The organism is Variovorax sp. Soil_C_17 (assembly GCF_057657265.1).
Window position 1 is genome coordinate 723,924 of sequence record NZ_JBDGIT010000002.1, and the last position, 113,343, is coordinate 837,266.

Consider the following 113,343-nt stretch of genomic DNA (forward strand, 5'->3'; position numbering starts at 1 on the left):
GGTTAGTCCCGGACGCTGCCTTTTGAGGCACACCAACGCGGCGTTGGCGTCGCCCATGAATCCATGCGCCGTGAGCTCTTTGAGCTCCTTGAACATGGTGATCCATGCGGGCACGTCCGTGAGCCCATTGGGAAGAATCAACCGCGTCACCCGTGGATCCGAGTTCGTACACGCCTTGTATGCCTCGACCAGATGGGCCGGCAAGTCCAGGCAGGCCTGCGCGTCGCAATGGGTCAGATTCAACTCACCGTTTGGATGATTCGCGGCAAATTCAAGCAAGCGCACGACTTCGCTTCTAGCAGCGCGCGCCTCCTGGTTCAGGTCCTGATGGCCCGCCCACTCATTGAGCGAATCAAGCGGCCGTGGGTCGGGCGTAGGTGTGGTTCGGGAAACCGCGTCGCTTTTGCGACGGACGGGCGTCCCGGAAGGTAGGCCTTGGCTGATTGCAAGAGGTCTCATGATTCCATCAAAAAATCATCCCTTGGACGCGCCAACTATGAGACGCTTCGGCCGCGTGCAATGCCTTCACTGCACGGCAGCGCCGCATCCTTGTGAACGGGAGAGGTCGGCGAGAGGGCTACCTCATGAGTGGCCCGGCAGTTCGACTGGTTCCAGCGCGCCAACAGATTGCTGCTCATCGCCTCGCTAAATCTCTCCGGAGGCCTCGGGGTTTTCCATTACGCAACACCACGCGCCCCGCCCGCGCAGTGCGACGGATGCCAGCCGCCCGCCGAATCCGGACACTCGCCCGGGTTCACAACGTCTGGAGACAATCCCATGCACAGCATCCGCTGCCACCTGGTGTGGCTCGTCGTGGCCGTGGTCGGCGCCTTTTCGCTGGGCACGGTGGCCCTGGCGCGAGGCGAGGCCATCAGCGCCCTGTGGGTCGTGGCCGCAGCCCTCTGCACCTACCTCATCGCCTACCGCTACTACAGCCTCTTCATCGCCGACCGCGTGCTCGGCCTCGACGGCAAGCGCATGACGCCGGCCCATCGCCACAACGATGGGCTGGACTACGTGCCCACCGACAAGAATGTGCTCTTCGGCCACCACTTCGCGGCCATCGCCGGGGCGGGGCCGCTGGTCGGCCCGGTGCTCGCGGCGCAGATGGGCTACCTGCCCGGCCTGCTGTGGATCCTGGCCGGCGTGGTCTTCGCCGGCGCGGTGCAGGACTTCATCGTGCTCTTCATCTCGACGCGGCGCGACGGCCGCTCGCTGGGCGACCTGATCAAGCAGGAGATGGGCACCGTGCCGGGACTGATCGCGCTGTTCGGCACCTTCATGATCATGATCATCATCCTGGCGGTGCTGGCGCTGATCGTGGTGAAGGCGCTGGCCGAATCGCCCTGGGGCACTTTCACGGTGGCGGCGACCATTCCGGTGGCGGTGTTCATGGGCGTGTACCTGCGCTACATCCGCCCAGGGCGCATCGGCGAGATCTCGGTGATCGGCTTCGTGCTGCTGATGCTGTCGATCTTCGGCGGCCAGGCAGTGGCGCAGAGCCCGACCTGGGGCCCGATGTTCACCTTCGACGGCAAAGCCCTGACCTGGATGCTGATCGGCTACGGCTTCATCGCTGCCAGCCTGCCGGTGTGGCTGCTGCTGGCGCCGCGCGACTACCTCTCGACCTTCCTGAAGATCGGCACCATCGTCGCGCTGGCGATCGGCATCGTGTTCGTCGCGCCGACGCTGCAGATGCCGGCGGTGACGCAGTTCGCGCAAGGCAACGGGCCGGTGTGGTCGGGCAGCCTCTTTCCCTTCCTCTTCATCACCATCGCCTGCGGCGCCGTGTCGGGCTTCCATGCGCTGATCTCGTCGGGCACGACGCCCAAGATGCTGGACAACGAGCGCCATGCGCGCTTCATCGGCTACGGCGGCATGCTGGCCGAGTCCTTCGTCGCGGTGATGGCGCTGGTGGCCGCGGCCTGCATCGAGCCGGGCGTGTACTTCGCGATGAACAGCCCGGCCGCGCTGGTCGGCAACACGCCGGCTGCGGTGGCGCAGACCATCTCGAGCTGGGGCTTCGTGGTCACGCCCGAGATGCTGGTGCAGACCGCCAAGGACGTGGGTGAGAGCACCATCCTCGGCCGTGCCGGGGGCGCGCCCACGCTCGCCGTGGGCATGGCGCACATCCTGCACCAGGCCATCGGGGGGCCGGCCATGATGGCCTTCTGGTACCACTTCGCGATTCTGTTCGAGGCACTGTTCATCCTGACCGCGGTCGATGCCGGCACGCGCGCCGGGCGCTTCATGCTGCAGGACCTGCTGGGCAGCTTCGTCCCGGCGCTGAAGCGCACCGACTCCTTCGTGGCCAACCTGCTCGCCACCTTCCTGTGCGTCGCGGCCTGGGGCTACTTCCTGTATCAGGGCGTGGTCGATCCGCTGGGCGGCATCAACACGCTGTGGCCGCTGTTCGGCATCTCCAATCAGATGCTGGCCGCCGTGGCGCTGATGCTGGGCGTGGTGGTGCTGTTCCGCATGAAGCGCGAGCGCTACGCCTGGGTCGCGATCGCACCGGCCGCCTGGCTGCTGGTGTGCACGCTCACGGCGGGCTGGCAGAAGATCTTCTCGGCCGATCCGAAGGTCGGCTTCCTGTCGCATGCGTCGAAGTACGCCGAGGCGATCGAGAAAGGCGTGCTGCTCGCGCCCGCCAAGACGCCCGAGGCGATGGCGCGCATCGTCTTCAACGACCGGCTCGATGCCGCGCTGTGCGGGCTGTTCATCTTCGTAGTGCTGAGCGTGCTGTTCTACAGCGTGCGCACCGCGCTCGCGGCGCGCGCGGCCAACAAGCCGACGGCGCGCGAGACGCCTTTCGAGCCGATGCCGACCCAGGCCGCCTGATGGGAACCTTGGCCGCCTTGCCCGAGGCCGGGCGCTATCTGACCCGCTCGCTGGCGCAGTCGCTGCGCCTGATGGTGGGTTTGCCGGACTACGACGCGTACCTCAGCCACATGGCGCGCACGCATCCCGACCAGGCGCCGATGAGCTACGAAGCCTTCTTCCGCGAGCGCCTGGAGGCGCGCTACGGCAGCGGCAAGGGCCGCTGCTGCTGAGAAGCCGAGCCGGGCTCAGACGTCCTCGAGCAAAGGATAGGGCAGGGGCTCGACGCTGAGTGCGGGCCCCTCGGCACTGCCGGCGTGCAGGCCACCGGCATTGAGCGCCGCAATCTGCATGGACACGAGCGCAGCCCATCCGCCGCCGGGGGTCGGCGCCGCCTGCGCGACCATGCCGACCGGCTGTTCGGGATCGCTGGCGGCAAAGACCTCCTGGCCCGCCGCCAACGGCGCCGGCGCCTGCACGAGGTAGGTCCTGCGCTTGAGGGTGCCGCGGAACTGGCTGCGCGCCACCACCTCCTGGCCGGGGTAGCAGCCCTTCTTGAAACTCACGCCACCCACCGATTCGTAATTGAGCATCTGCGGCACGAAGGCGTCGACGATCGGCGCGCTGACGGTCACGATGCCGCTGCGCACCTCGCTCCACTGCCACAGCGCGGGATCGAGCGCCGGGCCTTCGGGCTCGGCGCTGCCCGCCGGTGCGATGCGCAGCGCGCGTGGGACGCGGTCCGAGGGATACAGCGAGATCACGCTGGCATCGCCGACGTGGCAGCAGCGCCCGGGCGGTGCGCCGGCATCGACGCCGTTGGCCGTCAGCGCCGTGCCGGTCAGGCCGTGGAGCATGAATTCATCGCTGGCATCGCTGAGCTTGAGTTTGGCGCGCAGCACGTACATCGACAGGCGCTTGAGCGTGGCGGGGAGGATGTCGCGGCCGATCACCAGCAACACGCGTTCCGGCTGCGGCCGGATGCCGATGAAGCTTGCGATCACGCGTCCCTTGGCGGTGCACAGCGCGGCCAGGCGCGCTTCGGTGGGGCCGAGAAGGGCGAAGTCCTGGGTGAGTTGCCCATTGAGGAAATCGGCGGCTTCGGGGCCCTCGGCGCGAATCACGCCGAGGTGCGAAAGGGCTGTTACGCCATTCAGAACGACTGGGGTCATCGCTGAATTATCATGGCCGGCTCCGTTCCGCTCGGCCCGCAGGGCTACCGTTTTCCTTCTTCTGCCCGCCTCATTCGCATCCGTGCGCCGCTTTCTTCTCACGCTCTTCCTGCTCGCCGCCTTCGTCGGACTCGGCGCGGGCGCGGCCGGGCTCTGGTGGGTGCAGCATCCGTTGAAGCTGCCGGCGCCCACGGTGGATCTTTCGGTCGAGCCGGGCACCACGCCGCGCGGCGTCGCGCAGGCGGTGGCCGACGCCGGCGTGGACGTGCCCTGGCAGCTGCTCTACGGCTGGTTCCGCTTCTCGGGACAGGACCGGCAGATCCGCGCCGGCAGCTACGAGCTGGAGCGCGGCGTCACGCCGCGCCTGCTGCTCAACATGCTGGTGCGCGGCGAGGAAGCCACTCGCAGCATCGTGCTGGTGGAGGGCTGGAGCTTCCGCCAGATCCGCGCCGCGCTGGCCAAGGCCGAGCAACTGAAGCCCGAGACCGTGGGCCAGAGCGACGAAGAATTGATGACCCGGCTCGGCAAGCCCGGCCTGCATCCCGAAGGCCGGTTCTTCCCGGACACCTACACCTATTCGAAGAACTCCACCGACCTCGCGCTGCTGCAGCGGGCGATGCGGGCCATGGACAAGAAGCTGGAAGCAGCCTGGGCCGCGCGCGCTGCCGACCTGCCGCTCAAGTCGGCCGACGAGGCGCTGATCCTGGCCAGCATCGTCGAAAAGGAGACAGGCGCGGCCAAGGACCGGGCCGAGATCGCGGCCGTGTTCGTCAACCGGCTGCGCGCCGGCATGCCGCTGCAGACCGATCCGACCGTGATCTACGGCATGGGCCCGCGCTTCGACGGCAACCTGCGCAAGAAGGACCTGCAGGCCGACACGCCCTGGAACACCTACCTGCGCCCGGGCCTGCCGCCGACGCCGATCGCCATGCCGGGCAAGGCGGCGCTGCTGGCGGCGGTGCAGCCGGCGCAGAGCAAGTCGCTGTATTTCGTGTCGCGCGGCGACGGCTCCAGCCAATTCAGCAGCTCGCTCGACGAGCACAACCGCGCGGTGAACCGCTACCAGCGCGGCATGGAGCCGCCTGCACCGCGGAGCGAGCAGCGATGACGCAGGCGCAGGGCCTCTTCCTCACGCTCGAAGGCATCGACGGCGCCGGCAAGTCCAGCCATATCGATGCGCTGGAGGCGCTGTTCAAGGCGCAGGGCCGAATCGTCACGCGCACGCGCGAGCCCGGGGGCACGCCGCTGGCCGAGACGCTGCGCACCATGATCCTCACCCAGGCCATGGACCCGCTGACCGAGTCGCTGCTGGTGTTCGCGGCCCGGCGCGACCACATCGTCCAGGTGATCGAGCCGGCGCTCGCGCGCGGCGAGGTGGTGCTGTGCGACCGTTTTACCGATGCCACCTTCGCCTACCAGGGCGCAGGGCGCGGCTTCGACGAGGCGGTGCTCTCGACTCTGGAACAGTGGGTGCAGGCGCGCGATGGCGCGCTGCTGCAGCCCGCGCTCACGCTGTGGTTCGACCTGCCGCCCGAGACCGCGGCCGAGCGCCTGGCGGGTGCGCGGCTGCCGGACAAATTCGAATCGCAGCCGGTCGCGTTCTTCCGCCGCGTCGCTGAAGGCTATGCCGCGCGCGCGGCGTCCGCGCCGCGCTTCGTGCGCATCGACGCGAACCGTTCGCGCGAGCAGGTCTGGGCGCAGGTCGTGGCGGCGCTGGTCCAGCGCGGGCTGGTGGAGGGCGTCGAGCCATGAGCGGCACGGCCGCTCCGAAGGCGCATGGCGCCGCAGCCCACACGGCGGGGGCTGGCCGATGAGCGAGTCCCTGTCGCCCTGGCTGCGCAAGCCTCTGGCCGAACTGCTGCGGCAGCGCGGCCATGCCTGGCTGCTCCAGGGGCCGTCGGGCCTGGGCCAGTACGAGCTGGGCCTGGCCCTGGCGGCCGCCTGGCTCTGCGAGCAGCCCGACGAACGAGGCGGGCAGGGCGCCTGCGGCCATTGCCCGAGCTGCCACGCCATCGCCGTGCGCACCCATGCCGATCTCTGCGTGCTGATGCCCGAGGTCGCGATGCAGGAGCTGGGCTGGCCGCTCGACGAGAAGAGCCAGGCGGACATCGACGACAAGAAGCGCAAGCCCAGCCGCGAGATCCGCGTCGAGGCGATGCGCGATGCGGTCGGCTTCGCCCAGCGCACCAGCGGGCGTGGGCGCGGCAAGGCGGTGCTGGTCTATCCGGCCGAGCGCATGAACACCATTACCGCCAACGCCTTGCTCAAGACGCTGGAGGAGCCGGTCGGGGACGTGCGATTCGTCCTGGCCAGCGAGGCCGCGTGGCAACTGCTGCCGACCATCCGCAGCCGCTGCCTTGGCTTCACCATGCCCTGGCCTGGTGACGAAGAGGCGCGCGAATGGCTGGTGGGGCAGGGCGTCCCGGCGGCCGATGCGGCCGCCCTGCTGCGCGCTGCCGGCGGCCGGCCCAGTGATGCACTGCGGCTTGCCGCCGCGGGCCAGTCGCCCAAGGCCTGGAGCCTTTTTCCGAAGGCCATGCAGCGCGGCGAAATCGGCGCGCTGGCGGAACATGCGCCGGCCCAGGCCATCGGCGCGCTGCAGAAGCTCTGCCACGACCTCATGGCCGTGGACACCGGCGCTGCACCGCGCTTCTTCGAAGCCGCCGACCTGCCGGCAGCACCGTCGAAGGCGGCGCTGGGCCGCTGGGCCCGGTCGCTCGCCAATGCGGCAAAAACCGCAGAACATCCCTTCAATGCCGGCCTGATGCTCGAAGCGCTTGTGAGCGAAGCGCGAAGCACCCTAAACTCCGCCAGCCGCCGCCCATGAACACAACAGCCTCTCCCATCCCCGCCGCGCCCGCCCGCCCCAGCGTCATCCAGCTGGCGATCAAGGAAAAGGGCGCGCTCTACGCAGCCTACATTCCGCTGTTCGCCGAGGGCGGCATCTTCATCCCGACCTCGCGCGAGTACCGCCTGGGCGACGACGTCTACGTGTTGCTCACGCTGCCCGAGGACCCGCAACGCTACCCGGTGGCCGGCAAGGTGGCGTGGATCACGCCGGCGCGCGCGGCCGGCAACCGGGCGCCGGGCGTCGGCATCCGTTTTCCGTCGGACGAGAAATCGCGCCAGCTGAAGGCGCGCATCGAAGAAGCGCTCGGCGGCACGCTGGCCTCCGACCGCCCGACCCAGACCATTTGAGTTCCGTCTGCACGACGCCGACCGCAGCCGCTGCGGTCGCGCCGCCGTTTCCTGAAGATTTGCGATGTTCACCGACTCCCATTGCCACCTGACTTTTCCCGAATTCGCCGGCCAAATGCAGCAGATCCGCGAGGCGATGGCCGCCGCGCAGGTCGACCGGGCGCTTTGCATCTGCACCACGCTGGAGGAATTCGCCGAGGTGCAGGCCCTCGCGGCTGCTTTTGACAACTTTTGGGCCAGCGTGGGCGTCCATCCGGACAACGAGGACATCGCCGAGCCCTCGGTGGACGATCTGGTGACGCGCTCGGCCTTGCCCAAGGTGGTGGCGATCGGAGAAACCGGGCTGGACTACTACCAGATGGAAGAGCGCAAGGGCGGTCGCAGCATCTCCGATATGGAGTGGCAGCGCGAGCGCTTCCGGGTGCATATCCGTGCTGCCCAGCAGGTGCGCAAGCCGCTGATCATCCATACCCGCGACGCTTCGGTCGACACGCTCGCGATCCTCAAGGAGGAGGGCGAGGATGGCTCGGCGGGCGCTGCCGGGGGCGTGTTCCATTGCTTCACCGAGACGGCCGAAGTCGCACGCGCCGCGCTGGACCTGGGTTTCTACATCTCGTTCTCGGGCATCCTGACCTTCAAGAAGGCGGCCGACCTGCGCGAGGTGGCCGCCTTCGTGCCGCTGGACCGCATGCTGATCGAGACCGACAGCCCTTATCTGGCGCCGGTGCCGTACCGGGGCAAGACCAACAACCCGTCCTATGTGCCTTTCGTGGCCAAGCAGATCGCGGAGCTGCGCAAGCTGCCGGTGGAGGCCATCGGCGAGGCGACCAGCCGGAACTTCGAGACCCTCTTCAAGGGGGTGAAGTCATGAAGAACTACTTTAAAACAATCATCTATCTCGCTGTTTTTGCAGCATCTTTTTCATCACAGGCCGGCTCGTACGAGGATTTCTTCCGGGCCGTTCGAAGCGACGACGCGAGCAGCATCCAGGCGCTCCTGAACCGCGGCTTCGATCCCAATACCGTGGACGAACAAGGCCAGGCGGGCCTCATGATCGCCATGCGCGAGCCATCGCCCAAGGTGATCCAGGTGCTGCTTGATTCACCCAAGACCAACGTCGAGGTGCGCAACGCCAAGGACGAGAGCCCGCTGATGCTGGCCGCGCTGAAGGGCCAGCAGGAGCTCGTCACGCGCCTGATCGCACGGGATGCCGACGTCAACAAGCCCGGCTGGGCGCCGCTGCATTACGCCGCGACCGGCGGGCACGTGGCGATCATGAAGCTGCTGCTGGAGAACTACGCCTTCATCGACGCGCAATCGCCCAACGGAACGACGCCACTGATGATGGCCGCGATGTACGGATCGGCGGCCGCGGTGCAGTTGCTGCTCGATGAAGGCGCCGATACGACGATGAAGAACCAGTTGGGGATGACGGCGCTGGATTTTGCGCAGCGCGGGAATCGGCCGGATGCGGTGCGGTTGTTGACCACGGCGGCCCAGGCGAACAAGCGGCCGAGCGATGGCAAGTGGTGACCGGGCTTGCCGGAGCTGTGCCGATTCAAGAACCCGAATCACCACCACCACCACGACAACAACAATGTGCATTATGTTAAGTCATCGGCGCAGCTGTCCGATTCTTGACAGTCGAGTGCCACGCCCGGCTCTACAGTGACGGGAGCCAAGGAGACAACCCCATGAACACAACCACCTCCTCCGAGATCCAGAAGCTCGTCTCCCCAGAAGAATGGCAGCTGCGCGTGGACCTCGCCGCTTGCTACCGCTTGGTTGCCCTCCATGGCTGGAGCGACCTGGTCTTCACGCACATCAGTGCGCGGGTCCCTGGGCCCGAGCACCATTTCCTGATCAATCCCTATGGCCTGATGTTCGACGAGATCACCGCCTCGAGCCTGATCAAGGTGGACCAGGACTGCAACAAGCTCATCACCTCGCCCCACCCCGTCAATCCCGCCGGCTTCGTGATCCACAGTGCGGTGCACGCAGCGCGGCCGGACATCCAGTGCGTGCTGCACACCCACACCCGCGCCGGCATTGCCGTGAGCGCCCAGAAGAACGGCGTGCTGCCGATCAGCCAGCAGTCGACCTTCGTGCTGGCCTCGCTGGCCTACCACGACTACGAAGGCGTAGCTTTCCGCGACGAGGAGAAGCCGCGCCTGCAGGCCGACATGGGCGAGGCCAACTTCCTGATGCTGCGCAACCACGGCCTGCTGACCGTCGGCAAGACCATCGCGGACGCTTTCCTCTCGATGTACACCTTCGAGAACGCCTGCCAGATCCAGATCGCCGCGCAGGCCGGCGGCGGCGAGCTCACGCATGTCGATCCGCGCATCGTCGAGGGTGTGGGCCATGCGCTGAAGGTTCAGACCGGCGGACTCGGCGGCGCCTTCGTGTGGCCGGCACTGATCCGCAAGCTGGATCGCATCGACGACAGCTACAAGAACTAGTCGACACCTACACCTGCGGCCCGAAAAAGCCGGTCCGCGAGAAAACGAAACCGGGGTTCGCGCCACCCCGTACTTACCCTCACCGCACTGACGGCGGATCGACAGCTTCGATTTTTACGATTTCTCCGAGGCCACCCGAAACGCGGGCGGCCCACGGCGCAGTTCGCGCACCACCAGGAGACATCGACCATGCAGATCACGGGCATGTTGCACGGCGCACGCCTGCTGCACTTCGTGGGCTTTCCCGCCACCGAGGTGCTGGGCCCCGCGGCCAGCGAAGAGGACATCAAGGCGCTCATCGACAAATACGGGCTCGTCTTCATCAAGCCGGTCTTCAAGGGCGGCATCGGCAAGAAGGGCAAGGCCGGCCTCCTGGGCCGTGCCAGCGACCTGAAGACCGCGCTGGCCGAAAAAGAGCGCCTCTACTTCGCCGAACACCAGGTCGGCCACGTCAAGGCCAAGGCCAACGGCGTAACCTTCGAAGCCGGCGTGCCCGCCAAGCACGAGGTCTACTTTTCGATCAGCGACTCCACGCGCTTCCGCGCGCCGACCATGACGCTCACGCACATGGGTGGCATGGACATCGAGGAGCTCGACAAAACCCAGGTCGCCACGGTCCCCTTCGATCCGCTCACCGGCCTCAAGGCTTTCGTGGTGGCCAATGCGCTGACCGAGATCGGCGCGCCCAAGGAAATCATCTCGCCCCTGGTGCAGCAGTTGCCCAAGCTGTGGGAGCTGTTCCACGACTTCGGCATGACCACGCTGGAACTCAACCCGATCCGCATGCGCGAGGACAAGAAGGGCCGGCTCACGCCGGTGGCCTGCGACTTCAAGTGCGGCTTCGACCGCGACGACCCGCGCTGGCTGCGCCTGGGCCTGCCGCCACACCTGTTCGCGGCCGACTACTCCGACTTCGAGCAGGAGATCAACACCCTGCGCACCCACCAGGGCCAGAGCGACGTCTACGTGATCAACGACAAGGGCACGGTGCTCGCCCCCACCTTCGGCGGCGGTGCCAACTCGCTGGTGACCGAGATGCTGGGCGACGACGCCATCATCAGCTCCGACTTCGGGGGCAATCCGCCCTACGAGAAGATGAAGGAGGTGGCGCGCATCTGCTTCAAGCACTGGCTCAAGCAGGCCAACGTGCTCTTCATCATCGGCGGCAAGAGCAACAACACCGACATTTTCGAGACCCTGCGCGCAATGGCCGACGCGCTGCGCGAGCACTTCAGCCAGCACGGGCGCACGCCGCTCTACGTGGTGGTGGGCCGCGGCGGGCCGAACCTGGTGCGCGGCATGGGCGCCCTGCGCGACACCTGCGATGCGCTGGGCCTGCCCTACCGGCTCTTCGGCTTCGACTCCGACATGAGCGAAGTGATCCAGTTCGCCCGCAAGGTCAACGCGTGGATGAAAGACGGCGGACGCGAGCAGGTCGCCGCGCGCCTCGGCATCCAGGCCCCATCGGCCGCTTGAAAGGGAGCAAAGAATCATGCAATCCAGCTGGCAGAAAACAGGCGTGGGCGACTTCAAGTACCACGTCGGCATCAGCTCGCTCACGCAGGTCGCCTCGCGCGAGGACCGCGTCTGCGTGCTCAACATCCTGGGCGGCGAATCGAGCGAGGTCACGCCCGTGAGCCACGCCTACTCGGGTGGCAACGTGGTCTTCGGCACTGCGCCCGGCAAGGGCGGCGCGGTGCTGGAGACGCCCATCGGCGACATCCCGGTGTTCAACAACGTGCGCGACGGACTGGCCGCGGGCCACCGCTTCAACTGCGGCGTGGTGTACCTGCCGCCGTCGGCGGCGCGCGACGGCGTGGCCGAACTGATCCGCGTGAATCCGGAGCTGCGCAAGATCTTCATCATCACCGAGAAGATCGCCGTGCACGACGCGCGCGAGATCCGCGCCATGGGCCAGCAGAACGGCATCGACATCTTCGGCGCCAACGGCCTGGGCGTGGCCGACTCGTGGAACCAGGTGCGCATCGGCGGCGCCCTGGGCGGCGACAAGCCAGGCGATTCGCTGCGGCCGGGCTCGATCGCGATCTTCTCCAATTCGGGCGGCTTCTCGACCACCATCGCGCAGTACCTGCGCATGGCGGGCTGGGGCACCACCACCGTGATCTCCTCGGGCAAGGACGTCTACATCCACTATGCCGCGCCCGAATTCGCCTTCGCGCTCGCCAACGATGCGCGCAGCAAGGCCGCAGTGCTGTACTGCGAGCCCGGTGGCTACTACGAGCTCGACGCCAAGTTCAACAAGCCGGTGGTGGCCTGCGTGGTGGGCCGCTGGAAGAGCAAGCTCACGCGCGCGGTCGGCCATGCCGGCGCGATGGCCGGCGGCTCTGATGACGCACTGGCCAAGGAACGCTGGTTCATGGAGAAGTTCGGCGTCGACGGCATCTTCACGCCCGACAGCCCGGTGTTCTCGGCCAAGGGCGCGCTGGTCACCAACATCGCTCATATCCCGGCCGCGCTGACGGCGGTGATGCGTGCCAACGCCACCCTCCCCGACTTCGCGCCCGAGGGCACGCTGGCGCTCAAGCCCTGGTTCGGTTCCGACGAGGGCCTGGACTTGCCGGAAGCCTTGCGGCCACCCGTGGTGCAGGCGCTGGCCCCCTACGGCGAGCAGGTGGCGCTGCTCAACACCCAGATCGGCGGCGTGGTGCCGCGCCAGACGATGAAGGACGCCTCCGGCGCCTCGCAGATGGACGCGAAAACGCAGGTCAGCAGCCTGCACGGCACCAGCATGCTGGACGCGGCCACGCTCTCTCTGGAATCGAACGTCGCATTGGCGCTGCTGCACGATGCCGGCGGCGACAACGATCGCAAGCTGATCGCGCCTGCGGTCGCGGCCCACGTCAACCTGCACGGCCGCCCCGAGCTGGCGGCGGCGCAGGCCAGCCGCGAAGCCGGCAACGCGCCCAATTCGGTGCTCGCCGCGGCAGCCGCCATCGTCGGACCCAAGCGCCAGCAAGCGGCGCGCGAGGCCCTGGGCTTCATGCTCGAGCGCTTCCATGCGGCGGGCCTGGGCAACGAGTTCGGAGCCTCGCTCAGCGACAGCTTCGACATCGCGCAAATCGACGCCAAGGGCGCGCCCGCGCTCACGACCGACACGCCCGACGCCCGTGCCCAGGCGCTGCTGGCCGGCGTGCAGGCCCGCGGCGGCCGCTCCGTGTTCCTGCGCTGGCTTCAGAGTCTCCCCGGTCATCCGACCGAGGCGGCCGTGCTCGCCGCGGTCTCGGCCACCCTGGCCTGGGGGCCGCTGTCGCGCAAGCGCATCTCGCTGCTCACGGCACAGAACTTCCCGTGGTGGCTGCAGCTCTTCGGCACGCTGATCGGTGCCTCGGCCGATGCCGCGCGGCACTCGCCCGAGGGCTTTTGCGGCATCGCGCAGCAGCAGATGATCGAGAGCGCAAGCCTGGGCGAGATCGCCTTCGCCGCCCTCCTCGGCCGTGCGCCGGGCGAGAACGACCTCTTCGCCTTCCAGACCCTGGTCGGGCTGCTGCTGACCAACGGGCCCGGCGCCATCTCGGCCCAGGGCGCCAAGGGCGCGGTCTCGGCGGACGGCCCCGAGCAGCCCGAGCGGGTGCAGCTCAACAAGGCGCTGGTCGGCTTCCTCACCCACACCGGCTATGCGCACGGCGGCAACGGCTACGAGGGCATCGCCTACCTGATCGAGCAGTTCAAGGGCAGCGGGCTCGACGATCCGGGTGCCCCGGACCACGGCGTGGATCTCAAGGCGCTCGCCGCGAAGGCGGTCGACCAGTACGCGCAGTACAAGACCCGCAAGAAGAGCGCAGGCAGCCTGGACATCGCCAAGCTGCCGGGCGTGAACCACCCGGTCTTCAAGGACAAGCCGGTCAACCTCGACCCGCGGGAGGTCTTCATCGCGAAGCTGCGCGAATCGCGCGGCGACCACAACGTGTTTCACGACTTCTACCGTGCGCTGGTGCAGCAGCTCTTCGATGCCGGCGTCTCGCGCAACGTCTACTGCGTGAACGTGGATGCGGTGATCGCCGCCCTGCTGCTCAAGATGCTGTGGAAGCCGCTGCAGTCCGGCGAGATCGGCGAGCGCGATCTCGAGACCGCGGCGTTCACGATCTTCCTCTACCCGCGCATGCTGGGCTGCGCCGCCGAGATCGACGACCACCTCAACCGCGGCCGCAACATGGACACGCGCACGGTCGCATCGCTCTGCAAGTTCGTCGCCTGACTTGCCACGAATTCAGCTGCTGGTCAGGGTGCCGCAAGCACGCCTGAGATAGGGTCTGCGGACCCTGGCCCTTTCCTTTCTCCGCCAAAACCTCATACACCACTGGAGATCCCCCATGAGTTCAGCCATCCTGGCCGACGGCGCACCCGCGTCTGCGCCAAGCTCCAAGCTCGGCGCCGTCTTGCGCGTCACGAGCGGCAACTTCCTCGAGCAGTTCGACTTCTTCCTCTTCGGCTTCTACGCGACCTCGATCGCCCACGCCTTCTTTCCCACGAGCAGCGACTTCGCCTCGCTGATGCTGACCTTTGCCGTCTTCGGCGCCGGCTTCCTGATGCGGCCGCTGGGCGCCGTCGTGCTCGGCGCCTACATCGACGAGGTCGGCCGCCGCAAGGGCCTGATCGTCACGCTCTCGATCATGGCCAGCGGGACGGTGCTGATCGCCTTCGTGCCTGGCTACGCCGCGATCGGCCTGCTCGCGCCCGCGCTGGTGCTGCTCGGGCGGTTGCTGCAGGGCTTCTCTGCCGGCGCCGAGCTGGGCGGCGTCTCGGTCTACCTGTCGGAGATGGCCACGCCCGGCCACAAGGGCTTCTACACGGCCTGGCAGTCGGCCAGCCAGCAAGTGGCGATCGTGCTGGCCGCGGCGCTGGGCTTCGCGCTCAACGAGCTGTTGACGCCCGAGGCCCTGGGCGCCTGGGGCTGGCGCATCCCCTTCTTCGTCGGCTGCATGATCATTCCCTGCATCTTCCTGCTGCGCCGCTCCCTGCAGGAGACCGAGGCCTTCCGCGCCCGGGCGCACCATCCGACCACGCGCGAGGTGGCCGCGTCGATGCGGCAGAACTGGCGCATCGTGCTGGCCGGCATGCTCCTGGTGGCGATGACCACCGCCACCTTCTACCTGATCACCGTCTACACGCCCACTTTCGGCCGCACCGTGCTGCACCTGAGCGCGAAGGACAGCCTGGTCGTCACGCTGCTGGTCGCCGTCTCCAACTTCATCTGGCTGCCGGTGGGCGGCGCGCTCTCCGACCGCATCGGCCGCAAGCCCCTGCTGATCGCCATGACCGTGCTGGCCATCCTCACGGCCTACCCCGCGATGTCGTGGCTGGCCGCGGCGCCCAGCTTCGGCCGCATGCTGGACGTGCTGCTCTGGTTCTCCTTCCTCTTCGGCATGTACAACGGCGCGATGGTGGTCGCACTCACCGAGGTGATGCCGGTGCAGGTGCGCGTGGTGGGCTTCTCGCTGGCCTACAGCTTGGCCACGGCGCTCTTCGGCGGCTTCACGCCGGCGGTGTCGACCTGGCTGATCGAGGCCACGGCGGACAAGGCGGCGCCGGCGTACTGGATCAGCATCGCGGCGCTGTGCGGGCTGGTGGCGACGCTAGCGCTGTACCGGCGGAGGACGGTGGCGCAGATCTCCTGAATTCGGCAGCTTGTAGAGCTTTTTTCTTACGCGCAACGTCTTGCGGGCGGGTTAAAAAATGTGTCATGCCCAGACTGTTGATCGAAGGACCCAACGGACGCGCCGACCTCGTGGCGCTGAAGCTGCCGCGAACGACCGTAGGACGTGCGCCGTCCAATGACCTGGTCCTCGACGATGCGCGTGCCAGCCGTTTCCACGCGGTGATCGATGCAGAGGGCCCCTTCTTCATCATCAAGGACCTCTGGAGCAAGAACGGGCTGTACCACAACGGCAAGAAGGTGCATGCCAGGGCACTGGCCAGCGGGGACGCCTTCACCATCGGCGAGTGCCACATCCGTCTCATTGCCGAGGAGGACTACGTCGAAGTGGTGGTCGAGTCGCTGCCCGCTCCTGCAGACCTTCGGGCAGACCTGATCGCAACGACCGGCCGAGGCCTGCTGACGCCTTGATCCGGCGCGGCTCTCGATCCGGCATGGCGACCCTTGCGATCGGCCGCCCTCCGGCGCAAACTGCCTGCTCGGCCTGGGCCCGTCGGACCGGGCCGGCAACTTCGCACAAGGAGATGCCATGTCCCTCCCCTCGCATCTGACCAGCTATCTCGACCAGCGCGGCGCCCGGTACGAGATCTGCACGCATGAGCACAGCCGCAGCAGCGCGGAGACGGCGCGCAGCGCCCATGTTCCCGCAAGCCAGCTGGCCAAATCGGTCATCCTCCAGGACGACGACGGCTGCGTGATGGCCGTCCTGCCCGCCGACCGGGTCCTCATGGTGGGCGAGTTCTCCCGCCTCGCCGGCCGCTACCGGCTGCGCCTGGCCGACGAGGATCGCATTGCCGCACTGTTCGAGGACTGCGAACGCGGCGCGGTGCCACCGGTCGGCATGGCCTGGGGCATCCCGACCCTCGTCGACGACGAGCTCGAAAGCAACGAAGTGGTCTACATGGAGGTCGGCGACCACGCGCAGCTGCTGCGGATGACGCACGATCAGTTCCACGAGCTGATGCGCGCCCAGCCGCACGGGAGCTTCAGCAAGTCGCCGATGCATTGAGGACTGCCGCGGCCGGCCGCGCGGTCATGGTCACGGCGACCTTCCGCTTCTACGAGGAGCTGAACGACTTCCTGGCGCCAGAGCGGCGCAGGCGCGCGTTCACCTGCCCCTGCGCGCGCCGGGCCACCACCAAGCACATGATCGAGGCGCTCGGCGTGCCCCATACCGAGGTCGAGCTGGTCCTGCTCAACGGCGAATCGGTCGACTTCGGCGCCGTGCTGCGGGAAGGCGACCGCGTGGCCGTCTACCCGAAATTCGAAGCGCTCGACATCACGCCGCTGCTGCGCGTTCGCGTCCAGGCCTTGCGCCGCACGCGCTTCGTCGCCGATGCCCACCTCGGCGGCCTCGCCCGGCTGCTGCGCATGACCGGCTTCGACACCCTGTACGACAACCATTTCCAGGACGACGAGATCGAGCGCATCGCCGGCGCGCAGGAACGCATCGTGCTCACGCGGGACCGCGAGCTGCTCAAGCGCCGTGGAATCACCCACGGCTGCTACGTGCACGCCCTGCATTCGGCGCAGCAGTTGCGCGAGATCTTCGACCGGCTCGACCTGGCGCGCAGCGCTCGGCCCTTCACGCTCTGCCTGAACTGCAACGCACCCTTGCGCGGGATCGACAAGGCACAGGTCGCCGCTGCGTTGCCGCCGTCGGTGCGCGAGCGCTACCAGCGCTTCAGCACCTGCGATGTGTGCCGGGGCGTGTTCTGGGAAGGCTCGCACTGGGAGCGCATGCGGGCCCTGGTGGATGGACTGTGCGAATCGCCGCAAGCCTTGGTCACAAAGCTTTCACCGCAAGGTCCGATTCCCGTCGAATCGCGGTGAACAACGTCGGTCCGCGCGCGTGTAGGCATTTGGACCTCATGCTCGCGTCGTTCACGAGCGCTGCAAATCATCGGCGCATGTTGTGACCTGAAGATGGCAACGCCCAATCGCCCCACTCGCTCGCGGAGATTGCCGTCGACGTCAGTTGCAGGTGGCGAGCCTTCCTAGAATTCCCGTCAACCCTCCGCGTCCATCTGCCCTCGTCCACCCCTCGGATCCTCATGCACGAGATCGACTTGCCCGCCCAGACGGCGGCAGTTCGCAGTGTTCTTGCCAAGCACGGGATCCGTCCTGCGCTGGCCCTGCTCAACGACCGTACACCGTACCGGTACACGGCCATCTTCAAGCTGAGCGGCGAGACCATGGAAGCCGTGCATGTCTTCGATCGCGGCTCCGAATACCGCAGCTGGCTCAAGGCCGTGCCGATGGACAAGGGCTTTTGCGAGTTCGCCATTCGCGAGGGCGAGTTCGCGTCCCGCCATGCCTCCGGGGACCTGGGTCAGTTGAGCCCTTACGCCGGCCTCGTCGAGTCCTACTACGGCCGCATGCTGAGGCGCGGGGACGGGACGCTCTACGGCAGCTTCATCCACTTCGACGTGGAGCCGCGCAGCATCGCCGAAGAGGAAGCCGCCTTCCTGCAGGACGTGATTCCCCTTTTCCTCGACTACCTCGACTGAACGCGCGGGGTCGCGCCTAGAAGGTGTGCCGCATGCCGAACTCGGTGCCCTTCGAGGACCCGTTCGGCGTCGTGATCGAACCGGCGAGCGACTGCGTGGCGCCATTGCGGTTGCGCAGGTAGGCGACGGTGCCGTAGAGCGCCGTGCGCTTCGAGAGGTTGTAGACATAGCCCAGCGCCAGCTTGGACGTCGTCGGCTCCGGCACGTTGCCCACGGGCTCGCGCTTGTAGCGCGCATACGAGGCCTTGATCTCGCCCACGCCGACCGGGAGGATGAAGCCCAGCAGAGCGCCCTTGCCATCGACCGCGCCCAACGATTCGCTGTAGACCTCCCCCATCAGCTTGAGCCCCATCCACTGCTCGAAGGTATAGGAAGCGCCAATGTTCGACACCCGCAGGTCGCCCGTCGCGTAGCGGGTCTTGCCGGTGGCGAGCGTCACGTTGAAGGGCCCGCTGAGATAGCCCACGCGAATCCCCGCGTAGTCGCCGTCGTCCCTGTTCGAGCGCAGCGTGCCCGGCAGCAGGGAGCGGTTGTCGTTCTCGCCCATCGCATACATCACCTGCCCGTAGAAGCCGCCCAGGTTCGGCGGCAGGAAGTAGCCGATGCTGTTCGACGCGCGCGTACCCGTCGGCGCCGTGAGGCCGCCCAGGCCCGAGAAATACAGCTGGTTCGCGCCGATGCCGCCCCCGGTGCCGAAGGGGTCGTAGAGCGCCGTGTTCCAGAAGGTCGGCGTGTAGTCGCGCCCCAGCCGCAGCTCGCCGAAACCGCCGGAGAAGCTCACCGTGGAGCGCCGGTTGAAGGTCAGCAGGCCGGGAGCGGTCGCGCCGCTGGCCTGGTTGTTGCTGTTCGTGCTGAAGCCGGTGCCGTTGTCGTTCTGCAGCCCGGCCTCGAGCCAGAAGCCCGCGGCCAGGCCGCCACCGAGGTCTTCGGTGCCGCGAAAGCCCAGGCGGCTGAAGGTGTTGCCGCTGTTGGTCAGCTGCCACTTGCTGGAAGAGCCGAAGCCCGACCCGGTGGTGTAGGTGACGGCGGCATCGACGACGCCGAAAACCTGCACGGAAGACGATTGCGCGCAGGCGCCGGCCGCAGCCGCGCATGCGGCCGCGGCCACAAGAGACTTTTTCATTGAATTTTTCGAGAGAGGGAGTTGGGAAAGCAGATGACCCGTGGGCTGTTGCGGTCCACTAGATGTCCAGCACCAGCGGCCCACGCCTGCACTGCGAGACGCAGATCATCATGGTCTTGTTGGCGGCACGTTCGGCCTTGGTGAGGATGCCGTCGCGGTGCTCGATTTCGCCGGCCGAGACGATCTTCGTCTCGCAGGCGCCGCACACGCCTTCCTTGCAGCTGTGGTCGGGGTTGAGGCCGGCGTCGATCAGGCTGTCGAGGATGGACTTGCCCGGCGGCACTTCCACGCTCTTGCCGCTCTTCGCGCACTCGACCACGTAGGCCTCGGTCGCCGTGGGCACCTCCACGTGGGCGGCAGCGAAGCGCTCGACGTGCGCATTCGCGTAGCCCAGCTGCTCGCAGGTCTTCTCGAAGGCATCGAGCATGGGCGCCGGACCGCAGCAATAGAAATGGCTGCCCGCGCTCTTGCCGGCCAGCATCGCCGCGAGATCGGGCGGCGCGCCCTTGTCGGCATCGAAATGCCAGGTCAGCGCGACCTGGTTCTCGCGCGCCAGCGCTTCGATCGCGTCGCAGAAGGCGGCCTCCTTGCGGGTGCGCGCGCAGTAGATCATCTCCACCGGCTTGCCGATGGCGACCAGCCGCTGCAGCATGCACCAGATGGGCGTCACGCCGATGCCGCCGGCCACCAGCACCGAGCGCTCGGCGCCCTCCTCCAGGTGGAAGTTGTTGCGCGGCGCCGAGATCGGCAGCGTCATGCCCACGCGCAACTGCTGGTGCACGTAGCGCGAGCCGCCGCGGCTCTTGCGGTCGTTCGCCACGCCGACCACGTAGCGCTGGCGGTCGCTGGCCGGATTGCACAGCGAATAGCTGCGCACCAGCCCGTTGGGCAGATGCAGGTCGATGTGCGAGCCGGCCTCGAAGGCGGGGAAGTCCACGTCGGGCGAAGCCGGGCGGAATTCGACGCTGACGATGCCCTCGGCCTCGTAGCGCATGGTGTGCACGAGCGCGTTGAGCGTGGGGGAAGACATGGGCGTGGACCTCGAAAAAAACCGTGAGAGACGTCAGGCCGCGGCCTGCTCCAGCTGCGCCTGTGCCAGGTTGCGCATGTGGCGGCGCAGGCGCACGATGCCCAGGTCGTGCTGGTACAGGTTCTCGTGCTGGTTGGCATCGGGCTCCATGTCCTCCAGCATCACGCGGTCCTGCTCCAGCACGTGCCAGTGGCGCGCTTCCAGCCGGTTCTTGTAGAGGAAGCGCCAGGTGTCGCGCTCCCAGCCCGGCGCCAGCTTGCGCACGCGCCAGAAGAAGGTCGCGGTCATGCCTTTCGACATGGGCGCGAAGGCGCCGACGATGATGAAGTTGCCGCCGGGGCCTCCGGTGCGCGGGTACGGGATCTCCAGCCGCATCCAGTGCATGCCCGTGTCGGCCCATTCGGTCCAGTCGAAGTTGACGTTGCGCTGGCCTTCCTTCTCGAACACGAAGCCGTGGTCGGTCGCACGGATGCCGAACTTCGCCTGCGATTCGCCTTCGGCCATCGAGTGCGACTGCTTGTGCAGGAAGGTCCCGTGCATCGGGTCCATCACGTTGTCCAGCACGTAGCGGTAATCGCCCTTCCATTCGGTGTAGCAGAGGAAGGACGCGTACTGCGCGTCGTCCGTGAGCTGCTCCGGCAGCACCAGCGGCGGCGGCACGTCGACCGATTCCTTCGAGTTGTAGAGGAACACCGCGCCGGCGCGCTCTTCGACGTGGAAGTGACGCGTGGCCTGCGAGCCCTCGAGCTTGCATCCCGGGCTGCCGGGCACGCGCGTCACCACCCCGTCATGGCGCACCTCCACGCCGTGGTAAGGGCAGGACAGGCGGTCGCCCAGGATCACGCCCTGCGACAGCGGCGCGCCGCGGTGCGGGCAGCGGTCCTCCAGGGCATGCAGCTTGCCTTCGCCGTCGCGCCACAGCGCGAGCTTGCGGCCCAGGCGGCGCAGCGAAATGGGGTTCTCGCCGATGAAATGCGAGGGGCAGATCGGATACCAGAGGTCCTTCAGCCCGATCTCGAGCAGCTGGTCCACCGGGTCCTGGGCGACGGGTTGGATGGCGATGGTGTTCATGGTGTGTTCTCCTCAGGCGCCGAGCTTGGCCATTTCCCGGCGGTACAGGTCCTCGGTCCAGCGCTGGCCGCCGGGCGTGGCCAGGCCGCTGTCGTTGAGCCGTTCGACCAGGCCGGCGAGGTCGTGGACGCCATCGCCGAAGGCGCGCTCGATCGCGTCGCCGAGCAGGTCTTCGTAGGTGGTGGCGGGGCGCTGGCGCGCCTGGTGGGGTTGCAGGTAGCGGTCTGGTTGCATCGTGGGCCTCCGTGGGGAAGAGATGGGATTCAGTGCGGCGTGGCCTACTCGGCCACGATGTTGCGGGCCTTGATGATCCGGGCCCACATGGCGGTCTCGTCGCGCATGTAGCCGGCGAACTCGCCGGGCTTCATGGTGGCTTCGGTCATGCCTTGCGCCTTCAGGCGCTCGCGCACCTCGGGCTGGGCGAGGAAATCCGCCGCATCCTTGGCCAGTTGCTCGGCCACGGCCGGCGGCGTGCCGGCGGGTGCGAGCAGGCCGTACCAGGAAGTGACGGCCACGCCCTGGATGCCCTGCTCCGCCAGCGTCGGGATCTCCGGCGCGGCCGGGCTGCGCCTGGCCTCGGTCACGGCCAGCGCGACCAGCTTGCCGTTCTTGATGAAGGGCAGCGTGGCGGGCAGGTTGCTGAACATCAGCGGCACCACGCCGCCCAGCACGTCGTTGAGCGCGGGCGCCGTGCCCTTGTAGGGCACGTGCAGCAGATCGACGCCGGCCTGCTGCTTGAAGAGCTCGCCGGCCAGATGCAGGCCGCTGCCCACGCCCGGCGACGCATAGGACAGCGTGCCCGGCTTGGCCTTGGCCTGGGCCACCAGGTCCTTGGCCGTCTTGATGCCGGTCGAGGGCGAGGCCACCAGCACGTTGGGCGCCTTGGCCAGCATGGTGACGGGCACGAAGTCCTTCTCGATGTCGAAGGGGAAGTTCGGCATCAGCGTCGGATTGATCGTCAGGTTGCCGGCGGGCACCACCAGCAGCGTGTGGCCGTCGCTCTTCGCGCGCTTGACCTTGTCGATGCCGATGTTGCCGGCCGCGCCCGGCATGTTCTCGACCACTGCCGCCTGGCCGTAGCGCTTGGACAGGCCTTCGGAGAGCACGCGTGCCAGGGTGTCGACGGGGCCGCCGGGCGGGAACGGCGAGACGATGGTGAAGCGGTCGCTCGAGAGCTGCTTTTCCACGGCGTTCTGCGCATTCGCCGGCGCGATGGCGGCCAGCGCCATCAAGGCGGCGCCGGCAAGGGACAACAGGGAGCTGCGTCGTTGCATGGTCGTGTGCTTCATTTCTTTTCGGTCAGGAACTTGCCTTGCGGGCCGTCGGCGTTCTTCTGCCGGCGCGTGTCGCCGTCCAGCCCGCCATCGACGGCCCATTCCGCAAACACGGTGGGACCCGGCTCGAACTCGCGGGGCTGCCAGTCGGCCGTGAGCTGGTCCTCGTCGGCGTAGTACTCGATCAGGCCGCCGGCCGGGTTCTTGAAGTACCAGAAATAGGCGGAAGACACCGGATGCCGTCCCGGGCCCAACTGGGTTTCCCAGCCGCAGCGCGAGAAGTGCAGCCCGCCGCCGAACACCTCGTGGATGTCGCGCACGGTGAAGGCCACATGGTTGAGCCCGCGCTTGCCCGAGGGCAGCTGCAGCAGGAACAGGTCGTGGTGGCCGCCATCGGGTGCGCAGCGCATGAACGCGCCGCGGTTCGGGTAGCTGTCGGAGCCCACGAAGCCGAAGCGCTGCGCATAGAAGTCGGCGGTGGCCTTCACGTCGGCGACGAAGAAGACCACGTGGCCCACCTCGATCGGCGTCGCGCGCTCGTAGACCGGCGCGGCCTGGTTGATGCGGGGCTTGGCGTTCCAGGTGTTCATCGCGCCGCACTCGACGTCGATGCTGCGCTTGCGGCTGACCTGCAGGCGGACGGCGAGGCCGTTGGGGTCGGTGCAGCCGATGCGGCGTGCGCCCTCGACATCGCCATCGACGAAGCCGGGGTCGCCGGCAATGGCGGCGGCGTAGCGCGCGAGGTCGGCCTCGCTCTCGACGCCCCACACCACTTCGAGCAGCGTCGGCCCCTCCTCCACCGCGGGCGGCAGGCCGGGCGTGCCCAGCGCGGCGACCACGACACGGCAACCATTCAGGCACTCGAACACGAGCTGGTCCGCGGTCTCCGACTTGAGCGCCAGGCCCCAGTCCGAGAAGAAGCGCCGGCAGGTCGGCAGGTCGTCCGCCGCATAAGTGATCTGATCGATTCCCAAAACGCTCATGACATGGCTCCCTTCAGTTGGCCCACGGCAGCGGCTGCGCGTTGGTTCCCCAGTACATGCTCTTCTGCTCCATGTACTGGAAGATCCCTTCGCGCCCTTTCTCGCGGCCCAGGCCGCTGTCCCGCCAGCCCCCGAAGGGGGTGGAGACCGAGAACTGCTTGTAGGTGTTGACCCAGACCGTGCCGGCCTGCACTGCGCGCCCGAGGCGCCAGGCGCGCTTGAAGTCGCGGCTCCACACGCCCGCGGCCAGCGCGTAGACGCTGTCGTTGGCCTGGGCGATCAGTTCCTCCTCGTCGTCGAAGGGCATCGCGACCAGCACCGGGCCGAACACTTCTTCCTGGCTGATCCGTGCGCTGTTCGTGAGGCCTTCGAGAATGGTGGGGGTGTAGAAGTAGCCACTGTCGAATGCCGCGCCGTGCGGGCGCACGCCGCCGGTGCGGATGTGGCCGCCCTCGGAGACGCCCAGCTCCACATAGCGCTCGATGCTCTCGCGATGCTTCGCGGTGATCAGCGGGCCCATCTGGGTCCGCTCCGAGGCCGGATCGCCGACCCGCAGCATCGCGGCCGCCTCGGCCACGCGCGTGACGAACTCGTCGTAGATGCGCCGCGCCACGAAGAGGCGCGAGCCCGCGATGCAGGACTCGCCCGAGGAGCTGAAGATGCCGTAGAGCACGCCGTTGACCGCGTGGTCCAGGTCCGCATCCTCCAGCACCATGGTGGGCGACTTGCCGCCCAGCTCCAGCGAGACCGGCATCATCTTGTCGGCGGCGATGTGGGCGATGTGCTTGCCCGTGGTCGTGCCGCCGGTGAAGGACACGCGCTTGACCAGCGGATGCTTGGTGATCGCATCGCCGATGACCGAGCCCTTGCCCGGCAGCACGCTCACCAGGCCCTTGGGCACGCCGGCGGCCTCGCAGAGACGGGCCAGTTCCAGCGCCATCAGCGGCGTGACCTCGGCCGGCTTGACGATCACCGCATTGCCGGCCGCCAGCGCCGGCGCCAGCTTCTGCGCCTCGCTCGCGATCGGCGAATTCCAAGGCGTGATGGCGGCCACCACGCCCATCGGCTCGTGCACGCTCATCGTGACGAAGGGGCCGCGCGAAGGCGTGATCGCTTCTTCCAGCGTCTCCAGCGCCGCCGCGAAGAACTGGAAGGTGGCGGCCGCGCTCGCCACCAGCGCGCGCGTCTCGTTGATCGGCTTGCCGTTGTCCAGGCGCTGCTTCTGCGCGAGCGGCTCGGCCTCCTCGCGGATCAGCTGCGCCACCCGGTGCAGCACCGCGGCGCGCTCGTGCGGCAGCTTCTGCGCCCAGCCGCTGGTGCGGAAGGCCAGGTCGGCGCGCGCGATGGCTTCGTCGACGTCTGCCACGCTGGCAGCCTTGAGGCGTGCGATGGGTTCGCCGTTCGCGGGATAGAGGCTCTCGTAGGCGTCGCCGCCGCCCAGGCGCCATTCGCCGGCCACGTTGATTGGGAGGAGTTCGGAGGAGATCATGGTGAATCAGATGGCAAGGGCCGCGGCCCGGTTGCGCAAGGCGCGAACGGCGCTGTAGACCGTCAGCGCGGAAGTCTTGGGATTGGCCGCCAGCGGCTTGTTGCGCATGCTCAGCGCGAAGCTGCCGAAAGCGCCCTCGGCCTCGACCGTGTGCACGTTCTCGTCCACCGCCGGGTCGGCGACCAGCCGCACCAGCGTGCGGTCCAGCCCGAGGCCCGCGAGCGACACGGTGGCCGCCACGTTGGCGTTTTTCGGGTACAGCGCGGCGGCCTCGCGCGCGCTGCCTTCGAAGATCACGCATTCGGCCGTGAGCGCATCGAGGTCGCGGCCCTGCTCCGCCGGCGTGCCCTTCCACGCGCGCGGCGGCTTTCGGCCGGTGTAGCGCACGCTGTCGAGCCCGCCGATGCGGGCCGCGGCCAGCGCATCGATGGCGCCGATGGCCCCGGCGATCAATTGCACCTGGGTGCCGCCGGTGATGGCCGCGATCTCGAGCTTCTCCGCCAGGCCGGGTGCAGAAAGAGCGCCCACCGAGGCCACGACGCAGGGCGTGCCGCGCCGCAGCGCCGGCAGCACGTGCTCCTCGATCGCAGCATGGCCGGCGGTCTCGACCACCAGATCGACGCCCGAGGCGGGCACGCCGGTGCAGACCTGCACGCCGGGCGCCAGCTTGTGCAGGGCCGCCTGCGTGGCGGCCACGCCTTCGGCGGTGGTGACCACGGCCACCACCGCGAGCCCCGCATCGCCCTTCAGCAGCTCGATGACCGAGCTGCCGATGGCGCCGCAACCGATGAGTGCCACGCGCAGCATCTCAGTGCCTCACTTCGCGAGCGCAGGGATCTGCGTCACGGTATTGGTCGGCGGGCCGGCGAAGGTGCTCTTGAAGCCGCCGATGGACAGCATGTCGATCTCCAGCAGGAAGGGGCCGCGTGCCGCCAGCGCCTCGTCCAGCCGGCCTTGCAGCTCGTCCAGGCGCGAGACCCGCGCATGCGGCAGCGCGATCGACTTGCACAGCAGCGCGTAGTCGGGCGTGTGCAGGTCGGCGTAGCAGCGGCGGCCGCCGTACTGCGCGTCCTGGATGTTCTTGATCACGCCGTAGCTCTTGTCGTTCATGAGCACGATCACCATCGGGGCCTCTTCCTGCACCATGCAGGCCAGCTCGCCCAGGTTGAGGATGAAGCCGCCGTCGCCGGCCAGGCAGAAGGTCTTGCGGCCCGAGCCGGTGACCGCCGCGCCGATGGCCGCGCCGATGGCCATGGGCATGCCCTGGCCGATGCCCCCGCCGGTGGCATGCACGCCTGCGCTCGGTTCGAACACGCGCAGTTCGCGGTTGCCCCAGGTGCTGTTGGAAACGGTGACGTCGCGCACCCAGTTGAAGCTGCGTCCGGCCACGGACTGGATCCGGCGCACGAGCTCCGCGTAGGGGCCGAGGCCATCGCGCAGCGTGGCGACCGCCTGGTCGTGCGCGGCGCGCAGGTCGTCGAGCAGCGCCGGATCGGCCTGGTAGTGCCGGGCTTCCAGCCGGTCGGCCAGCCCTTCGAGCGCGAGCGCGGCATCGCCGCAGACGAAGGCGTCGGTCTCGTAGCAGCGGCCTTCTGCTGCGGCATCGGCATCGATGCGGTACAGCGGGCGCGGCAGCTTCAGCTCGTACTTGAGCGTTTCGTTGCCGCGCAGGCGCGAGCCGACCACCAGCATCGCGTCGCAGCTCTGGTAGAAGGCCTCGACCGGCTTCTGGATGTTGTAGGCGCCGAGCGAACCCGGATCGTCCTCGGGCACCGTGCCGCGCCCCTGCGTGGTCGTCACGACGCCGAAGCCCAGCTTCTGCAGCCGCCTGATCGCCGCGCCGGCACGGCGCGCGCCGCCGCCGATCCACAGCATCGGGCGCTTGGCGGATGCGAGCTTCGCTGCCAGGGCATCGAGCCCGGCTGTCGAGGGCACGGCGGCCTCGATGGGCAGCGGCGAAAGATCCGCCGGCATCGTGGTCAGTGCCGACTGGATGTCGATCGGGATCTCCACGCTGACCGGGCCGGTGGGCGCGGTGAGTGCGACCTGCACCGCGCGCTTGAGCGTGCCGAGCACGTTCTCGACGCTGCGCACGCGGAAGGCGGCCTTGGAGACGGCCTTGAGCATGGTCAACTGGTCCGGCGCCTCGTGGATGTACGACATGCCCTTGTCCAGGTAGGGTGTCTCGATCTGGCCGGTGATGTGCAGCACGGGCGCGCCGGCGGTGAGCGCCTCCACCATGCTTCCGGCGATGTTGCCCGCCGCCGGGCCGGTGCTGGTCACGCACACGCCCAGGCTGGCGGTGGAGCGGGCGTAGGCGTCGGCCATGTTGCCCGCGCCGGCTTCGCCGCGCGCGGAGACGAAGCGGACCGCCCCGCGCTGCGCGAAGGCGTCGAGGATCGGCATGTTGTGGATCGAGATCACGCCGAAGGCGGCCTTGACCCCGCACTGTTCGAGGAAGGCGGCGACGACCGCGCCGACCGTGACCTGCGCGGGGTTGGATGAGTTATGCATGACGGGACAAGCCTCCAGAGATATCGATATGGCTGCCCGTCGTGTACGACGCCAAGGGCGAGGCCAGGAAAAGAATCGCGCGTGCGGCTTCGATCGGAAGCCCCAGGCGACCCAGCGGGATGTGTTTGTTGCCGGCGAGCTGCCCGCTCCAGGCGGACCAGTCCAGCGACTTGTCTTCGCGCGCCTCGAAGCGGCGGCGCCACTGGCCCGACTCGACCAGGCCGATCAGGATGCCGTTGACGCGCACGCCCTTCGGCGCGAACTCGGTGGCCATGGAGCGCACCAGGTTCAAGAGGCCCGCGCGCGCGGCCGAAGTCGCGACCATGTGCGGCTCGGGCTGGCGCGCCAGCAGCGAGTTGGCGCAGACGATGGAGGCATCGCCCACCACCGCACGCTGCGCCGCGAGCTGCGGCAGGAAGGCGCGCGTCGGATGGATGACGGAGAAGAACTTGAGGTTCAGCTCCTCGGTCCAGGCGGCGTCGTCGGTGTCGGCGAAGGTGGAGACGCGGCCCTGCCCTGCGTTGTTGATCAGCATGGAAGCCGGGCCGAGCGCGGCCTCGCTGGCCGCGGCGAAGGCTTTCACCGAGGCGGGATCGAGCACGTCGCAGGTCTGGGCGAAGAGCCTGGCTTGCGGCCGGCTCTCGCGCAGGGCGGCCACGGCGCGGTCCAGCCGCTCGGCATTGCGTCCGCACAGCGCGACGGCGGCGCCGCAGTCGAGCAGGGCTTCGACCGTCGCGAGGCCGATGCCCGACGAACCGCCGGTCACCACGGCCACGCGGCCGGCCAGCGCATCGGGGGCGAAGAAGGAAGGGGAAGTCGATGTTGCCATGTCGTTCGCCTCAGGCGCTGCGCAGCGGGACCACTTTGGCCTTGCCGGCGGGCGCGTAGTTCAGGAGGCCCGAGATCTCGTCGGCCGTGCCGCGCACGCGCTGCACCATTTCGTCCATGCGGGCCTCGTCGATGTGGCCGGAGGTGATGGTCGCGCCCAGCGCCGCCACGATGTGGCCGCCGTGGTCGCGCACCGGCGCGGCGATGGTGGAGATGTTCGACTCGAAGAAGCCCTCGCCCAACACGTAGCCGCGCTCGCGGTCGGCCTGGACCATGTCGAAGAGCTCGTTGACCGTCTTGGGCGTGCTCGGCGAGAAGGTCTCGAGCTTGTCCTCCGGGTAGAGCGCGCGCAGCTGCGGCAGCGTCAGGTCTTCGAGCAGGATGCGGCCGAGCACCGTGGCATGGGCCGGCAGGCGCGTGCCCACCGTGACCGAGCTGGCAAAGGGCGAAGGCGGCGCGACCTTGGCGACGTAGACGATGGAGCGGCCGTCGCGCACCACCAGGTTGCAGGGTGTGCGCAGCTCCTCGCACAGGCGGTTGAGCAGCGGCGTGCCCAGCTGCGTGAGCTCCAGCGAGGCCAGGTACTCGAAGCCCAGGCGCAGCACGGCCAGCCCGAGGCGGTAGTCGCGGCCGCCCTCGGCGCGCTCCAGGAAGCCCATGTTCTCCAGCGTGCTGAGCAGGCGGAACACGGTCGAGCGCGGCAGGTCGAAGCGGCGCGCCAGCTCGGGCGCGGACAAGGTGCGGCTCTCGCGGCTGAACTCGCACAGCATGCGCAGGCCGCGTTCCAGGGCCGGCACGTTGTAGCGATCGCCGCCCTCTTCCGTCAATTCGTTGCTCATGGTTCTCTCGTCGTCGTTGTGATCGATCAGTCTGCAAGGGTTTCGCGCAGCAGCGCGGCGGCTGCGGCGGGCTGCTCCACGTAGCTCGCGTGGCCGGCATCGGGCAGCAGCTCGAGCGGCACGCCGCATTGCTTCGCCACCTCGGCGCAGGCTTCGGGCGTGGTGACGACATCCAGCGCACCGCAGGCCACGCGCACCGGCATGGCGGGCGGCAGGTCGGCCAGCAGGTCGGCGCCGCACAGCAGCTCCACGGCCTGGCGGTACCCCGCCTCATGCAGGCGCGCCATGTTCCAGCGCACCCATTGGCGCGCGGTCTCGCTCGCGTGGTCCGACAGCAGCCGGCCCGAGCGCTTCGCGGCCATGCCGGCGACGCCCAGTTCCCCCAGCGTGCCCAGGCGCTCGGCGCGCACGCGGGCCTGTGCCTCTGAACGGCCCGCGGCGCCGTAGCCGGCGGCCGGGCTGATCAGCAGCAGCTTCGAGATGCGCGAGGCCGCCGGCGAGCCGGGACGCGCGGCGGACGCAGCCATCAGCGCGCCGAGCGAATGGCCGACCAGCACGCAGGACCGGATGTCCAGGGCATCGAGCAAGGCATGCAGTCGCTGCGCGTAGTCGCGTGCGGTGGGTGCCGCTGCGGCCAGCGCCGTCGATGCGCCATAGCCGGGCGCATCCCACGCGATCACCCGCGCCTCGCCTTCGAGCAGCAGCGCCGTGTCCAGCCATGAGGCCGAACCCGAGCCGATGCCGTGCAGGCACACGATCGCCGGGCCCGTGCCGCATTCGCGCACCGAGACCACGGCGCCGCCCTGCACCGGCACGCTGCGCGCCGGGAAGCGCGCATCGAGACGCGCCAGCTCGGCGGCCGGCAGGTTCGGTGCATCGATCACGGGGGTCTCGCTCATGACTTCTGCGTCCCGATCAGCGCTTGATCTTGGCGAGCGGATGGTCGGCCGGGTATGTCGGCGTGACCGGCTTCTTCGCGCCCAGCATCACGCACATCACCGCATCCTCGTCGCCGATGTTGATCTCTTCGCGGTACACGCCCGGGGGCACCGAGATGAGGTCGCGGTCGGTCAGCACCGTCTCGTAGCGCTCGCCCTCGGCCGTGGTCAGCACCACCTTGAGCTTGCCGCGCAGCAGGAAGAACACTTCTTCCACGTCGGTATGCAGGTGCGGCGGGCCTTCGTGGCCGGCCGGGATCACCATGGTCGAGAAGGTGAAGCTCTCGGCCGGAACGGTGTTGACGTCGCTCGCCACGCCGGTGCCGCCGGTGCCCACGTAGCGCATCTGCGCGCGGCGGAACTTGGGGTCCAGGTCGGCCTGGAACTTCAGCGCGTCCCAGTCGTACTTGCGCGTCGAATAGCGCGCGATGCGGCTGTTCATCCACGCCTCCAGGCTCGCGCCCTCGGGACGGCGCAGGGTCTCGCCGACCTTGCTGTCATCGAATTTCTTTTGCTCGGACAAATCGCTCATCTCAAACTCCTTGGAGGAAATCAATGCATCACGAAGCCGCCGTTGACGGCGAGCAACTGGCCCGTCACGAAGCGCGACAGGCCCGACAGGGAAAACAGCACCGCGCCGCAGACGTCCACCGCCTGCTGCTCGCGCGGGAGGGCGCGGCCCTCGAGGTATTTCTGATGGCGCGCCAACGGCACGTACTCGGTGGCCTCCACCAGCGTGAGCCCGGGCGCGACCGCGTTGACGGTGATGCCGGACTCGCCCCACTCGCGCGCCAGGGAACGGGTCATCGAGATCACCGCGCCCTTGCTCGAGGCATAGGCCAGCAGCTTGGGTGCGCCCCACAGCGCGGTGTCGGACGCGAGGTTGACGACGGCGCCGCGGCCGCCCTGCGCAAGCGCCGGCTGGCAGGCGCGGCTCATGAGCCAGGTGCCGCGCACGTTGACGTCCATCACGCGGTCCCACGTTTCGATGTCCAGCGCATGGGCATCGCGGCCGCCGGAGTTCGTGATGGCCGCGTTGTTGACCAGGCCGTCGAGGCCGCCGAGCGCTTTCACCGCAGCCGCGGCACAGGCCTCGATCGAGGCCGGATCGCACAGGTCCAGTGCCAGCGCGTGGGCCTTGAAGCCGGCCTTGCGCAAGGCCTGCGCCTCGGTCTCGGCCAGGTCCGAAAGAATGTCGGCCAGCACCACGGCCGCGCCCGCGGCGGCGATGCAACGGGCGAACGCCAGCCCGAGGCCGCGCGCGGCGCCGGTCACCAGCACGCGCCGGCCGGCGAGCAGGTTGGCCGGCAGCTCGGCCAGCAGGGCCTGCAGGCTGTCGGGATCGGGGATCGCCTTGATGTCGGTCATGCTTGCCTCAGTCCGCCTGAATGCCGAGTTCTTTGATGACCTTGCCGAAGCGCTCGAAGTCGGCCGCATTGGTCTTGGCCAGCACCTCCGGCGCGCCGCCCAGCGGCAAGGCGCCGAGCACCGCCATCTTCGACACCACGTCGGGCATCTTGAGGATCTCGTTGAAGTGGCCGTTGAGCGTCTTCACGATCTCGGGCGGCAGGCCCTTGGGCCCGAAGAGGCCGTGCCAGGCCGTCACTTCGACATTCTTGTAGCCCAGCTCGGCGAAGGTGGGCACGTTGGGCGCCAGTGGGGAGCGGGTGCGGTCCGCGACCGCGAGGGGCAGCATCTTGCCGCCTGCCAGGTGCGGCGCGATGGGGCCGTAGGTGATGTAGGTCAGGGGCACATGGCCGCCCAGCACGTCGTTGACCGCCGGGGCCACGCCCTTGTACGGCACGTGGCCGAGGTTCATGCCGGCCGCCTTGTTGACCATCTCGCCCAGGATGTGCATCGGCGAGCCGCTGCCGGGACTGGCGTACGAGAGCGCCTGGCCCTTGACGGCGTGCACGTCCTTGAAGGTCTTGAAACCGGTGCCCGCGCCCGCCACCAGGAACAGCGGCAGCGTGCCGAGCTGGACGACGGGCGTGAAGCCGCCCAGGACGTCGTAGCTCGCGCCGCCGCCGGTCTTCAGCACCAGTTGCGCGATCGAGAAGGTGCTGGGCGCCAGCAGCAGCGTGTAGCCGTCGGCCGGCGCCTTGGCCACGAAGCTGCTGCCGATCACGCCGCTGGCGCCGGGGCGGTTGTCGACCACCACCGGCTGGCCGATTCGCGTGGACAGCTTCTCGGCGAACAGGCGCGCGAGCGCGTCGGTGTCGCCGCCGGCCGGGTAGGCGACCACGAGCGTGATCGGCTTGGCCGGATAGCCTTGCGCCCAGATCGGAGCGGCAGTGGCGGCGGCGGCAATGGAAACGGCCAGCGCGAGCGCCTGGCGACGGGTGGGCTTCATCATCGTGGTTTCGATCCGTGATCTTGGTGGTAGACTTCATTTTGTTCCACTAATAAAACATTGATTTATTAATGGAACGGACAGACGAAGAATAATCCCGAAGTGCTCAGGTTGTCTAGGCATAAACCCTTGGTTCGAGCGCGGTGACGACCTGGTGCGCTCGTCCATCGACCTCGCGGTGCGCAGCGCCACGCCCAAGCCCGGCATCGGCACGGTCGACGCCCTCGAGCGCACGCGGCTCGCGGCGCCCTCGATCGCCTACTCGGCCAGCGCCGGCGGCACCTGCTGCGAGACCGAGCTGCTCAAGAAGCTGGGCATCGAGGAGCAGGTGAAGCGCAAGAGCCGGCGCATCCAGCAACTGCAGCCGCATCAACCTCGTCGGCAAGCCGGGACAGCGCCCCTGCCCGCCCGGCAACGCGCCCTGCGATCCGTTGGGCTGGCAGTTCTACGACAGCAACGCGACGAGCTACTTCATCGGGCAGGACGGGTGGCTGATCGTCACGCAGGGCAGGAAGACCGTACTGCGCGAGCGCGGCAACCGGCGCAACCGAGGGGCCCGCGCGGCCGCTCCCTGAACGTCAGGCAGCATCGATGCCGGCGCGCAGCGCCGCGGCGAGGATCGCCTGGCGCAATGCGTCGTTGCGTACCAGCGGCCCGCCGATGCGCGTTCCGGAAAGAACGCCCTTCACCCGATCGCCGAAGAGCAGCATCGCCCTGTCGCGATCGCGCTGGCGCGACATCCACACCAGGCCATCGGCATGCTTGCATTCGCGGTGCAGCGCCTCGGCCCATCGGGCGGTGTCCACGTAGTCGCGCGCCGGGCTGGCGACGAGCTCCTCCTTGGGGACCTTGAGCCGGTGCAGCCCCTCGCTCGTGAGGTCCACGAGCAGGAGTTCGCGGCTGGCCACGAGCTGGCCATGGCCGCGTTGCGCGAAAGTGTCGAGGTCCACGAACTTGTCGGGTGCGTCGATCGGCACGTCGTGGAAGACGGTCTCGAAGATCGCGCAGTCCAGGGTCGCACCGGCGTACAGATAGGGCACGACCCGGTTCCTGGCATCACGGATGGGCGCAAATCGCGTGGGTTTGCGCAAGGCGCCGGCGCCATCGACGCCGGGGTTGAAGCTCTCGGGCGCGAAGGCCGTGTCGTGGATGACGTGGATCGGCGCACCCGCCGGCCAGCGATCGAAAAGCGGGTCGAAAGGCGGTGCCGGCGCGCGGCAACTCAAGCCGCGACCTCTTGCGCATCGCGCTGCGCCGCCTCGATCACGGCCTGCGGGTCCGATGCCAGCAGGTCGACCGGCCGCGCGCTACCGGGCAACCAGCCATTGTTCGAGGTGAACCACAAAGCGAGCTTCCAGGGCGCCCGGCGATCGCCGAAGGCTTCGAGCACGGCCTGGACCGCCTTGATCGGCTTGTGGTCCTCGAACTGGAAAGCGGGATAGACATCGCGCTCGCGCGCGCTCTTGTCCGGATGCGGCACGGCGAAGACCTGGCGGCGCTTGCGCCAGTTGTCCACCAAGGCAGTGCGGCTGCTGGCCTGCGAGCGGTTGGCGTCGGCCAGTTGCTCGGCCGTGAAATGCCCGAACTCGTTCAGCACGCGGGCATGCCGCTTGGCGAGCCGCTGGGCCATGTCGCGGTCGATCGCGCTCGGCAGCACCATCTGCCCCGCCATGAAGTCGACCACGGCCTCGATGCGGCGCTCGCGGGCCTGGGCGGTTTTCTCGAGCAGCGCGCGCTCCAGCATGGGAAGGGAGGCCAACAGCACCTTCGAGATCGCCTCGTCCTTGATCTCCAGCAGGAACTTGCGCGCGCCGCCCTTGCGAGCCGCGCGCGCAGGGGTATAGGGCTCCAGCGACAACAGGTCGCCCTGCTGCAATCTGGCGGTGAGGTCGGAACTGCTCATCATCGACGCCTTGGTTGATCTGTTTGATCTCATTCTACAAGCTCCCATCAAATGGATCAAAACAGCCAGCCGAGGCGGGCTGCGGGGTGCTCAGGCGTAGCGCTCGAGACCCAGGCCTTCCATGTCGATCTCGGGCGAACGGCCCCCGATGAGATCGACCATGACCCTGCCCGTCCCTGCCGCCATGGTCCAGCCCAGCGTGCCGTGGCCGGTCGCGAGCAGCAGCTTGGGGACGGGCGTCGCGCCGAGCAGCGGCGTGCCGTCGGGCGTCATGGGCCGCAGGCCGGTCCAGAACTCCGCCCCTTCGACGCTGCCGCTCCCCGGGAACAGATCGGTGACGACGTGCTCGAGCGTGTCGCGGCGGCGGTCGTTGAGGCGCAGGTCGTAGCCCGACAGCTGCGCCGTGCCGCCCACGCGGATGCGCTCGCCCAGGCGCGTCACCGCGACCTTGAAGGTCTCGTCCATCACGGTGGACTCGGGCGCCATCGCGGCATCGGTGATCGGCACGGTGATCGAGAAGCCCTTGACGGGGTACACCGGCAGGCGGATGCCCAGCGGCTTCACGAGCCGCGGCGAATAGCTGCCCAGCGCCAGCACGTAGCGATCGGCGCGGAAGGGGCCGACATCGGTATGGACCGCGGCCACGCCCTCGGCATCGCGCGCGATGTCGGTGATGGTCACGCCGAAGCGGAAGCGCACGCCCGCGGCCTCGGCCAGCTTCGCCAGCCCCTGCGTGAACTTGAAGCAGTCGCCGGTCTCGTCGCCCGGCAGGCGCAGGCCGCCCACGAACTTGTGCCGCACGGCGGCCAGCGCCGGCTCGTACCGCACGCAGCCCTCGCGGTCCAGCAGCTGGTAGGGCACGCCATAGGCCTTGAGGATCTCGATGTCCTTGCCGGTGCCGTCGAGCTGCTTCTGCGTGCGGAACAGCTGCAGCGTGCCCAGCGAACGCTCGTCGTAGCGGATGCCGGTGTCGGCACGCAGCTGCTGCAGGCAATCGCGGCTGTACTCGGCCAGCCGCACCATGCGGCTCTTGTTGATCTCGTAGCGCGCCTGCGTGCAGTTGCAGAGCATCGCGATGCCCCAGCGCCACATGTCGGGATCGAACATGGGCCGGATCACCAGCGGGCTGTGGCGCATCAGCAGCCACTTGACGGCCTTCATCGGCACGCCGGGCCCGGCCCAGGGCGCCGAATAGCCGGGAGAGACCTCGCCGGCATTGGCGTAGCTGGTCTCGAGCGCCGGCGCGTCCCGGCGGTCGAGCACCGTGACCTCGTGGCCGGCCTTGCCGAGGTAGTACGCCACCGTGGTGCCGATGACGCCGCTGCCGAGGATCAGGACATGCATGCCGCTCCTTCGAGAATCGCGCGCTTCATTGCAAGCCCAGCGCCGCCAGCATCTCCTGCGCCGAGAGCGCGTGCGGGCGATCCGGCCAGGCTTCCACCAGCTCCACCATCTTCGCGCTCAAGGGGGCGCGCGCGCCATTGGAGCGCGCCAGCCGCACCACCTCGCCGCACAGCGCGTCGATCTCGGTGCGGCGGCCCAGCGCCAGATCGTCCGCCATGCTGGAGCGCGCCTTGTCGTCCATGCGCAGCATGCGCGCTGCGATCACGCGGAACAGCGGGTCCGGCAGCCGCAGGATCAGGGGCATGCGGCGCGGCGGCACGGCCGCCAGCTGCGCCGGCTTGATGTGGGCCCATGACAGCGCCTCCAGCGCCTCGTCCATGAGGGCTGCGAGGCAGCGGCGATAGCCGCGGTCCATCAGCTGCTGGCGCAGCGGCAGTCCGGACAGCGCATTGACCGGGTTGTTGAGGTTGAGCAGCAGCTTGCCCCACTGCACCGGCAGCATGTTCTTATGCGTGTCGATCGGCACTCCTGCGCGCTCGAACACGGCCAGCCAGGGCCGCAGCACCGGGTCGTCCCGCACCGCCAGGCGGCCGGTGGTGCCGCGATGGAAGGCGCCCGGACCGATTTCCGCGACGTTGTACGGCACCATGCCCGCCAGCACCTGCAGCGTCGGCGCGACGTGCGCCGCGGTGCCGGCATTCGACACGCCGTTCTGCAGCGAGACCACCGGCGTGCGCGCCGGCAGCGCCGCGCCGAGCTCGGCCGCAGCTTGCGCAGTGGCATTGCTCTTCACGGTCAGCAGCACCAGGCCGGGCCGCACGCCGGGCGGGATCCGCTCGGCCACCTGCAGCGTGCCGGGCGGCATGTAGCGCTCGCCGTCGTCGAGGTCGCTGAGCCGCAGCCCGTGGCGCTCGAGCGCCTCGAGCACGCGCGGGCGGCCGACGAAGAGCACCCGCACGCCCTCGGAAGCCAGGTTGCCGCCGATGTAGCAGCCGATGGCGCCCGCGCCCATCACCAGCACGTCGACCGGCAGGACCTCTTCAGCCATGGTTCTCGGCGGCGGGCCGCGTGCCGTACCGCGCTTGGAATTCGCCGGGTGGGGCGTGCGCGGACGCCAGGGCGGCGCCCGCGCCCAGCGCGGCGGCGAAGATCAGCAATGACCGGAAAGCCCCTTCCATCCGCGCGACTATGGCACGGACCGGCACGCCTGGGCAGGGTGTCAGACCCGCTGGGCGACCCAGTCCTGCACCGAGTCGAGCGCCTTGGCCAGCCCGGCCGCATCCGTGCCGCCGGCCATCGCCAGGTCGGGCTTGCCGCCGCCCTTGCCGCCCACCTGCTGGGCGACGAAATTGACCAGCTCGCCGGCCTTGAGCTTGCCCATGCTGTCGGCCGTCACGCCGGCCGCCAGCTGGACCTTGGCGCCGTCGACCGCCGCCAGCACGATGGCCGCGGTCTTGAGCTTGTCCTTGAGTTTGTCCATGGTCTCGCGCAGCGTCTTGGCGTCGGCGCCGTCCAGCTTGGCGGCCAGCACCTTGATGCCCTTGACCTCCACCGCCTGGGCCAGCAGCTCGTCGCCCTTGGACGAGGCCAGCTTGCCCTTGAGCGCACCGACCTCGCGCTCCAGCGCGCGCACCTGCTCCAGCACCTGCACGAGGCGCGGCTGCACCTCGGGCACGGGGGTCTTGAGCGTGGCGGCCACGCTGTTCACCGTGGCCTCGAGCGCCTGAAGGTAGGCCAGCGCGTTGGCGCCGGTCACCGCCTCGATGCGGCGCACGCCGGCGGCCACGCCGCCCTCGCTCACGATCTTGAAGAGGCCGATGTCGCCGGTGCGCGCCACGTGGGTGCCGCCGCACAGTTCGCGGCTGGAGCCGATGTCGAGCACGCGCACGGTCTCGCCGTACTTCTCGCCGAACAGCATCACGGCGCCGGTCTTCTGGGCCGACTCCATGTCCATCAGGCGCGCCTGCGTGGCCTGGTTGGCCAGGATCTCGGCATTGACGCGACGCTCGATCTCGAGCACTTGCGCCGGCGTCACGGGCGCGTTGTGCGCGAAGTCGAAGCGCGTCTTGTCGGCGTCGACCAGCGAGCCCTTCTGCTGCACATGCGTGCCCAGCACCTCGCGCAGGGCCTTGTGCATCAGGTGCGTCACGCTGTGGTTGCGCATGGTGGCCGCACGCAGCGCCGTGTCGACGCGCGCGGTGACGGTGTCGCCCACCTTGAGCGTGCCCTGCGTCTGCGTGCCATGGTGGCCATAGACGTCGGCCTTGATCTTCTGCGTGTCGTCGATGCCGAACTGCAGGCCCTCGGCCACCAGCACGCCCTGGTCGCCGACCTGGCCGCCGCTCTCGGCGTAGAAGGGCGTGGTGTCGAGCACCACGATGCCGGGCTGGCCTTCCTCGAGTTCCTGCACCGGCGCGCCTTCGAAGTACAGCGCCAGCACGCGGGCCTGTTCCTCGAGGTGCTCGTAGCCGGTGAAGGCGCTGGCCGCGCCTGCGTAGTCCACGGCGCGGTCCATCTTGAACTTGCCGGCGGCGCGGCCGGCGGCCTTCTGCTTTTCCATCGCGGCATCGAAGCCCGCGGCATCGACTTCCACGCCGCGCTCGCGGCAGACGTCGGCCGAGAGGTCGAGCGGGAAGCCGTAGGTGTCGTGCAGCTTGAAGGCCACCTCCCCCGGCAGCACCTTGGCACCGCCGGCCAGGGCCGCATCGAGGATCTCCATGCCGTTGGCGAGCGTCTCGAAGAAGCGCTCCTCCTCGGCCTTCAGCGTCTCGGTGATGCGCTGCTCGTCGGCCACCAGCTTGGGGTAGGCCACGCCCATCAGCGCGACCAGGTCGGGCACCAGCTTGTGGAAGAAGGGCTTCTTCTGCCCCAGCTTGTAGCCGTGGCGGATGGCGCGGCGCACGATGCGGCGCTGCACGTAGCCGCGGCCCTCGTTGGAGGGAATCACGCCGTCGGCCACCAGGAAGGCGGTGGCGCGGATGTGGTCGGCGATCACGCGCAGGCTCTTGTTGTCCAGGTCGCGCTCGCCGGTCTCGCGCGAGGCGGCTTTGATGAGCCGGTCGAACAGATCGATCTCGTAATTGCTGTGCACATGCTGCAGGATCGCGGCCAGGCGCTCCAGGCCCATGCCGGTGTCGACGCAGGGCGCGGGCAGCGGCTTCACGCTGCCGTCGGGCTGCATGTCGAACTGCATGAACACGTTGTTCCAGATCTCGATGTAGCGGTCGCCGTCTTCATCGGGCGAGCCGGGCGGGCCGCCGGCGATTCCGGGGCCGTGGTCGTAGAAGATCTCGGAGCACGGCCCGCAGGGGCCGGTGTCGGCCATCATCCAGAAGTTGTCGGACATGTAGCGCCCGCCCTTGTTGTCGCCGATGCGCACCACGCGCTCGGGCGGCAGGCCGATGACCTTGGTCCAGATGTCGTAGGCCTCGTCGTCCTCCTGGTAGACGGTGGCCCAGAGGCGTTCGGCCGGCAGCTTGTAGACCTGCGTCAGCAGCTCGAAGGCCCAGCTGAGCGACTCGCGCTTGAAGTAGTCGCCGAAGCTCCAGTTGCCCAGCATCTCGAAGAAGGTGTGGTGGCGCGCGGTGTAGCCCACGTTCTCCAGGTCGTTGTGCTTGCCGCCGGCACGCAGGCAGGCCTGCACGGAGGCGGCGCGCACGTAGGGGCGCTTGTCGGTGCCGAGGAACACGTCCTTGAACTGCACCATGCCGGAGTTGGTGAACATCAGGGTCGGGTCGTTGCCCGGCACCAGCGAGCTCGACGGCACCACGGTGTGACCCTTGGAGGCGAAGAAATCGAGGAAGGACTTGCGGATGTCCGCGACGCTGAAGGTGGGCTGGCTCATCTTTGGATTGGAGTGCTGAGAGAGGCGGCCGGCTGCGGGCAGCCCTGCATCGAACCCACCTGACTACTTGATCTGCTGAGCCGTCGATTATAGGTTTGGCCCTGCCCTCGCCGCCCCCGCGGCCATGCGAAGCGCCTTTGCCGAAAAGCCGCGCCCATGCGACCCTTGCGCCCATGACCCCGCGCCTGCTCGCCGACGCCGTGCTCCTGCTGCACGGGCTCTTCATCGTCTTCGTCGTCGTGGGCGGCGCGCTGGTGTGGCGCTGGCCGCGCGTGGCCTGGCTGCACCTGCCGGCCGTCGCCTGGGCGGCGTGGATTTCCTGGGCGGGCGGGGTCTGTCCACTGACGCCGCTGGAAAACACGCTGCGCCGCGAAGCGGGCCAGGCCGGCTACGAGGGCGGCTTCGTCCAGCACTACCTGCCCGGCCTGATCTATCCCGAGGGCTTCACGCGCGAGCTGGAGATCGGCGTGGGCGTCTTCGTCACGCTGCTGAACGTGGGCGTTTATGCGCTGCTGGTGCGGCGGCGGCGACATCGCCATGGCTGATGAGACAAATCTCTTGTCATGAGATTTTTGTCTCATTATGATGACAGCACGCCAGCTCCTAGGAGATCGCCATGGCCCTGACCCGCAGCGAGATGGATCGCAAGCTCGACGAGCACTTCGGCTTCGAAGCCCAGGACAACGTGGAGGGCGTGCTGGCCACGCTCGCCCCCGACGTGGAGCACGACGTGGTCGGCTGGCCCGGCGGCCCGGTCCGCGGCCGCGATGCCGCGCGCCCTTTCTACGAGGCGCTGTTTGCCGACCTGTCGGAAGGAAAGGTCCAGTCCTTGCGCCGCCTCTACGGCGACAACTTCATGGTTGACGACTCGCTGTGGACCGGCAAGGCGCCGGGCCGTCCCTTCGGCCTCGAAGGCCGCGACCGCCCGCTCGCCTTCCGCCTGCTGCACGTCATCGAGTTCGCGGACAGCGGCGAGATCCGCAGGGAGAACGTCTGGGTCGACATGGGCGCGATCCTGCAGCAGTTGCCGCCGGCGGCGTGAGCATGGCAGGACCACGGGGCCGCCCCCGGCAGAAGCAGCGCACGCGCAAGGCTTTGCTCGAGGCCGCCGCGCAACTGACCCTGCAGGGGCGCCGCCCGACGCTGGAGGCGATCGCCGAACAGGCGCTGGTATCGCGTGCCACCGCCTACCGGTACTTCCCGAACGCGGAAGCGCTGCACCTGGAAGCGTCGATCGACATCGAGACGCCGCTCGCCCAGGACGCGCTGCGCGGCGCGCCGGCCGACGACGTCGTCGCGCGCCTTGAGCACGTGGACGATGCCTTGCACACCATGATCGCGGCCAACGAGGCGCCCCTTCGCATGATGCTGGCGCAGTCGCTGGAGCGAAGCGCGCGCGGCGAGATCGATGCGCAGCTGCCTGCCCGCCAGAACCGCCGCACGCCATTGATCGAAGCCGCGCTGGACCCGGCCCGCGCCCGCTTCAAGCCGGCGGCGCTGAAGCGCCTCAAGCAGGCGCTCGCGCTCGTGGTCGGGCCGGAAGCGATGGTCGTCTTCAAGGATGTGCTTCGACTCGGCGATGCCGAGGCACGCAGGACCCGGCGCTGGGCCATCCGTGCGCTCGTCGAGGCTGCGGCGCCGGACGGCCCGGCTCGCCGCACCGGCGCGAAGAAGTGATTCAGCCCTCCAGGAGTTGCCTCATGTCGCCTTCCCGGAAATTCATCGCTGCAGCCATGACCGCCCTCGCCTCCTGCGCGGTTGCGGCCGCACCGCCCCAGCCGGGCAAGAACCAGCTGGAACGCGGCCGCCATCTGATTCGCATCGCCGGATGCAACGACTGCCACACGCCGGGATACGTACAGAAGAACGGTCAGGTCGACGAGAAGCTCTGGCTGACCGGCGACAGCCTGGGCTGGGCCGGGCCGTGGGGCACGACCTACGCGACCAACCTGCGCCTCATGATGGCCAACATGACCGAGCGGCAGTGGCTGCACCATGCGCGCCACATGGAGCCGAAGCCGCCCATGCCCTGGTTCAACGTGCGCGCCATGAGCGACGCCGAGCTCAAGGCCATCTACGCCTTCACCCGTTCGCTGGGGGCCGCCGGCGTACCGGCGCCGGCCTATGTGCCGGCGGGGCAGAAGGCGCAGGGTCCGGTGGTGCAGTTCCCGCAGTAGGGCGACCTGCGCAAACTGCCGCGATGCGTGCCGGACACGCGCTAGAATTCGCGCCTGCTGCGGGTGTAGTTCAATGGTAGAACGGCAGCTTCCCAAGCTTCATACGAGGGTTCGATTCCCTTCACCCGCTCCATCATCTGTCGAGTGAAAACGTAAATTCCCAGCGAAGCTGTGGACTTTTACTGTGTACCGGATGCGTACCACGTTCATCATCCGAACCGTGGAAAAAGACGTGTCACTACCATCCGGGGTCGCTAAGCGCGGCTCGAACTATCACGTGCAGATCAAGGTGCCGCTGCGGCTGCGCTGCATCATCAACCGCCCCTTCTGGGTCCGCACGTCGCTCGGCACCGACGACAAGCGCCTCGCCGCCGCTCTGGCGCATCGCCACTGGTCCGAAGCAGCTGAAGCCTTCGCCGCCGCCGAGGCCAAGTTGAAGCCCCGGGAGGTCGTTCCGCTGACGCCTGCGCTCTCGGCGTACATCGTGGCCGAGGCAGGCCGCGAGGCGCTGATCTTTGACGACGTTGTCCGCTTCCACCCCGGCGCACTGGTGGAATTGCTACGAGCCATCGAGCCGCCTCCGATCCGATTCCTGACGAGCCCCGAGGAAGGCCCCGAGGACCGCCCCATGCCCGAACGGGAGTACATGAAGCCGAGTGCGGACGGCTCGCTGACGCTCCCGCAAGTGGACCGCCTCCGCGCCATCGCGCAGTTGAACATCGACGACCTTGGCCGCTCGCTGTCCATGGGCCGGCTCGATGTTGCCAGGAGCTTTGCCGAGACCTCCTGTGCGTCCATAGGCGTCACGGTGGACTGGTCAGCGCCTGCGGCCCGGCCGACGCTTGTGGCCGTCCTGCGGGCGCTTCTGGTCGCTTGGATCGGCGCTGCTGATCGTGGCGCCGGCAAGCCGGTGGAAACGCCGCCGAAGCCCGAGTCGCCCATGAAGGTTGTTGCGGTCCCCAAGACGACCAAGGGCAAGACTCTGACCGACGCGTTCGACGAGTGGAAGATCGGAAAGAAACGCGACGCGGTCAACAAGACTACGCGGGCGCTGGCGCTGGTCAAGGACGCTGGCATCAAGGCGCCGCTACGCGACCTAACCCGCCAAGACGGACTCACGTTCCGAGATCACATCAATGCCACCATGGCGGGCACCAGCGGCAAGACGCGGTCGGACGTGCTGGCGTCCGTACAGGCGCTGCTGAACTACGCCGTCAAGGAAAAGGGCTGGATCGATGCCAACCCGTGGAGCGGAACCGCCATCGCCAAGGGCCGAGCGCAGAAGCGCGAGGCATGGGACAACGACGCGCTGACGACCTTGCTGACGGCGCCGCTGACCGAGGACCGCCGCGTCGATCCGGCCGCGCAATACTGGCTTCCGCTGCTGGCGCTTATGACCGGCGCCCGGCAAGCCGAGCTTTGCCAACTGCGCACCGCCGACGTGATCAAGCGCGACGGCGTCTGGCTGCTTGACATCAACGAGAACGACGATGGCAAGAGCGTCAAGAGCGCGGCTGGCGAGCGATGGGTTGCGATCCACTCAAAACTGATCGAGCTTGGTTTCATCGACCACGTCGAGCGCATGCGCGAGGCCGGGGAGTCGTTGGTGTTTCCTGGCATCTTGACCGCCAAGAGCCGCACCGCTTCGCTGTACGTGTCGGACTGGTTCCGGGTGCGTTGCAAGGCGCTCGGCCTATACCAGAAGTGGCGCGACTTCCACGCCCTGCGGACGACCGTCGGCACCGCCTTGCGAGCCGTGGACCCGACGCTGGGTGAGGCCCTGATTACCGCCATCATGGGTCATGAGGCCGGCAACGTCGGCGCAGCGAACTACCACCGGCCGGCGCCCAAGACACTGCAGAAAGCTATTGAGGCCCTGGACTTTCCGGCCGTCCTCGCGCTCAAGCGAGTCGCCTGACGAGTAGCGTCCTGTAGCGGGGCCGCGACATGCCAGGTTGGCACATCGCGTGCCCCGAGTGGACACACCGACACACCCGGCCTCGTCTCACGCCCTCGGGGGCCGTTCCCGTGACCATCGGATCAGCGGACATCGGGTAGCAATCCAGGCATGACATGCACTCCCGAAGCCCCCATAGTCGCGGGGATCGTTGACTGCCAGGGACCGTACCATGGACGCAGAACGTCTGTTCACCTACACGCAGCGCGTGGTTATTGAGCGCATGCGTAGGGAGCTAACACGCTATTTCCTACAGCCGGTTACCGTCACCTTCTGGACGACTCCGGACGACCTTGTCGGCGTAGCCTCGCTTTGCGTTGAGGGGACAGGTCAAGACGCCGGCCCTCTGGTGTCGCTCCTGACTGGCCCAGGCATCAAGGGCGACGGCTACGCGGTTGACGACGCCGATGGTGAGCCACTCGCCGATGGCGTCCCCTTTGCTCACGCTGAGCAAGTCGCTCGCCTCGCCGCAATCCGCCACCATCGCGAACGGCGCTGCGCAGAAGTGGGCGCGTAGCCTGCCCGTAGCGACGCCGCCACACCTCCAGCATGGTGCTTGACTCTGGGTAAAGGCGATTGATGCGCCGCTAAGTCCTTGCAAGGCTTCAACAAAGCATGAGTCGCCCATGGGGCATGTCTATGACGTTGATTCGTAATCAAGCCCCTCAACTAGGTAACTCGCGCTGCTGACATGGCTGGCGCGGTCTCGCACAGTTGAGCCCTCATCAACACCAAGCGAAGCCCGCAACATGCAACTGCAATCCGCCTTCATCGCTCCACACCGCGACGCTATCGAAGCCCTCCGCAAAGAACTCTCCCGACGCGTGCAGCGTACCGTCACCGTCGACTATGGCGCCATCGATGACGGTACGCTGCACGACGCTACCTTTGTTGTCGATGAGCTTCCCGAGGGTGCCTTCGGCCGACCCGGGCCGCTCGTGTCGATCCTGACCGGCCCGAACATCAAGGGCGACGGCTTTGTCGTCCTGGGCGCGGACGGGGCGCCTCTGGCCGAGTGCGTTTCCTTGGACCGCGCAGTCCAGTCCGCGAGGTTCGCCGCCGTTCGGGAGTACCGCAAGCAGGCCAAGGGCGCCCTGGCCCCGTAGCCCATCCTGGCCGGCCCGGGACTCTCGGAAGGCTTTGCGGTCGTGGCCGTCGACGGTCGCCCGTGTTCGAGGCCCCGGCCACTGACTGCGCATCATCGAGCGCGGCGGGGAACCCTGACTCATCGCATAGGACGCGTGCGACGTGCTCGGCATGAGCGAGGCGAGAAGGTGCGACCGGCTGATCGATTGCTACCGGCTAGCATCACCGCATGCGTCGTCTCTACTACTTCACAAATCTGGAAACAGCGGAAAAGTACATCCTGCCTGAGCGCCGACTCAAGCTGTCTCAGTTCGGGAAAGTCAACGATCCATTTGAGGTCCTTTGTGCCGACGTTGGCGACAAGGTAACTCGTAGGGCTATGAAGGGGCTACGGGACCACTGGCACGAGCGACTAGGCTTTATTTCGATGTCCGCGATACGCACCAGCCCTGTAATGTGGGCGCATTACGGCGAACGACACACCGGCATATGTCTCGGCTTTGACGTTGCGATCGACCTCGCCCAAGCTATGAGATATGAGCCTGGGCGCCTGAAGGTTCTTCTGGACCCCCGCAAGCGGTATGGGGGCGCCGATGAGGCGCTTATCAAGCAGATCCTGCTAACAAAGTACGAGGATTGGGGTTACGAGCGCGAATGGCGCCTGTTCTCTAACCTCGACGAACGAGATGCAAAGACCGGCTTCTACTATGTTGACTTCTGCCCAAGCATGGAGCTTCGAGAGGTAATGCTCGGTGTCAACTGTCCGCGAACGGTAGACGAAATCGCGAGGCTTTTCCGCGACGCCGGTCCGGTAAGGCAGTCGGTCAGAGTGTTTAAGGGGCGGCCGGCATTCAAGACGTTTGAGGTCGTGACTCAAAAGTTGGTCGCGCCCGTTGTGATACAGCCGCCGAAGCTGCGCCCGGCCGATGCACACCGAGACATCTCCGCATAGTAAAACGGCCCCATCGCCTATTCGTCCAACGCCACCCGGGCGTCCCGGGAGGTTTTGCGGTCCTGGCGGCCGATGGGTCACCTGTAGTCGAGGGCGTGGCCCTGGGGCCTGCTGTGCGGGCTGCGAGGTTCGAGGCTGTCCGTAGGTATCGCGGGATGGCCGCCCCGGAATAAACCCACCCACAGTGACAGCCCTATCGTTGGGGCCGTCCGCTCTCCCATCAATGCGCCGCCGTGGCGCTCCACCAACCACGGCACCCTGACCTCGCAGGCCAATGAGAGATTCCCCATGATCTGCATGCGGGCACTGTCCCGCGAAGCGGCACAGGATCGACGTGTGACTGGAACTGACCCGACCACCACGCTAGCGCCCCCGAGGCGACTCGACCTGTGCTCAAGTAGCGCGACAGATGCAGAAATCCGAAGGGTCTCCTTCGGTAGAAGGACCTGATCCCAGTGTTCTTGGTGTTGTCTTAGGACTGTCCCGGAGACAACATTGGAAGCACCAGAGGCATCAGGTATTCCCGGAGAAGACATAGGGGTGGTTCTTCTAAATCAAAACCTATGTCAACCAAGGAGTCTCAATGTCATCCTTGGTCTCGCAGTGGTCGTTGGACGACCTGGTCATCCCGACCCTCGCTTCGCTCGCCCCCTCTACGAACCATCCTTGCCGCCGCTGGCCGTCCGATGGGATGGTCGTCAAAGCGAAGCGCCCTCGTGTCGTCAGTGGCGCAATGACCACACAGCCGATGGTCGTCAAGGCGAAGCCGCCCAAGGTCGCCCCAGACCGCTTCGCCCCCCGATGGGACGGCCAATCCGTCAAGGCTGTCGCCGCCGCCATCCGCCTACTGGACCGCACGGATCCGAAGCGCCTCCAACGCATCGCCGAGGCGCGAATCGAGCGCCGTCGCGAACGGGAGCGCAAGGTGGCCGAAGCCATCGCGAGAGCCCTGGCGTCCCCTGTGACCACTAGACCCTCCGAGGCCGAACTGGCCGCCCGGAAGGCCGCAGCCCTCGCCCAGGCCGCCGCAATGGTCGCGCTGATGCAGGCGCCCCGAGACCGCGACTCTGTCATTTCAAATCCCACAGACGCTACCGCTTCTCCATGAACCAACCCGCGCAACGCCGAGACGGCGCCCGCACCATGCACGAGACCCAGACCTACCCCATCCCGGCCATGCCTTACCGCATCGACTGGAGCAAGTGGCACCCCCACAACCGAGCAGTCCGCGAAGCAGAGCGCCGCAAGGCGCAAGACCGCGCCCATGAGCGCCGCATGGCCCGCCAAGCCGACAAGGCCGCAGCGAAGGCGGCCGGCGCCGCCCTGATGGCCTCCCCTGAGATGGTCGCCCGCAAGAGCGCTGCCCTCGCTGCTGCTACTGCACTGGTCGCCCAGATGGCGGCCCCTCGCCTCTCACCCGTCGCCCTCTAGCGGCCCCTTTACTTGGTGGTCCGTGGTGGACCTTTTGCGCCCTGGCCTCATTGGCTGGGGCGCTCTCTTCTCCACCGCACCGCCTTTCAGAACAACGGCCATCAGGCCGGGTCCGCGCAAGCCGGCAGCTTGCACTTCAACTGCCACCACCTATGACCACGAAGAAACCCAAGGTCGACCAAGGTCGCCCCACTGAGCAGACGCCCTACGGGCTGCTGTTCTCCGACACCGAAGCCTTCGCCCGGTACGCCGAGCTTCGCCGCATCCGCGACTGGCTCAAGGCATTCCTCGACGACATGGAACACCTGCGCCTCGACGCACCCGCCGCCGTCAAGCGGATCGACGCCTTCTGCGACACGCTGGCGCCCGCGAACAGGATCGACATCCTGGCGCGAATCCGAGCCAGCCTCAGCGGCAACGCCGAGATTCGCCTAGGCCAGCAATTGACCGCGCTGCGCCTGCACACCAGCAACCACTGGGACTACGTCGTGTCCTGTGTCGGCCAAGACTGCGAACGCCCCCCGACTGGTCAGGAGCGTCCCTACGACGGCCCGATCCCCCGCAAGTCCGGTGACCACACCCCGGCCTTTGGCTACCACCGTGCCCTGGCCTCCGGCCGCTACTGAAGGAAGCCCCAACCATGCGAGTTAACACCGTCCTGCTTCCCGTGAAAGAGAAGCGATTCAACCCCCTGACCCAGCGCGAGGAACTCATGGCAACCGGCTACCTGCAAGAGTACGCCGCAGGCAAGCCGGTAGGTCAGCCGATCAAGGCGCCTCAGATGGCCCCTGTGCCCCAGGACCGCGCCACGCCCTCCAGCATGCTGCGAGGCCAGGAGGGCCATCACAGCGTGACCATGTACAGCCCGGACACCCGCCCGCTCGCTGCGCACCACGCCCGCCCCGGCGAGACCGTGGCGCAAGCGGCCGACCGCTTGGCCGATGCTGCCTCGCGCTTCGAGGTCAAGAATGGTCGTGCCACGGCAGTCCCTGACTTCCTGACGGGGGGCCACTGATGGCAGTGATCGACATCTGCAAAGCGGTCTACGCGAACGCCCAGCCGCCCCTGGCGGTCCCGGGAGCCTTGGTCGTCTTCACGGACAAACGAACTGGTCTTGTCGTCGGTCTTAGCACCGACGTGGAGGTGCAGCGCGGTCGCGTGCTGCCGCACTGGTTCTCGGACTACGACGTGCATGAAGACGTGAGCCTGAACGCTGCGCCAATGCCTGTCATCGGTCAGCCCTGGCCGCTGGCCTCTTTGGGTCAGAAATTCTGACGGTATCCCCCTGAGCCCATTTGGTCGTCTTGAGGCCCGCCTAGCCCCCGTGAACGGGCTCCTCTCAACCAACCGGAACCCCAATGGCACAACCCGAACAGCAAGTCGTCGGCGGCACCCTCGAATCCACCGATGCCGACCGCCGCGCCCTCCTGGCGCAGAGCGCCCCCACGATCAACGAAGACCCAGTCGACGGCTTGTACGGGACCAAGGAGAGTCCCGGCTTCGGGACCATGTTCGCGAACGGGGTGAACCGCTTCACCCCAACGGCGCAAGCCATCATGGCCGCCGCCGTTGTGAATGCCATCGACGAAGTGGATTCCTGGGACCCGACCTACGACCCCTACGAGTTCTACGCCCAGCACAAGGACGAGTTCCGAGATCTCGACGACAACGTCCTGGCAGGTCACTTCGACGAGGTCCGCAGCGAGACCGCATTCCTCCGTCGGGCGCAGATGCTCCGCGAGAACAACCAACTCGACCGTGACATTGCCGAAGGCGGTACCGTGGGCGCACTCGTCGCCGTTGGCGCGTCCCTGTTCGACGTGACCAACGTCGTCGGCGCCGGCTTCCTGAACGGTGCCCGCGCTGCTACGCGTGTCGGTCGGATCGCCCAGGGCGTGAAGGTCGGCGCCGCCGAAGGCGCCATTGGGGCCATCGCCATGCAGGCCATGGACCCCACGCAGGACTGGAAGGACGCTGTGCTCGACATCGGCCTCGGCGCCGTGGTCGGCGGCAGCATCTCCAGCTTCACCCGCAACCTGCCCCCGGACTCCCCGCTGATCCCGGGCCACCCGAGCAACCCGCTCGGCAAGGACGCCCCCAGCGGCGACCCGGTCCACATCGTGAAGCCGGGCCAGCTCGAATCCGAAGGCGAGACGATCCATTCGTCCGGCGGCGCCGACGCCGTGTCCAAGGAGACCCGTGAGTCCCTGGCCGCCCAGGCCGCCCGTGACGCCGATGCCACCCTGCCCGCTCAGGCGCCCGGCCGCGTCGGCAAGGCCGTCATGGGTGTGACCGATGCGGCCACCGGCCTCGTCGGGAAGATCGGCACGCTGATGAACGGCACCGTCTTCAGCCGCATGCCTCACTACCCCGCGCACCTGCGTGGGCTCCTGACCCGTGGCACCGACCACTTCGGATTCCTGAACCGGGCCATGGCTCGCGGCGAGGCCAGCGGTCCCGAGGCCGAGTCGATCAAGAACGTGTGGCGCCAGAAGGGCACCGCGCTGCAGGACGAACTGAAGGGCCACCTCCGCGCTGCCCAGATCGCCCTCGGCGAATCGAAGTGGGCTGCTCGCGCCAAGGGCGCCATCGACGACCTGACCAACGGCAAGGTCCAGCGCAACGCCATCACCCGCGAAGAGTTCTTCGGTGAGGTGGTTGCCGAGATGCGGGCCAAGATGACGAACAACGTCAACGCGCCGAAGGAAATCCGCGAGCGCCTGAAGACCCCCGGCCGCACCGACGATCAGGTCGAGGCGATCTATGCCGAGGTCCGCAAGGCCGCCGAGGCGTCGAAGCGCCACATGAACGAGATGTTCAACCGCGCCGATGACATCGGGATGCTGGGCGACAAGGTGGACCTCAAGGCCCGCATCAAGGACGCCGAGCAGCGGCTGTCTGCCCTGCACGCGAAAGTCAACCAAGGGGACCACAGCCAGGCCGAAGCCCTCAAGGCGACGCGCCAGGAACTCAAGGACCTGATCAAGACGCAGCAGGAATACGACGCCGCCCGAGCCCGCAAGGACCAGGGCGAAGCCTATGGCCTGCCGATCATGTTCGTGCGCGGCCAGATCATGCGCAACCGCAAGGCGTTCGAGAACATCCTGATGAAGGTGGCGGCCGAGACGCCCGACGAGAAGTGGCTCAAGGAAGCGGGTCACATCTGGGACCCGGTGCCTGCCACGGCCACCGAGCCGGCCAAGCCCGGCCGGACGCTGGAGGAACTGCAGAACGACCCCGTGCTGTGGAACCAGACCCTGCGCGAGTGGAACGGCGAGCTTGAGCACAACCTGCGCGAGCAGGCCGCTGCCGCCTGGACCGCTGCCGAGCAACGCCTCACGAAGGCGCTCAGCGACGTCGATAACTGGGAGGACACCCTTGGGTATTGGGAGAAGGACAAGAAGCGCCTGACGGCCGCCTCAGCCCGTTCCAAGGCCCGTCGCGCCGAAGCCGGCTGGCAAGCCCGGAACCTCGGGTACGCCCAGGCTCGCGCCGAGCGTGCGCAGAAGCGCCTGGAGCAGATGGGCCGGGACTACCCCGACCTGTTGGACCTGGGCGAGCATGCGACCCGCAAGTTCGAGGAGACCGGCCCCCAGGTCGACGAGGCGCTCGAAGGCGCCCAGGCCGCCAAGGCCAACGTCACCGAGACCCAAGGTGTCATCGAGGCGCTCCGCATGGAACGCAGCGGACCCAAGGACCCTGTGACCGGCAAGCGCCCCGGCAAGATGCAGCCGGGCTCGCCCGAGTACGTCGCCAAGATGGCCGAGATCGACGAGGCGATTCAAGAGCGCGTGGCCGCCAATGCCTTCCTGGCTGAGGCCGAGCAGAAGCTGTCCGCAGCCGCTGCCCTGCAGCGCGACGCCGTCCGGTTCCGCGACAGCGTGATCCGGGAGATCGAGGTCTTCAAGAAGGACAAGCGCTTGGCGGACACCGCCGAGGGCGTCGAAGAGATGCTGGAGCAGCAGCGCGTGCGCGTGGACCGTCTGCAGGAAGCCGTGGCGAAAGCTGAGGCGGCCCGCAAGGAATCCGTGAACGTCTGGAAGGCTGTGCGTGGCGCGACCTCCGTGAGCCGCAAGGAGGCACGGGCCGCCCTGCGCGAGCACCGGAAGACCGGCCGCATCGCCAAGGCGCTCGGCAACCGCACCCCGAAGGCTGAGTGGGCTGAGAGGCTCGCGAAGCACCTGAGCGGCCTGGACCACTATCCGGGCGGCATGCTGCTCGACGAGGTGCCGGAGATCGGACGCCTGAAGGAGCGTCGCCTGAAGTGGGACGAGCAGACGCTGAAGGAAGCCATGGACGAAGGGTTCGTTGAGTCGGACCTGAGCCACATGATGGACCGCTACACGCGGGACATGGGCGGCCGGATCGCGCTGCACGAAGCCTACGACGGCAAGAGCTACGCCAAGGTCGCCGAAGAGGCGGACGCGGAACTACTCAAGTGGGTCGAGGAAGCCCCGAACCCCGAAGAGCGCAAGGCGCGGCAGGCGATGCACGAGCGCGGCCTGAAGGACCTGAAGCACGTCTGGGACCGCAACGCCGGCCGGACGACCGTGGAGGACACCGACATGCTGTCGTTCGGGGTCAAGACCCTGATGAACGGCGCGTACCTGCGCATCGCAGGCGGCATCTGGAAGGCAGCGGTGCAGAACATCGGCACAGCCGTGCTGCAGAACCCGCGCATCGTCCGGCAGATCGTGACCAACGGCAGAGCCTACGGGCGCCTGCTGAAGGAGATGGACGCGGCGATGAAGAACGGCGACGAGGGCGGCAGGCTGGAAGGCTTGCGCCAGATCAAGGTGCTGATGGCCTCCATGGAGAACGTGGCGCAGACCGGCATCTCGCAGCGGGCCGTCGGCCGGGGCTCTGCCCTGGACCAGTTCGGCTACGGCGACGACGGCACGCTGACGCGCACCGCGACCCGGCATCTTGAGATCGGCATGCAGAACCTTGGCGACAAGGTGACGTGGGCCACGGGCCTGAACCTGATCTCGGACTTCGTGCGCCGCAACGCGGCGTTCGCGCACATCGCGGACATGGCCGAGTTCAGCAAGCAGCCGTGGGACAAGCTCCACGCCAGCCGAAAGGCTCGGCTCGCCTCGATGAACATCGGGGCTGCGGAGTACGCAGGCATTGCGGCGCAGATGAAGAAGCATGGAACGTGGCACGGCAAGCTGTTCGACCCGGGCATTGATCAGTGGGACAACCCCCGGCTGGTCGATGTCTTCGAGAACAGCGTCGTGAAGGCACAGAACCGCTCGGCCTACACCGAGTCCATCGGCGCGATCCCCACGAACATGCACGACGGATCGGTCTACGTGAAGGCGCTGCAGCAGTTCCAGAGCCACGCGCACATGACGCTGGAGTTCTTCATTCGCGCCGGCATCCAACGCGGCGCAGTGACCGGGGACTACTACAGCGGCATGGCCGCCCTGGCGATCTCCATGTCGCTCGGGACGCTCATGTCCACGCTGAGGGCCTACGAGAACGGCAAGCTCGACGAGAAGATGAAGGACTGGGAACAGAACCCTTCGACCCTCGTGCGCGAGATGTTCGACCGCTCGGGAATCATGGGTGCCTCGGCGCCCTACTTCGACGCCGTGTCCAAGTCCGGGCTGGGCAACCACCTGAACAAGATGCTTGGCACCAAGTTCTTCGCGCCCTCGACGCGCTTCTCGCAGAGCCAGGGGCTCACGGGCCTCCTGGGCCCGGCATTCAGCGAGGTGCAGTCGGTCTACCAAGGCGTCAGCAATGTCGTCGACGGGCAACTCGACAAGGCGGGCGAGAAGTTCGTGCGCCTCCTTCCGATGAACCAACAGATTCGCCTCTTCGGCGAGATCGCAAACGCAAGCAACTGACGATGCCTCACGACCGTCGCGGGTCGTGGGTGCCTTCGCCTGCCTGCAGTTACTCAACCAATGGAAAGACCTGAGCTATGCATTTCGCCGCCCCGCAACGTCTCGCCGTACTCGCCGAGGTGCTGTACCACCCGCTCTTCGTCGTCGCCGACAGGTCAGTCGGAGAGTTCACCAAGTTCTACCCGGAGGTCAGGCCTCGTTTGGACTACCTCGCCATGACCTGGGAGGTTCTGGCTTGCCTGGACGCGTTCCATGCCGATGAGCCCCCGAAAGCCGTGCGAATCGAGACGCTGGCCCGCGTCATCGAGAAGTACCACCGGGAAGCAACGGCGCCTGCCGCCTGAGCGCCCATTCGCCCGCTATCGGGTCCGCCTCGCCCCCGTGAAGGGGCGCCTCTCAATCGAGTCTGCCGGATAACCACCGGCCACATCGAGCCCCTGAAGCCCGCACGGTTCGCCCTGCGGGCTTCGCTTTTTCAAAGCTAGAACTCAATGAACGACTCCAACATCATCCCCTTCAACTTCGACTCCCACCCGCTCCGCGCCATGGTGCAGGACGGGCAGCTATGGCTACATGCCGGTGACATCTGCGCCGCGCTGAGCATCGCCAACGTGAGCGATGCTGTGGAGGCCCTGCCCGAGCGGTACAAGTCTCGCTATTCCCTAGGCTTGCCCGGGAGCGCCCCGTGGTTCCTGACCAAGTCAGGCGCCTACAAGCTGATCCTAAAGTCCCGCAAGCCCGAGGCTGAGCGCTTCCAAGACTGGCTGACCGACGAAGTGATCCCCGCCATCGAGGCAACCGGGGGCTACGGTCTCCCCGAGGCCGTCCGCAGTTACTTCGACCGCCTGACGGCCCGACTGTCCGAGGCTGACAAGCTGCTGGAGCACAAGACCCGCCACAGCTTCTACCGCCACGATTCCCCTCGTGCGGTGGAGCACCGCGCCCAAGCGCTGCGGGATGTGTCGGCGCAGTACGGATTGGACCCTGTGCTGGTCGCTCATGCCAATCGCACCGGCGCCATCGATGCCATGGCTGAGATCGTCGGCGACCCCCGAGCCATCGAGGACCGCAAGCGAGTCCGGGAAGCCCTGGCCGCCATCGAGGCACAACGTGTCCCTGTGGTCTTGCCAGCGCCCACCCGTCGCCGCAGCCGCAAGGGGAGCCGTCGATGAACACGACCAAGAACCGCAGCCGTCCCAACGGCCCCCACGTCAATAACGGCAAGCCCCGCCCCGGTGGCAGACTCGCGCACTTCATTGCCAGCCAAGACCCGCAGAACGTCCCCATCATCGAAGGCGATCTCGTCTTCGTCAGTGTGGAGGGTCAGCATCCCCGCAAGGCCATCCTGAACCGCTCGGACTTCCTGCGCATCACCGCGAACACCCCGGACGGCCCCAGGCTCACGAAGTCTCGCTGGTGGCTGGACGAAGACGGGATGCTCCGCGCCTACAGCCGGCACGAGACCCCGATGCAGCATGGGGTGTTGATCGCTGCTGCGCTTTTGAACGCCCAGGAAGGCGACACGCTGGCTTTGCCTGCTGACCCCTTGGACCTCCGGCTGTCGCAGATCAAGAGGGTCTGAGATGTTCCCAAGATCAGCCGAAGCCGAGATGCTCAGCCGGATGCGCAGGGATGCCGATTGCGTCAAGCTGGCCCCGGACCTCACCGTTACCGCCAAGGCTCCCAAGCCTGTCCCGGTTGTCACGGTGGCTCTGGGGGCCACCAAGGTTTGCGCGTGCTGCGGCAAGACCAAGTCCCCAACGATGTTCAAGGTGTGGCCGAAGAGCCCGGACGGCCTCACCAGCCTCTGCAACACATGCGCCACCAAGGCCCGAAGGGAGCGCCAGCGAGCCCGGCAGGCAGCGGTGCAGACATGAGCGACTGGGTCGAGGTCGACACGACCAACGGTCACGCTGTCCTGATGGACCGGGAGGACTGGGAGACCCTCCAGCCCCTCCTGGCCGCCGGCCTGAAGCTGCAGACCGTCAGGACCCGGGACACCGTGGTTGTCGTCCTAAGGGAGTACGACCCGCCTCGGCAGATCCTGCTGGCCAAGGCCCTCTTTGGGGGTGCCGAGGTGAGGCTTCGGGATGGTGACCCGCTGGACCTCAGGAGGGAGAACTTGGAGCGCATGGGAGCCGCGCAAACGGCGTAGGAATCGCAGGGAGGTGCTGGGGCACCCCAGGCATCCCCGGGGGGGCCTGAACGGCTCCTGCGGGTCCTGGGACCCTCTGCCACCTTAAATTTTTCCCGAAAATTCGCGGACAGTCCTTGGCGTCCCCGGCCTGTCGCAGGCGCCCCCCGTGCCCCTCCCCCTCTGCTGGCTGCGACCACAAGAAAGCCGGCACACAGGCCGGCTCTGGAGACATGGGACGCCTCAGGCACCCAGGCTGTCCCTGGCTCTCATGATCGTCTGTCGGCTTGTGCCCATGGCCCTGGCGATGGCGGCCACTGCCTCCCCTGCTGCGAGCCGCTGGCCGACCTCTGCGACCTGAGACGCCGAGAGAGCCGAGGGGCGCCCGAGGGCCTTGCCTTCAGCCTTCGCCCTGGCGAGGCCCGATTGCGTGCGCTCCACCAGCAAGTCCCGCTCGAATTCGGCCACAGCAGCGATGACGCCCATGGTCATCTTGCCTGCCGGGCTGGTGAGGTCGACGCCGCCCAAGGCGAGGCAGTGAACCCGGACGCCCATGCCCGTCAGGGCCTCCACGGTGGCCCGGACATCCATGGCATTCCGGCCGAGCCGGTCCAGCTTGGTGACCACCAGCACGTCCCCGGACTCCAGCTTGTCCAGCAGCTTCCCAAAGCCTGGGCGCTCCGAGGCGAGCACGGAGCCGCTGACGGTCTCTGCGACCACCCGGGATGCTTGGACGTTGAAGCCAGCCGCTGCGATCTCTCGGGCTTGGTTCTCGGGGGTCTGGTCGGCAGTGGAGACGCGGCAGTAGGCGAAGACTCGGGACATAGGGGCTTCCTGTACGAAAAGGTAGTCCGAATCATGCCGCCTGTCCGAAAGAGGGTCAAGCTAATTTGTGGACATCTTTACTGACCCTGTCCGCAATCGCTCGATTTTGAACGCCCTTGGATGGCGCACTTGCACGGGTGCAAGGGCCACCGAGGGCGACCCGACTTGCCCCGGCGATCCCTGGGGCCGCCCTGGCCTCTGCGGCGCCCCTTTCACAGTGAGCCCGAGGGTTCGCACGTCGTCTTTGCATTGTCGCTTGCGCTCCCAAGCCACTGTTTTTATGGCCGTTTGACCGGGATCGCCAGCGAAGCCTCAGGTATTCTCGCGACGCCCTACCTTGAACTTTCAGCATCGCAAGAGAGCCCGCCGTGCTTACTGATATTTTTGCTACGCGATATGCAGACCGCCCCATATGGAAGGATTTCGGCGAGCGCGAGCGCACTTTGATCACCCAAGGGTGGCGAATAGTTCTGGAGCAGGTAATGCCTTACTGGCACGACAAAAAGGTCATTGAGACCAACAGGCCGAGATGGGAGAGCGTCCATAGCAAGCTCAGCATGGAACTAGGCTTGGAAAGCTTGTCGCCGCTCACCTGGAACTACTACGACGCGAACAAAATCTGGCGTTACGGTACCTTCACCATGGACATGGTGTGTAAAACATGGATGCTCGCCCCCTTCAATGTAGCGGCAGATCCCGATCGCTACATGAAGGAGCGCATCAGTTTCATCGAGTTGGCTTTTCGCGAGCGCATGGAGGCCATCGCGATCATCAACCGAGACTTCCCCGAGTTCCTAAAGCAAGCTGCCTACGCCGACATATTGCGCTACAGCACCTTGGGCAAGTTACGCGGCAACAGCAAGGCAGGAGCCGCCTCCAACTCCGAGCGTGAAGCCAAGGCCGACAATGAACGAGTGAATGCATTGTTTGCTTCGTTCGCAGACGAACTCAACGAGCGGTTCCGGCAAGCGAAAGCCCCACTGCATTATCACAACGGTTTCATCCAGATCGAGACCGATGAGAAGATCCAGCAGGAGATCGCCGCGCCATTCTGGAAACTGGTCGCAGACGTGAAGTGGCAGAACGTGGATATGGATATGAAAGAAGCCATCGACCGCCGCGAAGCAAATGACCGTGACCCCGCGTTTTATGCGGCGAAGGCGCTTGAAAGCGTTATCAAGATCATCTCGGACGAGAAGGGTTGGACGAGTGGCAAAGAGTCGGGTGCAGCCGCCTACATTGATAACTTGGTGGCGATGAAGAATGGACGCTTCATAGAGGTGTGGGAGGGCGACGCGCTCAAGGCGATCTTCCGCCACGTGCGCAATCCGCTTGGGCATGGTCCCGGCGGTGAACCTATGCCTACGCTAACCCAGCAACAAACAAACTGGGTCATCGAAGCGGCGATGTCATGGTCCAAATCGCTGATCCAGAGACTTTGAGCGGGCAATGCGTTCTTCCGTGGGAAGAGGAGTGGCAGTAAAAGAGATCGAGATTTCCGACTTGTTGCGATACCTCCAGGGCGTAGAGCTTTGGGGCACCAAGACGCGACTGTATCGGGGCGTCAGTGACCCGTCGTTCGAGCTAACGACCGTCCATCGGTTGTGTGGAGGTCTCTGAACTGGCCGGGATGGCGCATGTCCCTGGTGCGCGTCAGCCTTGACTGGTGGCTCCAGACCTCGCTTCGCTCGGCTCCTCAGCCGTCGTTGGGTGTACATTCAGGCCTCGCCCGTGTGTACCAGCCCGGTGTACTGCACACGACGATGTCTTCATTTCCCCAATGAAGCGCGAGCAGGCCGATGGGTTCGATTCCCTTCACCCGCTCCACGAATCCACAGAGGGAAACGACCCGTTTCCAGGCGCGACAAGGACTTCAAGTCGCCGGATGGATCAAAGCACTGTGTCAACGCGTCGGCACTCCGATGCCTCGGAGTAAAGTGCCCCCCGGTTTGTGTCTTCCGACTATCGGACCCTCACGGTGCCATGAATCACGACACCCGGCTCTGGGGGCTGCACGTAGACGGGCGGCGGCGGGGGCTGTACGTAGACGGGAGCAGGCGCATAGGCATGGCCGGGCCTCTGGTAGCCCGCGCCTTTGCATTTCCGTTCTTCCTTGTACTCGCCACCCTTTTCGAGCTTGCGCTCGACCTTGCAGTTGCCGTCCCAGTACTCCTCCTTGAACTCGCGATGGCCATGTTTTCTTTTGCCGTGCCCGCTCTCGTCCTTGTGAGGATCAGCGAATACTGTTGGCGGGCCAAAGAGGATGGAGACGACGAGTGCGCACAGGGGTAGGCTTTTCATGATGCAGTTCTCCCGGAAGTCGTGGATCGTGGATGCGAAATTGTCACAGATCCAGTCAGAAGCCTCCAAGGGTAAGCGCCGCACTTGCGTCGGACGTGGACGCCCATTTCTGTCCCTCGAACCTGCTGCCTCGCTGACCGCTACCTCGCCCTCGGCACCACCGCCCTCGCCTCGCTCGGCCCGCGCCCGATCATCACCCACGCGCTCAGCGCGCTCAGCAGCGCCAGCCCCGCGCAGAGCAGCATCACCCACCGAAAGCCCGCCACGAAGGACTCGGCCACTGCCTGCTTGAGCGCAGCCGCCGCAGCCGCATCGAGGCCCGTCGGCAATTCCGCCCCCGCCAGCTTGCTGCGCTGCCCTTCGATGAAGGCCCTGGCCTGCGCCGACGCCCCCGCTTCACGCAAGCCCTCGGCCAGCACCGCATCGAAGACCCACGCCATCACCACGCCGAACACCGCGATCGCCAGCACCGAGGCCGCACGGGACACCGCGTTGTTCACGCCCGAGGCGATGCCCGCCGCTTCTTCCCCCACCGCATTCATCACGGTCGTCGTGAGCGGCGCGACGGTGATCGTCATGCCGAACCCCAGCACCACCACCGCCGGCAGGAAGGCCGTCCAGTAGTTCGCGCCAACGCCGGGCACCGCGAACAGTGCGAAGCCCGCCGCCGCGATGCTCGGCCCCACCACCAGCGGCAGGCGCGGCCCGAAGCGATCCACCAGTTGCCCCGCCCACCCCGAGAGCGCGAACATGATCAGGATGAATGGGAGCAGCGCGGCACCCGCCACCGTGGCCGAGTAGCCTTGCACCTGGATCAGGTTGAGCGGAAAGAAATACAGCCCGCCCCCGAGGGCTGCATACAGCAGCAGCGTCAGCAGGTTGGCCCCGGCGAAGTTGCCGATGCGCAGCAGCGCCAAGGGCAGCATCGGCGACCGGACACGGCGCTCCACCGCCACGAAGGCGAGGCTGCTTCCGACGCCGATGGCCAGCGCCGCCAGCACCGCCGCGGAACGCCAGCCCTGCGTGGGCGCCTCGATGAAGGCATAGACGATGCCGCCCAGCGCCGCGGTCGCGAGCGCGGCGCCCCACACGTCCAGTCCGCTCCCCGCGGAGCTGCCGCGGCTCTCCGGCACGTGGCGCCACGCAATCCACAGCACCGCCAGCGCCATCGGCACATTGACCAGGAAGGCCCAGGTCCACGAGTAGTGGTCGACCAGGAAGCCGCCGAGCACCGGCCCGACGGCCGCCGTGATGCCGCTGGCGCCGGACCAGGTGCCGATGGCGCGGCCGCGCTCCTTCTTCTCGAAATTGGCGCTGATCAGCGCCAGGCTGCCCGGCACCAGCAAGGCCCCGCCGATGCCCTGCACCGCGCGCGCCAGGATCAGCTGCTGCACCGTGCCCGCCAGCGCGCAACCCACCGAAGCCAGCGCGAACAGCAGCACGCCGAGCGCGAAGATGCGCCGCCGCCCGAACAGGTCGCCCAGCGCGCCGCCGACCAGCAGCAATGCCGCCAGGAACAACGCGTAGGACTCCACCACCCATTGCGCCTGGAAGGCCGTCGCGTCCAGTTCGCGCTGGATCGCAGGCAGCGCCACGTTGACCACGGTGCCATCGATGAAGGCCATGCTCGAGCCGATGATGGCCGCGGCCAGGACCCAAGGCTTCGAGGACTGCGGGCACAGCGTGGATTCACAGCCATGCCGGATCAGTGCGTCGTCGCCTGGCGGCTTGCCGATCTGACTCATTGGATAACCTCCATCTTGCGGGTCGTGTAGCGATGAGCCTTCCGCGGGCCGCAGGGCTCAGGCGCGAGTATGGGTGCTTCAGCGATCGCCTATCGGTTGCGCGCGAGGTCGTCAACCTACCAACTTTGGTAGTTGTCGAGCCTGGGGTGAGTACGCAGAATCCGCTCTCCTTCAATGCCGCACAGGGAGCACATGCGCAACACAAGACACCCGCGAAGGGAATTGACGGTCATCGTCGACGCCTATTCCACAGGATCGTGCCTGCCGAAGGAGTTCGAGAGTTTCGGCATTGGATGCGTCCACGTTCAAAGTTCACCCGACATCCCGGCCGACTTCCTTGCCACCTTCCAACCCGGCGATTTCCAGCAGCACTTCGTCGTCGGCGTGCCGGGCAGTGTCGAAGACATCGCGGCCGATCTGACGAGACTCGCACCCATCGTGTGCGTGATCGCGGGCACGGAGACCGGCGTCGAGACAGCCGAGCGGCTGGCACGACTGCTGCACGTGCCCGGGAACGATCCGCACACCAGCCGCCTTCGCAGAGACAAATACGAGATGCACGAGCGCCTCAAGAAGGCCGGTCTCTCGGCGCTGAAGCAAGCCCGTTGCACCACGGTCGACGATGCGCTCGACTGGGCGGCGGCGCTGCGAAGCTGGCCCGTGGTAGTCAAGCCGTCGGCAAGCGTGGGCGCCGACGGCGTCAGGTTCTGCAATGACTTGGTCGAGGTCGCGATAGCCGTGGATGCCATCCTTGGCAAGCGAAACAAGCTGGGCAACATCAACGACGCTGCAATCCTGCAGCAAAAAATCGCCGGGCAGCAGTTCATCGTCAACGCGGTCAGCATGAATGGTCGCCACTACATCGCCGAGATCTGGAGGGATGACAAGATTGCCGTGCCCGGCGCCTCGCTGATATGCGACCGCGAGATCCTGCTGTCACCGAACGACGACCTGGCTCACTTCCTGGAGCTCTACACGATCGCATGCCTGGACGCATTGGGGATCAGGGAGGGACCGTCGCATACCGAACTCTTCCAGACCCATGGTGGGAAGTTGCTGCTGATCGAAACGGCGGCCCGCATGCAGGGAACGATCGATCACGAGGCGGTCATGGAGGCGACTGGGCACTCTCATGTCAGCTTGACAGTGCTGCGCCATGCCGACCCGGCAGCCTTTTCCGAGTTGCTCGGGACGTCGTATTCCCGCAAGAACCACCTGCATTGCGTCACTCTCTCTTCGAGCGGCTCGGGGACCCTCAAAGAGAACAGGAGCCGAGAGAAGTTTTCGACGCTGAAGTCCTTCCGGTCTCTGATCCATGCGCCGCAGCCCGGCGACCCGGTGACGCGAACCATCGATCTGTTTACCAATGCCGGCATCGCCTATCTCGCCTGCGACAGCGAGGAAATCCTGGAGCGGGAATACATGCTCATCCGTAGCTGGGAAGCCAACGGCGAGCTCTTCGTTTTTTGACCACCCTTCATGAGAAGAACATCCCGTTTCAAGAAGCACAGGCTTGCCGACGGTGCGATTCGAGCGTCGGAGCCGATCCTGGCGCATCGTCAGCCTCGTCCCTCGGCGTGACGCCGATCAGGCTCGCGCGTACGCAACGTGCTGCACACCGCGGCCACGGCCGCGCAGGCGGCGGCCAAGCCCAGCGCGATGAAGGGACCGCGGCCCGCGTGCGGTGGCCACACGCTGAAGATGCCCGCCAGCAGCACCGCGCCCAGGGTCTGGCCCGTGAGCCGCGCGGTGCCCAGCATGCCGCTGGCCGCGCCGCTGCGATGCGCGGGCGGCGAGGTCACGATGGTGTGGTTGTTGGGCGACTGGAACAGGCCGAAGCCCAGGCCGCACAGCGCCATGCGCCACACGATGTCGGCATTGGCGGGCTGTGCGGGCAGCGTGGCCAGCAGCACGAGGCCGAGCGACAGCAGGCTCAGGCCGATGCCGCCCAGCCACCCGTCCGGGTAGCGGCCGATGAGGCGCCCCGCGATCGGTGCCATCACCACGATGGCCAGCGGCCAGGCGGTGATCAGCAGGCCGGCCTCCACGTGGGAGCGCCCGTAGGTTTCGAGCAGCAGGAAGGGCAGCGCGATGAAGGACAGCATCTGCGCGCAGAAGGCGGCCACCGATGTGCCCATCGACAGCGCGAACACGGGGATGCGCAGCAGGTCCATCGGGAACAGCGGCACGGCCAGCGCACGCTGGCGCCGCAGGTAGACGACGCCCACCGCCAGCCCGGCCAGCAGCAGCAGCCACGCGCCGGCCTGGGCGCCCTGCCCCGCCTCGGTGCGCACGCCCAGCCGGTCGGCACCGACGAAAACCAGCGAGAACATCAGCACGTTGAGCAGGACGTCGATCCAGGAGAAGCGTTCGCCCGTGGCAATGGCCGCGCGCTGCACCGGCAGCGCGCGCCAGCCCAGCGCCAGCACCAGCAGGCCCAGCGGCAGGTTGAGCGCGAACAGCCAGGGCCACGAAGCCACCGAAAGAATCGCGGCGGCCACCGAGGGCCCGGCGACCGAGGCGCACGCCACCACCATCGAATTGATCGCCATGCCGCGACCGAGTTGCGCGCGCGGATAGACCAGCCGCACCAGCGCCGAATTGACGCTCATCAGGCCGGCGGCGCCCAAGCCCTGCAGGGCCCGCGCGGCGATGAGCGTGGCGAGCGAATCGGCCAGCATCGCCGCCAACGAGGCCAATGCAAAGAGCGCCATGCCCACCAGGTACACGCGCCGGTAGCCGACCAGGTCGCCCAGCGAGGCCAGCGGCAGCAGCATCACCAGCGTCGCGATCTGGTAGGCATTGACCACCCAGATCGCATGCGCCGGATTGGCCCGGAGCTCGCGCGCAATGCCGGGGAGCGCCAGGTTGACGATCGTGCCGTCGAGCACGGCGACCAGGATGCCCAGGACGATCACCAGCATCGCCCAGCGCCGCTGCGGCTGCGGCAGCCCGTCGGCGGCGGGTGCCTGGGCGGGGGCGGCCGGCTGAGCCTGCAAGGAAGTCATCGCGCGATTGTCGCCAAGGCCGCAATGGCGCGTGCGAGCGGGACGCAACCTGCTGTGCTAGGCAGCCCGGCAACCTACCAAAGTTGGTAGTTGCGCAAGGGCGCCGATGAACGCCCAATGCGCTGAGTTCGCATGGCTGTCACCAAGCGCGGCTATGTTGATTCCGCATCCAGAGGAGCACTGCGATGAACCTGAAAGAACTGAGCCTGGCCACCTTCAATCTCTACAACCTCAACGAGCCGGGCCGCGCGCTCTACTCGGACAGGAACGGCTGGACGCAAGAGGAATACGAGCGAAAGATCGCCTGGACGGTGCGGCAGCTCGGCATGTTGAAGTCGGACATCTTCGGTTTCCAGGAGCTGTGGCATGCCGCCTCGCTGGCCCGGGCGCTCGAGGCCGCGGCCCTCGCGGACTCCTACGACCTCCTGGTGCCGCCCGACGCCGACGGCCGCAAGATCGTCTGCGCCGCAATCGTGCGCAAGGGGCTGCTCAGCAGCGCGCCGAACTGGATCAGCGAGTTTCCGCAGAAGTTCAAGCTGCAATCCAGCGGCGACGATCCGCAAACGCCCGAAATCGACGTGGCGATCCGCGGTTTCTCCAGGCCGGTGGCGCATTTCACGATCAAGCCGCGCGAGGACGAGCCGGATGTTCATGTCTACGTGTGCCACTTCAAGTCGAAGGCACCCACCAAGGTCTTCAACGAAGCATGGTTCAAGGCCGACAAGGCGGCCTACGGCAAGCATTCGACGGCGCTGGGCGCCGCGCTGTCGACGATCCGCCGCACCGCCGAGGCCGCTGCGCTGCGCTTTCTGCTGACCGAGCAGATGAAGGACAACGACACGCCGGTGATCGTGCTCGGCGACATCAACGACGGCCAGCAGAGCAACACGGCCAACATCCTGACGGAGCAGCCCCGCTACCTGGTGGGCGACTCCGTCGGCGGCGGGGACGTGGCGTTCTACACCGCGCAGACGCTCCAGGAATACCGGGACACGCGCGACGTCTACTACACCCACGTCCACCAGGACTTCCGCGAATCGCTGGACCACATCCTGGTCAGCGAGCAGTTCTACGACAACAGCCGGCGGCGGCTCTGGCTCTTCGACGGGCTGGCGGTGAACAACGACCACCTCAACTTCGACGACCACAAGGGCGACGGCACCAACGACCACGGCATCATCCGTGCCGTCTTCAAGCACAAGCCGATCAAGGGATCGGTATAGCGCGGGCCGCCCCTGATCAGCTCTTGTAGTGCAGCGCCCACAGCCACAACGGGCGCGGCGTCAGCAGCATCAGGGCGATCACGAAGAAGCGGAGCGACAGGCGGTGCTCCCATGGCATGCCGGGCCACAGCAGCGCCTGCCAGGCGCGCATGCGCTCGCCGTCGCGCGCATAGCGGAGGGCGACCACGCGCATGTTCCGATAAAAGCGGCGTTTCGCGGCTTCATGCTCGGGCGGCACGCGCAGCTCGCATGCCAGCTCGAAGGCCCGGTGGGCGTCCACGCCGCGCCCCGCAACGGTGACGGAACCGGCCTGCACGCGGTAGCGTGACACGGCCTGCCCCACATAGCGCGCCCAGGCGCCGCTGTTGGCCAGGCGCACCGAGAAACCCCAGTCGCCCACGTTGCCATCGCGCTCGCTGCGCATGTGCTGCAGATAGCTCGCCTTTTCCACCAGGAAGGCATCGGGCGGAATGGACTCCTCGAGGCACCATTCCCACATCGGGCGCGCCGCGGCCGGGCCCTGCCGGCCGTACCACTGGTCGCTGGCAGCGGAGCGCTCGGGATCGACGACGCCGGCCTCGTCCATGATCAACGGCGTCCCGAACCACAGCTTGACGCGGGCATCCGTCTCGCTGGCGCAGGCATCCGCCAACACACTCAGCGCGCCGGCGCACAGCTGGTCGTCGTTGTGCAGGATCAGCAGGTGGTCGAACTTCGCGCGCGAGGCCAGGAACCACTGGTTGGGATAGGTCCCCCTGGAAGGCTCGCTCGGGAGGTAGTCGATGAGCTCCGCCAGACCGCTCTGCGCGATGACCGCCTGGTTGCGAGCCCAGTACGCGCGCGGGCTGTCGTCGCCGATGATGATCTCGCCGATCAGCGAGCGCTCCTGCTGGGCGATGCTTTGCAGCGCTTCGGCCAGTTGTTCCGGGCGCGCGTAGGCCGGGATGAGGATGGAGATCAGCACGTGTTGGCCGCCGCAAGCGCTGCGTGTTTCTCCAGGATGAGCCGCACCGCGGAGATCACGTCGCCGACATCCTGGTCGCTCAGCTTGGCCGAGATCGGCAGCGAGACGATCTGCCGGCCCACGCGCGTGGCATGCGGCGTGTCCTCGGGGCGCCAGCCGAGCCTTTGCTGGTAGTAGGGATGCTCCGGCAGCGCCAGGTAATGCACCCCGACGCCGATGCCCTGCGCCGTCATCGCGTCGAGGAAGCCATCGCGCGAGATGCCGCAGCGCGACTCGTCGAGCTGCACGCTGAAAAGATGGTGCGCATGGCGCGTGTCCGGCGCCGGCGCCGGCGGCAGTGCCAGCGGGAGGTCGGAAAGCTCGTCGACATAGCGTTTCCAGATCTGCTTGCGGCGCTGCCAGTACGGCTCGACGCGCGTCAGCTGCTGCAGGCCGATCGCCGCCTGCAGGTCCATCATGTTGTACTTGAACCCGGCCTCCACGACGTAATAGTGCTTGTAGCCCTCGTCGCCGAAGCGCTTCCATGCGTCCTTGGTCATGCCATGCAGGCCGAGCACCTTGATGCGGGCCGCATCCTCCTCCCGGCGCGCCAGGACCATGCCGCCCTCGCCGGTGACGATGTTCTTGGTCACGTAGAAGGAGAAGCAGCCGAAGTCGCCGATGGTGCCGACGTTGCGGCCGCGGTACTGGGTCTCGATGGCGTGCGCGCAATCCTCGATGACTTTCAGCCCGTGCTGCCGGGCCAGCGCCATCAGCTCGTCCATCTCGCAGGGCCGCCCCGCGAAGTGGACCGGCACGATGGCGCGCGTGCGCGGGCTCAGCCTGGCGCGCACCTGTGCCGGGTCGATGTTCAGCGTGTCAGGATCGATGTCGGCCAGCACCGGCGTCGCGCCGGCGTGGATGATGGCGTTGACGGTCGCGCAGAAGGTCAACGGCGTGGTGATGACCTCGTCGCCCGGGCCGACGCCGGAGGCCAGCAGCGAAAGGTGGAGGGCCGCGGAGCAGGAGTTCAGCGCCACGGCGTGCGCCGCTCCGCGGTAGCGGCCGAACTCGCGCTCGAACTGCGCCACCCGCGGGCCGGTGCCGAGCCAGCCCGATCGCATGACCGCTTCGACCTCCAGGATCTCGCTCTCTTCGATCTTCGGCGAGCCGAAGACCAGAAAATTTTCCTTGCTGCGTACGGGCATGGAGCTCCCCTCGTGCGGGCAAGGGCGCCCGCTGTTCAAGACCCAGTGCCGGCGCCAGTGGACTGGCTTCGGCCTGACTTCTCCTCGCTCCTGCTTGCCATCCTAGTACAAAATGATGCACTTCCAGTGGCAAGTGGTGCTGAAAACACCAATCAACGCGCGGGCGCTCGTCAAAAAAGAGGCTCGGTATCGCTCGGCGGCCGCGCCCCTTCGATCATCAGCATCCTGAGTTTTGCCGTCGCGCCGCCATGCGCCGAGAAGCCGCCGGGCTTGCCGCCGGCGGCAAGCACCCGATGGCAGGGCACCACCGGCGCGAAGGGGTTGTGGCCCAGCGCCTGCCCGACGGCGCGCGAGAGGCTCTTGTCGCCGAGCTCGGCGGCGATCTCGCCGTAACTGCGCGTGCGGCCGGGCGCGATGCGGCGCGCGATCTCGTACACGCGGCGGTGGAAGTCCGGCACGCCTTCGTAGTCCAGCACGATCTCCGCCAGGTCGCGCGGCTCGCCTTCGAGCAGCGCACGAATCGCGTCGCACGCGGCTTGCACGGGGGCCGGCGGCGCCACCTCCGGCACCTGCGCGAAGCGCCGCTGCATGCGCGAGCGCGTGGCGCCCTCCCCGGCCTCGGGCAACTGCACGCCGACGATGCCCCGTGCGCCCCAGGCGATGCCGCAGGCGCCGATGGCGGTGTCGAAGAGCGCGAAGCCTTCGGGGCTCATTTCAACTTCCGCAGGGGTCCGCCGCGTTGTCCTGCATCGCAGTCACGCCGCGCGCGATGGCGTCGGCCAGCCGCGCGGTGGTGCGCTGGGCACCGCGAGCCAGCGCGTCGATGCCGCGGCCTTCCACGGGCTCCGACACGGAGAGCTGGCAGCCGATGGCCGGGCTCTCTTCGGCGCGGCGCAGGGTCCAGCTGAATCCGGCGTCGACGCGGCTGCCTTCGACGGCATCGAACTGCCGCAGCTGCACCGCGATGCGCATCACGGGCCGGCCGCGCGGACGACCGCCCTTGGTGGCGTCCACGGCGCCGAGGCGCCGCGCGATGCCGCTGCCCAGCGCATCGCGCAGCTCGTTCTCGAAGGAGGAGGACCAGCGGTGCTGCTCCAGGATGTCGACCTCCGGCCCCGCGGCCGCATCCTTCTGCCGCACCACGAGCTGCGGGCGCGCGAAGCGTTCGGGCATGGCGATGGGCGCGAGTTCGATGTAGCCCGTGGCGCCGCCGCTCGCCGGCACGGGCGGGGCCGCATCGGCATCGGCCAGGCTGTAGTACTGCGGCGCGGGGCTGGCGCAGCCGGCCAGCACCGCCGCGGCGGCCAGCGCCAGGCCGCTTGCTCGGATGGTGTTCATTTCTTCTTGTCCTCCGGCTTGCCGCGCAGCAGCGACTCGGGATGGCGTTCGAGGTAGTCGGTCAGCACGCGCAGCGAGCCCGCCGCGCGCGTGACTTCCTGCAGCGTCTGGCGCATGTCCTGCTGCAGGGGCGAATCGTCGGCGAGCGTTTTCTCGGCGCTGTTGAGCGTCTTGCGTACGTCCTTCATCGCGGCGGCCATCTCAGGGCTCACGTCGTTCTTCAGGCTGGTGGCCAGCTGCTCGGCGCCGGCCAAGGTCTTGTCGAGCGTGGCCAGCGTCTTGCGCAGGTCGCGGCCGATCTCCTCGAAGGGCACCTTGTTGAGCTTGCGGGCGATGTCGCCCACCTGGGCCTGGATTTCGTCGAGGCTGTTGGCCACGGTGGGCATCTCGACCGGGTTCTTGTCGAGGTCGATCTTCACCGCCGGCGACTTGGGGAAGAAATCGAGCGCCACGTAGACCTGGCCGGTCAACAGGTTGCCGGTGCGCAGCTGCGCGCGCAGGCCCTTGTCGACGAGGAACTTCAGGCGCTCTGTCTGCGTGTAGCGCGACTCCTGCGTGCCGAGGTTCTGGCCGCGCCGCAGGCGGTCGGGGTAGACCTGGACCAGCACCGGCATCTTGAACTCGCGCCCCTGCGGGTCGAACTCCACGCCGATGGACTTGACCTCGCCGATCTCCACGCCGCGGAAGTCCACCACCGAGCCGGGCGAGAGCCCGCGCAGCGACTGGTTGAAGTACATCAGCAGCGGCTGCGAGGGCCCGTCCGGCTCCTTCATGGCGGCGACCTCGTCTTCGGCCAGCGCGAAGGTGGTGTTCTCCTGCGCCAGCGGGCCCTGCGCATCGTCAGGCGCCTGGAAGGCGATGCCCCCGAGCACGATGGTCGCCAGCGACTGCGTGCGCAGCTTCACGCCGCTGGCGCTGAGCTGCACGTCGAGTCCGCTGGCATGCCAGAAGCGGGTGTTGGCCCCCACGAACTTGTCGTAGGGCGCATTGATGAACACGCGAAGCAGGACGCCGCGGCCGTCGCTGTCGAGCTCGTAGGCCGCAAGCTGCCCCACCTTGATGCGCCTGAAGTACACGGGCGAGCCGATGTCCAGCGAGCCGACGTCGCGCGCGCGCAGCAGAAACTGCTTGCCCGACGCATCGCGCGTGACGATGGGCGGCGCCTCCAGCCCGGTGAATTCGCTCGCCGTCTCCTCCGAGCTTCCGGCGTCGGCACCGATGTAGGCGCCGGAGAGCAAGGTTCCCAGGCCGGAGATGCCCGAGGTGTCCAGGCGCGGGCGCACCACCCAGAAGCGCGTGTCCCGGGCGGTGAAGCTCTTCGCTTCCTTGTTGAGCTGGACCACCACGCGCACGTTGGAGCGATCGTCGGCCAGGCGGATGGTCTGCACGGTGCCGATCTGCACGTCCTTGTACTTGACCGCGGTCTTGTTGGCCTCGAGTCCCTCGGCGGTCTTGAAGGTCAGCACCACCTCGGGCCCGCGGTCGAACAGGATGCGCGCCACCAGCGCGACGCCGACCAGCGCCGCCACGATGGGGATCAGCCAGATCAGCGAAGGCAGCCAGTTGCGGCGCCTGACGATGACCGGCCTGGCCAGCGGCTTCGTCTCGTCCTGCGGGTCGATCATACCACTCGTTCCTTGCTGGCCATGCGGGGTTCGGGTTCTTCGTCTTCCATGACATCCTTGCTGTCCCAGGTGAGGCGCGCGTCGAAGCTCAGCGAGGCCAGCATGGTCAGCACCACCACGGCGCCGAAGGCCGCGATGCCGACGCCGGCCGTGATCTCGGCGAAGCCCTGAATGCGCACCAGGCCGGCCAGCAGCGACACCACGAAGACGTCGAGCATCGACCAGCGCCCGATGACCTCGAGCGCCTGGTAGAGCTTCGCCCGCTCGGGCTGGCGCCAATCGCTGTGGCGCTGGGCCAGCACGGCCAGCAGGATCAGCGACGTGAGCTTGAACAGCGGCACCAGGAAGCTGGCGATGAAGATGATCGCCGCCAGCCCGTACGCCCCCGAGACCCAGAAGTAGATCACGCCGGAGAGGATGGTGTCGTACTGCGAGCCCAGCAGGCTCTTGGTGATCATCACCGGCAGCAGGTTGGCCGGCACGTACATGATGCAGGCCGCGATCAGGTAGGCCCAGGTGCGCTGGATGCTCTGCGGCTTGCGCCGGTGCAGGTGCGTGCCGCAGCGCCCGCAGGGCTCGCCCTCGCCGGCGTCGCGCCACACGGTGCCGCAGTGGTGGCAGCTCAGCAGGCCGAGCCCGGCGGCCGTCCGGATGGCCACCGGGGAACCTTCGCCTTCGGCTGCCGTGCTGTCGGCCGTGGGTGCCGCCCGGCGGCTCATCTGCGTTGCCCCGGCCGCGGCTCGAACGCCATTTCCCAGAAGGCCCGCGGGTTGAAGGACAGCACCGCCGTCAGCAGCACGGTGAGGCCCATGAAGGCCCACAGTGCCGGCCCGGCCACCACCTGCGCCAGGCTCGAGAGCTTGACGATCGCGACCAGCACGCCCAGCAGGAAGACTTCGATCATTCCCCATGGCCGCAGCATCTGCAGGACCCGCACCAGGATGCCGAAGCCCGCAGGTCGCCGCTCGCGCGCCATCGGCACCAGCAGGTAGAACAGGATGCAAAGCTGAAGCAGGGGGAAGAGGATGGTGGTGGCCAGCACCAGCAGCGCCACCGGCGACATGCCCTCGTTGCTGAGCACCACCACCGCGCCGGCCAGCGTGGTCTGGCTGTGCAGGCCCTTCACCTGGATTTCGACGATCGGAAACAGGTTGGCGATCGCGAACAGGATCAGGCTGGCGACCGTGAGCGGCAGCACGCGCGCGCCCTGCTCGCCGGCATGGCGGTCCAGTTCGGCGCCGCAGCGGGCGCACCGGGCGACCTGGCGCCGGCGCAGGGGCTGGCGCTGGTAGACCGCGTCGCAGCCTTCGCAGACGATGGCGTCGGGAACTTCCTTCATGGTCGTGGATGGCGTGGGCCCGTGGCCCGGTGCGGCTTATTGTCCGCGAGGCGCGCGGCCAGGTAGTCGAGCAGCGCGCGGATGCGCGCCGGCAGCCGGCCGGCCTTGCCCAGATAGACGGCATGGACCGGCACCTTGTCGCCGGGGTTGAACTCCTCCATCACCGGCACCAGGCGCCCGGCCTCGAGGTCGGGCCGGATGTGATAGAGCGAGAGCCGCGCCAGGCCCACGCCCTCCAGCACCAGCCGTCGCAGCGTCTCGCCGTCGCCCGCGCGCACCGTGCCCACGACGGGCATCTCGACCTGGCGGCCCTCGACCAGGAGCGGCCAGTCGGGCGCAGAGCGGCGGTAGGTGGAGCCGATGCGGTTGTGCGCCTCCAGCTCCCCGGGCGTGCGCGGCGTGCCGTAGCGCTCCAGGTAGGCGGGCGAAGCGACGATCGCCTGGCCGGTGTCGAACAGGTGGCGCGCCACGAGGTCGGAGGGCGGCAGCGGACCCCAGCGGATCGCGACGTCGGTGCGCTCGTCCATCAGGTCGACCACGCGGTCGGTCAGCACGATGTCGAGCGTGACCTGCGGGTGCAGCTCCAGGAAGCGCGGCACCAGCGGCATCAGGACGCAATGGCCGATGGAGTAGCTGGCATTGATGCGCACCCGCCCGCGCGGCGAGGCCCCGGCGGCGGCACAGCGCTCGGCCTCGTCCATGTCGGCCAGCACGCGCACGCTGCGCTCGTAGAAATTCTGGCCCTCGGGCGTGAGTTGCAGCTTGCGGGTGGAGCGGTGTACCAGCTGCGTCGCCAGCCGCGCCTCCAGCCGCGCCACCAGCTTGCTGACGGCCGAGGGCGTCATGCCCAGCACCCGGGCGCCGGCCGAGAAGCTGCCGCGGTCGACCACGTGCACGAAGGCTTCCATTTCGCCCGAGCGGTTGACATCGATGCGGGGCATGTCAGTTGTGCCCCCCCGGCTGCACCGGGTCGCCCAGAATGACGCGCAGGCCCGTAAGACGTGAGAAATCGCGATCGTGCGTGACCAGCGCGGCCGCCCCCACTTCCAGCGTCGTCGCGGCTTGTATTGCATCGGGCAGGCGTAGTCCTGTGCTTGCACGAATGCGGGCCGCGGTCACAGCGATTTCGTGGGAGACAGGCACGACCTCGAAGTTCGCAAGCTCCTTCTCGTAGCGCTTGGCGAGCACATCCTGCCCATGCGTGAAAGGTCCGGCGAGCACTTCTGCCATCGCGATGGTCGAGATGGCGATCTGAACCCGTCCATCGGCCTGCAGCTCAAAGAGCCCGACGAAGGCTGCGGCGAACTCAGGATGGTCGTCGAGCAGGTAGATGAGCGGGGCGGAGTCCACAACGACCAGATCGCCGCCACGCAGGCCACCCCACAGGGCGCTGCCTGCAGTCGTCTTGCGTGCCCTGGGACTCGAGCGCTTTTTTCTGGAGATGCCCGTCACCTCAATCCCACTCGCTGCGCATGTCCGCGATCCCCTTCGAGGGAGAGGCACCCCAGAGCCCCTTGCCGCTGCCGCGCAGTGCCAGGAAGCGGGAGCGCGGCCTGGCCTTCGCGAGCATGTCGGGCGAAACGATGGCCGCGTAGGGCTTTCCGTGCCGCGTCAGCAGGCTCGGTTGGCCTGCGTGCGCGCGCGATGCAAGTTCGGGCAAGGTGTTGCGGCCCTGTTCGAGTCCGATGGTGTGCAGGGGCATGGAAATCTTTCCGTACGGTCTGTACATTTTATTCTGGATGCGGATTCGTGCATAGCCGGTTCGAGCTTCAACTTCAACTCATCAATGCTTGTCCATCGGACCAGCTAGTCGCAGCTTGCAGATGCCCGCACAGTACAGGACATCATGCCCATCGCCCTCCTCGCCCTCACCGCTGGTGCCTTCGGCATCGGCACCACCGAGTTCGTCATCATGGGCCTGCTGCTGCAGGTCTCGGCGGATCTTCATGTCTCCATCGCTGCCGCCGGCCTGTTGATCTCGGGCTATGCGCTCGGGGTGGCGGTCGGCGCGCCGCTGCTCACCATCGCCACCCGTCGCGCCTCGCGCAAGACCGTGCTGCTCGCCTTGATGGCGATCTTCACGCTCGGCAACATCGCCTGTGCGCTGGCGCCCAGCTACGAGACGCTGATGGCTGCGCGCGTGATCACATCGCTGGCGCACGGCACCTTCTTCGGCGTCGGCTCGGTGGTGGCCACCGGGCTGGTGGCGCCCGAGAAGCGCGCCTCGGCCATCGCGATCATGTTCACCGGCCTCACGGCCGCCACCATGCTCGGCGTGCCGGCCGGCGCCTGGCTCGGCCTGCACTTCGGCTGGCGCTCGACCTTCTGGGCCGTGGCGCTGATCGGCGTGCTCGCGCTGTCGGTGCTCGCGCTCTTCGTGCCGCGCGACCGCAGCACGGACCGGCAGGCCCCGGCCCCGCTGCGCGACGAGCTCGCGGTGCTGGGCCGGCCCCAGGTGCTGCTCGGGCTCGCGATGACGGTGCTGGGCTATGCCGGCGTGTTCGTGGTCTTCACCTACATCCAGCCGCTGCTCACGCGCATCACCGGCCTGCCCGAGTCCGCCGTCTCGCCGCTGCTGCTGCTCTTCGGTGGTGGCCTTGCGGTCGGCAACATCCTGGGCGGCAAGCTGGCCGACCGGGCGCTGATGCCGGCAGTGCTGGGCACGCTCGCGGTGCTGGCGGCGGTGATGGCCCTGATGCAGCCCGCACTCAAGACCGGCGTGACGGCGGCCCTCTTCGTCGGGCTGCTGGGCGTCGCCGCCTTCGCCACGGTGGCGCCGCTGCAACTGCGCGTGCTCGAGAAGGCGGCCGGCGCCGGCCAGAACCTCGCTTCCAGCCTCAACATCGCGGCCTTCAACCTCGGCAATGCGCTCGGCGCCTGGGTCGGCGGCGCCGTGATCGAGCGCGGTCCCGGCCTCGGCGCGCTGGGCTGGGTGGCGGCGCTGCTCACGCTGGCGGGCCTGGCCATCGCGCTATGGAGCCGCGCGCTGGAGCGGCGCGAGCCCGCGCTCGCGGAGTGCGCCCCGGCCCGCACCTGAACCGCTTTCTCATTCCTCGATCCGATTCGAACCAAGGACTCCTCATGGAACATCGCTACCTCGGCAACTCCGGCTTCAAGGTGCCGGCCCTCGGCTTCGGCGCCGGCACCTTCGGCGGCCAGGGGCCGCTCTTCAGCGCCTGGGGCAACACCGATGTCGATGGCGCGCGCCGCATCGTCGACATCTGCCTCGACGCCGGCGTCAATCTCTTCGACAGCGCCGACGTGTACTCGAACGGCGCCTCCGAATCCATCCTCGGCGCCGCCGTCAAGGGCCGGCGCGACAAGGTGATCCTGTCGACCAAGATGTCGCTGCGCGCCGGCGACGGGCCCAACGAAGTCGGTTCCTCGCGCCACCATCTGGTCGCGGCGACCGAAGCCGCGCTCCGGCGCCTCGGCACCGATTGCATCGACCTGCTGCAGTTGCACGCCTTCGACGCGATGACGCCCGTCGAGCAGGTGCTGCGCACCCTCGACGACCTGGTGCGCGCAGGCAAGGTGCGCTACATCGGCGTCTCGAACTTCTCGGGCTGGCAGCTGATGAAGTCACTGGCCGCTTCCGACCGTCTGGGGCTGTCGCGCTACGTCGCCAACCAGACCTACTACTCCTTGATCGGACGCGACTACGAATGGGAGCTGATGCCGCTGGCCATCGACCAGGGCGTGGGCGCGATCGTCTGGAGCCCGCTGGGCTGGGGCCGGCTCACGGGCAAGATCCGGCGCGGCCGGCCGCTGCCCGCCGGCAGCCGGCTGCACGACACCGCGGGCTTCGCACCGCCGGTCGAGGAGGAGCGGCTCTACCGCGTGGTCGATGCCATGGACCAGGTGGCCGAGGAAACCGGCAAGACCTTGCCGCAGATCGCGCTCAACTGGCTGCTGCAGCGCCCGACCGTGGCTAGCGTGCTGATCGGCGCCCGCGACGAGGAACAGCTCCAGCAGAATCTCGGCGCGCTGGGCTGGCAACTGACGGCCGATCAGGTGAAGCGCCTCGATGCAGCCAGCGCCGTGACGCCGCCGTACCCCTATTACCCGTACTGGAACGGGCAGTTCTCGGAGCGCAGTCCGGTGGCGGTCTGACGGGACGGCGCTAGCCCGCGCTCGCGCAGGGCCGCGCCTGCGACCGCGCAAATCTGGTGTTTTCTGACGCCGCTGCCGCTATTGCGGAGGTGGCGCACCAGAATCCGGCCCTTCAAAAACAAGAAGGGCCGATGTGATGAATGCCAAGGGAGGCTTTCTTCCGACGCCCGGGCCGGAAGGAAGAACATGAACAAGCACCTTTACAGGGTGGTCTTCAATGCTGCGCGCGGCCTGCGCGTGGCGGTGCAGGAAACCGCCAGGAGCGCGGGCAAGGCCACCGGCACAACGCCCGCGATCGCGGCGGGCGCTCTTTTCGGCGTGCTGGTGGCGCTGCCCGGCCAAGCGCAGATCGTGGGCGCGCCGGGCGTGGCGCCGGGCCTGCGGCCCACCGTGCTGGTCGCGCCCAACGGCGTGCCGCTGGTCAACATCCAGACCCCCTCGGCCGCAGGCGTCTCGCGCAACCTCTACCACCAGTTCGACGTCCAATCCCGCGGCGTCATCCTCAACAACAGCCGCAGCAATGTGCAGACGCAATTGGGCGGCTGGGTGCAGGCCAATCCCTATCTCGCGACCGGCTCCGCGCGGATCATCCTCAACGAGATCGTGAGCGGCAATCCCACGCAGCTGCGCGGGGCCATCGAGGTGGGCGGCCAGCGCGCCGAGGTGATCGTGGCCAACCCCGCGGGCATCGCCGTCGATGGCGGCACTTTCATCAATGCGAGCCGGGCCACGCTCACCACCGGCACCCCGCAGCTCGATGCCGCCGGCGGGCTGGACGGCTACGTGGTGCGCGGCGGCACCGTCAGCATCGAGGGCGCCGGCCTCGATGCCAGGAGCACCGACTACGCGGCCATCCTGGCGCGCGCCATCAAGGTCAACGCGGGCCTCTGGGCCAACGAGCTCAAGGTGGTGACCGGCGCCAACCAGGTCTCGGCCGATCAAGGGCAGATCAGCCCGGCCACCGGCACCGGCAGCGCGCCCGTCTTCGCGCTGGATTCCTCGCTGCTCGGGGGCATGTACGCCGGCAAGATCACGCTCATCGGCACGGAGCATGGCGTCGGTGCGCGCAATGCCGGCACGATCATGGCTGCCGACGGCTCGGGGCCGCTGGGCGGGGTCGGCGAACTGGTCGTGACCGCGGCCGGGCGGCTGGAGAACATCGGCACGATGCAGGCCGCGCGGCGGGCCGAGCTCGCGGCCCAGAGCCTGGCCAACAGCGGCCGCATCGCCAGCGGCGGGGACCTGAAGATCGCCACACCGGGCACGCTGGGCAATGCGGGCGGCATCCTCGAAGCGCAGAGCCTGCAGCTGGCGAGCGCAGGGACCGTCGACAACCGCGGCGGCACCATGCGCCAGACCAGCGGGGTTGGCTTGACGGTCACGGCACCGATCCTGAGCAACACTGCCGGCGGCGTGATCGGGGCGGAGCCGGTGCCCGAGGCGCCGGTGCAGCCGGGCACGGGGAGCTCCGATCCTGCGACGCCGGGCACTGGGACTGGCACAGGCACAGGCCCAGGCACGAGCACGGGCACCGCGACCGCCTCGGACAGCAGCGGCGGCAGCACCAGCACGACCGGATTGCCCAGCTACGTGCCCGCGCCCGGCAACATCACTGCCGCCGGCCGTGCGCTCCAGGTGCACTGGGCGCCATGGTCGGGGAGCTGACCGCCGAAAGCTACGGACGGCATGTAGACACGGTTCAGCTGGCTGAACTGATGGCCGCCCTCGCCGTGGCCGTCGCAGGAGGCGATGCAAGCCAAATCAATCTTGCGGTAAGCGCGGGCGGCAATGCGGCGGCAAACAACTATCTGAACCATGACCAATGGGGTTCCTTTGCGAAAGAGCTGACGGCTTGCGGCAAGGACCCGGTGTGCGAGGCGACGGCCCGTGCGAAGTACGCCGAGCTCAGCAAGGGGCAGGACGCCACCCTGGCCGTTTGCGACAAGGTGGGCAATTGCGAGACCTTGAAGAAGGAGGTGACGCAGGGCCGTGCCTACCAGATGCAGCTGGTCAAGAACGGGCAGCTTCCCGATGAATACCTCGGCGGCTTCGACTTGCAGCAGCTGGGTTTGAAGCTCGCCAACCAGCCCGCCTACCGGGAGGAGGTGGGCAAGTCGGTCGTGGCGCAGATGCTGTGCCAGCTGAACCCGGCGCAATGCGACATCCAGTCCGCCAAGATGGCCGTCGCGCTCGGTGTGGCATTGGCAGGTGGACCTGCCGCCACCTATTTGCTGAGCAGCCTGCCGACCATTGCGGCCGCTGCGAGGATGACGGCAGCGGCGTGCGCGGAAAGCCCGGTCCTTTGCGCGAACAAGGCCGGGGCGCTGGTGGCCGATCTGGTCGCGAGCGAAGCCGTGGGCGGCGCCAGCGTGGCCGGTGGGGCGCTGGCCGCGAAGACACTGAGCAGGGTCGAAGCGGAAACCGAGGCCCTGCGCATCATTGCGCAGCGCAATTCGACCCTGAGCGCCAGGATCGATGGCGCCATTCTCAACCGCTCGGATGCGCAGCTGTACAACGATCTGGCGGCCCGGGCGAAGATTCGTCCCGACACCAGCAGGGATGCTTTTTATGCAGCCAACACCGACAAGACTATCCTTTCTAACAACAGCTTCGACATGGGCCATGTGCTCGCGGGCGAGGTCAACCCCAAGGGCAAGGCCACCGGCTACCACGCTGAGTTCGCGGCCGACGGGGGGGCGCGCATCAAGCCCGATGCGAACATCACGCACAACGCCAATGGGACGTACGAGGCGTCGGTGCAGGTGTGGGATGGCAAGTCAGGGGGGTGGGTGGACAAGAAAAACATATCCACCTTTTTCCCGCCTTCCTGGTCAGAAGCAAGGATCGCGTACGAAGTGACCGAGGCGTTCAAGAACAAGCAGATGATTGACGGCACAAAGTGGCGAGGTGTATCGCCGAGTGGCATTGCCATTGAAGGATTCACCCATCCGGGGCGAACGACCTTCTATCCAGTCAAATAGGACTTCCAATGCATTTGATATTGCGCGCGACCCTGATTGAACACGTGGCCGACGCCGATCCATCGAAGCGGTGGTGGGGCAGGTGGCTTGAAGTTGTGCATCCGGCTGCGCAGCCTTCTGAACCTCGTTGGCAGTACTGTGAACCGCGGTTTCGATTGATGTGCAGTGCCATTACTTCCGACATTCAAAGCGCAGAGGGTTCAGGGGCATGCGTGCTGGACTGGGTTCGCAAGGTGGAGTCGGGAGAGATCGATTTCGCGGATGTGGATGGAAATGCATGGGTGATGAACATCTCCCGAGACAAGGTCTGGTTCGAAGGTCTGTACAACCAAGGAGAAGGCGGTGAAGTGAGCTTTGCCCAGTACAAGCTTGCGGTGCAGACCTACGTGCGCTTCCTCGCCGACCCTGAGCACAATCCGATCGAGGTCGAGTTTCCGGCGTAGATCGGACGTCACGACTACGCAAGCATGACGGGCCTGAACCTGATCGGAAGCGCGGCTCATCCATCAGTGCGGCGCCCTGGGCTGAACCCGGCGCAATGCAACATCCAGTCGGCCAAGATGGCAGTCGCGCTCGGTGTCGCTTTGGCAGGCGGACCTGCCGCCACCAATTTGCTGGGCAGCCTGAAACATGTATGGGACCTGGTGGCTCTGCTATAGAGGATTCGACGATATTCAGAGCGGCCACAGGCACCCATTCCATGGCTTGTCCAGCTGTTGTGCGCGGCCCCCGGGAAATCGTAGAGCTTAGGTCTAGAGTCCGATCAACTCGAAATGGAGGTCGGACCGATGAAGAAGCGATACACCGAGGAACAGAGATCGATACCATGCGCGAGGTGCTCAAGGGAAAGTGAAGGCCGTGGCGGCGCCGCGCGAGGTCGTGCGGCAGTTGCAAGGCCTGGGCCTGAGCGAGCGCCGGGCACTCAGGCTGGTGGGCATGAGTGCCAGCATGCTGCGAATGGGGAATTGAATCTGGTGGAAGAGGACCTCTTTCGGTACAGGTCGCACCACGATCATGGGGATCGACATCGGGTGCTCCCGGGCGCTGGGCGGACTCGCGGTCCATGTCCGCTGCATGCCTTCTTCGACGAACTGAACCATGTCCGACACTCGAATACCTTTCCACGTGACCTTGCGCAACGCGCAGCGCCGCCACATCCTGTGCATGAAGTGGGGCACCAAGTACGGCCCCGAGTACGTCAACCGCCTCTATGCCATGGTGCGCCGCAACCTGCGCAGCGGCTTCCGCTTCACCTGCCTGACGGACGACCCGCAGGGCATCCGCTCCGAAGTGGAGTGCCGGCCCATCCCTCCGCTCGACCTGGCCGAGGGTACGCCCGAGCGTGGCCCGACCCAGCTGGTGGCCTTCGCCGCCGATCTGTACGGCCTGCGCGGCACGGCGCTCTTCCTCGACCTCGACCTGGTGATCGTCGGCGGGCTCGATCCCTTCTTCGACCATCCGGGCAAGTTCCTGGTCATCGAGGACTACAAGCGGCGGTGGCGGCGGCGCGTGACGGGCAATTTCTCCGTCTTTCGCTTCGAGATCGGTGCTCATCCGGATGTGCTCGAGCATTTCCGCAACAACATCGCCGAAGTGAGCTCGACCTTTCGCGACGAGCAGGCCTACGTCTCGGACTTCCTGCACCGCCAGGGCAAGCTCGCGTACTGGCCGCCCGCCTGGTGCCCGAGCTTCAAGCACCACAGCATCCCGAGGTGGCCGAGCAACTACTGGCGCGCACCCTTCGTGCCGCCGGGTGCGCGCATCGTGGTTTTTGACGACGAGTGGAACGCGCCGGGTGTCGTCGCCGGGCGGCGCAATCGGAGCGTGCGCTTTGTCCACTCGGCGAGGTGGGTGACGGAGTGCTGGAGGGAGTAGTTGGGGTGGCCCACCTGTTCGGAGTGGGATTGCATGCGGATTCGCACAGGGTGTGGCCTGGCGTCTTTCGCGTCACCACTCGCGTCTAATTGCCCGTCTTCACGGAACTATCTATTCCGCAACGTCATTGCTTCGGAATCTCGCAAAGATTCGCCAAACTGCCATTCCCGGCGTCTTCCGGTTCCTTCTAATGGCGCCTTCACGTCCGGGCAACAAGGCGTTCAATTGAAGCTTTTGCATCGAGCGGGAAGACAACTCGGAGTTCGTGATCAACGTATGACCATCCTGGCGGAGACTCAGCCGCGTTCGGTTTGGCGCTTTCTGCCCAAGTGGCGAGCGCAGTTTGAAGTACTTCGAGATAGGTGCGGCACTCCAACTGCCTGTCACGCAACGGGAGGTCGCTGTGTACCACCACCACCTTCCTCTTGCTTATCCAGCTGAGGTCGTGCAGGCAGTCCTGTAATGCATCCCAGTTGCCGCCGAAGTAGCCAGGGAATCGGCCGGCGCTCCCAAGCGCCGCAAGCAGGTCGCTCTTGGAGCAAATGCCAGCAGGAACTCTCAGAACGAAGTCCTCCTTCTCGCACATGGAGTCGGGTGGGTCTGCGTACTCGAACGTTATTTTTGTGGTCGCCATCTCTGCTCCGTCTACGGGTTCACGCGAATGAATGTGCCGTAATGGTCCGGCGTATAGAAGATCTCCCCGCCTTGTCCTGTCACGATGCGCTGCGTATTCCGTGTAGTACCCGACTGATTGCTGCGGCAGCAGTCCCTCCTTGTTGCCAAAAACAGCGCCATCGTTTCGGTGAAGCTCACGGAACCGGCGTGAGCGGCACTGGCGTCCAAGAACAGAAGCCCTGCGAGGGCTGCTCGATGGAGGTCGAGACGCGATGTGGATGGCCTCATGCTTTTTTTTGCTTCCGTCTTCATGACGGAGCGCATTAGGCCTTCAACGCGCGTCTCGCGTAACTACCAACCTTGGTAGGACAGTCTGGTAAGACTTCCGCCTGCCTTCTGTCCGCCAGAGCGCAGCGGGTCAGCTCGAGCGAAGCCGCCCGAGCTCCGGCAACACTAAAACGCCGACAGCTGGCTCACCCCACCAAACCCGCTCTCCCCGTGCTGCGATTGCGTCGCCGCCTTCACCAGTTGCACCCGGTTGCGGGCCGCGAAGCGGCGCCGCAGCTGCCGCATGTGGTAGTCCACCGTGTGCGACGACAGCTGCAAGCGGTAGGCGATCTCCTTGTCGCTGCGCCCCTGCAGCAGGTGCTCGAGGATGTACTGCTGCGTCGGCGACATGCCCGACATCTCGGCGCGCGCCGCCGGCGGCGCGGCCGGCACGCGCGCGTGGCGCGACAGGTACTCGTGCACGCTCAGGCCCAGCACCAGCGACTGGCCCACCACGCCCTCGGTGATCCAGCTGCGGCTGGACGCGCTCGAGGTCAGGCTGATCACGGTGTGCTCGTTCACGTGCGTGGGCGAGGCCAGGCGGAAGAACAGGCCGCTGCGGATGCCGCTGGCATGCAGGTCGTCCAGAAAGCGCCGGCGCCGCTCGCTCGGGTCGGGACCGGTGAGCGATGCCTCCAGCTGATTCACGTCCCACAGCAGCGGCAAGCTGGAGGCCGGCGCCTCCTGGTGCCGCGCATCCACCTCGTAATAACGCTGCGCGAAATAGCGACGCACCCAGTGCGCATTGGCGTAGCTGGTGAAGAAGCTCAGCGGCCAGGACTGGCCTCGCACATAGGTCACCATGCCGTAGCCCATCCACTCGAAGCCGATCGCATGCAGCATGCCGCGCACCAGGCGCGCCCGGGCATCGATGCTGCCGGCCTCCACCAGGTCGCGCACGACGCCGGGCAATTCGGCATGACGGCCCAAGGTCTCCGGCCGGCACAGCTGCTCCTCGGCATAGAGCTGCGGCGGCGGTCCGCCGGGCACGCTGCCGCCCTCGCCGGTAGAAGGCCCCGCTTCGGCGACCCTCGCAGCCGGCAGCGACGAGGCCGCGGCGCGTTGCAGCAGAGAAGACAGCATCATGGCCAGCACCTGCCGGCGGGCGTGTTCATCATGGTTGCGGATTCGCTGAAAGGCGCAGGCGCGCCACGGCAAACATTCATGATCAGTCGGCCCCTCGCGGGCGTCCAGTGAAATTGATGAGCCAGATCGATGCGCTGCGTGCATCACGCCGGCGGCCACGGCAAGGCCGCCCTGCGTCCGCAAGTTAGCAAACGGCGGTGACGGCGCCTTGTAAATTCTTAACCCCGGCCGACCCGGCCTTGTAGGACGCCGCCGCGTCAACCGCTTGTGTGTCGATGCGATGACAAGCCACCCAGCGATCGCCCCCCGCCGGCGCCAGCACCGGCGCCTCCTCGGCGCAGCGTGGCAGCGCCTGCGGGCAGCGCGGGTGGAAGTGGCAGCCAGGCGGCGGGTTCATCGGCGAGGGGATCTCCCCGCGGATCGCCACGAAGTGCTTCCTGCGCACCTCCAGCTTCGGCGCCTCGGCCAGCAGGCCCTGCGTGTAGGGGTGCAGCGGCTCCTCGAAGATCGCCTCGGCCGGCGCCGATTCCACCACCCGCCCGAGGTACATCACCAGCACGCGGTCGCTGATGTGCCGCACCACGCCCAGGTCGTGGCTGATGAAGAGGTAGGTGAGCCGGAGCTCCTCGCGCAGCTGCATGAAGAGGTTGATCACCTGCGCCTGGATCGAGACGTCGAGCGCGGCAACGGCCTCGTCGCAGATCAGCAGCCGCGGCCGCACCGCAAGCGCCCGCGCGATGCCGATGCGCGCACGCTGCCCGCCCGAGAACTGGTGCGGATAGCGGCGCATGAGCTGCGGGTCCAGCCCCACCCGGCGCAGCAGGCCGGCCACCAGCTCCTCCTGCCCGCCGCCATCGACAAGCCCGTGCGCCAGCGGCGCCTCGCCCACGATCTGCTGCACCCGCAGGCGCGGGTTGAGGCTGGCGTAAGGGTCCTGGAAGACCATCTGGATGCCGAGCATGTGGCGCCGGTAGTCGGCGCGCGGCAGCCGCTGCTCCAGCGCCGCCGTGTTCTCGCCCTGCCACCAGCGCTCCCCTTCGCTGAGGCCGTGCAGCCCGGCCGCCATGCGCCCCAGCGTCGACTTGCCGCAGCCCGATTCGCCGACCAGGCCCACCACCTCGCCGCTTCGGACGGCCAGCGAGACGCGATCGACCGCGTGCACGGTCTGCGCCGCCGGCGGCGCGCCCAGCAGGCGCGCCAGCCGGGCCGCGGCATCGGCTTTTTTCACGAAGCGCTTGGACGTCGCGCGCAACTCCAGCAAGGGTGTCGAGGTCTGCATGAATTCAAGCCGTCGTCGCGGCGTCCGCGGAATGAGGATGGAAGCAGCGCAGCTGCCGCTCGGGCAGGCGCACCAGCGGCGGCGCCGCGCGGCAGGCCGCATCGGCGCGCGCACAGCGGGCCTGGAAGGCGCAGCCCGGCGGCAGCGCGAGCAGCGAGGGCGTCATGCCCGGGATCTGCGCCAGCGGCCGGCCGCGCGGATTGCGCGACGGCGCGCTGGCGATCAGGCCGCGGGTATAGGGATGGCGCGGCCGCTCCAGCACCTCGGCCACGGCGCCCTGCTCGACGATGCGCCCGGCATACATCACCGACACCGTGTCGGCCAGGCCCGCGACCACCGAGAGGTCGTGCGTGATCCAGATCAGCGCCGTGCCCGACTCGCGGCACAGCGCCTGCATCTCCGCGAGGATCTGGCCCTGGATGGTCACGTCCAGTGCGGTGGTGGGCTCGTCCGCGATGATCAGGTCGGGCTCGTTGAGCAGCGCGATCGCGATCGCCACCCGCTGGCGCATGCCGCCCGAAAACTGGTGCGGGTAGGCCAGCAGCCGCTCGTGCGGCGACGCGATGCCCACCTTGGCCAGCGCCGCGGCCGCACGCGCGCGCGCCGCCTTCGCACTCACGCGGTGATGGGCGCGCACCGCCTCGATCATCTGCGTGTCGATGCGCAGCACCGGGTTGAGCGTCATCATCGGGTCCTGGAAGATCATCGCGACGCGGTTGCCACGCACCGCCTGCAGCGCACGCGGCGAGAGCTGGAGCAGGTCCAGCACCTCGCCGTCGCGCTGCGTCAGCTGCACCTTGCCGCCGGTGACGCGGCCCGGTGCGTCGACCAGTCCCAGCATCGAGTAGCCCGTCATCGACTTGCCGGAGCCGGACTCGCCCACCAGGCCCATCACCTGGCCCCGGTCCACCGTGAACGAGACCTCGTCGACCGCGGTCGCGATGCCGGCACGGGTGAAGAAGCGGGTCTGCAGCCCTTCGACGATCAGCGTGGGATTCGTCATGGCGTTCACTGCCTCGAAAGCCGCGGATTCAGCACATCGCGCAGCTGGTCGGCCACCAGGTTGATGGCTAGGATGGTCGCCAACAGCAGCAGGCCCGGATAGACCGACATCCAGTACTGCCCCGCCAGCAGCGACTGCTGGCCGTTGGCGATCATCAGGCCCAGCGAAGGCTCGGTGATCGGCACGCCGATGCCGAGGAAAGACAGCGTGGCCTCCAGCGCGATCGCATTCGCCACCTGCAGCGCCGCCACCACGATCACCGGCGGCAGGCAATTGGGCAGCAGGTGGCGAAACACGATGCGCGCCCCCGACAGGCCCAGGCCCTGCGCGGCCTCGATGTATTCCTTCTTGCGCTCGACCAGCGCGGCCGCGCGCACGGTGCGCGCGTAGTAGGCCCACTGCACCGCCACCAGCGCCAGCGCGACATTGCCCACGCCCGGCTGCAGCACGGTGATCAGCACCAGCGCCAGCAGGATGGCCGGAAACGACAGCTGGATGTCCACCACCCGCATCAGGAAGGCATCGAGCCGTCCGCCCGCATAGGCTGCCAGCATGCCCAGCGTGCTGCCCAGCGACAGCGCCGCCACGGTCGCGACGATGCCGATGGCCAGCGAGATGCGCAGGCCATAGAGCATGGCCGAGAGCATGTCGCGTCCCTGCTCGTCGGTGCCCAGCAGGTAGAGCCGGCCGGCCTCGGCGGCGCGCGAGCCCGGCGGCAGCCGCGCGTCGAGGATGTCCAGCTGCGCCAGGTCGTAGGGGTTCTGCGACGCCAGCAGCGGCGCGAGCAGCGCGGCGAGTGCCAGCAGGAGCAGCAGCGCGCCGCCGATGACGGCGATCTTCGATTCGGCGTACTGCCGCAGGAAGAGGCGCAGCGGCGATTCGGCCGGCGGCGCCTCGGCCGCAGGCTTCGGGTTCGGAAGGGCGGGCACATCGGCGCCCTCGCCGAGGGTGGCGAACTGTGTACTCATGGGGATGGATCGTCGTTGTCGTGGAAAGCGGTGTCTGCAGCGCGCTCAGGCGCCGGCATCGCCCAGCCGCACCCGCGGATCGAGCGCCGAGTAGGCGATGTCCACCAGCAGGTTCAGCAGCGTGAACATCGCCACCACCACCAGCAGGTAGGCCACCACCACGGGACGGTCCAGCAGGCCGATCGATTCGATGATCAGCTTGCCGGCGCCGGGCCAGGCGAAGATGGTCTCGGTGACGGCGGCGAAGGCCACCAGCGCGCCGAACTCCAGCGCCACCACCGTGACGATGGGCACCATGATGTTCTTCAGCACATGCACCCCCACCACTCGCGCCGGCGACAGCCCCTTGGCACGCGCGAACTTCACGTAGTCCTGCGTCAGCGCCTCGCGCGTGCCGGCCCGCGTGAGGCGCGTGACCAGCGCCAGCTTGAAGAGCGCGAGGTTGAGCGCCGGCAGCAGCAGGTGCTTCCAGCCTTCGAGGCTGAAGAGCGACAGCTGCAGCCCGAGCAGCTCCCGGGTCGGCCCGCGCCCGCCGGCCGGCAGCCAGCCGAGCTGCACCGAGAACACCATGATCAGCATCAGCCCCACCCAGAAGGTGGGCAGCGAGAAGCCGAGGATGGAACCGGTCATGATCGCCTTGCCGGCGAAGGACTCCGGCTTCAGACCGGCCCACAGGCCCAGCGGCAGCCCGATGCCCATCGCAATCACCATCGCGACCGCGGCCAGCTCCAGCGTCGCGGGCAGGCGCTCGAACACCAGCGCCACCGCCGGCACGCCATGCACGAAGGACTGCCCCAGGTCGCCCTGCAGCGCTCGCCACAGGAATTGCGCGTACTGCAGCGGCAGGGAGCGGTCCAGGCCCATGGCCTGCGCGAGCCGCGTGCGCTCGGCCTGGTCGGCATCCATGCTGATCAGGATGTCGGCCGGGTTGCCGATCAGGTAGACGCTGGCGAAAACCAGCAGGGACATGGCGAAGAGCACGAGCAGGCTCTGCCCGAGGCGTCGTATCACGAAGGCAAGCATGGGTGAGGCCGGCGGTGGTTCAGGAGGCCGCGAGGCGAACGCGCCGCATCAGGTAGCCGAGGCAGTCCTGGCGGATCGCGCGCAGGTTGCGCGTGAGCATGGCGGCGATGGCGGGCTGTGCGAGGCTCAGCTGCGTGCCGTTGCGCACCAGCAAGCCCGCGATCGGTTCGCCGTCCAGGCGCAGGGCCTGCAGCGGATCGATGTCCAGCGGCGCGGCCGTGGTCGCGATCACATGGCCGGCCTGGAGCGCGCGGAAGTTGAGCGACTCGATGTCGGGCACGAGCCGGACATCGGCATCCTGCACGCCGTCGCAGGAGATCGTGAGCGTGTCGCGCACCTTCAGCATCGCGAAGGCCTGGAAGATGTCGAGCGGCCCGCCCTCCCCGGCCTCGAAAGTCTCGCGCGTGGCACGCAGGCACTTGCCGATCAGCGCCGCCGCGTGAAACACGCCCTGGGCGCTGCCGATCTCGCCGCACTCGCAGCTGATGCTCGGCGAGAAGGCCGCGAAGGCCGCGCCCAGCGAAGGCTGCGACTCGATCAGCACGGCCAGCGGCGAGAACAGCCGCGCCAGCTGCAGGTGTTGCCGCTGCGTGCCGCTCACGCAGCTGTACAGCGGATTGCGCCCGGAGTTGTTGTGCAGGTCCAGCGTGGCGAAGACGGCGCGCTGACGCATGACCTCCACCACCGCCGCCGCCATGTGCTCGTAGGGCGTGCGCGGCGGCGCGGTCGACCAGATGCGGTTGAAGTCGGGCTGGTCCTCCAGCCGGCGCACGCCGGCCCGGGCTGCCTCCACATTGCCGACGAAGACCGAGAGCGCGCGCGGCAGCCGGCGCGCGCCGTGGCTGGCCAGCACCGACTGCAGCGCCAGCAGGCCCACGTCCTCATTGCCGTGCAGCAGGATCGAGACGAACAACGGCTCCGGCGCATCGCCGGGCAGGTGGATCAGCGTCGGCCCCGGCAGCACGCGATGCAGGTCGCGCGCCGAGGCCGTCAGGAAGCCGGGAGGCAGGTGGTCGAGCTGCTGCAGCATGCGCGTGCGCCCTCCGCTCAATCCGGCCGGACCTGGTAGGCCAGCGTGAACTCGTCCACGCGCGGCACGAAGGCGATGCCCTTGCGGCCGGCCCAGGTCGCGACCTGGTGGTAGAGCGGGATGATGGCGAAGTCCTTCGCCAGCGCCTGCTCGGCCGCGCCCTGCAGCAACTGCTCGCGCTTGCGGTCGTCCACGGTGCGCAGCGCCTCGGTCAGCAGCGCGTCGAACGCCGGGCTGGCGTAGCTGCTCCAGTTGGTGGCGCCCATGCCCTTCTCCTTGTCCGGCGAGCCCAGCAATCCGCGCATCGCGCCCGAGGGCTCGCCGCCGCCCACGCCCCAGCCCAACAGGCCGAAGCCCAGCTCCTTCTTCGATGCCCGTCCCACGTAGGTCGACATCGGCGAGACCTGCACCTTGGTCGCGATGCCGCCGCGCGTGAGCATCTGGCCGATCGCCTGCACCACCTGCTCGTCGTTGATGTAGCGGTCGTTCGGGCCGAAGAGCGTGAGGCCGAAGCCCTCGGGGTAGCCTGCCTCGGCCAGCAGCTTGCGCGCACGGGCCAGGTCCACGGCCTCGGGCTCGAGCTTCGGGTTGAAGCCGAACATGCCGGGCGCGGCGATGTTGGCGGTGGGCACGGCCAGCCGGTCCAGCACGCGCTCGGCCAGCAGCTTGCGGTCGATCAGCTTCGAGATGGCCTGGCGCACCCGCGCATCCTTCAGCGGGTTCTTCGCCAGCGGCCGGCCCTCCTTGTCGGTGACGAAGGGCGAGCTGTCGCGGTGGTCGGTGTAGAGGAACATCACGCGGCTGGACACCTTGTCGAACACGGCCAGGTCCTTGTTCTGCCGGAACTGCGAGACCAGGTTGGCCTGCACGTTCTCCACCAGCTGCACGTCGCCCGACAGCAGCGCCGACATGCGCGCCGCATCGGCCGGCAGCATGCGCAGCGTGAGCGCAGCCCAGGCCGGCTTCGCACCCCAGTAGCCGTCGAAGCGCGAGAACTGCACCGAGGCGCCGGGGCTGAACTTCACGATCCGGAAGGGGCCGGTGCCGGCATCCACCTTCACCTGGTTGAAATCGTCGGTGCTCGCCTTTTCGGCGGCCTTCTTCGAGACGATGAAGATGCGCGTCAGGTCGTTGGGCAAGAGCGGCGCGGGTGCCGCCGTGGTGAGCTGCACGGTCAGCCGGTCGATCGCCTTCTTGCCCGTGATGCTGCGCGTGTAGGTGGCGAAGGAGCTCGGGCTGTTGGCGATCGCGGCGGGCCGGTCGAGCGAGAACAGCACGTCCTCCGCGCTCAGGCTGCTGCCGTCGTGGAACTTGACGCCGTCGCGCAGCTTGAACTCCCAGGTCCGGTCGTCGAGCGCGCGCCAGGAGGCAGCGAGCGCAGGCACCAGGCGCGTGTCGGGGTCCAGCGCCACCAACGTCTCGTAGGCGTGACTCACCACCGCGCTGACGGCATCGTTGTTGTAGAAGTGCGGGTCCACCGTGCTGGGATTGCTGGCGAGCCCGATGCGCAGTTCCTGCGCGGGCAGCGCGCAGGCGGCGAGCGCCAGCGTTGCCGCGCACATCCAGCGGCGCAGGCGCCCTTGTCTCCATCTCATGGTTCTTCTCCGGTTCGATAACGTTGGTTTGCACGAGCGCATTCCCCACGCATGCGAAACGTGGTCGAGATGCCGATCGCCCTTCACAGAATCGCTGGGCACTGGCATGCTCCGGCCCTTCGGTGAATCGACTGCGCCGCAATCGATGAAGCCGAAATTACCAAGCGGCGGATTTTTCGCCTTGTAGATTCTTAAGGTCCGCCGGACCTGGGCCTTCGATGGAACTTATCGACTCCTGCTACTGGCGAGACGCTGAACTCGCGGGGCTTCAATTCACTGCCAACTGCTACATGCAGCGCGAGATCCGGCCGCACCGTCACGTCGGCTTCACGCTCGCGGTGTGCGACACCGAGCTTCAGGTGCGCACGCCCGGGGGCGTGATCGTGGTGCCGCCCGGCACGCTGCTGCGCGTGGCGCCGCACGTGTGGCATTCGGTGCAGGCCCGCAGCGCACCGTGGCGCGAAGACGCGATGTACTGCAGCTTCGCGGTCGCGCGCTGCGTGAGCCCGGCCGATGCCGGCGGCGCCCGGGTCCAGCCGGTCGAAGGCGATGCGGCGGTCGCCGTCTTCTCGCAACCTTCGGCCGCGGGCGATTTCCTCGAATGCCACCGCCTGCTGCAGGAGGCCGCGCGCAGCGGCAACGAGGAGGCCGGCACGATCGGCCGCACGCTGCTGCGCGAGCGACTCGCGCAATGGATGCCGCTGCAGACCGTCGATGCGCCAGGCGCGCCGCAAGGCCCCGCGCTCGCCATCGACAGCGGCGACGAGCGCGTGAACCGGCTCTACGGCCTGATCGCCTCGGGCTTCCACCAGCGCCTCACGCTCGATGGCCTGGCCGAGACGGTGGGCTGGCATCCGGTACACCTGCAACGCCGCTTCAAGAGCGCCTGGGGCTTCACGCCACACGAGCTGCTGGTGGGCCATCGCATCGAATACGCCCGCGATTTGATCGCCGGCGGCGCACGCGTCACCTATGCGGCGCACGCGGCCGGCTTCAGCGACCAGAGCCATCTGCACAAGACCTTCCTCAGCACCTATGCGGTGGTGCCGGGCGAGTACCGGCGCCTGTCGGCGCTCGATGCGCTGCAGCCGCCTTCGGCGCGCAACGGCATCGTGGAGTGAGGGGCCGCGAATCGGCCGCGCTCACCCGCCCACGTAGGCCGCGAGGTGCTTGCCGGTGAGCGTGGAACGCGCAGCGACCAGATCCGCCGGCGTGCCCTCGAAGACGATCCGCCCGCCGTCGTGGCCGGCGCCGGGGCCCAGGTCGATGATCCAGTCGGCGCGCGCCATGACCGCCTGGTGGTGCTCGACGACGATGACCGACTTGCCCGAATCGACCAGCCGGTCGAGCAGGCCGAGCAGCTGCTCGACGTCCGCCAGGTGCAGGCCGCTGGTCGGCTCGTCGAGCACGTAGACGCCGCCCTTCTCGGCCATGTGGGTGGCCAGCTTGAGCCGCTGCCGCTCGCCGCCGGACAGCGTGGTGAGCGGCTGGCCGAGGCTGAGGTAGCCCAAGCCCACGTCGGCGAGCCGTTCGAGGATGGCGTGCGCGGCCGGGGTGTGCGCCTTGCCGCCGCCGAAGAAGGCCCTGGCCTCGGTCACCGACATCGCGAGCACCTCGCTGATGTCGCGGCCGCCGAGCTTGTGCTCCAGCACCGATGCCTGGTAGCGCTTGCCCCCGCACTCCTCGCAGATCGTGGTCACGCCGGCCATGGGGCCCAGGTCGGTGTAGATCACGCCGGCACCGTTGCAGTTCGGACAGGCGCCCTCGGAATTGGCGCTGAAGAGCGCCGGCTTCACGCCATTGGCCTTTGCGAACGCGCTGCGGATCGGGTCGAGCAGTCCGGTGTAAGTCGCGGGATTGCTGCGTCGCGAGCCGCGGATCGCGCCCTGGTCGACCGCCACCACGCCGGCGCCGGCAGGCATCGACCCATGCACCAGCGAGCTCTTGCCGGAGCCGGCCACGCCGGTGACGACGACCAGCACCCCGAGCGGGATGTCGACGTCGACCTCGCGCAGGTTGTGCGCTTTCGCGCCCCGGATCGGCAGCTGGCCGGTGGGCTCGCGCACCGTTTTCTTGAGCGCGGCACGGTCTCCCAGATGGCGGCCGGTGATGGTGCCGCTGGCCACCAGCCCGCCGACGTTCCCCTCGAAGCAGACGGTGCCGCCCGCCGTTCCGGCGCCGGGGCCGAGGTCGACGACGTGGTCGGCGATCGCGATCGTCTCCGGCTCGTGCTCCACCACGAGCACCGTATTGCCCTTGTCCCGCAGCCGCAGCAGCAGCTCGTTCATCCGCTGGATGTCATGCGGGTGCAGGCCCGTGGTGGGCTCGTCGAAGACGTAGGTGACGTCGGTGAGCGAAGAGCCGAGGTGGCGAATCATCTTGACGCGCTGCGCCTCGCCGCCCGACAGCGTGCCCGACGGCCGGTCGAGCGAGAGGTAGCCCAGCCCGATTTCCACGAAGGAATCGAGCGTGTGCGCCAGCGCGGCGACGAGCGGCGCCACCGAGGGCTCGTCGAGGCCGCGCACCCATCCGGCCAGGTCGCTGATCTGCATCGAACACGCGTCGGCGATGCTGAGCTTCCTGATCTTCGAGGACCGGGCGGCCTCGCTGAGCCGGGTGCCGCCGCACTCGGGGCAGGTGCTGAAGGTCACCACGCGCTCCACGAAGGCGCGCACGTGCGGCTGCAGCGCATCGACGTCCTTGGACAGGAAGGACTTCTGGATCTGCGGGATGACGCCCTGGTAGGTCAGGTTGATGCCGTCGACCTTGATCTTCGTCGGCTCCTTGTGCAGCAGGTCGTGCAGCTCCCGCTTGGTGAACTTGCGGATCGGCTTGTCGGGGTCGAAGAAGCCGCAGCCGCGGAAGATGCGGCCATACCAGCCCTCCATGCTGTAGCCGGGGATGGTGAGCGCGCCCTCGTTGAGCGACTTGCCGTCGTCGTACAGCGCCGCCAGGTCGAAGTCGGTGACCGCGCCCATGCCCTCGCAACGCGGGCACATGCCGCCGGTGCGGGAAAAGGTCTGCTTCACGGTCCTGGTCTTGCCTTCACCGCGCTCGACCGTGATCGCACCGCTTGCATGCACCGAGGGCACGTTGAAGGCGAAGGCGCTCGGCGAGCCGATGTGCGGCTTGCCCAGCCGGCTGAAGAGGATGCGCAGCATCGCGTTGGCGTCGGTGGCGGTCCCGACCGTGGAGCGGGCGTCGGCCCCCATGCGCTGCTGGTCGACGATGATCGCGGTCGTCAGCCCTTCCATGACGTCGACCTCGGGCCGCGCCAGCGTCGGCATGAAGCCCTGCACGAAACTGCTGTAGGTCTCGTTGATCAGCCGCTGCGACTCCGCAGCGATCGTGCCGAACACCAGCGAGCTCTTGCCCGAGCCGGAGACGCCGGTGAACACCGTCAGCCGGCGCTTGGGCAGCTCGATGCTGACGTCCTTGAGGTTGTTCACCCGCGCGCCGTGCACGCGGATCCGGTCGTGGCTGTCGGCGGCCGGCTGCAGCGCGGGCGCCTCGTTGTCCGTCTTCCTGGCCTTGCTCATCGTGCCTGACGCAGTTCCTGAATGGGGATCACGCTCCCCGCAGGATCGCGGAAGGCTTCGTGGGGTCTGAGGGTCATCTGAACGATCGTGCCACGTCGCACCGGCGTGCTCAAGCATCGCGCCGATTCGCCTACCCGACCCGGATCTTCCAGCCGTCGATCAGCGTATCGGGATCGCCTTCGACATGGGTCACGATCCCGTCCATCAGCCGCTTGTCGAAGCGTGGGTTGAGGTTGAAGAGCTGCGACAGCGCTTCGCTCACCACGTGGTTTTCGCCGCCCTCCTTTCGTGCCTCGGCCAGCTCCGCAGGCTTGAGCAGGGTCTCCAGGTTGTGCTCGGAGATGCCCCACAGCGTGGCGCTCTCGCCTTGATCGCCGTCCACGAAAACATAAACCGGTTTGACCGGCTTGTCCGGCGGCGTGGGCTCGACGGTGCCGGAGTCGTCCGGGCCATCCGGCGGTGTGGTCGGCGGTGTGGTCGGCGGTGTGGTCGGCGGTGTGGTCGGCGGTGTGCTGGGCGGCGTGGATGGCGGTGTCGAGGGTGAAGTCGTTGGCGGACTCGTCGGCGAAGTGCTGGGCCCGCTCGTCGGCGGCGTGCCCGGAGGTGTCTGCGGCGGCGGCTGCACCGGCGGCGCCTGCTTCTTGCTGTCGTCGTCCGCCAACAGCGCATTGATCAGGTTCACCGTCGGCGCGGTGGCGCCGGTCAGCAAAAGGCGGATGCGGCGGCGGTTCGCGGCACCCTCGGCCGAGCCGTCGAGCTTGAGCGAATCGACGAGGTTGTCGCTCTTCGCGAAGCGCTTGACCACCGGCGTCTTCTTCGCCACGTTCGCCAGCGTCTCGCCCACGCGGTCGGGCACCTGGTCGAGCGCCTGGTTGTAGCCGCGGCCGATGCGCTTGCCCACGCCGAACAGGCCGTTGCCTTCGTACAGGCCGCGCGGCGCCATGCGGATGCCGTAGATCGTGCCCTTGCCCTGCTGCGCGCGCAGCCAGCCGCCGTTCGAGACGATGCCGTGGAACATGGTGATGCCCGCCAGCACCGGATGCCCCGAGGAGGCCAGCAGCACCCCCATGAAGGTGTAGCGGTACATGCTGGGAATGGCCATGAAGTCGCCGGCGGTGTTCATCGACTTGGCGGCTTTCTCGCTCTCGGTCTTGGCTGCCGCGCGCAGATGGCTGTCGTCGCCGGTGCGCTCGGCGTCGGCGATGGCCTTCCGGATCGCCTCCACGCGCTCGTTGGCCTGCGCCTTGCGCAGCAGCACATGCTTGCCCCAGGTGCGGTCCTCGACGGGCGGCGGGTCGCCGCGGTCGTTGGCCTGCCTGAGGGCGAGCACATCGGCGTCGATGGACCTCTGCGCCTTGTCGCGCGCACTCTGCGTCATCCACTTTTCCCGGTTCGTCCACCAGGTGTCGCGCAGGTATTCCATGCGCTCGAGGCGCTTGTCCAGGTAGGCCTTGACCTCCGCGATCGGCACCTGGCTGTCGGGCCCGGCATCGGAGAACTTCGTGCGCGTGTTGAGCGCGCGCAGATAGCTCCACTGGATGCCGATGTTCGGCACGTTGCCCACCACCTCGCCCGACAGTCCGGCGGTGCGCATCCCGCCCTTCAGGCTGGTGAAGGCGCCGGGCGTGAAGGCATGCTTGATGAAGTTGTAGGTGCCGCCGAGCCCGGAGTTGGTCGCGAAGCCCAGCGCCAGGTACTTGAAGCTGACGCCCACCTTGGAGCCCATGTGCATGGTGCTGCCCAGGGCCCCCTGCACGTCCTTCATGTCGATCAGGTTGCCCTTCTCGTTGACCATCTCGCGCGCGCGGCCGTAGCCCAACTCGGCCTCGCGCGCGGCGAGCACGCGGTCGCGCGTCTCGGGGCGCAGGCGGTTGAAGGCGGCGACGGTCTGCGCATCGCCGGCGTTGTAGGCGTCGACGGCAAGGGCCAGCGCCGCGGGCGAGGCGCCCGGGCCGTGCAGCGCGCGGCCCAGCAGCGTGTTCTTGCCGAGCGAATCGATCAAGGTGCCCGGCGCCATCTCCGGCAGCGATTGATCGGCGCCGGTCTTGATCTCGGCCTCGGAGGCCAGGCGCACCGGAAAAGCCTCGGCGACGTCCTGCGGCACGCCTGCGTCTTCCAGGCCCCTTTGGTAGCGCGCCACGGCCTCGCCGAACTCGCCGAGCTGGTCGACGGCCTTCTGCTTCTTGCTCGCAATCTCCACCGGCGACAGGCCGCGCAGCGGGGCGCGCTTGGCCACCAGCTCGACCTGCCGCACCGCCGATCCGGCATCGCCCCGGCGGGCGAACTCCAGCGCGTTCTCCAGCCCGCGCTTGCCGGTGTAGTAGGCGCCGCGCGTGCCCAGGCCGCGCGTCTGGTTGACCCAGGTGGCCCAGGGGCCGCCGGTCACGTTGTCGTAGAAGCCGCCGGCGCCGAAGAGCTTGGCGGTGATGGCGCCGCCCTGCGTGAGGCCGAAGGCATACAGGGCCTTGGTCGGGCCGGTGATGCGGGCCACCCAGCCGCGGAAGCCGCCGGGCGGCGTCGGTGCGGCAGGCGTCGAAGGCCCGCTGGGACCCCCTGGGCCGGAACCGGAACCCGAGCCCGAGGAGGATGGCGGCGGCACCGATGCCTGCGGCACGCCGCTCGCATGCGTGCTGGCGGGCGGGACCGATCGGGCCGGCTGCCCCGATCCGCCCTGCCCGCGCGTGCCTTGCCCGCCGGGGTGGTTGGCCGAGGCCTGCGGGCCCAGTTGCCTCACCGTCGCCAGCCGGTGCGGCGAGCGCGTGTACGGCGCATTGGCGGCCTGCTCCTCGCCGCCCGCGGCCAGCGGCAACGGCTGTTCCTGCGGCCGGCGCGCGGAGGCCGGCACCGCGCCGGGACCCGGGTCGGGCCCATCGCCCGCGGGACGGCGCAGCACCAGCGGGATCACCGGCGCCAGCGCGGCATCGGGCGGCTCGGCCATCACCACCGGCGGCGGGCCCTCCGGATGCAGGGGGACGACGTTGTCCTGCGCGGGCACCGTGTCCTCGCTGCGCGCCGGCGGCGATTCACGGAAGGCCTGCAAGGGATCCTCTGCCGCGATCGGCGCCTGCGGATCGTCGGCTGCGAGGTCAGCCGGCCGCCGGCCGGCGAGCGGAATGACCTGCGCCCCGTCTGTCACGCGGCCACCCGTCGGCACCAAGGTGCCGGTCGCCACCGTCTCCGGCTGCGCCGCCGCCATCTGCGGCTTGACCGCGTCGTGCACCCGCACATAGCCGCGCGCGAACACCGGCGAGGCGAAGCCGGCCGCGTTGAGGCCCAGCATGCCCAGCTGCTTCCGGCGCTCGCCGGGCGTCATGTGCTCCCAGTTGTCGATCATGTAGCGCGCGCCTTCCTCGAAGGCGTAGACGCTGCCCACGCCCAGCGGCTTGGCAGCCGCGGCGGCCGGCCGGCCCCATGCCTGCGCGCCCTGCGAATGGCGCGCGAAGTCCGCCAGGTGCTTGTCGGCCGCCACCATGTCCTTGGCGCCGCGCGCCGCCGCCGCGGCCTTGAGCGCATTGCCTGCGCGCATGGCCTGGATGGTGGCGCGGGTGGATGCGCCCACCACCGGCACGCTGACCGCCGACAGCCCGAGGTTGAGCCAGTCCAGCCGCGCCTGCGTGCTGCTGAAGGGATTGATGTCCTGCCCATGGCTGCCCTGCCGGTACAGGCTCTCGGCCGAGGTCGCGACGCCGTAGCCGGCCGCCAGCACCGCGGCCGAGCCCGCGATCAGCATCACACCCGGCGCGGACAGCGTGCCGAAGGAGCCCACCGTCAGCACCACGCCTGCGACCACGCCGACCACGCCGGCCACCACGTCGAGGTGCGTCGTGCGCCTGAAGCTCTCCCAGCCGGTCTCGGTGCGCGCATCGCCGGCGAAGAGCTTGACGTTGCCGCCGGCGTCGAGCGTGAAGTTGCCGTCTTCCGGCGTGACCAGGTCGACGCCTTCCACCGGCAGGCTGTTGTTGGCACGGTAGTCGTCGAGGTCGCCGTAGACCCAGCCCTGCTCGTCCACCAGCTTCGATTCGCCCGGCTTCGTCTCGACCTTGAACACGGCCGTCTTGACGATGCCGCCCTGCTCGCCCTCCAGCCCGTAGACCACCGGCAGCACCATCACGCGCGCCTTGTCGCCGCCCTCCTCGACGATCTTGTCGACCGTGCGGTCCAGCACCTCCTGCTGCTCCTTCGAGAGCCGGGTGAACAGGCTCTGCGTCTGCTGAAGGCGCTCGTTGTTGGCGGGCGTCGAAGGGTCCGGCGCGACGTCGGGTTTCCAGCCCAGCGCGGTCGCGACCGCATTCTCCAGCTGCGTGCGGCCCTGCATCTGCGTGAACTGCCCGCCGTACTGCACGTAGTGGCTGTTGATGATGGACTGCGCCATCAGCGTCGGGTCGCGCATGAAGAGCTTGTAGAGCTCGGCGCCGTTCTCGTGCTGGTCGGGCCGCAGGTTCTGCGCGATGAAGTCCTGCTCGCGCGCGCTCGCGCTCTCGGTGGCGCCGGCCACCTGGTAGCGCTTGGCGGTGTCGACCTGGGCCTGCGCGGCCTCCAGGGCCTGCCAGGTGGCGCTGCCGGTTTCGGCCAGGCCGGGATGCGCGCTCTTCCACTTGTCGTGCGCGGCCTGCGCAGCGCCCAGGTCACGCTGCGCCACGTCGGTGTGGAACTTGTTGTGCGAGTCCAGCCACGTGCTGCGCGCCGCAACCGCCTTGGCGCGCGCGTCGCTTTCCATTTCCGACGGCGGCTTGGCGTAGCAGGCGGTCTGCGCGCGGCCGGCGCGCTCGTTGGCCTCATAGAGCTGGCGGGTGCGGTGGGCCTCCTGCCACAGCAGCACCGCGTCCACCGCGGCCTGCTCGTTCTGCACGATGGACAGGCGCGCGTTGGCATCGTCCAGCGCGTTCTTGAGCTGCGTGCGGTCGCCGGTGCCGGTGTCGTAAGCGCGCTGGGCCTCATCCCGCGCGGTGGTCGCGTCGGCGACGTCCTGGTCCACCTGTTTCTTGCGCGGACCGAGGTCGTCCCCGAGCCGCAGCGTGGGCACCGGCTTGCCGTCCGGCCCGAGCAGCGGCTGGGCCCCTGGCGGCGGCGGCGCCTCGGCCGCGGCATCGCCCAGCAGCTTCTCGACACTGCCGCGCTCGCTGCGCGCCTGCGCCAGCCGGCCGTTGCCGAACTCGGAGGTGTCCCACAGCCGGGCCGTGGCCGGGTTCATCTTGTACTCGCCCTCGCGCACGGTGAAGTGGCGCAAGTCGCCATAGCGATCGGACTTCTGCCAGCCGACGACCTCGGAGTCCTTCTTGACGATCACCGTGTAGCCGCCGCCGCACGCGTCCTGGCGCACCTCGATGTCGTCGGGCGAGAGCCCGCGCGGCAGGCCCTCGGCGCTGACCTTGCCGTCGGCGCCGGGCTTGAGGTTCCAGGTCGGGTCGTAGTTCTCGGGGTAGACATCGGCCGTGACCGACTCGCCGTCCTTCATGAACATGGACAGCTGCGGCTTGGCGAAGTGGGCCTGGCCATACTGGTACTGCGCCGCGTACCAGTCGCGCTCGGCATCGATCAGCTCCAGCTTGGTCTCGTAGTCGCGCACCGTGAGCTTGGCGGCATCGAGCGCGTCCATCGCCTTGTTGCGCTCGGCCTCGGTGGCGGTGCTGCCGGGGGCCGTGAGCTTGTCGACCGTGTCGCTCCTGGTCTTCGCATCGGTGCGCGCCTGCGGCAGCAGCGTGTCGCGCATCTTCTTCTCGTCCTGCGGCGCGAGCTTGGGTTGTGCCTCCTCGTGCTTGCGCTGCGCCTCGCGCGCGGCGTCGCGCAGGCCCTGCAGTCGGCCGTCGTCGACCGCCTTGCCCGCGGCCTGGTCGCGCTCGGCCCCGCGCAGGTCCTGCATGGCCTTCAGTGCATCGGCCTCGGCCTGCGCGACGCGCTGCGTCTCGAGCGCCTTGCCCAATTGCTGCGGCGTGCTGGGCGCCACCACGGGGCCGATGAACCCGGGCGGACGTTCGGCTGCGTTCTGGCCGGCCTGCGCCGTCTTCACTGCGGCATTGGCATCGGCCAGGCGCTGGTTGATGGCGTCGGCGTTGTCGAGGTACAGCGCCTCGTCGAGCTTGGGGCCGCTGCCGTCGGCGCCGCCGACCAGGTCTTCCTTGACCTGCGCCAGCGTCTTGCCGGTGCCCGCCGCCTGCGTTTTCGCAGCTTCGCCCTTGTCGTGCGCGGCCCAGACGCCCGCAGTCGCCGGGTGCAGCTCGGTCTTCTTGTCGCCGTCCACGTAGTAGTACTTGCCGTCGATGGCCTGGACCTTCTTGCCTTCCTCGCTGCCGGGCCTGGCCCAGAAGGCGGGGTCGTAGCCCTCGGCCTTCTCGGTCTTCGTGCTGGTCTTGTCGCCGTCGCGCTCGGTCACGGTATAGGTGCCGGGCTGCTGCTGCGACTCGGCCTTCCACGCGGCCTCGGCGTCGGTGTATTCGACGCCGGCGTCGATCTGGTCCAGCTGGGCCGTTTCGTCATCCGAGAGTGCGTGGGCATAGCGCTGCGCATCCTGCGCATCGCGCAGCGCGGCATCGGCCTGTGCGATCTTCTTGGCGTCGCCGTCGGCCACCGCCTGCTGGTACTTGTCGCTGAAGTCCTGCACCTCCAGGTCGGCCACGCGTGCCTCGTAGCCGGCGTTGACCGCGCCCACCACGTTGGTCTTGGGGTTCTGCGGGTCGGAGGGATCGCGGCTGCCGTAGGCCTTGACCAGCCCGTTCAGCTTGGCATCGGCGCGGTTCGCGATGCCGCGCAGCCGGGCTGCCTCGTCCTTCGCGTTCTGCTTGGCGGTGATGAGGGTGTCGTTGCCGCCCGGCCCCTCGCCGAAGCTGGCCGCGTACTTCTCGGCCTCGACGGCCGCGGCCTCGGCATCGCCGGCCTCGGTGCGCGCGTCGGCGACCTGCTTCTTGCCGGACTGATTGACCTGGTACTGCTCGCTGCGCAACTGCCGGACGGCCGGCGACTCGGCCTTGACGCCGTCCTGCGCCTTCTCGACGTAGCCGCCCATCCACTCGGGGTCGAACACGCCGCCCGCGTCGACCGCCCGCTCGACCTTCGCGGCCTCCTGGTCGATGGCGGCCTTCGGGTCCTTGCCCTCGGCGCGAGCCTGGACGGCGGCGTTGCGCATGTCCTGCTGCGCGGCCTGCAGCCATTCGTCGACGGCGGCATCGACGGCAGCCTGCTGCGCCGCGGTGCCGTCGCCGCCGCGCGCCTGGGCCTCGAAGACCGGCTTGGCGGCCTTCTGCGCCTTGTCGAGCAGGGCCTGGGTGTTGGCGCTCGGCAGCGCCGGCCGCTGCTGGCCGGCCGGCGGCGGCTCGTAGAGGGTCACCGTCTTTTTCGCCGCATCGACTTCCGTCTTCGCAGCCCGCGTCGCTTCCGAGGGATCGTTGGCCGGGCGGCGCTGCCGCACGTCGTCGAGCTTGGACTGCGCGAGCGTGGCCTCCTTCTCGCGCAGGTTGGCAATGGCCTCCTTCTTCAGCGCATCGATCGCATCGGCTTTCTTGCGCGCGGCCTCGGCCTGCCGCCGTGCTTCCTCGGCCAGGCGCCTGGCTTCTTCCGCCGCGCGCCGCGCCGCCTCTTCCGCTCGTCGCCGAGCTTCCTCGGCGGCCCGCAACGCGGCCGCGTGGTCGATGGCCGCCTGGCTGGAACCGGAAGAGGATGCGGGTGCGACCATGAAGACTCCTGGGGTGTTTTTTCTCGGGACGATGCCCTCCCGAGGGTAGCCCGCCCCGCGTGACACGCCCATGGCCGCGTACCACGAAAACTCGTAGTGCGCCGATGCAACAGGGTCCGCTCCGGCGCCGTCCGGTGCTCGCTCCCAGGCCCCTTACCGGCGCGGAAGCGAAGCCTCGCGCGGAGTGCCGGTGCGCAGCAGGCGCATGCTGCTTTTCAGGATCTCGAACACATCCCGCGTCACCGGGTTCACGACGTGGCTGCGCACGTACAGGTGGTAGGTGAGGTCGGGCAGGCGCGGCATGCCGTCGTTCATTCCCAGCACGCGCAGGCCCGCGTCGAGCTGTTCCACGCCGCGCGCCGTCACGCCCAGGCCGGCGCGCAGCGCAGCCTTGATGCCGATCAGGCTGCTCGAGGTGTAGCGCGGCGTCCAGGCGAGGCCCGCGGCGTCGAGCGCCTCGCGCCCCAGGCGCCGGAAGATGCTCGGCCCGTCGGCCTCGATCAGCGGGATCGGCTTGGTTTCGTCGTGCAGGTAGCTCGCGCTGCACAGCCACACGGTCGGCGAGGTGCGCAGCACGACCCCTTCGAGTTCGGGATCGACGCGGTTGGAGATGGCCATGTCGATCTCACCGCGCTTGAGCGACTCCATCAGGAAGGGACTGCGCCCCACGTGGATGTCGAGCTGCAGCAGCGGTGAACTGCGCGCCACCTCCGTCAGCAGCGGCGGCAGCATGGTGTCCGCAACGTCGTGCGGTGCGCCGATGCGCAGCACGCCCTCGAGCCGCCCCTGCTGGAAGTTGCGCATCGCCTCGTCGTTGACGGCCAGCAGGTGGCGCGCATAGGTCAGCAGCCGCTGCCCATGGTCGGTCAGCTTCTTCTGCCGGCCCTGCTTCTCGAAGAGCGGGTGGCCGATCTGTTCTTCCAGGCGCTGCATCTGCTGCGTCACCGCCGACTGCGTGCGTTCGAGGTGGACCGCCGCGGCGGCAAAGCTTTCGTGCGAGACGATGGCGTCGAGCGAACGCAGCAGTTCGAGGTCGAGGGTTTTCATTCCATTAATGTTATTGATGAATTCGATGCCCGCGCTGGATTGTTCGCAATCCTCGTCCTGCCTACAGTGGCAGCCTACACGTCAACGCAGGAGCCCTCTTGAGCAAGCCATCCCCCCAACGAGACGAAGCCGTGGCCGCAGCGATCGGCCGCATGAAGCAGGCCACGCGCGCGGGCGAGCCGACGCGCGAGAAGCTCGCCGGCGTGCTGGACACGCTCATGGCGCTGGCCGCGCGGCGGGAGCTCTGGTCGGAGGCCGACTTCCCCGCGCCCGAGGCAGGCGAGCACCAGGCCCGCTACCTGATCGCCGAAGATCCCGACCAGCGCTACGCGCTCTACCTGAACGTGATGCGCCCCGGCAAGCGCATCGTGCCGCACAACCACACCACCTGGGCCTGCATCGCCGCCGTGGAGGGCACCGAGCACAACCGCGTCTATGAGCGCCTCGACGACGGCAGCGTGCCGGGCGTCGCACGACTCGCCGAGACGGACTGCGTGGTCGTCGCCCCCGGCACCGGGATTGCGCTCATGCCCGAGGACATCCATTCGGTCGAGATCCGGGGCGAGCAGGTGATCCGCCACCTGCACATGTACGGCCGCGCACTCGAGACCCTCGACCGGCGCACCGGCTACGACCTCGAGAAGGGCACCTGCCAAACCATGGGCATCGGCGTACAGACCCGGCGCTGAGCCTCCCGAAACGCAGCGAGTCGTGCACGGCCGGTCCCGGTCGCGCACGGCACGGCTGCGGCCGTGTCACTTCCATCTTCAAGCACCCTTCGTTCCATGCACCCACAGATCGACGCCCGAACCCTCAAGACCTGCCTGCATGACGGCGCCGAGCTGGCGCTGCTCGATGTCCGCGAGCACGGCCAGTACGGCGAATCCCACCTGTTCCATGCCACGCCGCTGCCCTACAGCCTGCTCGAGACCGAGGTGGCGCGACTGGTGCCGCGACGCTCGACGCGCACCGTGGTGTACGACGACGCAGGCGAAGCCGCCGGCGTCGCGCATCGCGCGGCCGCGCGGCTGGCCGCCCTGGGCTATGCCGACGTGTCGGTTCTTCGCGGTGGCACGCAGGGCTGGACAGCCGCCGGCTACCCGCTGTTCGCGGGCGTCAACCTGCCTTCGAAGACCTTCGGAGAGCTGGCCGAACAGGTCTACCACACGCCTCGCCTGAGCGCCGACCGGCTGGCGGCCATGATCGCGCGCGGCGAGCCGGTGGTCGTCATCGACGGGCGTCCGGTGAACGAGTTCCGCAAGATGAACATCCCGTCGGCGATCTGCTGTCCAAACGGGGAGTTGCCCTACCGCATCCGGCATCTCGTGCCCGACGACGCCACACCCATCGTGGTCAACTGCGCGGGGCGCACGCGCAGCATCATCGGCGCGCAGACCCTCATCAACCTCGGCCTGCCCAATCCGGTCTATGCCCTGGAGAACGGCACCCAGGGCTGGTACCTGGCGGACCACGCCCTCGAACACGGCAGCCTGCGCCGCTACGGCGACGCGAGCGGCAGCGGCGCGCTGAAGGAGCAGGCGCAGGCCCTGGCACGGCGCTTCGAGGTGCCCTTCGTCGAGGCCGGCACGGTGGCGCGCTGGATCGACGATCCGCAGCGCACGCTGTTCCTCTGCGACGTCCGTACGCCGGAAGAATTTGCGCGCGGCAGCCTGCCGGGCGCGCAGCACACGCCCGGCGGGCAGCTGATGCAGGCCACCGACCAGTTCGTCGGCGTGCGCGGCGCACGGCTGGTGCTGCTGGACGACGACGGCGTGCGCGCACCCGCGGTGGCGAGCTGGTTGCGGCAGATGGGCCACGACGCCTCGGTGCTCGCCGGCGGCATTCGAAGCGGCCTGGCGATGGCCCTCGCCCCCGTCCCCGAGCCGCCGGCGCTCGCGACGATTGGCGTGCAGGCGCTGGCGCAGCGTCTTCGCCACGGCGATGCCGCGGTGCTCGACCTGCGCTCGAGCATGCAGTTCCGCGCCGCGCACATCGCGGGCGCGCGCTGGTCGATCCGTCCGCGCCTGGCCGACGCGCTGGCCGGCGAGACCCGTCCGATGGTGCTGGTCGCCGATCAGCCGCAGGCGGCGCGGTGGGCCGCCGCCTCGGACTGGCCCCCGACCCTGCCCGCACCCGTGCTGCTCGAAGGCGGCATGAAGGCCTGGGAAGACGCCGGCCTGCCGGTCGAGCAGAGCCCCGCGCTTCCCACCGATGCCGAATGCATCGACTTCCTGTTCTTCGTGCACGACCGGCACGACGGCAACAAGGAGGCCGCGCGCCGCTACCTGGCCTGGGAAACCGGACTGGTCGCGCAACTCGACGCGCAGGAGCTGGCGGCCTTCCGCCTGCCTGCGACCGCCATGTCCTGATTCACCGGAGTTCATGATGACCCTTGCTGCCCTGCCCCGCGCCTTTTCCGTGTCGCCGCCCCTGCGCCGGCTCGCCGCCTTCGCCGCCTTCACGGGCGCCCTCGCGATGTGCGCATCCTCCGCCTTCGCCGAAGTGCTCCCCGCGCGCGACGGCTTTCCGGCCCAGCCGATCCGCTTCATCTCGCCGTTCCCGGCCGGCGGCGGCAACGATGCCACCACCCGCTTCGTCACCACGCGCCTGCCCGAGGTGACCGGCCAGCCGGCGCTGGTGGAGAACCGAGGCGGCGCCGGGGGCAACATCGGGGCCAAGGCTGCCGCCGACGCGCGCCCCGACGGCTACACCCTGCTGACCGCACAGGTCTCGCTGATGGCGGTGAACCCCACGCTCTACGCGTCGGCGGGCTTCGATCCGCTGAAAAACTTCGTGCCGGTAACGCAGATCAACGCAGCGCCGCTCGCGATCGTGGTGCCGGCCGACTCGCCGCTCAAGGACTTCGACGAACTGGTCCGGCGCAGCAAGGCTCAGCCGGGCCGCGTGACCTACGCCTCGCCCGGCAACGGCACCCTGTCGCACCTGGTCGGCGTGGTGCTGCAGAAGGAAGCCGGTGCGCAGATGACGCACGTGCCCTACAAGGGCGCGGCGCCCGCCATCACGGACCTGTTGGGACACCAGGTGGACGTGCTGGTGACTTCCACCGCGTCCGTGGCCGGCATGGTCCAGAACGGCAAGCTGCGCGTGCTGGCGGTGACCAGCCCGCGCCGCGTCGGCGTGTTCGCCAAGGTGCCGACGCTCGAGGAGCTCGGCTACAAGAACGCGCGCTTCGAGGACTGGTACGGCGTCTTCGCGCCCGCCGGCACGCCGCGCGAACGCGTGGCCTACCTCCACGAGGCGATCGTGCGGACCCTGCGCGTGCCGGAGGTCGCGCGGCTGATCACCGACGGCGGCAGCGAAGTGGTCGGCAATTCGCCCGCGGAGTTCGCGGCGCAGCTGCGCCAGGACATCGACCGCTGGTCCAGCGTGGTGAAGCTCTCGGGCGCCCGCGTGGACTGAAGGACCCGGCACAGAATCGTCTCCCATGCCCATTCCCCACCCCGCCCCGCAGAACCTGCAATGGCAGACCCGCCTGCTGCACGCCGGACACGCGCCGGCCTTCGATGGAGGCCGGGCGGTCAACCCGCCGCTGGTCCGCGCCAGCACTGTGCTGTTCGACAACGTCGCGCAGCAGCGCGAGATGCGCGCGCGCCGCGGCGGCGAGCGCCTTTTTACGTACGGCGCGCGCGGCACGCCCACCACCTTCGCGCTGGAGGACGCGGTGAGCGAGCTCGAAGGCGGCTTTCGCACCCGGCTCTTCCCGACCGGCCTGGCCGCGATCGGCATGAGCCTGCTGGCCTGCCTGAAGCCCGGCGACCACGTGCTGATGTCCGACAGCGTCTACGAGCCCACGCGGCATCTCGCGCGCAGCTTTCTCGCGCCGTACGGCATCCGCTGCACCTTCTTCAAGGCGGACGGCAGCGATGCGGAATCGCTGATGGAGCCGGCGACGCGGCTGGTCTATGCGGAGGCGCCGGGTTCGCTCGTCTACGAGATGTGCGATCTGCCGCGCCTGGCCGAGATGGCGCATGCGCACGGAGCGCTGCTCGCGGCCGACAACACCTGGGGATCGGGCTGCCAGTACCGTCCGCTGGCGCTCGGTGCCGACATCTCGATCATGGCCGCCACCAAGTACCTGTCCGGGCACTCCGACGTGATGATGGGGACCGTCTGCACCACGCAGGCGGCGTGGCAGCCGCTGTCCGAGCGCGCCGATGCCTTCGGCATGACGGTGAGCCCCGACGATGCCTGGCTGGTGATGCGCGGCCTGCGCACGCTGTCCGCGCGCCTGCAGATGCACGAGCGGCACGCGCTTCGCATCGCCGGCTGGCTCCGGGGCAGGCCCGAGGTCGCCACCGTCTTCTGCCCCGCGCTGCCCGAGGACCCGGGCCATGCGCTCTGGCTGCGCGATTGCAGCGGCACCAACGGCCTGCTGTCCTTCGAGCTGCGGCGGGACTTCGACTCGGCGATGGCGGAGCGCCTGATCGACGGCCTCTCGCTGTTCGGCCTCGGGGCATCGTGGGGCGGCTTCGAGAGCCTCGTCACGCTGGCTGACATGACGCGTGCGCGCAGCGCGACGGACTGGCGCGGACGCGGCCCGGTGATCCGGCTGCACATCGGCCTGGAATCGCCGGATGATCTGGTGGACGACCTCGAGCGCGCGTTTGCCTTGCTTCGGCGCTGAGCCGATTCTTTCCAAACCGAGCCGATTCCGCCAGTATCGGCTCAGTCTTGAGCCGATACCCGACGAATTGAGCCGATCCTGGCGAGCTGATTTCAGAGAAAGCCCCTCATGGCAGGCTACCCACCCGGATGCGCGTGCCGTCGTTGAGCGCGTCCGGGTCGTCCAACCGCACCGGGTCCACGTAGCCGTCCATCAGCGAGCGCCGGTACTGCGGATTGAGGTTGAACAGTTGCGCCAGGGCCTCGTCGTAGCCCATGGCGTCGCGCTCGCCCTTGGCTTCGGCCATGCGGCTGAAGCTGGAGCGTTCGCGCACGCGGCCGTCGACGATCCAGTACTCCGGCCGCGGCTCGGGATCGGGTTCGGGATCGGGCTGCTGCGTGGGCGGGTTCGTTGGCTGCCTGGGTGGCTGCGACGGTGTCGGCGTCGGCGTGGCCGTATGACTTGGCGTCGGCGCAGGGCTCGGCGATGCGCTCGTGCCGGGCGATGGCGTGGCACCGGGCGACGGCGTCGCACCGGGTGACGGCGTCGCACCGGGTGACGAGCTCGGGCTCGGGTCCGGCACCTTCGGCGTCTGCCGCACGCCCGGCGTGATGCCGGCTGCCACGGCCTTGTCCTTCTCGTGCAGCGACCACTCCTCCGCCAGCACGCGCCCGCCGACCGCGACCCCCAGCAGCACCAGCGGCGGCCAGCCGCGGCGGATCCAGCCGTCGGAGATCTTCGTCGGCGTGAGCTTGGCCTCGCCCAGCGGCGCGTTCACGTAATTGGTCAGGCGCGAGTGGTAGACGCGCGGCCCCATCTTGCGGTTGGAGGCGTACTCGTCGAGATAGTCCTTCTGCGTGCCGCGGAAGATGCCCACGTCCGACAGCACCTTGAGGACCTGCGGCGCGGCCAGGTCCCACTGCCCGGCCTTGGCGTAGATCAGGCCCTGCATCCCGTCGGCGATGGTGAGCGCGATGGTGCCGCTGGAGTCGCCCCACGACGAATACTGCGGCAGCCGCTGCACGAAGGAAGGCTTGACCATCGGCTTGCCGTCGGCGTCCACGCCCGCGTGCTTGACCGCATCCGGATTGCCCAGCCCCTTGAGAAAGCGCACGAACCAGGAATTCTTGTCGGTGGCCTTGTAGACCGGCACCGGCTTGCCGTTCTTGCCCAGCGGGACCGCGGTCGGGTCGGGCGTGGTGCCGGCGGCCGGCGGCGTCTCGCCGCGCTCGGTGATGTCCAGGCCGTTCTTCGCCTTCTGGATGTTGGCGTAGCGGCCGGCCACGCTCGCACCCAGGCCGGTGGCATTGCCGATGGCGTAGTGCAGGCTGCCCTCGTTGCCGATCCACTGGCGCGCACCATCGAGGCTGGTGATGTTCCAGGTCCACTGCTGCGCGGCGCCGTCGAAGAAGGGGTTGAGGTACAGGCGCGTGCCGGCCGAATGGCTGAGGCCGAAGCTCAGCACCCGCGCGCCGAACAGTGCGCGGCCCAGCGGCGAGTTGGCCGAGGTCAGTGCACCCGGGCTGCCTTCGAGCACCGCTTGCGAGCGTTCGTCCGCGGCGTTGACGCGCAGCGTCTCCGCCGCCATCGCGATGCTCTGGCGGTCCGCCTTCGTGATGCCCCGCACCGCGCCGCGCGCGCCGGTGGTGTGGCGCTGCACCGTATCGAGCGGGATGCCCTCCAGCGTCCGGAGCGCCGCGTTGACGTCGCCTTGCCGGGTGCTCAGCGTGTCGACGGCTTCGCGGTAGCGCGCGCGATCGGCGCCGGGCACATTGCGCAGCACGCGTCCTCGCAGCGCGCCGGCGTACTGGGTGCCGCGCCCCACCTCGGGTGCGGTGGCCAGCAGCGCCCTGTCGTCGACGGTGGCTTTGCCGGCCTCGAGCCGCTCGAGCGCCTGCGCGTACTGCGTACGCAAGGCCGGTGGCACGCGGTTGAGCCAGCCGCGCTTGCCGATCAGCGGCCGCGCCGCGCGTTCGGCCGCGCCGCGCTCCAGCGTTGCCAGCGCGGCGGCATCGGCCGGATCGCGTGCCAGCGTCTGCAGCGCCTGGCGGTAATCGGCGCGGCCCTGGATGCCGCGCCGCGCCGCATGCCAGCTGACGAGCTGGGTCTTGAGCTGGAACAGCGCGGCCTGCTGCTTTTCCGGGTCGGCGATGTTGGCGATCTGCGCGAAGGCGTTGTCGTCCTTGGGGTTCAGGTGCTTCTGCAGCCGGATCTTGGCGGTCTGGCGCGCCCCCGCGACGCCGCCGCGGTAGAGGAAGGCGTCGAACGCATAGCGCAGGAACACGTTGCGCGCGCCGACGTAGCTGCCGAGCCCGGCACCGGCCATGCTCCAGCCCATCGAGCCGCCGCCCCAGCGCACGGCCGCGTAGAAGGCCGCGCCGGTGCCCACGATGTAGGCGGTCGACTTGGCGAAGAGCCTGGCCTTGTCCCTGCCGCTGTAGACCTTGTCGTTGGCCGCCATCGCGCCGTGCGGATCGACGAACTGCTCGCCCGGCTTCGGCGCATGCGCGGCATTGCGGTTGGCGATGCTGACGGGGTTGACCGAGCCGTCGGGCTGCACGGCGACGATGCCGTCGACCTGGTCGTTGCGGAACGTGCCGCTGGCCGCCACCTCGGCCATGGCGGTCTTCGGGCCGATCAGACGCACCACGCCGGCCTGCGTGCTGCCGCTCGCCTGCGCATGCGCCGCGGCTGCCGCGCGGGCCGTCTCGAAGCTCGAATAGACATGCTGGCGATCGAGCAGCGCGAAGGTCGCATCGGGCGCGCCCTGGTTGAGGCCGCTCGCATCCTTCGCGAGCACATAGCGGCCGCCCACGAAGTCCGGCGCGCCGATGAAGTTCGGCGCCTGGCCGCGCGCCCATTGCACGAAGCGGCGGCGCAGCGGGATGTCGCGTGCCGCATGGCCGTCGGGCGAGCCGGCCGAGGCGAGGTAGCGGGTCTGCTCGATGTCGGCCTGCGTGGCCGCGGCGGTGCCGGCCTCGAGCTCGGCCAGGGTCGCCGGGCCGGCATATTCCGGGCGCTTGTCGGTGAAGTCCGGGCTGCCTTCGAGCAGCTTGTCGATGTCGGGGCCGTTGTAGGCCAGGCCGGTCGACTGGCCGCTCTGGTGTGGCGGCGTCCCGTGGGTGGCCGCCGCGGGTGCAGGTGCGGGCGCAGCAGGCGTCCTGGCCGTAGCCGACGGCGCCGCTGGGGCGGCGGGCGCCGCGGGTGCAGGTGCGGGCGCAGCAGCCGTCCTGGCCGTAGCCGCAGTCGACGCTGGGGCGGCGGGCGACGCCGTGGGGACGGCGGGCTGCCAGGCGGACGCGCGGGCATTGGCCACCGCGTTGGGCTGCAGCCGGCCGGCCGCATCGACCTGCACCGCACCCATGATCTCGTCGGGCGTGGCACGGCCCCGCCTGAACAGCGCACCGGGACTGTCGCGCGGCGCGACGCGATGCACCCAGGCACCGCCCATCGCGATCGCCGCGGCACTGGCGTCTGCGAAGCTGGCGTAGCTGTTGTTGCGCTTGGCCTTCACGCCGGCGCCGCCGGTGATGGTGTCGTCGGGACTCAGCTTCGACACCGCGAAGCGCACGTCCGAACCGGCGCCCGGCTCTTCCGACAGGCGCGCCAGCGCCTCGGGCCCGGAGGCCGGAGCGGCAGTGCTCGCCGGCGGCCGCGCTGCCGCAGCTGCGGGCGGCACGGGCGAGCGCCCGGTCCCCGCGGCGCTGCCGCCGGTCGACGGCGCTGCCGCCGCCTTGGCCGGCGGCACGGGTGGCTGCCCCTGTCCGTTGCCGCGCCCGCCGCCCGGGTTCTGCGCCGAGGCCTGCGGATCGAGCTGCCGCACCGCCGCGATCCGGTGCGGCGAGCGCGTGAAGGGCGCGTTCGCGACATCGCCCTCCCCGCCTGCCGCCAGCGCAAGCTGCTGCTGTTGCGGCTCGCGCGCCGCGTTGCGCGCCGACCCCGCAGCAGCGCCCGGCGCGCCAGGCTCCGGTCCATCGCCGGAGGGACGGCGCAGCACCAGCGGGATCACGGGGGCCAGATCGGCATCGGGCGATGCCTCGGCGGCTACGCGCGGAGGGCCGTCCGGATGCAGCGGCGTGACGTTGTCCGGCACGGGCTCGGGCGCCGCGACCGGCGTGGCCCGCGTGGCCGGCGCCTCGCGGAAGGGCAGCAGCGCCGCGTCGTTGCCGCTGCCCGCCTGCCCTTCGTCGAAGGCATCGGCCCCGCTGCCGCGCCGGCTGTCCAGCGCCACCACGTTGGAAGGCTCCGCCTCCGGCGCATTCGTCGTGCGGCCCGCCGTCGTGAAGCCGGCCTGCTGCGCCTCATGCACCTGCGGCTTGATCGCGTTGTGCATCCGCAGGTAGCCCTTGGCAAACACCGGCGAGGCGAAGCCGCTGGCATTCATCGCCAGCATGGCGAACTGGCTGCTGCGCTCGCCGGGCGCGAGCTGGTCCCAGTTGTCGTGCAGGTAGCGTGCGCCCTCCTCGAAGGCATAGGCGCTGCCCGCGTCCAGCGGCCCCACTTTCTTCAGCACGCCCACCGGCAGCTTCGCGAAGGGCCGTGCCATCGCCGAGGCCGGCTGGCCCCAGGCCTGCGCGCTCTGCGTGTAGCGCTCGAAGTCGGCGAAATGCTTGCCCGCCAGCGCCGCGTTGCCGCCCTCCTTGCCCGCTTCCTTGAGCGCGGCCTGCAGCGCATTGCGCGCACGCATGGCCTGCATCGTCGCGCGGGTGGAGGCGCCGACCACCGGCACGGCCGCGACCGACAGGCCCATGTTGAGCCAGTCCAGCCGCGCCTGCGTGCTGGTGACGGGGTTGATGTCCTGGCCATGGCTGCCCTGCTTGTAGAGGCTCTGGGCCGAGGTCACGGCGCCGTAGCCGGCCGCCAGCAGCGTGAGCGAGCCGGCGGCCAGCATCACGCCGGGCGCCGACAGCGTGCCCAGGGAGCCCACCGTGAGCACCACTCCCGCCACCAGCCCGACGCCGCCCACCACCCAGTCGATGTGCGAGGTGCGCCTGAAGGTCTCCCAGCCGGTTTCGGTGCGCGCGTCGCCGGTGTAGAGCTCGACGTTGCCGCGGTCGTCGAGCGTGAAATTGCCGTCGCTCGGCATCGCCAGCTTCACGCCTTCCACCGGCAGGCTGTTGTTGGCGCGGTAGTCGTCCAGGCTGTCGTAGGTCCACGCCTGCTCGTCGACGAACTCCATCTCCTTGCCGCGCGGATCGTCCTTGTTCTCGACCTTGAAGACGGCGGTCTTGACGACGCCGCTCTTGTCCGTGGCGTACACCACCGGCAGCACCGTCACCTTCGCATGCTCGCCGCCGTCCTTGACGATCTGGTCGACGATCTTGTCGCGCATCTCCTTCTGTTCCTTGCTCAGGCCGCCGTAGAGGTCCTGGGTGCGGCGCAGCCGCTCGTTGGTGGCGGGCGCATCGGGATCGAGCGCGGTGGTGGGCTGCCAGCCCAGCGCATCGGCCACCGTGTTGGCCAGCTGGGTGCGGTTCTCCATCTCCGTGGGATCGCCGCCGTACTGCACGAAGTGGCTGTTGATGATGGACTGCGCCATGCGCGCCGGGTCCTTGTCGAAGAGCTCGTAGAGCGCGCGCGGGTCGTCGTGCTGCTCGGGGTTCAGGTTCTCGGCGATGTACTGGTACTCGCGCGCCGCGGCCTCCTGGTTGGCGCCGGCGGCCAGCATGCGGTCGGCAAAGCTGCTCTTCGTCCTGGCCGCCTCCAGCGCCTTCGCCGTGTCGCTGCCGCTGTCCGACAGGCCCGGATGCGCGTTCTTCCAGTCGTCGTGCGCCTTCTGCGCCGCGTCGAGCTCGCGCGCGGCCACCTGCTTGTAATGCTGGTTGCGGGTGGTGTACCAGTCGTTGCGCGCGGTCTCGGCCTTCGCGTGCATCTCGTCGGCGTACTCGCGCGGCGGCTTGGCGTAGCTCGCGTTGGGGCGGCCGGCGCGTTCGTTGGCCTCGTAGAGCTGGCGCGTGCGGTTGGCCTCCTGCCACAGCATCACGGCATCCACCGCCTTCTGCTCGGCCAGTGCGATGTCGCGCTCGGCCTTGGCGTCGTCGCGCGCCTGGGTCAGCCGGGTCTTGTCGCCGGTGCCGGCGTCGAGCGCGCGCTGGGCATCGTCGAGCTTGCCGTCGGCGTCCGTGACCTTCTGGTCCACCGCCTTCTTGCGCGGGCTCAGGTCGTCGGTGAAGTTCAGCGTGGGGACCGGCTTGCCGTCGGGGCCGACCAGGGGCGGCGCATCCTTCGCCGGCGGTGCGTCGGCGGCCATCTGCTTGCGCTCGGCGAGCACCTGGTCGCGCGCTTCCTGCGCCGCGATCAGGCGGCCGCCGCCCACGCTCTTGTTGGTGTTGGTGGCGTTCCAGAGTTCGGCGGTGGCCGGGTTCATCTTGTACGTGCCCTTCTGGACCACGTAGTTGGTGAACATGTCGCTCTGCCGGCCGAGCACCTCGGAGTTCTTCTTGAAGGTGACGGTGTAGCCGCCGCCGCAGGGGTTGTAGCGGACCTCCACGTCCTCCGGCGCGAGGCCCCTGGGCAGGCCGTCGGCCTTCACGCCGCCGTCCTTGCCCGGCACGATGTTCCAGGTCGGGTCGTAGTGGTCGGGGTAGATGTCGGTGGTGACCGTGTCGCCGTAGTTGCCGTTGTTGCGCGTCTCGGAAAAGGCGCTCAGCTGGGGCTTCGCGAAGGACGCCGTCGCGTACGCATGCGGCGCGCCCAGTTTGGCCTGGGTGGCATGCTCCAGCTCGAGGCGGGTCTCGTAGTCGCGCACGTCCAGGTCGAGCTGGTCGTACTTGTTCTGCGCGGCGTCGCGCTCGGCCTGGGTGGCCTTGCTGTCGGGCGCGGTGAGCCGCGTGACCTCGTCCTCCTGGTCCTTCAGCGCCTTGCGCGCGGCCGGCAGCTTGTTGTCGGTGATGTCCGCCTCTTCCTCGGCGCCGAGCGCAGGCTTGGCCTCGTCGGCCGCACGCTGGGCGTCGCGTGCCTTCGTCTTCAGGTCCGCCAGCTTCCCGGCGTCCACCTGCTTGCCGGCCGCCTGGTCGTACTGCGCCTGGCGCCAGTCCTGCATGGCTTTCAGCGCATCGGCATCCTTCTGCGCATCGGTCTGGTTCTGCAGGGCCACGCCCATCTGCTCGGCCGTGGCCGAGGGCGCCCACACGCCCTGCACGCCGGGCGGGGCCGTGGGCTTGCCGAGATTCGCCCGGGTGGTCGCCACCGCGTTGTTCGCATCGTTCAGGCGGCCGGCGATGGCGTCGGCGTCGCCGGTGAAGCGCGCCGGGTCGATCGTCGGCCCCTGCCCCTGGCTGCCGATCAGGTCGTTCTGCACTTCCTCCAGCGTGCCGGCAGCGGTGTCGGCCTTCGCATTGGCGGCATCGGCCTTCTGCTGCGCCTCCCACAGCCGGGCGGTGACCGGGTTCATCTCGTGCCTGCTTTCCTCGCCGTCGATGTCGAGGATGTAGTACCACTTGCCGTCGATCTCCTTGACCTGCTTGGCCATCTCGCTGCCGGGCGTGACCTCGAAGGTCCAGTCGTAGCCCTCGGGCAGCTCGGTGGTCTCGTAGTCGTCCTGCAGGAAGCCGCCGTGGTGCTTGACCTTGTAGGGCTGGGGCTGCTTCTCCTTCTCGGCTTCGTAGGCGGCCTTCGCATCGCGCAGCTCGGCCGCGCTGTCGCTGCGTTCCAGCTCCGCCTTGGCGTCGTCGCGCACCGCATGCATGAGGTCGCGCGCATCGATGGCCAGGTCGAGCGCGTCCTGCGCCGCGGCGGTCTTCTTGGCGTCGCCGCCGGCCTTGGCCGTTTCGTAGGCCTTCGAGGCCTCGCTCACCTCGAGGTCGGCCACCTGCGCGCTGTAGTCGGCGTTCACCGCGCCGACGAAACTTTGCGTCTTGTTCGGGTCCTTCGCATCGGGCGCGGTGCCGCCGTAGGTGCGCACCAGGCCATCGAGGCGGTCGTTCGCCTCGTTGGAAAGCTGGCGCAGGCGCGTGGCCTCGTCCTTCGCGTTCTGCTTGGCGGTGATGATGGTGTCGTTGCCGCCGGCGCCCTCGCCGAAACTCTTGGAGTAGGCCTCGGCCTTGTCGGCGGCGGC

General features: G+C 68.3%; 98 protein-coding genes, 1 tRNA gene and 1 pseudogene (2 of these 100 running past the window's edge). 51 read left to right on the top strand and 49 right to left on the bottom strand.

The window, feature by feature from the left end:
- On the bottom strand, nt 1-459 hold the start of the coding sequence (locus tag AC3A6Y_RS11955; RefSeq protein WP_487868439.1) for a hypothetical protein. Its footprint begins 1,197 nt before the window's first position; the window shows 459 of its 1,656 coding nt (coding positions 1-459); the start codon lies at nt 457-459; its stop codon lies beyond the left edge, outside the window.
- Nucleotides 460-777: 318 nt separating this feature from the next.
- On the opposite strand from AC3A6Y_RS11955, the gene AC3A6Y_RS11960 reads away from it, so the two are divergent.
- On the top strand, nt 778-2,841 hold the full coding sequence (locus AC3A6Y_RS11960; protein WP_487868440.1) for a carbon starvation CstA family protein: 2,064 nt from the start codon (nt 778-780) through the stop codon (nt 2,839-2,841).
- Nucleotides 2,841-3,053, top strand: coding sequence for a YbdD/YjiX family protein (locus AC3A6Y_RS11965; protein ID WP_487868441.1), 213 nt, complete (start codon nt 2,841-2,843; stop codon nt 3,051-3,053). The genes AC3A6Y_RS11960 and AC3A6Y_RS11965 overlap by 1 nt, the downstream gene beginning before the upstream one ends.
- Before the next feature lie 15 nt (nt 3,054-3,068).
- Here the strand turns inward: AC3A6Y_RS11965 and ygfZ are convergent, their stop codons facing one another.
- Entirely contained in the window at nt 3,069-3,992 is a 924-nt protein-coding gene (ygfZ, locus tag AC3A6Y_RS11970) for a CAF17-like 4Fe-4S cluster assembly/insertion protein YgfZ (protein WP_487868442.1), read from the bottom strand.
- 82 nt (nt 3,993-4,074) lie between these two features.
- Between ygfZ and mltG the strand changes: the two genes are divergently transcribed.
- From mltG to AC3A6Y_RS12040, 14 genes are all read left to right on the top strand, one after another.
- Nucleotides 4,075-5,100, top strand: coding sequence for an endolytic transglycosylase MltG (mltG, locus tag AC3A6Y_RS11975; RefSeq protein ID WP_487868443.1), 1,026 nt, complete (start codon nt 4,075-4,077; stop codon nt 5,098-5,100).
- Nucleotides 5,097-5,744 (top strand): dTMP kinase, encoded by a 648-nt coding sequence (gene tmk / locus AC3A6Y_RS11980; protein ID WP_487868444.1) that lies wholly within the window; start codon nt 5,097-5,099, stop codon nt 5,742-5,744. The genes mltG and tmk overlap by 4 nt, the downstream gene beginning before the upstream one ends.
- Before the next feature lie 58 nt (nt 5,745-5,802).
- A complete protein-coding gene (locus AC3A6Y_RS11985) occupies nt 5,803-6,819 on the top strand; it encodes a DNA polymerase III subunit delta' (protein ID WP_487868445.1) in 1,017 nt (338 codons plus the stop codon).
- Nucleotides 6,816-7,190 carry a PilZ domain-containing protein gene (locus tag AC3A6Y_RS11990; protein ID WP_487868446.1) on the top strand — a complete coding sequence of 125 codons (375 nt, stop codon included), beginning with the start codon at nt 6,816-6,818 and terminating at the stop codon, nt 7,188-7,190. The genes AC3A6Y_RS11985 and AC3A6Y_RS11990 overlap by 4 nt, the downstream gene beginning before the upstream one ends.
- A gap of 64 nt (nt 7,191-7,254) precedes the next feature.
- Nucleotides 7,255-8,061, top strand: coding sequence for a TatD family hydrolase (locus AC3A6Y_RS11995; protein ID WP_487868447.1), 807 nt, complete (start codon nt 7,255-7,257; stop codon nt 8,059-8,061).
- The gene (locus AC3A6Y_RS12000; RefSeq protein WP_487868448.1) at nt 8,058-8,723 is read left to right on the top strand and encodes an ankyrin repeat domain-containing protein; all 666 of its coding nucleotides are present in this window, start codon (nt 8,058-8,060) and stop codon (nt 8,721-8,723) included. The genes AC3A6Y_RS11995 and AC3A6Y_RS12000 overlap by 4 nt, the downstream gene beginning before the upstream one ends.
- Nucleotides 8,724-8,884: 161 nt before the next feature.
- Entirely contained in the window at nt 8,885-9,652 is a 768-nt protein-coding gene (locus AC3A6Y_RS12005; RefSeq protein WP_487868449.1) for a class II aldolase/adducin family protein, read from the top strand.
- A gap of 189 nt (nt 9,653-9,841) precedes the next feature.
- Nucleotides 9,842-11,128: an ATP citrate lyase citrate-binding domain-containing protein gene (locus tag AC3A6Y_RS12010; protein ID WP_487868450.1), complete on the top strand. Its 1,287-nt coding sequence runs from the start codon at nt 9,842-9,844 to the stop codon at nt 11,126-11,128.
- 16 nt (nt 11,129-11,144) lie between these two features.
- Nucleotides 11,145-13,868: a CoA-binding protein gene (locus AC3A6Y_RS12015; protein WP_487868451.1), complete on the top strand. Its 2,724-nt coding sequence runs from the start codon at nt 11,145-11,147 to the stop codon at nt 13,866-13,868.
- Between the two features lie 115 nt (nt 13,869-13,983).
- A complete protein-coding gene (tcuC, locus tag AC3A6Y_RS12020; RefSeq protein ID WP_487868452.1) occupies nt 13,984-15,288 on the top strand; it encodes a tricarballylate/proton symporter TcuC in 1,305 nt (434 codons plus the stop codon).
- Between the two features lie 65 nt (nt 15,289-15,353).
- Nucleotides 15,354-15,737, top strand: coding sequence for an FHA domain-containing protein (locus AC3A6Y_RS12025; RefSeq protein WP_487868453.1), 384 nt, complete (start codon nt 15,354-15,356; stop codon nt 15,735-15,737).
- Nucleotides 15,738-15,855: 118 nt separating this feature from the next.
- Nucleotides 15,856-16,335 (top strand): aminoacyl-tRNA deacylase, encoded by a 480-nt coding sequence (locus tag AC3A6Y_RS12030; protein WP_487868454.1) that lies wholly within the window; start codon nt 15,856-15,858, stop codon nt 16,333-16,335.
- A gap of 26 nt (nt 16,336-16,361) precedes the next feature.
- On the top strand, nt 16,362-17,159 hold the full coding sequence (locus AC3A6Y_RS12035; RefSeq protein ID WP_487868455.1) for a Mut7-C RNAse domain-containing protein: 798 nt from the start codon (nt 16,362-16,364) through the stop codon (nt 17,157-17,159).
- Nucleotides 17,160-17,380: 221 nt separating this feature from the next.
- The gene (locus AC3A6Y_RS12040; RefSeq protein ID WP_487868456.1) at nt 17,381-17,836 is read left to right on the top strand and encodes a hypothetical protein; all 456 of its coding nucleotides are present in this window, start codon (nt 17,381-17,383) and stop codon (nt 17,834-17,836) included.
- 16 nt (nt 17,837-17,852) lie between these two features.
- On the opposite strand, the gene AC3A6Y_RS12045 is transcribed toward AC3A6Y_RS12040, so the two are convergent.
- Genes AC3A6Y_RS12045 through AC3A6Y_RS12115 form a run of 15 tightly spaced genes read right to left on the bottom strand, consistent with a single transcriptional unit; the run spans nt 17,853 to nt 32,278 of the window.
- Nucleotides 17,853-18,959 (bottom strand): porin, encoded by a 1,107-nt coding sequence (locus tag AC3A6Y_RS12045; RefSeq protein ID WP_487868457.1) that lies wholly within the window; start codon nt 18,957-18,959, stop codon nt 17,853-17,855.
- A 58-nt stretch (nt 18,960-19,017) separates the two neighbouring features.
- Nucleotides 19,018-19,989, bottom strand: coding sequence for a PDR/VanB family oxidoreductase (locus tag AC3A6Y_RS12050; RefSeq protein ID WP_487868458.1), 972 nt, complete (start codon nt 19,987-19,989; stop codon nt 19,018-19,020).
- A gap of 33 nt (nt 19,990-20,022) precedes the next feature.
- A complete protein-coding gene (locus AC3A6Y_RS12055) occupies nt 20,023-21,060 on the bottom strand; it encodes a Rieske 2Fe-2S domain-containing protein (RefSeq protein ID WP_487868459.1) in 1,038 nt (345 codons plus the stop codon).
- A 12-nt stretch (nt 21,061-21,072) separates the two neighbouring features.
- Nucleotides 21,073-21,294, bottom strand: coding sequence for a recombinase-like helix-turn-helix domain-containing protein (locus AC3A6Y_RS12060; protein ID WP_487868460.1), 222 nt, complete (start codon nt 21,292-21,294; stop codon nt 21,073-21,075).
- A gap of 44 nt (nt 21,295-21,338) precedes the next feature.
- Nucleotides 21,339-22,334: a Bug family tripartite tricarboxylate transporter substrate binding protein gene (locus tag AC3A6Y_RS12065; protein WP_487868461.1), complete on the bottom strand. Its 996-nt coding sequence runs from the start codon at nt 22,332-22,334 to the stop codon at nt 21,339-21,341.
- An 11-nt stretch (nt 22,335-22,345) separates the two neighbouring features.
- Nucleotides 22,346-23,317, bottom strand: coding sequence for a VOC family protein (locus tag AC3A6Y_RS12070; protein ID WP_487868462.1), 972 nt, complete (start codon nt 23,315-23,317; stop codon nt 22,346-22,348).
- A gap of 13 nt (nt 23,318-23,330) precedes the next feature.
- Complete coding sequence (locus tag AC3A6Y_RS12075; protein ID WP_487868463.1) at nt 23,331-24,806, bottom strand: aldehyde dehydrogenase; 1,476 nt, start codon at nt 24,804-24,806, stop codon at nt 23,331-23,333.
- A 6-nt stretch (nt 24,807-24,812) separates the two neighbouring features.
- Nucleotides 24,813-25,613: an aspartate dehydrogenase gene (locus AC3A6Y_RS12080; RefSeq protein WP_487868464.1), complete on the bottom strand. Its 801-nt coding sequence runs from the start codon at nt 25,611-25,613 to the stop codon at nt 24,813-24,815.
- A 9-nt stretch (nt 25,614-25,622) separates the two neighbouring features.
- The gene (locus AC3A6Y_RS12085) at nt 25,623-27,320 is read right to left on the bottom strand and encodes a thiamine pyrophosphate-binding protein (protein ID WP_487868465.1); all 1,698 of its coding nucleotides are present in this window, start codon (nt 27,318-27,320) and stop codon (nt 25,623-25,625) included.
- Nucleotides 27,313-28,149: an SDR family oxidoreductase gene (locus AC3A6Y_RS12090; RefSeq protein WP_487868466.1), complete on the bottom strand. Its 837-nt coding sequence runs from the start codon at nt 28,147-28,149 to the stop codon at nt 27,313-27,315. The genes AC3A6Y_RS12085 and AC3A6Y_RS12090 overlap by 8 nt, the downstream gene beginning before the upstream one ends.
- A gap of 10 nt (nt 28,150-28,159) precedes the next feature.
- Nucleotides 28,160-28,987 (bottom strand): IclR family transcriptional regulator, encoded by an 828-nt coding sequence (locus AC3A6Y_RS12095; protein ID WP_487868467.1) that lies wholly within the window; start codon nt 28,985-28,987, stop codon nt 28,160-28,162.
- 26 nt (nt 28,988-29,013) lie between these two features.
- Nucleotides 29,014-29,886, bottom strand: coding sequence for an alpha/beta fold hydrolase (locus tag AC3A6Y_RS12100; protein WP_487868468.1), 873 nt, complete (start codon nt 29,884-29,886; stop codon nt 29,014-29,016).
- A 16-nt stretch (nt 29,887-29,902) separates the two neighbouring features.
- Nucleotides 29,903-30,457, bottom strand: a complete 555-nt coding sequence (locus AC3A6Y_RS12105; protein WP_487868469.1) for a cupin domain-containing protein — start codon at nt 30,455-30,457, stop codon at nt 29,903-29,905.
- Nucleotides 30,458-30,477: 20 nt separating this feature from the next.
- On the bottom strand, nt 30,478-31,293 hold the full coding sequence (locus AC3A6Y_RS12110) for an SDR family oxidoreductase (protein WP_487868470.1): 816 nt from the start codon (nt 31,291-31,293) through the stop codon (nt 30,478-30,480).
- Nucleotides 31,294-31,300: 7 nt separating this feature from the next.
- Nucleotides 31,301-32,278, bottom strand: coding sequence for a Bug family tripartite tricarboxylate transporter substrate binding protein (locus AC3A6Y_RS12115; RefSeq protein WP_487868471.1), 978 nt, complete (start codon nt 32,276-32,278; stop codon nt 31,301-31,303).
- A 431-nt stretch (nt 32,279-32,709) separates the two neighbouring features.
- Here AC3A6Y_RS12115 and AC3A6Y_RS12120 point away from each other — a divergent pair, with 431 nt between their 5' ends.
- Nucleotides 32,710-32,853: a hypothetical protein gene (locus AC3A6Y_RS12120; protein ID WP_487868472.1), complete on the top strand. Its 144-nt coding sequence runs from the start codon at nt 32,710-32,712 to the stop codon at nt 32,851-32,853.
- A gap of 3 nt (nt 32,854-32,856) precedes the next feature.
- Here the strand turns inward: AC3A6Y_RS12120 and AC3A6Y_RS12125 are convergent, their stop codons facing one another.
- The 5 genes from AC3A6Y_RS12125 to alaS all read right to left on the bottom strand — a co-directional run bounded on the left by AC3A6Y_RS12125 (nt 32,857) and on the right by alaS (nt 39,369).
- Nucleotides 32,857-33,504: an RES family NAD+ phosphorylase gene (locus tag AC3A6Y_RS12125; RefSeq protein ID WP_487868473.1), complete on the bottom strand. Its 648-nt coding sequence runs from the start codon at nt 33,502-33,504 to the stop codon at nt 32,857-32,859.
- On the bottom strand, nt 33,501-34,181 hold the full coding sequence (locus AC3A6Y_RS12130; RefSeq protein WP_487868474.1) for a hypothetical protein: 681 nt from the start codon (nt 34,179-34,181) through the stop codon (nt 33,501-33,503). Before AC3A6Y_RS12130 ends, AC3A6Y_RS12125 begins: the two co-directional genes overlap by 4 nt.
- A gap of 90 nt (nt 34,182-34,271) precedes the next feature.
- Complete coding sequence (locus tag AC3A6Y_RS12135) at nt 34,272-35,525, bottom strand: D-amino acid dehydrogenase (RefSeq protein ID WP_487868475.1); 1,254 nt, start codon at nt 35,523-35,525, stop codon at nt 34,272-34,274.
- A gap of 25 nt (nt 35,526-35,550) precedes the next feature.
- The gene (locus tag AC3A6Y_RS12140; protein ID WP_487868476.1) at nt 35,551-36,573 is read right to left on the bottom strand and encodes a 2-dehydropantoate 2-reductase; all 1,023 of its coding nucleotides are present in this window, start codon (nt 36,571-36,573) and stop codon (nt 35,551-35,553) included.
- Nucleotides 36,574-36,744: 171 nt separating this feature from the next.
- A complete protein-coding gene (gene alaS / locus AC3A6Y_RS12145; RefSeq protein ID WP_487868477.1) occupies nt 36,745-39,369 on the bottom strand; it encodes an alanine--tRNA ligase in 2,625 nt (874 codons plus the stop codon).
- 173 nt (nt 39,370-39,542) lie between these two features.
- On the opposite strand from alaS, the gene AC3A6Y_RS12150 reads away from it, so the two are divergent.
- The 19 genes from AC3A6Y_RS12150 (at nt 39,543) to AC3A6Y_RS12240 (ending at nt 54,982) form a co-directional block, all read left to right on the top strand.
- A complete protein-coding gene (locus tag AC3A6Y_RS12150) occupies nt 39,543-39,914 on the top strand; it encodes a DUF2784 domain-containing protein (protein ID WP_487868478.1) in 372 nt (123 codons plus the stop codon).
- Nucleotides 39,915-39,985: 71 nt separating this feature from the next.
- The gene (locus AC3A6Y_RS12155; RefSeq protein WP_487868479.1) at nt 39,986-40,411 is read left to right on the top strand and encodes an ester cyclase; all 426 of its coding nucleotides are present in this window, start codon (nt 39,986-39,988) and stop codon (nt 40,409-40,411) included.
- Nucleotides 40,412-40,464: 53 nt separating this feature from the next.
- Nucleotides 40,465-41,046, top strand: coding sequence for a TetR/AcrR family transcriptional regulator (locus AC3A6Y_RS12160; protein ID WP_487868480.1), 582 nt, complete (start codon nt 40,465-40,467; stop codon nt 41,044-41,046).
- 23 nt (nt 41,047-41,069) lie between these two features.
- Entirely contained in the window at nt 41,070-41,546 is a 477-nt protein-coding gene (locus AC3A6Y_RS12165) for a c-type cytochrome (protein WP_487868481.1), read from the top strand.
- Between the two features lie 59 nt (nt 41,547-41,605).
- Nucleotides 41,606-41,679, top strand: a tRNA-Gly gene (locus AC3A6Y_RS12170).
- 60 nt (nt 41,680-41,739) lie between these two features.
- Nucleotides 41,740-43,464 (top strand): DUF6538 domain-containing protein, encoded by a 1,725-nt coding sequence (locus tag AC3A6Y_RS12175; protein ID WP_487868482.1) that lies wholly within the window; start codon nt 41,740-41,742, stop codon nt 43,462-43,464.
- Nucleotides 43,465-43,675: 211 nt separating this feature from the next.
- Nucleotides 43,676-44,020 carry a hypothetical protein gene (locus tag AC3A6Y_RS12180; protein WP_487868483.1) on the top strand — a complete coding sequence of 115 codons (345 nt, stop codon included), beginning with the start codon at nt 43,676-43,678 and terminating at the stop codon, nt 44,018-44,020.
- Between the two features lie 232 nt (nt 44,021-44,252).
- Nucleotides 44,253-44,609, top strand: a complete 357-nt coding sequence (locus tag AC3A6Y_RS12185) for a hypothetical protein (RefSeq protein WP_487868484.1) — start codon at nt 44,253-44,255, stop codon at nt 44,607-44,609.
- Nucleotides 44,610-44,818: 209 nt separating this feature from the next.
- Complete coding sequence (locus AC3A6Y_RS12190; protein ID WP_487868485.1) at nt 44,819-45,541, top strand: DUF2971 domain-containing protein; 723 nt, start codon at nt 44,819-44,821, stop codon at nt 45,539-45,541.
- 583 nt (nt 45,542-46,124) lie between these two features.
- Nucleotides 46,125-46,649, top strand: coding sequence for a hypothetical protein (locus AC3A6Y_RS12195; RefSeq protein ID WP_487868486.1), 525 nt, complete (start codon nt 46,125-46,127; stop codon nt 46,647-46,649).
- Nucleotides 46,646-46,972, top strand: a complete 327-nt coding sequence (locus AC3A6Y_RS12200; RefSeq protein WP_487868487.1) for a hypothetical protein — start codon at nt 46,646-46,648, stop codon at nt 46,970-46,972. The genes AC3A6Y_RS12195 and AC3A6Y_RS12200 overlap by 4 nt, the downstream gene beginning before the upstream one ends.
- A gap of 152 nt (nt 46,973-47,124) precedes the next feature.
- Nucleotides 47,125-47,598: a hypothetical protein gene (locus tag AC3A6Y_RS12205; protein ID WP_487868488.1), complete on the top strand. Its 474-nt coding sequence runs from the start codon at nt 47,125-47,127 to the stop codon at nt 47,596-47,598.
- Between the two features lie 14 nt (nt 47,599-47,612).
- A complete protein-coding gene (locus AC3A6Y_RS12210; RefSeq protein WP_487868489.1) occupies nt 47,613-47,987 on the top strand; it encodes a hypothetical protein in 375 nt (124 codons plus the stop codon).
- Nucleotides 47,987-48,247 (top strand): hypothetical protein, encoded by a 261-nt coding sequence (locus AC3A6Y_RS12215; protein ID WP_487868490.1) that lies wholly within the window; start codon nt 47,987-47,989, stop codon nt 48,245-48,247. The genes AC3A6Y_RS12210 and AC3A6Y_RS12215 overlap by 1 nt, the downstream gene beginning before the upstream one ends.
- A gap of 83 nt (nt 48,248-48,330) precedes the next feature.
- On the top strand, nt 48,331-52,827 hold the full coding sequence (locus AC3A6Y_RS12220) for a hypothetical protein (RefSeq protein WP_487868491.1): 4,497 nt from the start codon (nt 48,331-48,333) through the stop codon (nt 52,825-52,827).
- Nucleotides 52,828-52,904: 77 nt separating this feature from the next.
- Entirely contained in the window at nt 52,905-53,171 is a 267-nt protein-coding gene (locus AC3A6Y_RS12225) for a hypothetical protein (protein ID WP_487868492.1), read from the top strand.
- Nucleotides 53,172-53,318: 147 nt separating this feature from the next.
- Entirely contained in the window at nt 53,319-53,999 is a 681-nt protein-coding gene (locus AC3A6Y_RS12230) for a BRO-N domain-containing protein (RefSeq protein ID WP_487868493.1), read from the top strand.
- On the top strand, nt 53,996-54,409 hold the full coding sequence (locus AC3A6Y_RS12235) for a hypothetical protein (protein ID WP_487868494.1): 414 nt from the start codon (nt 53,996-53,998) through the stop codon (nt 54,407-54,409). The genes AC3A6Y_RS12230 and AC3A6Y_RS12235 overlap by 4 nt, the downstream gene beginning before the upstream one ends.
- 291 nt (nt 54,410-54,700) lie before the next feature.
- On the top strand, nt 54,701-54,982 hold the full coding sequence (locus AC3A6Y_RS12240) for a hypothetical protein (RefSeq protein WP_487868495.1): 282 nt from the start codon (nt 54,701-54,703) through the stop codon (nt 54,980-54,982).
- 222 nt (nt 54,983-55,204) lie between these two features.
- Here the strand turns inward: AC3A6Y_RS12240 and AC3A6Y_RS12245 are convergent, their stop codons facing one another.
- Nucleotides 55,205-55,786 carry a recombinase family protein gene (locus tag AC3A6Y_RS12245; RefSeq protein WP_487868496.1) on the bottom strand — a complete coding sequence of 194 codons (582 nt, stop codon included), beginning with the start codon at nt 55,784-55,786 and terminating at the stop codon, nt 55,205-55,207.
- A gap of 368 nt (nt 55,787-56,154) precedes the next feature.
- Between AC3A6Y_RS12245 and AC3A6Y_RS12250 the strand changes: the two genes are divergently transcribed.
- On the top strand, nt 56,155-57,228 hold the full coding sequence (locus AC3A6Y_RS12250; RefSeq protein ID WP_487868497.1) for an AbiJ-NTD4 domain-containing protein: 1,074 nt from the start codon (nt 56,155-56,157) through the stop codon (nt 57,226-57,228).
- 520 nt (nt 57,229-57,748) lie between these two features.
- Here the strand turns inward: AC3A6Y_RS12250 and AC3A6Y_RS12255 are convergent.
- Nucleotides 57,749-58,087, bottom strand: a complete 339-nt coding sequence (locus AC3A6Y_RS12255; protein ID WP_487868498.1) for a hypothetical protein — start codon at nt 58,085-58,087, stop codon at nt 57,749-57,751.
- A gap of 140 nt (nt 58,088-58,227) precedes the next feature.
- A complete protein-coding gene (locus AC3A6Y_RS12260; RefSeq protein WP_487868499.1) occupies nt 58,228-59,832 on the bottom strand; it encodes an MFS transporter in 1,605 nt (534 codons plus the stop codon).
- A 222-nt stretch (nt 59,833-60,054) separates the two neighbouring features.
- On the opposite strand from AC3A6Y_RS12260, the gene AC3A6Y_RS12265 reads away from it, so the two are divergent.
- Nucleotides 60,055-61,302, top strand: coding sequence for an ATP-grasp domain-containing protein (locus tag AC3A6Y_RS12265; protein WP_487868500.1), 1,248 nt, complete (start codon nt 60,055-60,057; stop codon nt 61,300-61,302).
- 89 nt (nt 61,303-61,391) lie between these two features.
- On the opposite strand, the gene AC3A6Y_RS12270 is transcribed toward AC3A6Y_RS12265, so the two are convergent.
- Nucleotides 61,392-62,840 carry an MFS transporter gene (locus AC3A6Y_RS12270; protein ID WP_487868501.1) on the bottom strand — a complete coding sequence of 483 codons (1,449 nt, stop codon included), beginning with the start codon at nt 62,838-62,840 and terminating at the stop codon, nt 61,392-61,394.
- A 185-nt stretch (nt 62,841-63,025) separates the two neighbouring features.
- Between AC3A6Y_RS12270 and AC3A6Y_RS12275 the strand changes: the two genes are divergently transcribed.
- Nucleotides 63,026-64,063, top strand: coding sequence for an endonuclease/exonuclease/phosphatase family protein (locus AC3A6Y_RS12275; protein ID WP_487868502.1), 1,038 nt, complete (start codon nt 63,026-63,028; stop codon nt 64,061-64,063).
- A 16-nt stretch (nt 64,064-64,079) separates the two neighbouring features.
- Here AC3A6Y_RS12275 and AC3A6Y_RS12280 read toward each other — a convergent pair whose 3' ends face one another.
- The 10 genes from AC3A6Y_RS12280 to AC3A6Y_RS12325 all read right to left on the bottom strand — a co-directional run bounded on the left by AC3A6Y_RS12280 (nt 64,080) and on the right by AC3A6Y_RS12325 (nt 72,218).
- Nucleotides 64,080-65,027, bottom strand: coding sequence for a glycosyltransferase (locus AC3A6Y_RS12280; protein WP_487868503.1), 948 nt, complete (start codon nt 65,025-65,027; stop codon nt 64,080-64,082).
- Entirely contained in the window at nt 65,021-66,214 is a 1,194-nt protein-coding gene (locus AC3A6Y_RS12285) for a DegT/DnrJ/EryC1/StrS family aminotransferase (RefSeq protein WP_487868504.1), read from the bottom strand. The genes AC3A6Y_RS12280 and AC3A6Y_RS12285 overlap by 7 nt, the downstream gene beginning before the upstream one ends.
- A gap of 170 nt (nt 66,215-66,384) precedes the next feature.
- Nucleotides 66,385-66,927, bottom strand: a complete 543-nt coding sequence (locus AC3A6Y_RS12290; protein ID WP_487868505.1) for a methylated-DNA--[protein]-cysteine S-methyltransferase — start codon at nt 66,925-66,927, stop codon at nt 66,385-66,387.
- Nucleotide 66,928: 1 nt separating this feature from the next.
- Nucleotides 66,929-67,552, bottom strand: a complete 624-nt coding sequence (locus tag AC3A6Y_RS12295) for a PqiC family protein (protein WP_487868506.1) — start codon at nt 67,550-67,552, stop codon at nt 66,929-66,931.
- Nucleotides 67,549-69,177: a PqiB family protein gene (locus AC3A6Y_RS12300; RefSeq protein WP_487868507.1), complete on the bottom strand. Its 1,629-nt coding sequence runs from the start codon at nt 69,175-69,177 to the stop codon at nt 67,549-67,551. The genes AC3A6Y_RS12295 and AC3A6Y_RS12300 overlap by 4 nt, the downstream gene beginning before the upstream one ends.
- Complete coding sequence (locus AC3A6Y_RS12305) at nt 69,174-69,896, bottom strand: paraquat-inducible protein A (RefSeq protein ID WP_487868508.1); 723 nt, start codon at nt 69,894-69,896, stop codon at nt 69,174-69,176. Before AC3A6Y_RS12305 ends, AC3A6Y_RS12300 begins: the two co-directional genes overlap by 4 nt.
- Entirely contained in the window at nt 69,893-70,516 is a 624-nt protein-coding gene (locus tag AC3A6Y_RS12310) for a paraquat-inducible protein A (RefSeq protein WP_487868509.1), read from the bottom strand. The genes AC3A6Y_RS12305 and AC3A6Y_RS12310 overlap by 4 nt, the downstream gene beginning before the upstream one ends.
- Complete coding sequence (locus AC3A6Y_RS12315; protein WP_487868510.1) at nt 70,513-71,457, bottom strand: LysR family transcriptional regulator; 945 nt, start codon at nt 71,455-71,457, stop codon at nt 70,513-70,515. The genes AC3A6Y_RS12310 and AC3A6Y_RS12315 overlap by 4 nt, the downstream gene beginning before the upstream one ends.
- 1 nt (nt 71,458) lies before the next feature.
- Nucleotides 71,459-71,968, bottom strand: coding sequence for a type II toxin-antitoxin system VapC family toxin (locus tag AC3A6Y_RS12320; RefSeq protein ID WP_487868511.1), 510 nt, complete (start codon nt 71,966-71,968; stop codon nt 71,459-71,461).
- A 1-nt stretch (nt 71,969) separates the two neighbouring features.
- A complete protein-coding gene (locus AC3A6Y_RS12325) occupies nt 71,970-72,218 on the bottom strand; it encodes a type II toxin-antitoxin system Phd/YefM family antitoxin (protein WP_487868512.1) in 249 nt (82 codons plus the stop codon).
- A 144-nt stretch (nt 72,219-72,362) separates the two neighbouring features.
- Between AC3A6Y_RS12325 and AC3A6Y_RS12330 the strand changes: the two genes are divergently transcribed.
- The 7 genes and pseudogenes from AC3A6Y_RS12330 (at nt 72,363) to AC3A6Y_RS12360 (ending at nt 79,485) form a co-directional block, all read left to right on the top strand.
- Nucleotides 72,363-73,553: an MFS transporter gene (locus AC3A6Y_RS12330; protein ID WP_487868513.1), complete on the top strand. Its 1,191-nt coding sequence runs from the start codon at nt 72,363-72,365 to the stop codon at nt 73,551-73,553.
- Nucleotides 73,554-73,597: 44 nt separating this feature from the next.
- Nucleotides 73,598-74,629: an aldo/keto reductase gene (locus tag AC3A6Y_RS12335; RefSeq protein WP_487868514.1), complete on the top strand. Its 1,032-nt coding sequence runs from the start codon at nt 73,598-73,600 to the stop codon at nt 74,627-74,629.
- A 186-nt stretch (nt 74,630-74,815) separates the two neighbouring features.
- Nucleotides 74,816-76,252 (top strand): annotated as a pseudogene (locus AC3A6Y_RS12340) (two-partner secretion domain-containing protein); the annotation flags it as partial.
- Nucleotides 76,253-76,278: 26 nt separating this feature from the next.
- Nucleotides 76,279-77,610, top strand: a complete 1,332-nt coding sequence (locus AC3A6Y_RS12345) for an EndoU domain-containing protein (RefSeq protein WP_487868515.1) — start codon at nt 76,279-76,281, stop codon at nt 77,608-77,610.
- Nucleotides 77,611-77,618: 8 nt separating this feature from the next.
- Nucleotides 77,619-78,053 carry a hypothetical protein gene (locus AC3A6Y_RS12350; protein ID WP_487868516.1) on the top strand — a complete coding sequence of 145 codons (435 nt, stop codon included), beginning with the start codon at nt 77,619-77,621 and terminating at the stop codon, nt 78,051-78,053.
- A 24-nt stretch (nt 78,054-78,077) separates the two neighbouring features.
- Nucleotides 78,078-78,269, top strand: coding sequence for a hypothetical protein (locus tag AC3A6Y_RS12355; protein ID WP_487868517.1), 192 nt, complete (start codon nt 78,078-78,080; stop codon nt 78,267-78,269).
- A 439-nt stretch (nt 78,270-78,708) separates the two neighbouring features.
- Nucleotides 78,709-79,485: a glycosyltransferase gene (locus tag AC3A6Y_RS12360; RefSeq protein ID WP_487868518.1), complete on the top strand. Its 777-nt coding sequence runs from the start codon at nt 78,709-78,711 to the stop codon at nt 79,483-79,485.
- Nucleotides 79,486-79,684: 199 nt separating this feature from the next.
- Here AC3A6Y_RS12360 and AC3A6Y_RS12365 read toward each other — a convergent pair whose 3' ends face one another.
- From AC3A6Y_RS12365 to AC3A6Y_RS12405, 9 genes are all read right to left on the bottom strand, one after another.
- A complete protein-coding gene (locus AC3A6Y_RS12365; protein WP_487868519.1) occupies nt 79,685-80,119 on the bottom strand; it encodes a barstar family protein in 435 nt (144 codons plus the stop codon).
- Nucleotides 80,120-80,130: 11 nt separating this feature from the next.
- Entirely contained in the window at nt 80,131-80,412 is a 282-nt protein-coding gene (locus AC3A6Y_RS12370; RefSeq protein WP_487868520.1) for a hypothetical protein, read from the bottom strand.
- Nucleotides 80,413-80,553: 141 nt separating this feature from the next.
- Nucleotides 80,554-81,513 (bottom strand): helix-turn-helix transcriptional regulator, encoded by a 960-nt coding sequence (locus AC3A6Y_RS12375; RefSeq protein ID WP_487868521.1) that lies wholly within the window; start codon nt 81,511-81,513, stop codon nt 80,554-80,556.
- Nucleotides 81,514-81,697: 184 nt separating this feature from the next.
- Entirely contained in the window at nt 81,698-82,792 is a 1,095-nt protein-coding gene (locus AC3A6Y_RS12380) for an ABC transporter ATP-binding protein (protein ID WP_487868522.1), read from the bottom strand.
- Between the two features lie 4 nt (nt 82,793-82,796).
- On the bottom strand, nt 82,797-83,795 hold the full coding sequence (locus AC3A6Y_RS12385) for an ABC transporter ATP-binding protein (RefSeq protein ID WP_487868523.1): 999 nt from the start codon (nt 83,793-83,795) through the stop codon (nt 82,797-82,799).
- A gap of 5 nt (nt 83,796-83,800) precedes the next feature.
- Nucleotides 83,801-84,763, bottom strand: a complete 963-nt coding sequence (locus AC3A6Y_RS12390) for an ABC transporter permease (protein WP_487868524.1) — start codon at nt 84,761-84,763, stop codon at nt 83,801-83,803.
- A 45-nt stretch (nt 84,764-84,808) separates the two neighbouring features.
- Nucleotides 84,809-85,786 (bottom strand): ABC transporter permease, encoded by a 978-nt coding sequence (locus tag AC3A6Y_RS12395; RefSeq protein WP_487868525.1) that lies wholly within the window; start codon nt 85,784-85,786, stop codon nt 84,809-84,811.
- A 19-nt stretch (nt 85,787-85,805) separates the two neighbouring features.
- Complete coding sequence (locus tag AC3A6Y_RS12400; RefSeq protein WP_487868526.1) at nt 85,806-86,816, bottom strand: M14 family metallopeptidase; 1,011 nt, start codon at nt 86,814-86,816, stop codon at nt 85,806-85,808.
- Nucleotides 86,817-86,833: 17 nt separating this feature from the next.
- Entirely contained in the window at nt 86,834-88,411 is a 1,578-nt protein-coding gene (locus AC3A6Y_RS12405; protein ID WP_487868527.1) for an ABC transporter substrate-binding protein, read from the bottom strand.
- A gap of 218 nt (nt 88,412-88,629) precedes the next feature.
- Between AC3A6Y_RS12405 and AC3A6Y_RS12410 the strand changes: the two genes are divergently transcribed.
- Nucleotides 88,630-89,532 carry a helix-turn-helix domain-containing protein gene (locus AC3A6Y_RS12410; RefSeq protein WP_487868528.1) on the top strand — a complete coding sequence of 301 codons (903 nt, stop codon included), beginning with the start codon at nt 88,630-88,632 and terminating at the stop codon, nt 89,530-89,532.
- A gap of 21 nt (nt 89,533-89,553) precedes the next feature.
- On the opposite strand, the gene AC3A6Y_RS12415 is transcribed toward AC3A6Y_RS12410, so the two are convergent.
- From AC3A6Y_RS12415 to AC3A6Y_RS12425, 3 genes are all read right to left on the bottom strand, one after another.
- Nucleotides 89,554-91,950, bottom strand: coding sequence for an ATP-binding cassette domain-containing protein (locus AC3A6Y_RS12415; RefSeq protein WP_487868529.1), 2,397 nt, complete (start codon nt 91,948-91,950; stop codon nt 89,554-89,556).
- A 130-nt stretch (nt 91,951-92,080) separates the two neighbouring features.
- Nucleotides 92,081-99,616, bottom strand: coding sequence for a DUF4781 domain-containing protein (locus AC3A6Y_RS12420; protein ID WP_487868530.1), 7,536 nt, complete (start codon nt 99,614-99,616; stop codon nt 92,081-92,083).
- A gap of 153 nt (nt 99,617-99,769) precedes the next feature.
- Entirely contained in the window at nt 99,770-100,663 is an 894-nt protein-coding gene (locus AC3A6Y_RS12425) for a LysR substrate-binding domain-containing protein (protein WP_487868531.1), read from the bottom strand.
- Nucleotides 100,664-100,815: 152 nt separating this feature from the next.
- On the opposite strand from AC3A6Y_RS12425, the gene AC3A6Y_RS12430 reads away from it, so the two are divergent.
- The 4 genes from AC3A6Y_RS12430 (at nt 100,816) to metC (ending at nt 105,308) form a co-directional block, all read left to right on the top strand.
- Nucleotides 100,816-101,352, top strand: coding sequence for a cysteine dioxygenase family protein (locus AC3A6Y_RS12430; RefSeq protein WP_487869050.1), 537 nt, complete (start codon nt 100,816-100,818; stop codon nt 101,350-101,352).
- Between the two features lie 96 nt (nt 101,353-101,448).
- Nucleotides 101,449-103,032 (top strand): rhodanese-like domain-containing protein, encoded by a 1,584-nt coding sequence (locus AC3A6Y_RS12435; protein WP_487868532.1) that lies wholly within the window; start codon nt 101,449-101,451, stop codon nt 103,030-103,032.
- A 106-nt stretch (nt 103,033-103,138) separates the two neighbouring features.
- Nucleotides 103,139-104,083 carry a Bug family tripartite tricarboxylate transporter substrate binding protein gene (locus AC3A6Y_RS12440; RefSeq protein ID WP_487869051.1) on the top strand — a complete coding sequence of 315 codons (945 nt, stop codon included), beginning with the start codon at nt 103,139-103,141 and terminating at the stop codon, nt 104,081-104,083.
- 25 nt (nt 104,084-104,108) lie between these two features.
- Nucleotides 104,109-105,308: a cystathionine beta-lyase gene (gene metC, locus AC3A6Y_RS12445; RefSeq protein ID WP_487868533.1), complete on the top strand. Its 1,200-nt coding sequence runs from the start codon at nt 104,109-104,111 to the stop codon at nt 105,306-105,308.
- A gap of 106 nt (nt 105,309-105,414) precedes the next feature.
- On the opposite strand, the gene AC3A6Y_RS12450 is transcribed toward metC, so the two are convergent.
- Nucleotides 105,415-113,343: the 3' portion of a DUF4781 domain-containing protein gene (locus AC3A6Y_RS12450; protein WP_487868534.1), read on the bottom strand. It continues 921 nt past the right edge of the window; only the last 7,929 of its 8,850 coding nucleotides appear in the window; its start codon lies beyond the right edge, outside the window; the stop codon is at nt 105,415-105,417.

Bases quoted from the DNA above. Each gene is read 5' to 3' on its own strand.
- AC3A6Y_RS11960 (WP_487868440.1), top strand. From the start codon at position 778: ATGCACAGCATCCGCTGCCACCTGGTGTGGCTCGTCGTGGCCGTGGTC.
- AC3A6Y_RS11965 (WP_487868441.1), top strand. From the start codon at position 2,841: ATGGGAACCTTGGCCGCCTTGCCCGAGGCCGGGCGCTATCTGACCCGC.
- ygfZ (WP_487868442.1), bottom strand. From the start codon at position 3,992: ATGACCCCAGTCGTTCTGAATGGCGTAACAGCCCTTTCGCACCTCGGC.
- tmk (WP_487868444.1), top strand. From the start codon at position 5,097: ATGACGCAGGCGCAGGGCCTCTTCCTCACGCTCGAAGGCATCGACGGC.
- AC3A6Y_RS11985 (WP_487868445.1), top strand. From the start codon at position 5,803: ATGAGCGAGTCCCTGTCGCCCTGGCTGCGCAAGCCTCTGGCCGAACTG.
- AC3A6Y_RS11990 (WP_487868446.1), top strand. From the start codon at position 6,816: ATGAACACAACAGCCTCTCCCATCCCCGCCGCGCCCGCCCGCCCCAGC.
- AC3A6Y_RS11995 (WP_487868447.1), top strand. From the start codon at position 7,255: ATGTTCACCGACTCCCATTGCCACCTGACTTTTCCCGAATTCGCCGGC.
- AC3A6Y_RS12000 (WP_487868448.1), top strand. From the start codon at position 8,058: ATGAAGAACTACTTTAAAACAATCATCTATCTCGCTGTTTTTGCAGCA.
- AC3A6Y_RS12005 (WP_487868449.1), top strand. From the start codon at position 8,885: ATGAACACAACCACCTCCTCCGAGATCCAGAAGCTCGTCTCCCCAGAA.
- AC3A6Y_RS12010 (WP_487868450.1), top strand. From the start codon at position 9,842: ATGCAGATCACGGGCATGTTGCACGGCGCACGCCTGCTGCACTTCGTG.
- AC3A6Y_RS12015 (WP_487868451.1), top strand. From the start codon at position 11,145: ATGCAATCCAGCTGGCAGAAAACAGGCGTGGGCGACTTCAAGTACCAC.
- tcuC (WP_487868452.1), top strand. From the start codon at position 13,984: ATGAGTTCAGCCATCCTGGCCGACGGCGCACCCGCGTCTGCGCCAAGC.
- AC3A6Y_RS12025 (WP_487868453.1), top strand. From the start codon at position 15,354: ATGCCCAGACTGTTGATCGAAGGACCCAACGGACGCGCCGACCTCGTG.
- AC3A6Y_RS12030 (WP_487868454.1), top strand. From the start codon at position 15,856: ATGTCCCTCCCCTCGCATCTGACCAGCTATCTCGACCAGCGCGGCGCC.
- AC3A6Y_RS12035 (WP_487868455.1), top strand. From the start codon at position 16,362: ATGGTCACGGCGACCTTCCGCTTCTACGAGGAGCTGAACGACTTCCTG.
- AC3A6Y_RS12040 (WP_487868456.1), top strand. From the start codon at position 17,381: ATGCACGAGATCGACTTGCCCGCCCAGACGGCGGCAGTTCGCAGTGTT.
- AC3A6Y_RS12045 (WP_487868457.1), bottom strand. From the start codon at position 18,959: ATGAAAAAGTCTCTTGTGGCCGCGGCCGCATGCGCGGCTGCGGCCGGC.
- AC3A6Y_RS12050 (WP_487868458.1), bottom strand. From the start codon at position 19,989: ATGTCTTCCCCCACGCTCAACGCGCTCGTGCACACCATGCGCTACGAG.
- AC3A6Y_RS12055 (WP_487868459.1), bottom strand. From the start codon at position 21,060: ATGAACACCATCGCCATCCAACCCGTCGCCCAGGACCCGGTGGACCAG.
- AC3A6Y_RS12060 (WP_487868460.1), bottom strand. From the start codon at position 21,294: ATGCAACCAGACCGCTACCTGCAACCCCACCAGGCGCGCCAGCGCCCC.
- AC3A6Y_RS12065 (WP_487868461.1), bottom strand. From the start codon at position 22,334: ATGCAACGACGCAGCTCCCTGTTGTCCCTTGCCGGCGCCGCCTTGATG.
- AC3A6Y_RS12070 (WP_487868462.1), bottom strand. From the start codon at position 23,317: ATGAGCGTTTTGGGAATCGATCAGATCACTTATGCGGCGGACGACCTG.
- AC3A6Y_RS12075 (WP_487868463.1), bottom strand. From the start codon at position 24,806: ATGATCTCCTCCGAACTCCTCCCAATCAACGTGGCCGGCGAATGGCGC.
- AC3A6Y_RS12080 (WP_487868464.1), bottom strand. From the start codon at position 25,613: ATGCTGCGCGTGGCACTCATCGGTTGCGGCGCCATCGGCAGCTCGGTC.
- AC3A6Y_RS12085 (WP_487868465.1), bottom strand. From the start codon at position 27,320: ATGCATAACTCATCCAACCCCGCGCAGGTCACGGTCGGCGCGGTCGTC.
- AC3A6Y_RS12090 (WP_487868466.1), bottom strand. From the start codon at position 28,149: ATGGCAACATCGACTTCCCCTTCCTTCTTCGCCCCCGATGCGCTGGCC.
- AC3A6Y_RS12095 (WP_487868467.1), bottom strand. From the start codon at position 28,987: ATGAGCAACGAATTGACGGAAGAGGGCGGCGATCGCTACAACGTGCCG.
- AC3A6Y_RS12100 (WP_487868468.1), bottom strand. From the start codon at position 29,886: ATGAGCGAGACCCCCGTGATCGATGCACCGAACCTGCCGGCCGCCGAG.
- AC3A6Y_RS12105 (WP_487868469.1), bottom strand. From the start codon at position 30,457: ATGAGCGATTTGTCCGAGCAAAAGAAATTCGATGACAGCAAGGTCGGC.
- AC3A6Y_RS12110 (WP_487868470.1), bottom strand. From the start codon at position 31,293: ATGACCGACATCAAGGCGATCCCCGATCCCGACAGCCTGCAGGCCCTG.
- AC3A6Y_RS12115 (WP_487868471.1), bottom strand. From the start codon at position 32,278: ATGAAGCCCACCCGTCGCCAGGCGCTCGCGCTGGCCGTTTCCATTGCC.
- AC3A6Y_RS12130 (WP_487868474.1), bottom strand. From the start codon at position 34,181: ATGAGCAGTTCCGACCTCACCGCCAGATTGCAGCAGGGCGACCTGTTG.
- AC3A6Y_RS12135 (WP_487868475.1), bottom strand. From the start codon at position 35,525: ATGCATGTCCTGATCCTCGGCAGCGGCGTCATCGGCACCACGGTGGCG.
- AC3A6Y_RS12140 (WP_487868476.1), bottom strand. From the start codon at position 36,573: ATGGCTGAAGAGGTCCTGCCGGTCGACGTGCTGGTGATGGGCGCGGGC.
- alaS (WP_487868477.1), bottom strand. From the start codon at position 39,369: ATGAGCCAGCCCACCTTCAGCGTCGCGGACATCCGCAAGTCCTTCCTC.
- AC3A6Y_RS12150 (WP_487868478.1), top strand. From the start codon at position 39,543: ATGACCCCGCGCCTGCTCGCCGACGCCGTGCTCCTGCTGCACGGGCTC.
- AC3A6Y_RS12155 (WP_487868479.1), top strand. From the start codon at position 39,986: ATGGCCCTGACCCGCAGCGAGATGGATCGCAAGCTCGACGAGCACTTC.
- AC3A6Y_RS12165 (WP_487868481.1), top strand. From the start codon at position 41,070: ATGTCGCCTTCCCGGAAATTCATCGCTGCAGCCATGACCGCCCTCGCC.
- AC3A6Y_RS12175 (WP_487868482.1), top strand. From the start codon at position 41,740: ATGCGTACCACGTTCATCATCCGAACCGTGGAAAAAGACGTGTCACTA.
- AC3A6Y_RS12180 (WP_487868483.1), top strand. From the start codon at position 43,676: ATGGACGCAGAACGTCTGTTCACCTACACGCAGCGCGTGGTTATTGAG.
- AC3A6Y_RS12185 (WP_487868484.1), top strand. From the start codon at position 44,253: ATGCAACTGCAATCCGCCTTCATCGCTCCACACCGCGACGCTATCGAA.
- AC3A6Y_RS12190 (WP_487868485.1), top strand. From the start codon at position 44,819: ATGCGTCGTCTCTACTACTTCACAAATCTGGAAACAGCGGAAAAGTAC.
- AC3A6Y_RS12195 (WP_487868486.1), top strand. From the start codon at position 46,125: ATGTCATCCTTGGTCTCGCAGTGGTCGTTGGACGACCTGGTCATCCCG.
- AC3A6Y_RS12200 (WP_487868487.1), top strand. From the start codon at position 46,646: ATGAACCAACCCGCGCAACGCCGAGACGGCGCCCGCACCATGCACGAG.
- AC3A6Y_RS12205 (WP_487868488.1), top strand. From the start codon at position 47,125: ATGACCACGAAGAAACCCAAGGTCGACCAAGGTCGCCCCACTGAGCAG.
- AC3A6Y_RS12210 (WP_487868489.1), top strand. From the start codon at position 47,613: ATGCGAGTTAACACCGTCCTGCTTCCCGTGAAAGAGAAGCGATTCAAC.
- AC3A6Y_RS12215 (WP_487868490.1), top strand. From the start codon at position 47,987: ATGGCAGTGATCGACATCTGCAAAGCGGTCTACGCGAACGCCCAGCCG.
- AC3A6Y_RS12220 (WP_487868491.1), top strand. From the start codon at position 48,331: ATGGCACAACCCGAACAGCAAGTCGTCGGCGGCACCCTCGAATCCACC.
- AC3A6Y_RS12225 (WP_487868492.1), top strand. From the start codon at position 52,905: ATGCATTTCGCCGCCCCGCAACGTCTCGCCGTACTCGCCGAGGTGCTG.
- AC3A6Y_RS12230 (WP_487868493.1), top strand. From the start codon at position 53,319: ATGAACGACTCCAACATCATCCCCTTCAACTTCGACTCCCACCCGCTC.
- AC3A6Y_RS12235 (WP_487868494.1), top strand. From the start codon at position 53,996: ATGAACACGACCAAGAACCGCAGCCGTCCCAACGGCCCCCACGTCAAT.
- AC3A6Y_RS12240 (WP_487868495.1), top strand. From the start codon at position 54,701: ATGAGCGACTGGGTCGAGGTCGACACGACCAACGGTCACGCTGTCCTG.
- AC3A6Y_RS12245 (WP_487868496.1), bottom strand. From the start codon at position 55,786: ATGTCCCGAGTCTTCGCCTACTGCCGCGTCTCCACTGCCGACCAGACC.
- AC3A6Y_RS12255 (WP_487868498.1), bottom strand. From the start codon at position 58,087: ATGAAAAGCCTACCCCTGTGCGCACTCGTCGTCTCCATCCTCTTTGGC.
- AC3A6Y_RS12260 (WP_487868499.1), bottom strand. From the start codon at position 59,832: ATGAGTCAGATCGGCAAGCCGCCAGGCGACGACGCACTGATCCGGCAT.
- AC3A6Y_RS12270 (WP_487868501.1), bottom strand. From the start codon at position 62,840: ATGACTTCCTTGCAGGCTCAGCCGGCCGCCCCCGCCCAGGCACCCGCC.
- AC3A6Y_RS12275 (WP_487868502.1), top strand. From the start codon at position 63,026: ATGAACCTGAAAGAACTGAGCCTGGCCACCTTCAATCTCTACAACCTC.
- AC3A6Y_RS12285 (WP_487868504.1), bottom strand. From the start codon at position 66,214: ATGCCCGTACGCAGCAAGGAAAATTTTCTGGTCTTCGGCTCGCCGAAG.
- AC3A6Y_RS12290 (WP_487868505.1), bottom strand. From the start codon at position 66,927: ATGAGCCCCGAAGGCTTCGCGCTCTTCGACACCGCCATCGGCGCCTGC.
- AC3A6Y_RS12295 (WP_487868506.1), bottom strand. From the start codon at position 67,552: ATGAACACCATCCGAGCAAGCGGCCTGGCGCTGGCCGCCGCGGCGGTG.
- AC3A6Y_RS12300 (WP_487868507.1), bottom strand. From the start codon at position 69,177: ATGATCGACCCGCAGGACGAGACGAAGCCGCTGGCCAGGCCGGTCATC.
- AC3A6Y_RS12305 (WP_487868508.1), bottom strand. From the start codon at position 69,896: ATGAGCCGCCGGGCGGCACCCACGGCCGACAGCACGGCAGCCGAAGGC.
- AC3A6Y_RS12310 (WP_487868509.1), bottom strand. From the start codon at position 70,516: ATGAAGGAAGTTCCCGACGCCATCGTCTGCGAAGGCTGCGACGCGGTC.
- AC3A6Y_RS12315 (WP_487868510.1), bottom strand. From the start codon at position 71,457: ATGCCCCGCATCGATGTCAACCGCTCGGGCGAAATGGAAGCCTTCGTG.
- AC3A6Y_RS12325 (WP_487868512.1), bottom strand. From the start codon at position 72,218: ATGCCCCTGCACACCATCGGACTCGAACAGGGCCGCAACACCTTGCCC.
- AC3A6Y_RS12330 (WP_487868513.1), top strand. From the start codon at position 72,363: ATGCCCATCGCCCTCCTCGCCCTCACCGCTGGTGCCTTCGGCATCGGC.
- AC3A6Y_RS12335 (WP_487868514.1), top strand. From the start codon at position 73,598: ATGGAACATCGCTACCTCGGCAACTCCGGCTTCAAGGTGCCGGCCCTC.
- AC3A6Y_RS12345 (WP_487868515.1), top strand. From the start codon at position 76,279: ATGGTCGGGGAGCTGACCGCCGAAAGCTACGGACGGCATGTAGACACG.
- AC3A6Y_RS12350 (WP_487868516.1), top strand. From the start codon at position 77,619: ATGCATTTGATATTGCGCGCGACCCTGATTGAACACGTGGCCGACGCC.
- AC3A6Y_RS12355 (WP_487868517.1), top strand. From the start codon at position 78,078: ATGACGGGCCTGAACCTGATCGGAAGCGCGGCTCATCCATCAGTGCGG.
- AC3A6Y_RS12360 (WP_487868518.1), top strand. From the start codon at position 78,709: ATGTCCGACACTCGAATACCTTTCCACGTGACCTTGCGCAACGCGCAG.
- AC3A6Y_RS12365 (WP_487868519.1), bottom strand. From the start codon at position 80,119: ATGGCGACCACAAAAATAACGTTCGAGTACGCAGACCCACCCGACTCC.
- AC3A6Y_RS12370 (WP_487868520.1), bottom strand. From the start codon at position 80,412: ATGAAGACGGAAGCAAAAAAAAGCATGAGGCCATCCACATCGCGTCTC.
- AC3A6Y_RS12375 (WP_487868521.1), bottom strand. From the start codon at position 81,513: ATGATGCTGTCTTCTCTGCTGCAACGCGCCGCGGCCTCGTCGCTGCCG.
- AC3A6Y_RS12380 (WP_487868522.1), bottom strand. From the start codon at position 82,792: ATGCAGACCTCGACACCCTTGCTGGAGTTGCGCGCGACGTCCAAGCGC.
- AC3A6Y_RS12385 (WP_487868523.1), bottom strand. From the start codon at position 83,795: ATGACGAATCCCACGCTGATCGTCGAAGGGCTGCAGACCCGCTTCTTC.
- AC3A6Y_RS12390 (WP_487868524.1), bottom strand. From the start codon at position 84,763: ATGAGTACACAGTTCGCCACCCTCGGCGAGGGCGCCGATGTGCCCGCC.
- AC3A6Y_RS12395 (WP_487868525.1), bottom strand. From the start codon at position 85,786: ATGCTTGCCTTCGTGATACGACGCCTCGGGCAGAGCCTGCTCGTGCTC.
- AC3A6Y_RS12400 (WP_487868526.1), bottom strand. From the start codon at position 86,816: ATGCTGCAGCAGCTCGACCACCTGCCTCCCGGCTTCCTGACGGCCTCG.
- AC3A6Y_RS12405 (WP_487868527.1), bottom strand. From the start codon at position 88,411: ATGAGATGGAGACAAGGGCGCCTGCGCCGCTGGATGTGCGCGGCAACG.
- AC3A6Y_RS12410 (WP_487868528.1), top strand. From the start codon at position 88,630: ATGGAACTTATCGACTCCTGCTACTGGCGAGACGCTGAACTCGCGGGG.
- AC3A6Y_RS12415 (WP_487868529.1), bottom strand. From the start codon at position 91,950: ATGAGCAAGGCCAGGAAGACGGACAACGAGGCGCCCGCGCTGCAGCCG.
- AC3A6Y_RS12420 (WP_487868530.1), bottom strand. From the start codon at position 99,616: ATGGTCGCACCCGCATCCTCTTCCGGTTCCAGCCAGGCGGCCATCGAC.
- AC3A6Y_RS12425 (WP_487868531.1), bottom strand. From the start codon at position 100,663: ATGAAAACCCTCGACCTCGAACTGCTGCGTTCGCTCGACGCCATCGTC.
- AC3A6Y_RS12430 (WP_487869050.1), top strand. From the start codon at position 100,816: ATGAAGCAGGCCACGCGCGCGGGCGAGCCGACGCGCGAGAAGCTCGCC.
- AC3A6Y_RS12435 (WP_487868532.1), top strand. From the start codon at position 101,449: ATGCACCCACAGATCGACGCCCGAACCCTCAAGACCTGCCTGCATGAC.
- AC3A6Y_RS12440 (WP_487869051.1), top strand. From the start codon at position 103,139: ATGTGCGCATCCTCCGCCTTCGCCGAAGTGCTCCCCGCGCGCGACGGC.
- metC (WP_487868533.1), top strand. From the start codon at position 104,109: ATGCCCATTCCCCACCCCGCCCCGCAGAACCTGCAATGGCAGACCCGC.